The organism is Kitasatospora sp. NPDC101447 (assembly GCF_044767225.1).
GTDB lineage: Bacteria > Actinomycetota > Actinomycetes > Streptomycetales > Streptomycetaceae > Kitasatospora.
Map to the genome: position 1 here is coordinate 509,284 of NZ_JBIWNL010000001.1, position 88,555 is coordinate 597,838.

The 88,555-nt window shown below is 74.7% G+C and carries 77 protein-coding genes (1 of these 77 cut by a window edge); 41 read left to right on the forward strand and 36 right to left on the reverse strand.

Going from position 1 to position 88,555, the window contains the following annotated elements; genetic code table 11:
* Positions 1 to 607, reverse strand: partial view of a GAF domain-containing protein gene (locus ACIRST_RS02185; RefSeq protein WP_402799241.1) — the beginning only. It extends 1,118 nt beyond the left edge of the window; 607 of the gene's 1,725 nt are visible here — the first part of the coding sequence; the start codon lies at positions 605 to 607; its stop codon lies beyond the left edge, outside the window.
* Positions 608 to 805: 198 nt separating this feature from the next.
* On the opposite strand from ACIRST_RS02185, the gene ACIRST_RS02190 reads away from it, so the two are divergent.
* Positions 806 to 1,849 carry an alcohol dehydrogenase catalytic domain-containing protein gene (locus ACIRST_RS02190; RefSeq protein ID WP_402799244.1) on the forward strand — a complete coding sequence of 348 codons (1,044 nt, stop codon included), beginning with the start codon at positions 806 to 808 and terminating at the stop codon, positions 1,847 to 1,849.
* 127 nt (positions 1,850 to 1,976) lie between these two features.
* On the opposite strand, the gene ACIRST_RS02195 is transcribed toward ACIRST_RS02190, so the two are convergent.
* Positions 1,977 to 2,381 (reverse strand): hypothetical protein, encoded by a 405-nt coding sequence (locus ACIRST_RS02195; protein WP_402799247.1) that lies wholly within the window; start codon positions 2,379 to 2,381, stop codon positions 1,977 to 1,979.
* Positions 2,382 to 2,671: 290 nt separating this feature from the next.
* Between ACIRST_RS02195 and ACIRST_RS02200 the strand changes: the two genes are divergently transcribed.
* Genes ACIRST_RS02200 through ACIRST_RS02215 form a run of 4 tightly spaced genes read left to right on the forward strand, consistent with a single transcriptional unit; the run spans position 2,672 to position 6,927 of the window.
* On the forward strand, positions 2,672 to 3,949 hold the full coding sequence (locus ACIRST_RS02200) for an ABC transporter substrate-binding protein (protein WP_402799249.1): 1,278 nt from the start codon (positions 2,672 to 2,674) through the stop codon (positions 3,947 to 3,949).
* A complete protein-coding gene (locus tag ACIRST_RS02205; RefSeq protein WP_350523145.1) occupies positions 3,946 to 4,878 on the forward strand; it encodes a sugar ABC transporter permease in 933 nt (310 codons plus the stop codon). Before ACIRST_RS02200 ends, ACIRST_RS02205 begins: the two co-directional genes overlap by 4 nt.
* Positions 4,875 to 5,708 (forward strand): carbohydrate ABC transporter permease, encoded by an 834-nt coding sequence (locus ACIRST_RS02210; protein WP_350523144.1) that lies wholly within the window; start codon positions 4,875 to 4,877, stop codon positions 5,706 to 5,708. The genes ACIRST_RS02205 and ACIRST_RS02210 overlap by 4 nt, the downstream gene beginning before the upstream one ends.
* 34 nt (positions 5,709 to 5,742) lie before the next feature.
* Positions 5,743 to 6,927 carry an ABC transporter ATP-binding protein gene (locus tag ACIRST_RS02215; protein ID WP_402799253.1) on the forward strand — a complete coding sequence of 395 codons (1,185 nt, stop codon included), beginning with the start codon at positions 5,743 to 5,745 and terminating at the stop codon, positions 6,925 to 6,927.
* 15 nt (positions 6,928 to 6,942) lie between these two features.
* On the opposite strand, the gene ACIRST_RS02220 is transcribed toward ACIRST_RS02215, so the two are convergent.
* Together ACIRST_RS02220 and ACIRST_RS02225 are read right to left on the reverse strand one after the other, a co-directional pair.
* Positions 6,943 to 7,326 (reverse strand): hypothetical protein, encoded by a 384-nt coding sequence (locus ACIRST_RS02220; protein ID WP_350523142.1) that lies wholly within the window; start codon positions 7,324 to 7,326, stop codon positions 6,943 to 6,945.
* Between the two features lie 182 nt (positions 7,327 to 7,508).
* Complete coding sequence (locus tag ACIRST_RS02225) at positions 7,509 to 8,699, reverse strand: CopD family protein (RefSeq protein ID WP_350523141.1); 1,191 nt, start codon at positions 8,697 to 8,699, stop codon at positions 7,509 to 7,511.
* A gap of 185 nt (positions 8,700 to 8,884) precedes the next feature.
* Between ACIRST_RS02225 and ACIRST_RS02230 the strand changes: the two genes are divergently transcribed.
* Positions 8,885 to 9,184 carry a hypothetical protein gene (locus ACIRST_RS02230; RefSeq protein WP_350523140.1) on the forward strand — a complete coding sequence of 100 codons (300 nt, stop codon included), beginning with the start codon at positions 8,885 to 8,887 and terminating at the stop codon, positions 9,182 to 9,184.
* Positions 9,185 to 9,249: 65 nt separating this feature from the next.
* On the opposite strand, the gene ACIRST_RS02235 is transcribed toward ACIRST_RS02230, so the two are convergent.
* The 5 genes from ACIRST_RS02235 to ACIRST_RS02255 all read right to left on the reverse strand — a co-directional run bounded on the left by ACIRST_RS02235 (position 9,250) and on the right by ACIRST_RS02255 (position 15,383).
* A complete protein-coding gene (locus ACIRST_RS02235) occupies positions 9,250 to 10,428 on the reverse strand; it encodes a class I SAM-dependent methyltransferase (protein WP_402799258.1) in 1,179 nt (392 codons plus the stop codon).
* A gap of 106 nt (positions 10,429 to 10,534) precedes the next feature.
* Entirely contained in the window at positions 10,535 to 13,717 is a 3,183-nt protein-coding gene (locus ACIRST_RS02240) for an ATP-binding protein (RefSeq protein WP_402799261.1), read from the reverse strand.
* Positions 13,718 to 13,760: 43 nt separating this feature from the next.
* Positions 13,761 to 14,198 (reverse strand): universal stress protein, encoded by a 438-nt coding sequence (locus tag ACIRST_RS02245; RefSeq protein WP_402799263.1) that lies wholly within the window; start codon positions 14,196 to 14,198, stop codon positions 13,761 to 13,763.
* A 111-nt stretch (positions 14,199 to 14,309) separates the two neighbouring features.
* Positions 14,310 to 14,873 carry a YbaK/EbsC family protein gene (locus ACIRST_RS02250; RefSeq protein ID WP_402799265.1) on the reverse strand — a complete coding sequence of 188 codons (564 nt, stop codon included), beginning with the start codon at positions 14,871 to 14,873 and terminating at the stop codon, positions 14,310 to 14,312.
* 36 nt (positions 14,874 to 14,909) lie between these two features.
* Positions 14,910 to 15,383, reverse strand: a complete 474-nt coding sequence (locus ACIRST_RS02255) for a nucleoside deaminase (protein ID WP_350523135.1) — start codon at positions 15,381 to 15,383, stop codon at positions 14,910 to 14,912.
* A 190-nt stretch (positions 15,384 to 15,573) separates the two neighbouring features.
* On the opposite strand from ACIRST_RS02255, the gene ACIRST_RS02260 reads away from it, so the two are divergent.
* A complete protein-coding gene (locus ACIRST_RS02260) occupies positions 15,574 to 16,662 on the forward strand; it encodes a hypothetical protein (RefSeq protein WP_396545820.1) in 1,089 nt (362 codons plus the stop codon).
* 33 nt (positions 16,663 to 16,695) lie between these two features.
* Here the strand turns inward: ACIRST_RS02260 and ACIRST_RS02265 are convergent, their stop codons facing one another.
* Positions 16,696 to 17,544, reverse strand: a complete 849-nt coding sequence (locus ACIRST_RS02265; RefSeq protein WP_402799269.1) for a universal stress protein — start codon at positions 17,542 to 17,544, stop codon at positions 16,696 to 16,698.
* Positions 17,545 to 17,797: 253 nt separating this feature from the next.
* Here ACIRST_RS02265 and ACIRST_RS02270 point away from each other — a divergent pair, with 253 nt between their 5' ends.
* Positions 17,798 to 18,154 carry a zinc ribbon domain-containing protein YjdM gene (locus ACIRST_RS02270; RefSeq protein ID WP_402799272.1) on the forward strand — a complete coding sequence of 119 codons (357 nt, stop codon included), beginning with the start codon at positions 17,798 to 17,800 and terminating at the stop codon, positions 18,152 to 18,154.
* A 72-nt stretch (positions 18,155 to 18,226) separates the two neighbouring features.
* Here ACIRST_RS02270 and ACIRST_RS02275 read toward each other — a convergent pair whose 3' ends face one another.
* From ACIRST_RS02275 to ACIRST_RS02330, 12 genes are all read right to left on the reverse strand, one after another.
* A complete protein-coding gene (locus ACIRST_RS02275; protein WP_402799275.1) occupies positions 18,227 to 19,231 on the reverse strand; it encodes a hypothetical protein in 1,005 nt (334 codons plus the stop codon).
* On the reverse strand, positions 19,228 to 20,193 hold the full coding sequence (locus tag ACIRST_RS02280; RefSeq protein WP_402799278.1) for an ABC transporter ATP-binding protein: 966 nt from the start codon (positions 20,191 to 20,193) through the stop codon (positions 19,228 to 19,230). Before ACIRST_RS02280 ends, ACIRST_RS02275 begins: the two co-directional genes overlap by 4 nt.
* A gap of 18 nt (positions 20,194 to 20,211) precedes the next feature.
* Positions 20,212 to 20,619: a GntR family transcriptional regulator gene (locus ACIRST_RS02285; RefSeq protein WP_350523129.1), complete on the reverse strand. Its 408-nt coding sequence runs from the start codon at positions 20,617 to 20,619 to the stop codon at positions 20,212 to 20,214.
* Positions 20,620 to 20,717: 98 nt separating this feature from the next.
* Positions 20,718 to 22,289: a DUF2079 domain-containing protein gene (locus ACIRST_RS02290; RefSeq protein ID WP_402799282.1), complete on the reverse strand. Its 1,572-nt coding sequence runs from the start codon at positions 22,287 to 22,289 to the stop codon at positions 20,718 to 20,720.
* Between the two features lie 340 nt (positions 22,290 to 22,629).
* Positions 22,630 to 23,193 carry a CGNR zinc finger domain-containing protein gene (locus ACIRST_RS02295; protein ID WP_350523127.1) on the reverse strand — a complete coding sequence of 188 codons (564 nt, stop codon included), beginning with the start codon at positions 23,191 to 23,193 and terminating at the stop codon, positions 22,630 to 22,632.
* Positions 23,194 to 23,384: 191 nt separating this feature from the next.
* The gene (gene abc-f, locus ACIRST_RS02300; protein ID WP_402799286.1) at positions 23,385 to 25,019 is read right to left on the reverse strand and encodes a ribosomal protection-like ABC-F family protein; all 1,635 of its coding nucleotides are present in this window, start codon (positions 25,017 to 25,019) and stop codon (positions 23,385 to 23,387) included.
* Between the two features lie 394 nt (positions 25,020 to 25,413).
* Positions 25,414 to 26,709, reverse strand: coding sequence for a cytochrome P450 (locus ACIRST_RS02305; RefSeq protein WP_402799289.1), 1,296 nt, complete (start codon positions 26,707 to 26,709; stop codon positions 25,414 to 25,416).
* A 162-nt stretch (positions 26,710 to 26,871) separates the two neighbouring features.
* The gene (locus tag ACIRST_RS02310; protein ID WP_402799292.1) at positions 26,872 to 27,759 is read right to left on the reverse strand and encodes a Bax inhibitor-1/YccA family protein; all 888 of its coding nucleotides are present in this window, start codon (positions 27,757 to 27,759) and stop codon (positions 26,872 to 26,874) included.
* A gap of 185 nt (positions 27,760 to 27,944) precedes the next feature.
* Positions 27,945 to 28,412 carry an SsgA family sporulation/cell division regulator gene (locus ACIRST_RS02315; RefSeq protein ID WP_402799295.1) on the reverse strand — a complete coding sequence of 156 codons (468 nt, stop codon included), beginning with the start codon at positions 28,410 to 28,412 and terminating at the stop codon, positions 27,945 to 27,947.
* A gap of 321 nt (positions 28,413 to 28,733) precedes the next feature.
* Positions 28,734 to 29,162: a hypothetical protein gene (locus ACIRST_RS02320; RefSeq protein ID WP_402799297.1), complete on the reverse strand. Its 429-nt coding sequence runs from the start codon at positions 29,160 to 29,162 to the stop codon at positions 28,734 to 28,736.
* 130 nt (positions 29,163 to 29,292) lie between these two features.
* Positions 29,293 to 30,159 (reverse strand): alpha/beta fold hydrolase, encoded by an 867-nt coding sequence (locus ACIRST_RS02325; protein ID WP_402799300.1) that lies wholly within the window; start codon positions 30,157 to 30,159, stop codon positions 29,293 to 29,295.
* A gap of 127 nt (positions 30,160 to 30,286) precedes the next feature.
* On the reverse strand, positions 30,287 to 31,675 hold the full coding sequence (locus ACIRST_RS02330; RefSeq protein WP_402799302.1) for an amidase family protein: 1,389 nt from the start codon (positions 31,673 to 31,675) through the stop codon (positions 30,287 to 30,289).
* A gap of 338 nt (positions 31,676 to 32,013) precedes the next feature.
* Here ACIRST_RS02330 and ACIRST_RS02335 point away from each other — a divergent pair, with 338 nt between their 5' ends.
* Both ACIRST_RS02335 and ACIRST_RS02340 read left to right on the forward strand, forming a co-directional pair.
* Positions 32,014 to 32,208 (forward strand): hypothetical protein, encoded by a 195-nt coding sequence (locus ACIRST_RS02335; RefSeq protein WP_350523119.1) that lies wholly within the window; start codon positions 32,014 to 32,016, stop codon positions 32,206 to 32,208.
* Between the two features lie 260 nt (positions 32,209 to 32,468).
* Entirely contained in the window at positions 32,469 to 34,463 is a 1,995-nt protein-coding gene (locus ACIRST_RS02340) for a sensor histidine kinase (RefSeq protein WP_402799306.1), read from the forward strand.
* A 126-nt stretch (positions 34,464 to 34,589) separates the two neighbouring features.
* On the opposite strand, the gene ACIRST_RS02345 is transcribed toward ACIRST_RS02340, so the two are convergent.
* Positions 34,590 to 34,802 (reverse strand): hypothetical protein, encoded by a 213-nt coding sequence (locus tag ACIRST_RS02345; protein WP_350523117.1) that lies wholly within the window; start codon positions 34,800 to 34,802, stop codon positions 34,590 to 34,592.
* 471 nt (positions 34,803 to 35,273) lie between these two features.
* On the opposite strand from ACIRST_RS02345, the gene ACIRST_RS02350 reads away from it, so the two are divergent.
* Both ACIRST_RS02350 and ACIRST_RS02355 read left to right on the forward strand, forming a co-directional pair.
* Positions 35,274 to 35,870, forward strand: coding sequence for a TetR/AcrR family transcriptional regulator (locus tag ACIRST_RS02350; RefSeq protein WP_396545802.1), 597 nt, complete (start codon positions 35,274 to 35,276; stop codon positions 35,868 to 35,870).
* Positions 35,871 to 36,086: 216 nt separating this feature from the next.
* Positions 36,087 to 36,704, forward strand: coding sequence for a TetR-like C-terminal domain-containing protein (locus ACIRST_RS02355; protein ID WP_350523115.1), 618 nt, complete (start codon positions 36,087 to 36,089; stop codon positions 36,702 to 36,704).
* Between the two features lie 178 nt (positions 36,705 to 36,882).
* On the opposite strand, the gene ACIRST_RS02360 is transcribed toward ACIRST_RS02355, so the two are convergent.
* From ACIRST_RS02360 to ACIRST_RS02370, 3 genes are all read right to left on the reverse strand, one after another.
* Complete coding sequence (locus ACIRST_RS02360) at positions 36,883 to 38,247, reverse strand: FAD-dependent oxidoreductase (RefSeq protein ID WP_402799310.1); 1,365 nt, start codon at positions 38,245 to 38,247, stop codon at positions 36,883 to 36,885.
* Between the two features lie 222 nt (positions 38,248 to 38,469).
* On the reverse strand, positions 38,470 to 39,312 hold the full coding sequence (locus ACIRST_RS02365; RefSeq protein ID WP_402799382.1) for a slipin family protein: 843 nt from the start codon (positions 39,310 to 39,312) through the stop codon (positions 38,470 to 38,472).
* 242 nt (positions 39,313 to 39,554) lie between these two features.
* Positions 39,555 to 40,994 carry an MFS transporter gene (locus ACIRST_RS02370; RefSeq protein ID WP_402799312.1) on the reverse strand — a complete coding sequence of 480 codons (1,440 nt, stop codon included), beginning with the start codon at positions 40,992 to 40,994 and terminating at the stop codon, positions 39,555 to 39,557.
* Positions 40,995 to 41,149: 155 nt separating this feature from the next.
* Between ACIRST_RS02370 and ACIRST_RS02375 the strand changes: the two genes are divergently transcribed.
* Both ACIRST_RS02375 and ACIRST_RS02380 read left to right on the forward strand, forming a co-directional pair.
* Positions 41,150 to 42,073, forward strand: a complete 924-nt coding sequence (locus ACIRST_RS02375; RefSeq protein WP_350523111.1) for a LysR substrate-binding domain-containing protein — start codon at positions 41,150 to 41,152, stop codon at positions 42,071 to 42,073.
* Positions 42,074 to 42,275: 202 nt separating this feature from the next.
* Positions 42,276 to 43,457, forward strand: coding sequence for an MFS transporter (locus tag ACIRST_RS02380; protein WP_350523110.1), 1,182 nt, complete (start codon positions 42,276 to 42,278; stop codon positions 43,455 to 43,457).
* A 60-nt stretch (positions 43,458 to 43,517) separates the two neighbouring features.
* Here ACIRST_RS02380 and ACIRST_RS02385 read toward each other — a convergent pair whose 3' ends face one another.
* Entirely contained in the window at positions 43,518 to 44,378 is an 861-nt protein-coding gene (locus ACIRST_RS02385; protein ID WP_402799313.1) for an NAD(P)H-binding protein, read from the reverse strand.
* 274 nt (positions 44,379 to 44,652) lie between these two features.
* Here ACIRST_RS02385 and ACIRST_RS02390 point away from each other — a divergent pair, with 274 nt between their 5' ends.
* Entirely contained in the window at positions 44,653 to 45,303 is a 651-nt protein-coding gene (locus ACIRST_RS02390) for a pyridoxamine 5'-phosphate oxidase family protein (protein ID WP_350523108.1), read from the forward strand.
* Between the two features lie 100 nt (positions 45,304 to 45,403).
* On the forward strand, positions 45,404 to 45,892 hold the full coding sequence (locus ACIRST_RS02395; RefSeq protein ID WP_402799316.1) for a DUF4265 domain-containing protein: 489 nt from the start codon (positions 45,404 to 45,406) through the stop codon (positions 45,890 to 45,892).
* 125 nt (positions 45,893 to 46,017) lie between these two features.
* Here the strand turns inward: ACIRST_RS02395 and ACIRST_RS02400 are convergent, their stop codons facing one another.
* The gene (locus ACIRST_RS02400) at positions 46,018 to 46,836 is read right to left on the reverse strand and encodes an alpha/beta fold hydrolase (protein ID WP_402799318.1); all 819 of its coding nucleotides are present in this window, start codon (positions 46,834 to 46,836) and stop codon (positions 46,018 to 46,020) included.
* Positions 46,837 to 46,981: 145 nt separating this feature from the next.
* On the opposite strand from ACIRST_RS02400, the gene ACIRST_RS02405 reads away from it, so the two are divergent.
* The 17 genes from ACIRST_RS02405 to ACIRST_RS02485 all read left to right on the forward strand — a co-directional run bounded on the left by ACIRST_RS02405 (position 46,982) and on the right by ACIRST_RS02485 (position 67,539).
* Positions 46,982 to 47,542 (forward strand): helix-turn-helix domain-containing protein, encoded by a 561-nt coding sequence (locus ACIRST_RS02405; protein WP_350523105.1) that lies wholly within the window; start codon positions 46,982 to 46,984, stop codon positions 47,540 to 47,542.
* Between the two features lie 136 nt (positions 47,543 to 47,678).
* Positions 47,679 to 48,917 (forward strand): styrene monooxygenase/indole monooxygenase family protein, encoded by a 1,239-nt coding sequence (locus ACIRST_RS02410; protein WP_402799320.1) that lies wholly within the window; start codon positions 47,679 to 47,681, stop codon positions 48,915 to 48,917.
* A gap of 130 nt (positions 48,918 to 49,047) precedes the next feature.
* On the forward strand, positions 49,048 to 49,593 hold the full coding sequence (locus ACIRST_RS02415; RefSeq protein ID WP_396545784.1) for a hypothetical protein: 546 nt from the start codon (positions 49,048 to 49,050) through the stop codon (positions 49,591 to 49,593).
* A gap of 155 nt (positions 49,594 to 49,748) precedes the next feature.
* Positions 49,749 to 50,660 carry a phytoene/squalene synthase family protein gene (locus tag ACIRST_RS02420; protein WP_402799322.1) on the forward strand — a complete coding sequence of 304 codons (912 nt, stop codon included), beginning with the start codon at positions 49,749 to 49,751 and terminating at the stop codon, positions 50,658 to 50,660.
* A gap of 477 nt (positions 50,661 to 51,137) precedes the next feature.
* A complete protein-coding gene (locus ACIRST_RS02425; protein WP_350523101.1) occupies positions 51,138 to 52,232 on the forward strand; it encodes a substrate-binding domain-containing protein in 1,095 nt (364 codons plus the stop codon).
* Between the two features lie 169 nt (positions 52,233 to 52,401).
* Entirely contained in the window at positions 52,402 to 53,190 is a 789-nt protein-coding gene (locus tag ACIRST_RS02430; RefSeq protein ID WP_350523100.1) for an ATP-binding cassette domain-containing protein, read from the forward strand.
* Positions 53,187 to 54,452, forward strand: a complete 1,266-nt coding sequence (locus tag ACIRST_RS02435) for an ABC transporter permease subunit (RefSeq protein ID WP_350523099.1) — start codon at positions 53,187 to 53,189, stop codon at positions 54,450 to 54,452. Before ACIRST_RS02430 ends, ACIRST_RS02435 begins: the two co-directional genes overlap by 4 nt.
* Positions 54,453 to 54,774: 322 nt before the next feature.
* Positions 54,775 to 55,296 carry a hypothetical protein gene (locus ACIRST_RS02440; protein WP_350523098.1) on the forward strand — a complete coding sequence of 174 codons (522 nt, stop codon included), beginning with the start codon at positions 54,775 to 54,777 and terminating at the stop codon, positions 55,294 to 55,296.
* A gap of 470 nt (positions 55,297 to 55,766) precedes the next feature.
* A complete protein-coding gene (locus ACIRST_RS02445) occupies positions 55,767 to 55,937 on the forward strand; it encodes a thiazolylpeptide-type bacteriocin (protein WP_350523097.1) in 171 nt (56 codons plus the stop codon).
* Between the two features lie 69 nt (positions 55,938 to 56,006).
* Positions 56,007 to 56,207 carry a thiazolylpeptide-type bacteriocin gene (locus ACIRST_RS02450; RefSeq protein WP_350523096.1) on the forward strand — a complete coding sequence of 67 codons (201 nt, stop codon included), beginning with the start codon at positions 56,007 to 56,009 and terminating at the stop codon, positions 56,205 to 56,207.
* A gap of 147 nt (positions 56,208 to 56,354) precedes the next feature.
* Complete coding sequence (locus tag ACIRST_RS02455) at positions 56,355 to 59,048, forward strand: lantibiotic dehydratase (RefSeq protein WP_402799325.1); 2,694 nt, start codon at positions 56,355 to 56,357, stop codon at positions 59,046 to 59,048.
* A gap of 145 nt (positions 59,049 to 59,193) precedes the next feature.
* A complete protein-coding gene (locus tag ACIRST_RS02460; RefSeq protein ID WP_402799328.1) occupies positions 59,194 to 60,357 on the forward strand; it encodes a hypothetical protein in 1,164 nt (387 codons plus the stop codon).
* On the forward strand, positions 60,354 to 62,057 hold the full coding sequence (locus ACIRST_RS02465) for a hypothetical protein (protein ID WP_402799331.1): 1,704 nt from the start codon (positions 60,354 to 60,356) through the stop codon (positions 62,055 to 62,057). Before ACIRST_RS02460 ends, ACIRST_RS02465 begins: the two co-directional genes overlap by 4 nt.
* Positions 62,054 to 64,036: a TOMM precursor leader peptide-binding protein gene (locus tag ACIRST_RS02470; protein WP_402799333.1), complete on the forward strand. Its 1,983-nt coding sequence runs from the start codon at positions 62,054 to 62,056 to the stop codon at positions 64,034 to 64,036. The genes ACIRST_RS02465 and ACIRST_RS02470 overlap by 4 nt, the downstream gene beginning before the upstream one ends.
* 42 nt (positions 64,037 to 64,078) lie before the next feature.
* Positions 64,079 to 65,779: a thiopeptide-type bacteriocin biosynthesis protein gene (locus ACIRST_RS02475; RefSeq protein ID WP_402799335.1), complete on the forward strand. Its 1,701-nt coding sequence runs from the start codon at positions 64,079 to 64,081 to the stop codon at positions 65,777 to 65,779.
* 110 nt (positions 65,780 to 65,889) lie between these two features.
* Positions 65,890 to 66,474, forward strand: a complete 585-nt coding sequence (locus ACIRST_RS02480; RefSeq protein ID WP_350523090.1) for a helix-turn-helix domain-containing protein — start codon at positions 65,890 to 65,892, stop codon at positions 66,472 to 66,474.
* Between the two features lie 84 nt (positions 66,475 to 66,558).
* Positions 66,559 to 67,539: a zinc-binding dehydrogenase gene (locus ACIRST_RS02485; protein ID WP_402799338.1), complete on the forward strand. Its 981-nt coding sequence runs from the start codon at positions 66,559 to 66,561 to the stop codon at positions 67,537 to 67,539.
* A 78-nt stretch (positions 67,540 to 67,617) separates the two neighbouring features.
* Here ACIRST_RS02485 and ACIRST_RS02490 read toward each other — a convergent pair whose 3' ends face one another.
* The gene (locus tag ACIRST_RS02490; protein ID WP_402799340.1) at positions 67,618 to 69,681 is read right to left on the reverse strand and encodes a discoidin domain-containing protein; all 2,064 of its coding nucleotides are present in this window, start codon (positions 69,679 to 69,681) and stop codon (positions 67,618 to 67,620) included.
* A gap of 273 nt (positions 69,682 to 69,954) precedes the next feature.
* Between ACIRST_RS02490 and ACIRST_RS02495 the strand changes: the two genes are divergently transcribed.
* The 3 genes from ACIRST_RS02495 to ACIRST_RS02505 are packed head-to-tail and all read left to right on the forward strand — an operon-like array spanning position 69,955 to position 73,766.
* Complete coding sequence (locus ACIRST_RS02495) at positions 69,955 to 70,680, forward strand: hypothetical protein (RefSeq protein WP_402799342.1); 726 nt, start codon at positions 69,955 to 69,957, stop codon at positions 70,678 to 70,680.
* Between the two features lie 8 nt (positions 70,681 to 70,688).
* Positions 70,689 to 72,338 carry a S8 family serine peptidase gene (locus ACIRST_RS02500; RefSeq protein WP_402799344.1) on the forward strand — a complete coding sequence of 550 codons (1,650 nt, stop codon included), beginning with the start codon at positions 70,689 to 70,691 and terminating at the stop codon, positions 72,336 to 72,338.
* Between the two features lie 60 nt (positions 72,339 to 72,398).
* Complete coding sequence (locus ACIRST_RS02505) at positions 72,399 to 73,766, forward strand: hypothetical protein (protein ID WP_402799345.1); 1,368 nt, start codon at positions 72,399 to 72,401, stop codon at positions 73,764 to 73,766.
* 73 nt (positions 73,767 to 73,839) lie between these two features.
* On the opposite strand, the gene ACIRST_RS02510 is transcribed toward ACIRST_RS02505, so the two are convergent.
* Positions 73,840 to 75,054, reverse strand: coding sequence for a saccharopine dehydrogenase family protein (locus tag ACIRST_RS02510; protein WP_402799347.1), 1,215 nt, complete (start codon positions 75,052 to 75,054; stop codon positions 73,840 to 73,842).
* Positions 75,055 to 75,304: 250 nt separating this feature from the next.
* Between ACIRST_RS02510 and ACIRST_RS02515 the strand changes: the two genes are divergently transcribed.
* The 3 genes from ACIRST_RS02515 to ACIRST_RS02525 are packed head-to-tail and all read left to right on the forward strand — an operon-like array spanning position 75,305 to position 78,008.
* Positions 75,305 to 75,691, forward strand: coding sequence for a DUF485 domain-containing protein (locus ACIRST_RS02515; protein ID WP_350523083.1), 387 nt, complete (start codon positions 75,305 to 75,307; stop codon positions 75,689 to 75,691).
* Positions 75,688 to 77,418 carry a cation acetate symporter gene (locus ACIRST_RS02520; RefSeq protein ID WP_402799349.1) on the forward strand — a complete coding sequence of 577 codons (1,731 nt, stop codon included), beginning with the start codon at positions 75,688 to 75,690 and terminating at the stop codon, positions 77,416 to 77,418. Before ACIRST_RS02515 ends, ACIRST_RS02520 begins: the two co-directional genes overlap by 4 nt.
* A 2-nt stretch (positions 77,419 to 77,420) precedes the next feature.
* Complete coding sequence (locus tag ACIRST_RS02525; protein ID WP_350523081.1) at positions 77,421 to 78,008, forward strand: cysteine dioxygenase family protein; 588 nt, start codon at positions 77,421 to 77,423, stop codon at positions 78,006 to 78,008.
* Between the two features lie 134 nt (positions 78,009 to 78,142).
* On the opposite strand, the gene ACIRST_RS02530 is transcribed toward ACIRST_RS02525, so the two are convergent.
* On the reverse strand, positions 78,143 to 79,972 hold the full coding sequence (locus ACIRST_RS02530) for an alpha-keto acid decarboxylase family protein (RefSeq protein ID WP_402799350.1): 1,830 nt from the start codon (positions 79,970 to 79,972) through the stop codon (positions 78,143 to 78,145).
* The gene (locus ACIRST_RS02535; RefSeq protein WP_402799352.1) at positions 79,969 to 82,089 is read right to left on the reverse strand and encodes a flavin monoamine oxidase family protein; all 2,121 of its coding nucleotides are present in this window, start codon (positions 82,087 to 82,089) and stop codon (positions 79,969 to 79,971) included. Before ACIRST_RS02535 ends, ACIRST_RS02530 begins: the two co-directional genes overlap by 4 nt.
* Positions 82,090 to 82,305: 216 nt before the next feature.
* On the opposite strand from ACIRST_RS02535, the gene ACIRST_RS02540 reads away from it, so the two are divergent.
* On the forward strand, positions 82,306 to 83,079 hold the full coding sequence (locus ACIRST_RS02540; protein ID WP_402799354.1) for a GNAT family N-acetyltransferase: 774 nt from the start codon (positions 82,306 to 82,308) through the stop codon (positions 83,077 to 83,079).
* 150 nt (positions 83,080 to 83,229) lie between these two features.
* Here the strand turns inward: ACIRST_RS02540 and ACIRST_RS02545 are convergent, their stop codons facing one another.
* From ACIRST_RS02545 to sigJ, 3 genes are all read right to left on the reverse strand, one after another.
* A complete protein-coding gene (locus ACIRST_RS02545; protein ID WP_402799356.1) occupies positions 83,230 to 83,808 on the reverse strand; it encodes an exonuclease domain-containing protein in 579 nt (192 codons plus the stop codon).
* An 82-nt stretch (positions 83,809 to 83,890) separates the two neighbouring features.
* Positions 83,891 to 84,634, reverse strand: coding sequence for an SOS response-associated peptidase (locus ACIRST_RS02550; protein WP_402799357.1), 744 nt, complete (start codon positions 84,632 to 84,634; stop codon positions 83,891 to 83,893).
* A 121-nt stretch (positions 84,635 to 84,755) separates the two neighbouring features.
* A complete protein-coding gene (sigJ, locus tag ACIRST_RS02555; RefSeq protein WP_402799358.1) occupies positions 84,756 to 85,715 on the reverse strand; it encodes an RNA polymerase sigma factor SigJ in 960 nt (319 codons plus the stop codon).
* 204 nt (positions 85,716 to 85,919) lie between these two features.
* Here sigJ and ACIRST_RS02560 point away from each other — a divergent pair, with 204 nt between their 5' ends.
* On the forward strand, positions 85,920 to 86,342 hold the full coding sequence (locus tag ACIRST_RS02560; RefSeq protein WP_350523074.1) for a hypothetical protein: 423 nt from the start codon (positions 85,920 to 85,922) through the stop codon (positions 86,340 to 86,342).
* A gap of 7 nt (positions 86,343 to 86,349) precedes the next feature.
* Here the strand turns inward: ACIRST_RS02560 and ACIRST_RS02565 are convergent, their stop codons facing one another.
* Positions 86,350 to 88,404: an alpha-galactosidase gene (locus ACIRST_RS02565; protein WP_402799361.1), complete on the reverse strand. Its 2,055-nt coding sequence runs from the start codon at positions 88,402 to 88,404 to the stop codon at positions 86,350 to 86,352.
* Positions 88,405 to 88,555 lie beyond the last annotated feature (151 nt).

Consider the following 88,555-nt stretch of genomic DNA (forward strand, 5'->3'; position numbering starts at 1 on the left):
CCCGGGCGTACAGCCGGGCGTTGTCGATGGCCACGCCGGCGGCGACGGCGAGGGTGGCGAGCACCGCCTCGTCCTCGGCGTCGAAGTCGCCGCCGCCGCGCTTCTCGGTCAGGTAGAGGTTGCCGAACACCTTGTCGCGGATCCGGATCGGCACGCCCAGGAAGGTCCGCATCGGGGGGTGGTCGGCCGGGAAGCCGTAGGAGGCCGGGTGGTCGGAGAGCCGGGAGAGCCGCAGCGGCTCGGGGTGGCGGATCAGCTCGCCGAGGATGCCGTGCCCGGACGGCAGGGCGCCGATCAGCGCGACCTGTTCGTCGGTGACCCCGACCGGGATGAACTGCGAGAGGCGCTGGTCCTCGCCGATCACCCCGAGCGCGCCGTACTCGGCGTCCACCAGGGTGACGGCCGCCTCCACGATGTGCTGCAGCACCTGGGTCAGCTCCAGGTCGCGTCCGACCGCCAGCACGGCCTCCAGCAGGCTGTGGACGCGGTCGCGGGTGCCGCGGGCGGCGTCCAGGCGGGCCTGGAGTTCGTCCAGGAGCTCGTCCAGCCGCAGCTTCGGCACGGGGGCGCCCGGCTGCGACGCACCGGCCTCCGACGCGCTGTCCAAGGGAACCTCCCTGGCTCGCCCCCGATGGCCCACGGACCAGCGTAGGCGCGCGGCCCGGGCCGCGTCGGGCGGAAGGGGGGTCCAACGGCCCCGTCGGAGCACCCCACCGGCCCCCTGGCGGCGGGTGGGGCCGCGGATGACGCTGGAAGGGCGAGCGGGACCGCCACGGCTCCGCCGTCCGAGAGGAGCGACCGCAGCATGAAAGCGCTCACCTACCACGGACCCGGCCGCCGCACCTGGGGCGACGTCCCCGACCCGGCCGTCCGCGACCCCGAGGACGCCGTCGTCCGGGTGGACGCGGTCACCATCTGCGGCACCGACCTGCACATCCTCAAGGGCGACGTCCCGGAGGTCGAGGAGGGCCGCGTCCTCGGCCACGAGGCCGTCGGCACCGTCACCGGGACCGGGCCGGGCGTCCGCACCGTCGCGCCCGGCGACCGCGTCCTGATCTCCTGCATCTCCGCCTGCGGCCGCTGCGCCTACTGCCGCGCCGCGAGCTACGGCCAGTGCACCGGGGGCGGCGGCTGGATCCTCGGGCACCTGGTCGACGGCTGCCAGGCCGAGTACGTCCGCACGCCCTTCGCGGACACCTCGCTGTACAAGCTGCCCGACGGGGTCCGTGACGAGGACGCGCTGCTGCTCGCCGACATCCTGCCCACCTCGTACGAGGTCGGCGTGCGCAACGGCCGGGTCGGGCCGGGCGACACCGTGGCGATCGTCGGCGCCGGGCCGATCGGGCTCGCCGCGATCCTCACCGCCCGGCTGTACAGCCCGGCCCGCATCATCGCGGTCGACCTCGCGCAGAGCCGCCTGGACGCCGCCAAGCGCTTCGGCGCCGACACCACCCTGACCGTGGCCGAAGCCACCCCGGAGGCCGTCCGGGGCCTGAGCCGGGACGGGCTCGGCGTGGACGTCGCGATCGAGGCGGTCGGGGTGCCGGAGTCCTTCGAGCTCTGCACCCGACTGGTGCGCCCCGGCGGCCGGGTGGCCAACGTCGGCGTGCACGGCGGGCCCGCGACGCTCCACCTGGAGGACCTCTGGATCCGCAACGTCACCGTCACGACCGGCCTGGTCGACACCCACAGCACCCCGATGCTGCTCGACATGCTGGCCGTCGGCCGGCTGGACGTCGGGGGTCTGGTCACGCACCGGTTCGGCCTCGAAGAGATGCAGGACGCGTACGACGCCTTCGCGGACGCGGCCGGCACCGGGGCCCTCAAGGTCGCCCTCTTCCGGACCTGACCCGCCTCCCTCCGTCGACTCCCGCCCCGTCCCGGCCACGCCGGAGTGCCGGGCGTGGGCAGGACACGCGCCGCCGCCCCGGAAGCCCGTTCCGGGGCGGCGGCGCGAGTCGCGAGGCGCGTGGGACTCAGCCCGTGATCGCCTTCAGGGCGGCGCTCATCGTCGCGGCCATCGTGGAGGTGCCGTTGTAGGAGCCGACGGTGGCGTCGTTGAGGGCGTTGACGATGTCGTCCCCGGCGACCTGGTTGTTGTCGCCGACGATCACCGTCCCGTAGTTGCCGCCGGTGGCCTGGGCGGCCTCCATGGCGCCGGTGGCGACCCCGGCCGTCGTCCCGCTCGCGCCGTTGTGGGAGCCGACGGTGGCGTCGTGGCCCGCGTTGATGATGTCGTAGCCGGCGACCTGGTTGTTGTCGCCGACGATGACCGTCCCGTGGTTGCCGCCGGAGACGACCTCGGCGCTCGCGGCGGTCGGCACGGCGGCCAGGCCGGCGGCGGCGAGCAGGATCAGCGTCCGGGTGAGGCGACGGTTCATGGGTGTTTCTCCGCTTCTGTCGGTTTTCGTCCCCGGTCGGGGCGAAGGCGACAGTAGGCGTCGCCCCCCGGGGCGGCGGGCGATGGTCCGCCGCCCGTGGCGTGTCGGACCCGGGCGGAGGATTCCCGGTCGCCACGACGCACCGCCCCGGGTGGCGGCCTCGTGCGCCGCGGCCGGTGACCCCGGCCGGGGTTCACCCGTCCGGATGGCCGGCGGCGCGGCACGCCGGGGAGCGGCGGTGGCGCAGGGCTAGGGTCGGCGGGGCCGGTCCGCCCCACCACGGGAGAACGATGCCGAGGGTCCCCAGTCTCCGCTCACGGTGGGCGAGTGCCGCCGCCGGGCTGGCCGTCGTCGCGTCCGCCCTGACGGGCTGCGGGAGCAGCGGGCAGAGCGGCCAGGCCACCCTGAACTGGTACAACTTCCCGGACGACTCGGGCGCCCTGCAGCAGGCCGCCGACCGCTGCGGGCAGCAGTCCGGCGGGCGCTACACGATCCGCTACAACAAACTGCCCCGCGGCGCGGACGGCCAACGCCAGCAGCTGGTGCGCCGGATGGCCGCGCACGACACCGACGTGGACATCCTGGGCCTCGACGTCACCTGGCCCGCCGAGTTCGCCGAGGCCGGCTGGATCCACGAGTGGACCGGGCAACTGCGCGACCGGGCCACCGCCGACACCCTCGACGCGGCGGTGCGCACCGCCACCTGGCAGGGCCGGCTGTACGCCGCGCCGTACAACTCCAACACCCAACTGCTCTGGTACCGCGACGACCTGGTGCAGACCCCGCCCAGGACCTGGGCCGAGATGCTGGCCAAGGCGGACGAGCTGGCCCGCGCCGGCAAGCCGCACTACGTGGAGATCCAGGGCGCCCAGTACGAGGGACTCACCGTCTGGTTCAACACCCTGATCACCAGCGCCGGAGGCTCGATCCTCACCCCCGACGCGCAGGCCCCCTCGCTCGGGGCGCCCGCGGTCACCGCCGCCACCGTGATGCACGACCTGGCGACCTCACCCGCCGCCGACCCGTCGCTGCCGAACCAGATGGAGGACCAGAACCGGCTCGCCATGGAGTCCGGCACGGCCGCCTTCGAACTCAACTACCCCTTCGTCTACCCCTCGATGAAGGCCAACCAGCCCGAGCTGTTCCAGCACTTCCGCTGGGCCCCGTACCCCGCCGTGATCCCCGGCCGCCCCGCCAGCGTCACCATCGGCGGGATCGACCTCGCGGTGGGCGCCTACAGCCGGCACCCCGACCTCGCCTTCGAGGCCACCCTGTGCCTGCGCGACCGGGAGAACCAGCTGACCAACGCGCTGAAGGGCGGCCTCCCGCCCTCCCTGCGCAGCCTCTACCAGGCGGCGGAGCTCACCCGGAGCTACCCCTTCGCCGCGGACGTGCTCGCCGCCCTGGACTCCGCGAGCATCCGGCCGAAGACCCCGGCCTACCAGAACGTCTCCATCGCCGTCTCGCACACCCTCTCCCCGCCCGCCGACATCCGCCCGGAGAAGGACGTCGCCGACCTCCACGGGCAGATCCAGGACGCCCTCGGTTCGAAGGGGCTGATCCCGTGACACCGTCCACCGCCTCGCGCGCCACGGCCGGCAAGGCCCCGGCCGGGCCGTCCCGCGGCGCCCGCCAGGAACGCCGGCTCGGCCTGCTGCTGTGCGCCCCCGCGGTCGTCGTGATGCTCGCCGTCACCGCCTACCCCATCGGCTACGCCGTCTACCTCTCGCTCCAGCGCTACGACCTGCGCTTCCCCGAGCAGGCGCACTGGGTCGGGCTCGCCAACTACGGCGCGGTGCTGAGCTCGCCGTACTGGTGGCAGGCGCTCGGCGTCACCGTGCTGATCACCGTCGTGTCGGTGGCCGTCGAGCTCGTCCTCGGCCTCGCCCTCGCCCTGGTGATGCACCGCGCCGTCTTCGGCCGCGGCACCGTCCGCACCGCCGTCCTGGTGCCGTACGGGATCGTGACCGTCGTCGCCGCCTACTCCTGGCAGTACGCCTGGACACCCGGCACGGGCTACCTCGCCGCCCTGCTGCCCGAGGGCAGCGCCCCGCTGACCGAGCAGTGGCCCGCCATCGGCCTGATCATCCTCGCCGAGGTGTGGAAGACCACCCCGTTCATGGCTCTGCTCCTGCTCGCCGGACTCGCCCTGGTGCCCGACGAGACCGTCCGGGCGGCGATGGTGGACGGCGCGAGCTTCGGGCAGCGGCTGCGCCTGGTGATCCTGCCGCTGATGAAGCCGGCCATCCTGGTCGCCCTGCTCTTCCGCACCCTGGACGCCTTCCGCATCTTCGACAACATCTACGTGCTGACCGGCGGTTCCAACGGCACCGGCTCGGTGTCGATCCTCGGCTACGACAACCTCTTCACCGCGCTCAACCTGGGCATCGGATCGGCGATCTCCGTCCTGATCTTCGTCTGCGTCGCACTCATCGCCCTGGTCTTCGTCAAGCTGTTCGGCACGGCGACGCCGGGCGCGGAACCGGAGAGCCGATGAGCACCCGACACGCCCGGACGCTCACCGGCTGGGGCGTCGCCAACCTGGTCGTCGTCCTGTACGCGCTCTTCCCGGTGTGGTGGATCGTGGCGCTCTCCTTCAAGGACCCCGCCACCCTCACCGACGGAAACTTCGTGCCGCGCGAGTGGACCTGGGCCAACTACCGCGGCATCTTCCAGACGTCGGAGTTCACCCGGGCCCTGGTGAACTCGATCGGCATCGCGGTGATCTCCACCGCCATCGCCGTCGTCCTCGGCACCATGGCGGCCTACGCGGTGGCCCGGCTGCGCTTCCCCGGCAAACGGCTGCTGATCGGCATCTCCCTGCTGATCGCGATGTTCCCGCCGATCTCGCTGGTCTCACCGCTGTTCAACATCGAGCGGGTGCTCGGCCTCTTCGACACCTGGGCCGGGCTGATCATCCCCTACATGACCTTCTCGCTGCCGCTGGCGATCTACACCCTCTCCGCGTTCTTCCGGGAGATCCCGTGGGACCTGGAGAAGGCGGCCAAGGTCGACGGCGCCACGCCCTGGCAGGCGTTCCGGCTGGTCATCGCACCGCTGGCGGCACCCGGCGTGTTCACCACCGCGATCCTGGTCTTCATCTTCTGCTGGAACGACTTCCTCTTCGCGATCTCGCTGACCTCCACCACCTCGGCCCGGACGGTGCCGGCCGCCATCGCCTTCTTCACCGGGAGCTCCCAGTTCGAGCAGCCGACCGGCTCGATCGCGGCCGCCGCCGTGATCATCACGATCCCGATCGTGGTCTTCGTGCTGCTGTTCCAACGCCGCATCGTCGCCGGACTCACCGCCGGCGCAGTCAAAGGTTGAGACCGCCCCACCCGGCGGACCAGGAAGGCGGACCGTGGCCGAGATCGTCCTCGACGGCATCACCAAGCGCTACCCCGACGGCGCCCTCGCCGTCCGCGACGTCAACCTCACCATCGCCGACGGCGAGTTCGTGATCCTGGTGGGCCCGTCCGGCTGCGGCAAGTCCACCACGCTCAACATGATCGCCGGGCTGGAGGACATCACCGACGGCACCCTGCGGATCGCCGGGGAGGTCGTCAACGACCGCGCGCCCAAGGACCGCGACATCGCCATGGTCTTCCAGAGCTACGCCCTCTACCCGCACATGAGCGTGCGCGACAACATGGGCTTCGCGCTGCGGCTGGCCAAGACCGACAAGGCGACCATCGCCGCCAAGGTGGAGGAGGCCGCCCGCATCCTGGACCTCACCCAGCACCTGGACCGCAAGCCCGCCAACCTCTCCGGCGGCCAGCGCCAGCGGGTCGCGATGGGGCGGGCCATCGTCCGCGACCCCAAGGCCTTCCTGATGGACGAGCCGCTGTCCAACCTGGACGCCAAGCTCAGGGTCCAGATGCGCACCCAGATCGCCGCGCTCCAGCGCCGTCTGGGCACCACCACCGTCTACGTCACCCACGACCAGGTGGAGGCCATGACGCTCGGCGACCGGGTGGTGGTCATGCGGGCCGGCGTCGTCCAGCAGGTCGGCTCGCCGCAGCACCTGTACGACGAGCCGGTCAACCTGTTCGTCGCCGGGTTCATCGGCTCGCCCGGCATGAACTTCCTCGGCGCCGCGCTGGAGGAGAACGCGCTGCGCACCTCGCTGGGCGCGCTGCCGCTGGACGACCGCACCCGGCGCGCCCTGGAGCGGGCGGACGCGCCCCCCGAGCTGATCGTCGGCATCCGCCCCGAGGACTTCGAGGACGCCGCGCCGGCCGAGCACACCGGCGGCGTCACCTGCACCGTCACCGTCGAGGTCCGGGAGTCCGTGGGCTCCGACGTGTACGTCCACTTCGCGGAGGAGGGCGGGCCGGCGCCGACGGAGGAACTCGCCGAACTCGCCGCGGACTCGGGCCGGGCCGACACGGGCATGCAGGAGCACCGCGTGGTCGCGCGGCTGAACACCGCGACCCGCGCCGCCGAGGGCCACCCGCTGGAGCTGTGGGTCGACACCGCCCGGATCCACGTCTTCGACCCCCGCGACGGCGCCAACCTGACCCACCCGGAGCGCCAGCCGGGGTGAGCCGGGCGGGGGCTGTTACGGGGTGCCGCCCTCCTGGCGGGCCATCCACTCCATGATGGCCCGTTCGGTGACGGCGAGGTCGTCGGTGGGGCTGAACTGCAGCAGCTCGGTTCCGGCGTCGACGTACGGCCGGTGGCCCGGCGGCTGGTAGAACGCGTCGCCGGCCTCGTACACCTCCTCGTGGTCCCCGAAGACGTAGCGCATGCGTCCGGCGATGACGTAGCCCCAGTGCGGGCAGTGGCACATCCCGCCGGGCAGTGCTTGCAGCGGACCGTCCAGGTCGGCCTCGGCGGCGAAGGAGACGAACTCGACCGTGTAGCCGTTCATCTCCGCGCGGCGGTCGGTCACCGGCCCGAACTCCTGGACCTGCGGCGCCGACTGCTTGGATACCTTGGGCATCGGTACGGCTCCTCCCGGTGGCAACCCCGAGACTTCCCCTCGTGTCGAGTCGACCACTTCGCGCCCCGGGCCGCATCCGGGCCGGACGCCGGAACGCGCGCCGCCGGTCCGGAGGAGGTCCGGACCGGCGGTGCGCGCGGGTGGGGTGCGGGTGTCAGGGCGCGGGTGTCAGGGCGTGGGTGTCAGGGCGCGGCCGGGGCGGCCGGCGCGCGGCGGGACAGCGCGTCGGAAGCCTTGACCGTGCCGTACAGGGAGACGGCGAGGGCGAGGACCAGGGCGGCGCCGGCGGCGAAGAGACTGCCGGAGGAGACGGCCTTGGCGCTGCCGGCCTCGGTACGGGCGGAGCCGGCGAGGAACGGCACGACCGCCAGCACCGCGACCCCGAGGACGACCTCGCCCCAGACGACCTTCGGGAAGTGGTGCAGCGTGAGGTGGCGGAGGGACGCGGTGTCGTCGGCGCGGCGGGCCCGGGCGATGCGAGGCATCAGCCAGAACTGGTTGAAGGCGCCGGCGGTGACCAGGGCGAGGACGAGGAGGACCTTGACGAGCAGGGCGAGGCCGTAGCCGGTCGTCCACAGCTGGGACACCGCGCCGACGTGCTTCCAGGTGAGCCAGAGGCCGGAGACGACGACGGCGCCGACGCAGACCATGGCGACGAGGCTGAAACGGCGCCACAGGTCGGCCCACAGCGGGCCGGCCGCGTCACCGAGGCGGCCGCGGGCGCCGGCGAGGGCGACGAGCAGGGCGAGGCCGCCGAGCCAGACGGTGCCGGAGACGATGTGGACCTGGTCGAGGACGAGGTCGAGCCAGCGGTCGAGGTCGGCGGGCGCGGTGGTCGGGACGGCGGCGATCAGGGTGACGGCGAGGGCGGCCGGCAGGGCGGCGAGCGCGACGCGGTCGGTGTGGCGGCGGACGGCCGGGACGAACAGGGCGGTCAAGGCGGCGGCCGTGGCGAGCAGGACGGCGTTCTGGACGAGGTAGACCGTGCCCTGGGAGATCCAGGCGCCCTTGGCGGCGGGGGCCCGGAGGAAGTCCAGGATCCGGTCGGGGGCGAGGGCGTCGCCGAAGGGCATGCCCTTGCCGGAGCGGGCGACGCGGGCGGCGAGCTGGAAGTAGCCGGTGACCAGCAGCACCACGCCCGCCCAGGCGAGGTACACCGCCGATCTGGATCTCAGGACGGCCGCGTCGTGCGTGCCGTCCTCGCCGCCGGTGCGTTCGGCGGCCCGCAGGGACGGGAGGACGGTGGTGGCGTAGGTGACGGTGGTGCCGATGGCTCCGCTGAGGCCGATGAAGTAGCCCGTCTTGGTGAGGATCCGCCAGAGCTGGGGCGTGGTGTATCCGGCCGTGTTCGCGGCCAACAGCAGACTGTTCATGAGGGAAGGCTAGCCTTAGGAAGGTTAGCCTTCCCTCATTCTTGGCCCTCGGCTGTCCTATCGTCATGAATCCGTGATGAACCTTCGGGAACCGGTGTGGGTCGAGGTGCGTACGCGCCGGCGGGGGCGTTTCGTGGAAGCAGCGCGGGAATCGCGTCACGACGAGTCGGCAAGGGAGCGGTGACATGGCTGTGGTGATGTCGATGCGGTGGGTCGGGGCCACTCCGGAGCAGTACGACACGGTGCGTGACGAGGTCCGCTGGGAGGAACTCGAACCGGCGGGTGCGCAGCTGCACGTCGCCTGGTTCGACGCGCAGGGCCTGCACGTGACCGACGTGTGGGATTCCCAGCAGGCGTTCGAGACGTTCTTCGCCGAACGGCTGGCCCCGGCGGTCGAGAAGGCCGGCATCCCCGGCGCACCGGAGACGACGTTCAGCCCGCTCCACCGGCGCTTCGTCGTCCCGGGCGTCAGCGGCGCCGCCTGACCGGACCCGGCGGGTGCGGACGGCACACGGCGGGTGCGCCGTAGCCCGGCGCACCCGCGCGGGGGTCAGGGCCGGGCCTCCAGGAGGATGTTGAGCGGGGCGCTGTCCTCGGCGATCCGCCGCACCCGGGTGAGCCCGCCCGCCGCCAGGACCTCCCGCAGCCGGGCCTCGCCGGCCATCGTGCCGAGCGCGGCCGCGCCGGTCTGGGCGAGCGAGGACGGGGTGCACACCAGGGTGGAGATCGCGTAGCCGACGCGGGCGTAGGGATTGGCGAAGTCGTCGGCGAAGCGGTCGGCGGCCAGCGGCTCGACGACCAGGACGGCGCCGTCCGCCGCGAGGGCGGCCCGGGCGTGCGCCACGGCGGCGACCGGATCGCCCATGTCGTGCAGCGAGTCGGTGAAGGTGATCAGGTCGTAGCCGTCGCCGGGGTAGCCGGCGGCGTCGGCGACCTCGAAGACGGCCCGCCCGTCGAGCCCGGCCTCGGCGGCGGACGCCCGGGCCCGGGCGACGGCGGCGTCGTCGGGATCGAAGCCGACGACGGTGCTGCGCGGCCACCGCTGGGCGATCAGGATCGAGGAGAGGCCGTGGCCGCAGCCGACGTCGGCGACCCGGGCACCGGCGTCGAGCCTCGGCACGATGCCCTCGACGGCGGGGATCCAGGCGGCGATCAGGCCGTGCACGTACGCGGGGCGGGTGAAGCGCTCCTGCGCCAGGCCGAGGGCCGGGTGGTGCTCGCCCCAGCCCATGCCGCCGCCGGTGCGGAAGAAGCCCTCGATGCGGTCGAGGTCCGCCCAGAGCGCGATCAGGCCGGGGAAGACGCCGATCAGCGCGGTCGGGGAGCCGTCGTCGGCGAGGACGGCCGCGTACTCGTCGGTGAGGGTGAAGCCGTCCGTCGCCGGGTCGTGGTCCAGGTAGCCGGCCACGGCGACGCCGCGCAGCCACTCCCGGACGTAGCGCTCCACCAGGCCGGTGCGGGCGGCCAGTTCGGCGGAGGTGAGCGGGCCGGCGCCGGCCATCGTGCGGAACAGGCCGAGCCGGTCACCCAGCACGATCAGCGGTGCGGTGCAGTTGACGCCGAGCTCGCCGAAGACGTGGCCGACGGCGGCTTCGAGTCGGTCGGGGTCGACGGTCGGGGGCGTGGAACCGGTCGGCGACGCGGGTTCGGTCGGGATCGGGGTCGGGGTCGGGGTCGGGGTCGGCGTTCCGGCTTCGGCCGGTGCTGCGGTTTCGGTGGCGGGTGCCATCTCGATCACCTCTTCGGAAGTGCTGGTGACCGAGAGGCGTGGGAAACCGCCTCACAAGCTGTGGGACGGGCGCCAGCCGGGCCGTCGGGCGGTTGCCGTCGGGCGGTCACAGCTGCCAGTGCACCGGCTGCGCGGGGCGGTAGGCGCACGCCCGTCCGGTGGTGACCGACGCGGCGAGGTGCCGGCCCAGCTCGGGGTGCTCGCGCTCGATCCGGCGCATGGTGTCCCGGATCCGGGCGGTGACGGTGGTGCGCGCCCGCTCCCCGGCGTCGCCGAGGCGGCGCGGGCGCCCGCCGAGGCCGTACGCGCCGCGCAACTCGGCGACCAGCGCGTCGCGTTCCTCCTCGGCGCGGGCCAGCCGGGGGACGTCGTCGAGCTCGCGGGCCTCGGCGATCTCCCCGTCGAGGCGGTCCAGCCGGGCCCGGTAGGCGGCGCGCGCCCGTTCGTCCGCGCGCTCGTCGCTGCCGGAGGGCGGCTGGTCCGGGCCGCCCAGCAGCCGGGTGGCGGAGACCTCCCGGCCGGGGGAGGACAGCAGCAGCGCCAGGTCGTGCAGGCCCTTGGCGTCCTTGAGGACCACCGTGCGGCCGCGGTACCCGAGCGTCCACAGCTGGCCGTCCCGGTGGAACACGTGGTCGCTGTCCGCCCGTGCGAGGGTGGCCCGGGCGTCGTCGCGCAGCCAGTCCAGGCCGAGCTCCTCGGCGGCGGCCAGCGCCTGGGCGAGCAGCAGGCGACCGCGTTCGCCCGCCGGGTCGCGGGCCAGCAGCGCCCGGCCGAGTTCGAGCCGGGCCCGGACGGCGACGGGCCGGGCGCCGAGGCGGTCGGCGCCGTCCAGGGCGTCCGTCAGGTGCCGGACGGCCTCCGGCCCGGTGGCGGCCAGGCCCAGGTAGAGCGCCACCGGGCCGAGGACGGCGACACCGCCGCCGATCACGATGGTCTCCCGCTCGTACGGCAGCAGCCGCCGGTAGCGGTCCTCGCGCACCTCCGGAACGCCGGCCGCGACGGCGATCTCCACGTCGAACGCGAGGCCCGCCAGCGCCCGCCACCGGTAGCGGGACAGCACCTCGGCGGCGGGCAGCGCGCGCAGCACGGCGGCGGCCGCCCCGGGCTCGTCGGCCGCCAGGTGGTCGAAGCAGCGCCAGTGCGGCAGGAACTCCGGCGGCAGCCCGGCGTCGCCGCACTCCGCCAGCGTGGCCGCGACCCCGGCCGGCCCCTCCCGGGCCAGCGCTCCGGCGATCCGCTGGGTGGCGCTCACCCCGGCGCCGTCCGGTTCACCGATCGCCTCGGCCAACTCGGATGCCTCGGCGGACAGTTGATCGGCCTCGCGGTAGCGGCCGCGGAGCAGCGCCCAGGCGGCGTCGCGGGAGCGGACCAGGTAGCGGGCGCGCGGCAGCCGGGACCGCTCGGCCGCGTCCGCCGCCCGGCGCAGCGCGTCCGCCGCGCCCGGGTCGGCGAGTTCCAGCAGCGCCACGAAGCGGCACAGCGTGCCCTCGAACTCCAGTGCCGTGTCGTGCGCCGCCACCGCGGCCGCCACCATGCCGTCGGCGAGGGCCAGCCGGTCCTGCGCGGTGCCCGGCGCCCAGGTGACGTCGTGCTGCGCGAACAGCGCCGTGGCCAGGGCGTGCGGATCGCCGGCGGCGCGGGCCCGGTCCGCGGCCCGCCGGGCGAGGTCCCGCGCCCGGGGGGTGTCCCGCTCCGGCCCGTCGGCCAGCTCCCGGGCCAGCGCCGCGAGCACCTCGGCGTGCACGGCCGCGTGCGGCCCGCCGGCCAGGGTGGCCTCGGCGCGCTCCAGCCGGTCGACCACCTCGCGCGGGGAGTCGTCGCTGCGGACGCCCGCCTCGTGGAGCCCGAGCGCGGCCGCCGCCAGCAGCTCCGGCCGGTTCGCCGCCTGGGCGGCCTCGGCCACCTCGGCGAACCGGCGGGCGGCCGAATCCCTCGCCCCGGCGCGCAGTTCGGCCTCCGCCAGGTCGGCGCGCAACCGCAGTGCCGCGGGATCGTCCGGGGCGGTGAGCCGTACCGCCTGCTGCCACCACCGGGCGGCCTCCTCGTACGCGAGCAGGGCCATCGCCTCCTCGCCGGCCCGGACGGCGTGCCGGACGGCCGGTTCGACCGGGCCGAACGGCAGGGCCTGGCCGTGGTGCCAGGCCAGCTCGGCCGGGCCGGCGGTGTCGGCCAGGGCCCGGGCGGCGGCGAGGTGGAGTTCGGCGCGGCGGGCCGGATCGAGCCGGTCCACCAGCTCCGCCCGGAAGAGGTCGTGGACGAACCGGTAGCCGTCCGGGCCGTCCCGGGCGACGATCCGCGCGCGCAGCGCGGGCTCCAGCAGGCCGGGGACCTCGGCCCGGGGCACGGCCGCGACGCCGGCGAGCCGGTCGGCGGTGAACGCGCGGCCGAGCACCGCGGCGGTGCCGAGCGCCCGGGCCGTCCGGTCCGGCAGCCGGGCCAGGCGCCGAGCCACCGTCTGCCCGACGGCCGTGGGCACCGTCGGGTTGTCGCTGCCGGCCGGGTTGTCGGCGGCAGCGGCGCGCAGCCGGGCGACCTGCTGGACGAAGAACGGGTTGCCGCCGGTCCTCCGGTGCACCAGGTCCGCCGCCTCCGGCGTCGCGGGCGGCCCGAACCGCTCCAGCAGCGTGCCGACGCCGGTCGGGTCCAGGCCGCCGAGCACCACCACCTCGGCGCCGGGCAGCGCGGGCAGGGGGTGGTCGTCGGGCAGCTCGACGTCCCGGTAGGTGCCGATCAGCAGCAGCGGCTCGTGCCGGGAGCGCCGGCCCAGGTGGCCGAGCAGCAGCACCGACGCCGGGTCCGCCCACTGCAGGTCGTCCAGGACCGCCACCAGCGGGCGGCCGTCCCGCAGCAGCAGGCCCGCGATCCGGTCGAACAGGGCGAGCCGGGAGTCCGCACCGCCGGCGGGCGCCGCCGTGCGCCGCGGCGGATCCTCCCCGGGGAGCTCATCCCCGGGTGGCTGTTCCCCGGGTGGCTCTTGCCCGGGCGGCTGTTGGCCGGGCGGCTCCGGGGCGAACGGCCCGGCCCGTCCGGTGACCGCGCGCACGATCTGCTGCCAGGGCCACAGCGCGGGTGCGACACCCCCGTCCTCGCACAGGCCCCACACCGCCGTCACACCGCTGCTCCGGGCGTACCGCACCACCTCGGCGGCGAGCGCCGTCTTCCCGATCCCCGGCTCCCCGGCCAGCAGCACCAGCCCGCCGCGGCCCGCCGCGGCGCCGTCCACCGCGCGGCACAGCGACGTCAGCAGCGCGGCCCGGCCCACGAGCTCCGACTCAACCGGCGGCCCCACACCGGCATTCTCCCACCGGGCCGGGCCCGTCACCCCGTGCGGATCACTGCGCGCGCACGATGACCACCGGGCAGGTGGCGTGCTGCGCGCAGCGCGTGCTGACCGAGCCGAGCAGGGCCCGGGTGAAGCCGCCGTGGCCGTGGCTGCCGACGACCAGGACCGCGGCGCCCCGCGACGCGTCCAGGAGCACGTCCGAGGCGTCGCCCATCACCAGTGCCGGGCGGATCTCCACCGGATGGTCCTCGCCGAGCACCGACTGGAGCTCGTCGGCGAACTTCCGGTCGGCCACGTCCCGGTCGAGGGCCATGTCGACCACCGGCGCCGACCAGCCGAAGTGGCTCGGCGGCTCCCAGGCGCCCACCGCATCGACGACCCCGCCGATCAGCGTGGCGTGCCGGATCGCCCAGCGCAGCGCGGCGTGCGACGACGGCGAGCCGTCGACGCCGACCACGACGCGGGGAGCGGATTCGTTCGCGTCCATGTGCACCGTCCTGTCGGTCGTCGCCCCCTCCACCACGGTGCGCGCCGCCCGGGGCCGCCGCCAGTACTTACCGGCAGCCGGGTGACGGCGGCCCGGCGGCGGGCCGGCCGCTCAGCCGGCCAGGCCCGGCAGCACCTGGGCGCCGGGCAGCCGGGCCAGCGCCCGGCCCGGGAGGATCAGCTTGCCCCGGCGCCGGCCGCTGCCGACCAGGACGTACGGGGCCGCGGCCACCGCCTCGTCGATGAGCAGCGGCCAGGCGGCGGGCAGGCCGACGGGGGTGATGCCGCCGTACTCCATGCCGGTCAGCTCGACCGCGACGTCCATCGGCGCGAAGGACGCCTTGCGCGCCCCCAGGTGCGTACGGACCGCGCGGTTGACGTCCACCCGGGTCGTGGCCAGGGCGAGGCACGCGGCATGGGTGACCTCGCCGACGCGTTTGGCGGCGACCACCACGCAGTTCGCGGAGAGCTCCGGCGGCGTGTCGTACGCGGCGCAGAAGACCGCGGTGTCCGCCTGCTCCGGGTCGGTGTCCACGTAGAGCACGGACGCGGCCGCGTCCCGGGCGTCCCAGTTCTTCAGGGCGTCGGCCACGGGGGCGGCCAGGTCGTCGCACACCTCCAGCGCGGCGAAGGCGGTCGGGAAGCTGCCGAAGGGCGGGGGCACGGGCTCGCTCATGGGACGGACTGTAGCGCGGCCCGCCGCCCCGCCCGGCTATCCCCAGTAGCCCGCGTGCACCGCAGCCGCCTCCTCGAACAGGTGCGGGCCCGACACCTCCACGGTGTCGCCGCCCGCGGCGAAGACCCGTCGGCACGGCAGGTCGAGCACCGGCTCCTCCGGGTCGGCCCCCGCGATGGCGATCAGCTCGGACGCGCCGAGCGCGTAGACGACCTGCCGGATGCCGCTCCAGTAGATCGCGCCGGCACACATCGCGCACGGTTCGGTGCTGCTGTACAGGGTGGCCGCGGTCAGCTGCGCCGGGTCGAGGGTCCGGGAGGCCCGGCGGACCAGGTTGATCTCCGCGTGGGCGGTGACGTCGCGGTCCGTCAGCACGGTGTTCTCGGCGGTGAGCAGGACGTTCCCGGCGGCGTCGGTCAGCACCGCGCCGAAGGGGTGGTTGCCGCGCTCGCGCGCGCTGTTCGCGAGCCCGATGGCGGCGAGCAGGTGGGTGCGGGTGTGGTCGGCCATGGCGGGCTCCTCGGGGTGCTGGACGGGTGCGGTCGGGTGGTGGGTCGCGTGGCGGGTGGGGCGTCGGAACGGGTGGCGGGGTCGGGTAGCGGGGTCGGGCCGTGGGGTCGGGCCGTGGGGTCAAACGTATGACGGCGGGCGTTCGACGGAAGCGGCCCGGCAGCGGGCGCCCGGGTGACAGGATGCCCGGGTGAACGAGATCACGCGTGCCGCCGAACGCCTCCTGGCCACCCGGTTGTCCGATCCCGTCGACCTGGGCGGGAGCACCCGCACCACCGTGCTGCGCTGCCGGACGGCGGAGGGGCGAAGCGTCGTCGTCAAGGCCTACACCGGCGGGCGGGACGCCCTGCGCGGCTTCACCGCCGAAGCGGCCGGGCTCGCGCTCGGCCTGGCCGGCCCGGAGGTGCTCGGGGTGGACCGCGAGGTGCCGCTGCTCGTCCTGGCGGACCTCGGGGACGCGCCGACGCTCGCCGACCTGCTGCTCGGGGACGACCCCAAGGCCGCCGAGGAGGGCCTGCTGGCCTGGGCGGTCGGGCTCGGCCGGCTGGCGGCCCGCTCGGTGGACCGCCGCGCCGACCTCACCCGGCTGTGGGCGCGGTACGACACGGGCACGCCCACCTGGGCGGAGGACCCGTGGATCGCCCGCGCCGCCGCCGCCCTGCCCGGCGTGCTGGAGGCGGCCGGCGTCGCCGTACCGGACGGCCTCGGAGCGGAGCTCGCGCGGATCGGCACGGCGGGCGGGGAGGAGTACCCGGCCTTCACCCCGGGGGACACCTGCCCGGACAACAACCTGCTCACCCCGGACGGGCTCCGGCTGCTCGACTTCGAGGCCGCCGACTTCCAGTCGGTGTTCCTGACCGCCGCCTACTGCCGGATGCCGTTCTCCTCGTGCTGGTGCGTGTTCGCGCTGCCGGACGGGCTCGCCCGGCGGATCGAGGCGGCGTACCGGGCCGAGGTCGTCCCGGTGTACCCGGCGCTGGCCGAGGACGCGGTGTGGGAGGACGGGATGCGGCGGGCGGTGGCCGTGTGGACGGTGCACGCCACCCTGGGGCTGCTGCCGCGCACCGCCGAGGACGGCCCGATGCACCGCACCCGGCGGCCGGTGCCGACCCGGCGCCAGGTGCTCAGGCACCGCTGGGAGACGGCGGCGCGGCTGGACGGGCTCCCCGCGTTCACGGAGACGATGCGGCGCCTGCTCCGCGAGGTCGCCGACGGCTGGCGGGTGGACCCGCTGCCCGGCTACCCCTGCTTCGGGCGCGGAGGCGCCGACCTCGGCTGACGGGCCGCGACGGCCGCCACTCCATCCGGCCGGTCAGCCGTACGGGACGACCGCGACCGGGCAGTGGACGTGGTGGATCGCGGCGTGCGCGACCGGGCCCAGGTGGTGGTGACGCAGCGGCCGGTGGTGACTGCGGCGGCCGACCACGAGCAGCCGGGCCGTCGCCGCCGCGTCCACGAGCTCGACCGCGGGCCTGCCCCGGACCAGGTCGGCCGTCACGGCCACCTCGGGGTGCCGGGCCCGCCAGGACTCCAGCGCCTCCGAGAGGTCGGCCCGCTCGTCGCCGGACACCTCGCCCTCCAGCCCGCCGATCGCGCCGTAGGACATGTGCTCGCTGCCGGCCGGCGGGGACCAGACGTGCACCACGCGCAACGGCGCCGAGCGGAGCGCGGCGGCCTCGAACGCGAAGGCCAGCACCGGATCGGCCGGGTGCGCCAGATCGAGGCCCACCGTCACCGGGCCGTCCGGCTCCTCCTCGCCCGCCCGGACGAGCACCACCGGGCAGGCGGCCCGGCGCAGCACCTCCTGGCTCACCGAGCCGACCAGGAAGCCGCGGACGGTGCCCAGCCCGCGTGAGCCGAGCACCAGCACGGCGGCGCTCCCGGCGGCGGCCTCCAGCGCCTCGGCGGGCGCGGCGGACTCGGTCGCGGAGGAGACCTCCACCCCGGGCGCCAGGGCGCGCAGGGCGGCCTCGCGGGCGGCGAGTTGCGACCGGACGTGCCGGTAGCTCTCGTCGCTGCCGACCACGTCCCGCTTCGGCAGCGGCCACGCCTGGAGGATCCGGAGCGGCAGGCCCCGGCGCTGCGCCTCACGGGCGGCCCACTCGGCGGCGGCCAGGCTCTCCGGCGAGCCGTCGAAGCCGACGACCACGGATCCGGTCATGGCGTCCTCCTCGGTTCCGCGCTGGATCGGGGCGGCGGGGGCGGGGCCCGGCCGCCCGGGTGCGGTGCCCCGCGGCCCCGGGCTCGGTGCCCGGCGGGCCCGGGTGCCGCCCCAGTATCGGCAGTGGACGCGGCCGGCGCCTCCCGGGGCGTTCCGCCGGGTGCCGGCCTCGCCCCGGCGGAGCGGTGCCGCCGCCCGCCCGTACCGGCTGAGCAGCGGAAACGCCCCTCGGGTGAGCGGATATCCTGATCACATGAGCGACAACCTTCCCGCGTGCCCGCAGTGCGGCGGCGAGTACACCTATGAGATGGACGCCCTCATGGTCTGCCCGGAGTGCGGCCACGAGTGGGCGCCCGCCGACGTCGGCGCGGCTGCCGCCGGGGGCGGGGAGCGGGTGGTCAAGGACTCGGTCGGCAACGTGCTGAACGACGGCGACACCGTGACCGTCGTCAAGGCCCTGAAGGTGAAGGGCAGCGCCTCCGGCATCAAGGCCGGCACCAAGGTGCGCAACATCCGCCTGGTCGACGGGGTCGACGGCCACGACATCGACTGCCGCATCGAGGGCTTCGGCGCCATGCAGCTCAAGTCCAGCGTGGTCAAGAAGGCCTGAGCGGCCTTCGCGGGCCTCGGCTCGTTCTCGTGGACCTGAGGCTCGTCCTCCGGCGGGGCCGGAGGACGAGCCTCAGGCGCGGATCCGGCGGAACACGACCAGCAGGGCGACCGCGGTGAGCGCCAGTAGGATGCCGGCCTCGACGAGCTGGACCGGCACGAGGTGGTCGGCCGGGTGGTAGCGGAGCCAGACGGCGGTGGCCCCGTCGCAGGGGGAGGACTGGCAGGTGTCGTCGGAGATGCGGCTGCCGTCGGCCAGGACGGAACCGCGCTCGACCAGCCACGCGTTGGTGGGCTGCCCGATGAAGGAATGTCCGGCGTCCATCGGGACCACCGTCTCGACGATCGGGTGGAAGTACGGGCGGACCAGGCTCATCAGGCCGTGGGCGCCCGCGACCAGCGCGCCGGTGAGGAACATCGCGGGCAGCGTCCGGCGCACCAGCCGGCCGACCAGGACACCCAGCGCCAGCGCGAACAGCGACCAGGCGATCGGCGCGACCCCGAGGGCCGGGTAGGTGAAGAACTGGAACGGCGGGTCGAAGGCGACCGGCCCGTGCACGATGTCCGTCCACCACACCCAGGTCATCAGGGAGGCGAGCGCGCCGCTGAAGACCAGCACCGCGAGGCCGGGCACCGCGAGCCGGGCGGCCAGCCAGCGCACCGGGCTGACGGACTGCGCGCGGATCAGCCGGATGGTGCCGCGCTCGTACTCCTGGGCCAGCAGCGGCGCGCCGACGAAGACGCCGATCAGCAGCGGGACGGCGGTGACCGCGGGCTGGAGTATCCGGACGAACCAGTAGTTCGGCCGGTCGATCGGCGAGAGCAGCGTCCAGCACCGGGTGCCGGACCAGGTCGAGGGGCTGTAGCAACCGGTGCGCCGCAGGACGCCGATGGTGTGCCGGCTGGCGAGGTGGATCCAGAGGAGGTCGGCCGCCGCCAGGACCAGCACTGCCGCCAAGGTCCACAGCACCGCCCGGCTTTGACGGGTCGTCAGCCAGAGCATCCCGCGCAGCCCGGGGGCGGCGGGGTGGCGGCTCGCCGGTACGGTGGCGCGGTCGGGCAGGACGTTCGTGCTCATGCGGCGGCCCCGTCGTTCGTGTGCTCGTCGTTCGCGTGCTCGTCGTTCGCGTGCCTCGTGGCGAGGTTCCCGTCGGCCGGGCGCTCGGTGGTGGGGTGCCCGTCGACCGGTGCGCGGAGGTAGCCGAGCAGCAGCTCCTCCAGGCCCGGCCGCTCGCCCTCCCACGGACCGTCCAGCGGCTCACCGGTGCGCACCAGCGCGGTGGCCCGGCGTCCGCCGACGCGCTGCTCGACGACCAGGTCGGCCGGGAGCGCGGCGGACCCGGCCGGCCCGGTGACCAGCTGGTGCCCGTCCAGGATCTCCTCCAGGTCGCCGGCGAGTCGGATCCCTCCGCGCTGGACGAGCAGCAGGTGGTCGATGACGCCCTCCAGCTCGGGGAGGATGTGCGAGGAGACCACGATGGTGGTGCCGCGTTCGGCGGCCGCGGACATCAGGGTGCCCATGAGCTGGTGGCGGGCGAGCGGGTCGAGGTCGGCCATCGGCTCGTCGAGCAGCAGCAGGTCGGGGATCTTGCCGAGGGCGAGCGCCAGGCAGACCCGGGTGCGCTGCCCGCCGGAGAGCGAGCCGATCCGCGCCTTGGGCCGCAACTCGCCCTGGTCGACGATGCGTTGGGCCGTCTCCTGGTCCCAGACCGGATTGAGCTCACGGCCCATCCGCAGCGTCTCGGCGACGCTGAGGCCCGGATAGAGCGGCTTGTCCTGGGCCACGTACGCGACCCGGGCCCGCTGCTCCGGTGTGCCGGCGGCCTCGCCGAACACTCGCAACTCGCCCTCAGTGGGGGCTAGTTGTCGGGCAGCGAGGGAGAGCAGGGTGCTCTTGCCGGCTCCGTTGGGGCCCACCACGCCGCAGATCCGCCCGGTCGGGACGGTGAAGTCGCAGTCGCGCAGGGCCCAGTCACCCCGGTACCGCCTGCCGAGGCCGACGGCCTCCAGCGCGGGCGTCATGGTCGTCGGGTCTTCCACCCGGTCCCCCCACTGTTCTCAGTTCGGTGTTGCCGGGGAGACCCCGGTGTCGAAACGCTGCTCCAGGACGGAGGCCATCAGCGCGGCGATGTCCTCGCGCTCCAGGCCCGCCTCCCGGGCCCGGTCCACCCAGCCGACCAGGTCCGCGCGCAGCGGACCGTCGGCCGCCGCCTCCGGCCGGGCGAGTGACCGCCGGACGAAGGTGCCGAGCCCAGGCCGGGGCTCGACCAGCCCCTCGCGTTCGAGTTCGCGGTAGGCCTTCAGCACGGTGTTGGGGTTGATCGCGGTCAGCTCCACCACCTCACGGGCGGTCGGCAGCTTGTCCCCGGGCTGCAGCAGCCCGAGCCGCAGGGCCTGTTTGGTCTGCTGGACGATCTGCTGGTAGGTGGAGACGCCGCTGCGCCGCTCGATGCGGTACTCGATCACCGGCGTTCCGGCCTTTCACTAGTTCAATAGTGGAATGGTGGCCCACTGCGGCGCGCGGGTCAAGCCGAACCGGGGGAGGGGTGGGACGAACGGCCCGGTCAGGGGCGTTTGAGCAGCAGCAGGCCGTCCCGGTCGACCAATCGCCGGTAGCCCGACTCCTGGTAGACCGTCAGCATGCGGGCGGTGTCGGCGACGGCGCACGGGGCCCGCACGCTCGGATCGAGCAGATCGACGACCACCCACTCCGGACCGGGCCGGGCGGGCTCCCGGCACACCAGGGTGACCTCCGTCCGGTCGGTGAGCTGGGCCGCCAGGCGGTTGGAGGCGGCCACCGTGGCGTCGTCCGGTATCAGCCGGAGCATCGCCCGGGTCTCGGTGAGCCGCGGCGAGGTGCGCCAGGCCTCCGGCATCACCACCTCGTGCAGCGGGTAGAGCGGCAGCGTCACGACCGTCACCAGGGCGCTGACGAGCAGTGCGCGCCGGGCGCGGCGGGGGAGCGGGGCGGGCCTGGTTGCGGCCCCGCCGACGGTTGTGGCCTCGCTCGCGGTCGCGCCGACGGTTGTGGCCTGGCCGACGGTCGGGTGCCGGTCCCGGGAGCGGGCGAGGGCGTCGACCAGGGCGGCGACCGCGATCGGCATCAGCACCGCGCTGTAGTGGTAACTGACGCCCCAGTAGTGCGGGTTGGCGGACAGCAGCCGCCAGGCAAGGGTGGGCACGCAGAGCAGGAAGAGCGGAGAGCGCAGGCCGAGGAAGCCGGCCGTGGCGGCGAGCAGGAACAGCAGCAGCCACTTGACCGGCGGCCACAGGAGGCGCAGCGGCAGCGCCCACGGCGCGGACTGCCCGCCGCCGTCCAGCTGCTGCCAGTAGTCGAAGCCTCCGCCGGAGTTGAACGCGGGCAGCACCACGAGCACGGTCACCGCGGTCGCGGCGAGGCCGACGGCGGCGAGGGCGAGACCGGGCAGCGGGGTGCCGGCGGCCTGCCGGGCCTGCCAGGCGATCAGCAGGCCGACGGCGGCGACGGTCAGGCCCAGGTCCTCCTTGACCAGCAGCAGCGGCAGCGACCAGAGCGCGGCGGCCAGCGGGCGGCGCCGGCCGAGCGCGGTGGCGGCGAAGGCGAGCAGCGGGACGGCGAACGCGATCTCGTGGAAGTCGTCGGCCGCGGCCCTGACGATCCCCCAGGAGGCCCCGGTGACGCAGCCGACCACCAGAGCCACCCGCGGCCCGGCCACCTCGTGGGCCCAGCGGGTCAGCGGGACGACGGCCAGTGCCATGAGCAGCGCCTGGGCGACCACGAGGGTGAGCGGCGTCGGGAAGGCCCGGTACGCGGGGGCGAGGGTGGCGATCAGCGGGTGGAAGTGGTCTCCGAGCAGGTGGTACCCGGGCCCCTTGAGCGGCACGATCGGCGCCCGCAGGTGCGCGTACGCCCGGATGGCCTGTTCGAAGATCCCCAGGTCGTAGGCCTTGGTGAGGCCGCGGCGGTGCCGGTTGGCGGCGACGCAGACGTAGAGCGCGGCGAAGACCGCGGCCAGGCCCCAGGCCAGTGCGGCGGGGTGGCGCGACAGGCGCGGGGTGCGGGCGGGGTGGCCGGACGGGGCCGCCGGCGGCTGGGGCCGCGGCTGAGGTGGGGGCGGGGGCTGGGGTGGGCTGTGCGGGGAGGGGGCCAGGGGCATCGGCATTGAACCCTTTCACTATTCGATTAGTGGAAGGGTGATGGAAGGCTGAGCGGGCGTCAAGCTCGGCCCGGGCGAGGCCGGGTGGTGCCGGGCGGTGTGCAGAAGCGGACGTGCATCACCATCTTGACTGGTGATGCACGCCTGTCGCGGTGGAGTCACCATCTCGACCGGTGATGGCAATGTGTTCCGACGTCACGCCCCTGACAGGTGCGCGGCACCACAGGTGACGGTAATGCCGGGGGCCGTGGCCGGTGGTCGACGGGTCAGCCGGCCCGCCCGGATCCACGGTCGAGGAGTCCTGCCCGGTGCCGTCACCGGAACATGTCGGCCGGTGCGGTCAGTGCGCGCCCATGGCGGGCGAGGTCTTCTTCCGGGCGCGGTAGGCGGCGGCCTTGATCTTGTTGCCGCAGGACTCCATGCCGCACCACTGGCGGCGCATGCCCCGGGAGCGGTCGATGTAGATCCGCGTGCACTCCGGGTTGCCGCACTCCTTCAGCAGGGGGACGTCCGGACCGCTGAGCAGTTCGACGGCGTGCCGCGCGACGGTGGCCAGGGCCTGTCCGGGTGTCGCCTCGTTGTGCCGGCCGGCCACTGTGAGCTGCGGCGTCACGGGGGTCCTGCGTGCGGCGGCGTTGAGCACGGCGAGCGCCTCGCGGTCGAAGTCCTCCTCGGCGAGGCGGTTGGTGACGAGCCGGTAGACGGCCTCGCGTACGGTCTGTGCCTCCCGGACGTCCTGCTCGTCGCCGGGCGTGATGGTGTCCACGAGTCCGCAGTCCAGGTACCAGGCGTTCAGCCGCTCGGGCGTCACGAACATCTCGAACCGGGTCGACCGCCGCGCGCGGAGGGTCGCGGCGAAGTCGAGGGCCGGGTGCCCGCACACGAAGACATGGTCAAGGTTCACATCACCATTCTGACAGGTGACTGTCAGGGGTGCAAGGACCGGCCGGTGCGCGGGCAGCGCCCACGGCTGCGCGCACCGGCCGGGTGTGAGGGGACGCGGCTACGGCTGTGTGCACCGCCCGTCCGGCTCCCGCGGTGGTCGGCCCGCCGGGCGCGAAGCCCCGGACGCGGGCCGGACCACGCGCCGGCGGTTCACACCGCGGGGGCCCCGGTCTCCTGCAGCGTGCCGTCGGCCAGCCGCAGCCAGCGGTTCACCCCGATCTCGGCGAGGAACCGCTCGTCGTGGCTGACCACCAGGAACGCGCCCCGGTAGGCGTTGAGCGCGCTCTCCAACTGCCCTGCGCTGACCAGGTCGAGGTTGTTGGTCGGCTCGTCGAGCAGCAGCAGCTGCGGGGCCGGATCGGCGCACAGCACGCAGGCGAGGGTGGCGCGCAGCCGCTCCCCACCGGAGAGCACCCGCACGGGCAGGTGCGCCCGGGCGCCGCGGAACAGGAAGCGGGCGAGCAGGTTCATCCGCTCCGCCTCGGGCCGCTCGGGCGCGAAGGCGGCGAAGTTCTCCGCCACGGTGCGCTCCTGGTCGAGCAGGTCCAGCCGCTGCGAGAGGTAGGCGATCCGGCCGTCGTTGCGGGTGATCAGCCCGTCGTCCGGGGAGAGTTCGCCGGTGATCAGGCGCAGCAGGGTCGACTTGCCCGCGCCGTTGGGCCCGGTGAGCGCGATGCGCTCGGGGCCACGGACGTTCAGGTCGACACCGCCGTCGGCGAACACGGCCCGGCCGCCGTGGCGGACCTGCAGCCCTTCGCCGAGAAACAGGTTGCGCCCGGCGGGCACCTGGGTGTCGGGCAGTTCCAGGGACAGCCGCTGTTCGTCGCGCAGGGCGCGGCCGGCCTCGTCGAGCCGGGCCCTGGCCTCGCTGACGCGGGTCGCGTGCACCTGGCCGGACCGGCCCGCCGACTCCTGGGCGCCGCGCTTCATGTTCCCCGCGAAGATACGGGGCAAACCGGCGTTCTTGAGGTTGCGGGCGGCGTTGCTCGCCCGGCGCTCGGCGCGTTCGCGGGCCTGCTGCATCTCCCGCTTCTCCCGCTTCAGCTCCTGCTCGGCGTTGCGGACGTTCTTCTCGGCGGCTTCCTGCTCGGCCCGCACGGCCTCCTCGTACTCGGTGAAGTCGCCGCCGTAGTAGCGAAGTTCGCCGCCGTCGAGTTCGGCGATGCCCTGCATGCGATCGAGCAGCGCGCGGTCGTGGCTGACCAGCAGCAGGCAGCCGTTGAAGTCCGCCAGCACGTCGTGGAGCTTGCGCCGGGCGGCCAGGTCGAGGTTGTTGGTGGGCTCGTCGAGCAGCAGGACGTCGGGGCGCTTGAGGAGCTGGGCGGCGAGGCCGAGCGAGACGATCTGGCCGCCGCTGAGCGTGCTCAGGCTGCGGTCCAGGTCGAGATGGCCCAGGCCGAGCCGGTCGAGCTGGGCGCGGGTGCGCTCCTCGATGTCCCAGTCGTCGCCGATGGTGGTGAAGTGCCGCTCGTCGACGTCGCCGGACTCCACGGCGTCGATGGCGCTGATGACCGCGGCGACGTCGAGCACCTCGGCGACGGTGAGGGCCCCGGTCAGGGGGAGGCTCTGGCTGAGGTAGCCGAGGGTGCCACTGACCGTCACCGAGCCGGTGCTGGGGGTGAGTTGACCGGCGATCAGCTTGAGCAGGGTGCTCTTGCCGGAGCCGTTGGGGGCGACCAGGCCGGTCCGGCCGGCAGGCACGGTGAAGGACAGGTCGTGGAAGACCGGGGTGTCGTCCGGCCAGGCGAAGGAGAGGTTCGAGCAGACGACGGCGGCGTCGGACATGGAGGTGACCTCGAAAGGGGGTGAGGGCAGGGCTCTGGAGCGCTGCCCTGGGCAGACACGGGAAAGGGGTACGACGAAGCCGACCACTTCGGCGGCGGCGCTTCCGGTGCGCCGGCCGGTGGCCGTCAGATCCGGATCTCACCCGGAGATGTCGTCGTCACCCGCCATGTCTGCCACTCCTCGATCACACGAACGTCAGGTCACGCGCAGCGTAGCAGGTTGTTCCGCGAAGGCCGCCGCCGTTTTCCACCGGCCCCTCCGCGTCGGCGCGTTGACCGCCGCGGTGGGGCGGATCACCGGCAGGGACGGCCCCGACCTGTCGGCCTTCGGGCCCTTCGCGTTCCGGTCGCCCGGGGGTGCGCCGGGCGGGTGCGCGGGTGGCGCCGGCCGGGTGTCAGCCGACGCGGTAGCGCACCGGGAGGGACCGCACGCCGCGGATGATTCCGGAGCCGATCCAGTCGAGCGAGTCCACCGGGACGGCCAGGTCCAGCTCCGGCACGCGCGCCAGCAGGGTGCGTAGGGCGACGGTGGCCTCCAACCGGGCGAGCGGGGCGCCGAGGCAGTAGTGGACGCCGTGCCCGAAGGCCAGGTGACGGGCGGCGGGCCGGGCCACGTCGAGGCCGGCCGGGTCGCCCCCGCCGTCGGCCTGCGGGGCGTCGTGTCCGGCGGAGCCGAGGGCGACCGCGACCAGGCTCCCCCGGGGGATCGACACCCCGCCCAGGTCGAGGTCCTCCGCGGCGTAGCGGTTCGTGGAGCGCTCGACCGAGGTGTCGTGGCGCAGGAACTCCTCCACCGCGCCCGGTACCAGCTCCGGCCGCTCGCGCAACAGGCGCAGCTGGTCGGGGTGTTGCAGCAGGGCGAGCACCGCGTTGCCGAGCAGGTTCACCGTGCTCTCGTGGCCCGCGACGACCAGCATCAGGGCGGTGCCCACCAGCTCCTCCTCGGACAGCCGGCCGTCCTCCGATCCGCTGCCCGGGTGTCTCTCCAGGCCGCTCTTCGGGCCGGCTCCGTGGTCGCCCGGCGAGTCGCGGACGGCGACCAGTGCGGAGAGCAGGTCGTCCTGCGGGCGGCGGCGCTTGTCCGCGACCAGGGTGGCCAGCAGCGCGTGCAGGGCGGCCAGCGCCCCGCGGTGTTCGGGCGAGGTCACCTGCAGCGCCTGCCCCGACCAGCGGCGGAAGTCCCGGTGGTGTTCCGGCGGGATCCCGAGGAGTTCGGCGATGACGGTGGCCGGCAGCGGGGCGTTGAACGCCTCGACCAGGTCGATCACACCGGACGGCGGCATCCGGTCGATCAGCGCGTGGGCGATCTGTTCGATGCGCGGCGCCAGCGCGGCCGTCCGGCGCGGGGTGAAGGCGGTCGCGGCCAGGCGGCGCAGCCGGGTGTGCTCGGGCGGGTCGGCCTCCAGCATCTGCGCGCCGAGTCCGACCGAGGGCTCGTGCAGGACGAAGCCGGCCGCGGCCAGCGCCCCGGCGGCGGGGGTGGCGTCCTTGAGCAGGGCCGGGTGGGTCAGCGCCTCGCGGGCCAGGTCGTGGCCGACGACCAGCCAGCCGGTCAGGCCGGGTTGGAACTCGGCGGGGTGGACGGGGCCGAGCTCCCGGAGCGCGGCGTAGCGGGCGGGGGCGTCCGCCTTGAAGGCGGGATCGAGGACCACTCGGCCGTCCCGGTACGGGCAGGGCTCGTCGGTGTCCATGAGGTGTCTCCTGATCGCTCGGTGTTCGGGTCGGTCTGGTCGGTGTGGTCGGTGTTCGGGCCGGTGGGTGGTCGGTCGGCAGGTCGGCAGGTGGGTGTGCGGGCGCGGACGCGCCGGAGGGGCATGCGCGTGCTGCGCATGCCCCTCCGGCGTCGGGGAAGCTCAGTCGTCGCCGTCCAGGACGGTGAGGACCTGCAGCACCTCCAGGTAGATCCACACCAGCGTCGTGGTGAGGCCGAAGGCCGCGAGCCACGCCTGCTCGCGGGGGACGCCCTCGGCGAGGGCGTCCTCCACCTGCCGGAGGTCCAGGGTGAGGAAGCCCGCGCCGAGCAGGACGCCGACGGCGCCGAACAGCAGGCCGAGGACGCCGCGGTGGACGCCGAGGTCGTGGCCCACGCCGAGGGCGGAGAAGAGCAGGTCGGCGAGGAGCAGCAGGAGGAAGCCGGCCGCGGCGGTGGCGAGGAAGCCGGTGAACCGGCGGGTGACCCGGACCCAGCGCATCCGGTGCGCGACCAGCACGGCCGCCGACACGGCGAAGGTGCCGAGGACGGTCTGGACGACCACACCCGGGGCGAAGTAGGTCGAGGTCGCGCCGGAGATCACGCCGAGGAACACGCCCTCGAACGCCGCGTACCCGAGGATCAGGGCCGGGGACGGCAGCCGCCGGACGGCCTGGAGCATCGCGAGGGCGAACGCGACGGCGGCGGCGCCCAGGGCGATCCCGTACGAGCGGCCGAGGTCCGCCTCGTCGACGGGCAGGAGGAGCCAGGAGAGTACCGCGGTCAGCACCACGGTGCCGAGCGTCGTCGCGGTGCGCACGACCACGTCGTCCAGGGTCATCGCGGGGGCGGCCGGGGCGGCCGGCGGAACCGTCGGGGCGTCAGGCGTCAGAGTAACGGCGGGCGTTGCGGCGTGTGCTCCGTCGGTGCGGGGGCCGGCCGCCGGTGGGCCCCCGGCCGGGGTGCGGACCGGCCGGCGCGTCGATGCCTCGGTCGGTGCGGCGATGCGGGCGGCGCCCCAGCGGGAGAAGACCGGGTTGGTGCTCTTCACGTCAATCCTCCTCGTCGGCCGCGGGTGTGCGGCCTGCGGTGGAGCGTCGTCCTGGAGCGACCGTGCGGAGGCGCACGTGTGAGCACGCCCGCGCCCGGGGCTGACGACAACCCCCCTTGTATCACCACTCTGGCAGGTGACGTAGAGGCCGGGCAAGTCATCCTCACGGCCGGTCTCCGGCGGGCTCATCCGGGCGGCGCTCCCGGGTGGTCGAGCAGTCCGTGGAGGAAGCCGTCCCAGTCGATGCCCTCCAGCTCCGCCTCGGCCGGGACGATCCGGTAGGTGGCGTCCAGCCAGGCCGCCAGCGGTCCGGTCGGCAGCTCGAAGAGGGCCTCCAGCTCCGGGGTTTCGAGGAGCAGCCAGGAGGACGGCTGCTCGTCGGCCCGGCCCGGCCACATCCGTACGTCGCCGCAGCCGCTCATCGCCGTCAGTCCGCCGTGCAGGAGCGCGCGGCCGAACCGCCAGACGAGGCTCGGGCCGCGTTCCGCGAGGAACTCGACGGCGATCACCGCGGGCGTCCGCGGGTCGAAGCGGAACTCCGCCCGCGAGGGGAGCCGGGTGAACTCGTCGAGCATCCGGTCGACGTCCAGGACCAGGGGCGGCAGGTGTGCGGCCGTCGGGTGTGCCCGCAGGGGCGGTCGGTCACGGTGCATGGCATGGTTCCCCTCCGAGGTGCGGACTGTGCGGCCCTCACTCTCCGCCGGGGGCGGGCCCCCGCGCATCGGTCACTTGACCGTCGAAGGGCGGTGCGCGGCGGGGCGTTCACGAAGCCGGGGCGGTGCGGCGGGCAGAGTCGGCCCCGCCGGAGGCACCGTCATTTGACTGCCCCCTCCCCGGAGTCGGCCGGATCGGGGCCGGATCCGGGGAGGGCCGGAGCGGTGTGCACGACGACGGGGCCGACAGCACATGGCTGTCGGCCCCCTCCGGTCGTCCTCCCGCCGCGCCGGACCCGCGGAACCCGGCTGCGGCGCGGCTCACTTGGCGCGCAACGGCCCCGCGAAGGACTTGCGCAGGGACGGCGGGGCCGCCACCGGCAGGAGCGCGGCGAGCATCCTGCCCTTGACGGTGGTCGGGTGCCGGGTGAGCTCGACGTCGACCCTGGTGCCCTCCGCCCCGGGGGTCAGCCGGAACACCCAGCCGCCGCCGGCCCCGAAGAGCTTGGAGTCGAGCGTCGTGATGGTGACGGTGTCGCCGCCCGGCTCCCACTCGTACCGCGCGCGCTCCCACGCGGCTGCGGTGCCCTCGGTGACCTCGGCCCAGGTGTCGCCCCGGTCGTGGACCTCGAAGTGCTTCGCGTCGATCGTGGGCCAGGTCTGCGCCCGGGAGGGGCCGAAGTCGGTCAGCACCGCCAGGACGTCCTCAGGGGAGAGCGTGGAGACGAGATGGAACCGTACGACTGCCATGATGGGCTTCCTCGGGGATGAGTGGCTGGTCGGGCCGGTGATGCACCGGCCGTGGCGGGGGTGCGGCGGTGCCCGGTGCGGCCGCTGCGGGTCACCGCGCGGTGGGGTCGGGTGCGGGGAGGGCGGCCGGTCAGCCGGCGGTGGCGCGGGCGGCCTGTTCGATGACGTCCGCGACGAGGCGCGGGCGGGAGACGGCGACGGAGTGCGAGGCGGCCACCTCGGTGGTGTGGGCGTGGGCGCGCTCGGCCATGTAACGCTGCACCGCGACCGGGATGTTGAGGTCCTGGGTGGTGACGACGGACCAGCTGGGCGTGGTCTGCCAGGCCGCGCCGGTGGCCTTCTCCTCCAGGGCCGCCTGGGCGATCGGGCGCTGCTCGGCGGCCATCAGGGCGGCCCGGCCGGCCGGGACGTCGGCGGCGAACTGGTGGCGGAACGCGTCCTGCTTGATGTAGAGGTCGGTGGCGGTGCTGCCGTCACCTTGCCGGTAGGTGACGGGGTCCAGGGCGCCGGGGAGGGTGGAGCCCGGGTACCTGTTGGTGAGCTCCAGGGCGGTCTCGCCGGGGGCGGGCAGGAAGGCGGCCACGTAGACGAGGGCCTTGACGTCGGGGTCGTCGGTGGCGGCCTCGCTGATCACGGTGCCGCCGTAGGAGTGCCCGGCGAGGACCTTCGGGCCCTTGATGTGGTCGAGGACGGTGCGCAGGGCGGCGGCGTCGGAGGCGGGGCCGCGCAGCGGGTTGGCCGCGGCGACCACGGGGTAGCCGTCGGCGCGGAGTTCGGCGATGACGCCGTTCCAGCTGGAGCCGTCGGCGAAGGCGCCGTGCTCCAGGACGACGGTCGGCTTGGCGCGGCCGCCGAAGGCGTCGGCCCCGGCCCCGGCGGCGCCGCCCGCGCCGAGCGCGGAGCCGGGCGCGGTGAACGCGCACAGCGCCAGGCCCGCCGTGGCCGCTGCGACCGCACCCGCCATCAGCCGCTTGCGCCCACCCTTGATGCTTGCCACGACAAACCCCTTTTCGGATATTCCGGACATGGCCGGGCCGGCTGGTGCCGACTTCGTCACCGCTTTGACTGGTGATGAGTTTGTCGTGGCGTCGCGTTACCTGTCAAGGCGGTGACGCGATGGCGGGCTACCCGCGCCGCACCAGGGCGTCGACCCGGACGGCCACGGACAGCAGCTCCCGGTCGGCCCACCGGCGCCCGATCAGCTGCAGGCCGACGGGCGGTGACGCGGTGACCGGAAGGGGCACCGTGACCGAGGGCAGGCCGGCGACGGCGGCCGGGGAGGTGTTGCGGATCAGGGTGAAGAACGTGGGCACGTCCTGCCCGTTGAGGGGGAGGGAGTCCTCGAAGCGGTGCAGCGGCCGGGCGCACACCGGGACGGTGGGACTGAGGATCGCGTCCAGGCCGTTGGCCGTGAACAGGTCCTCGTAGGCCGCCTGCATCACGCGGCGCCGGGCGAGCGCCCCCTGGAGGGCGGCGTCCCCGGGGTACCCGGGGCCGGTGGGCAGGGCGGTGGCCTTGAGCATGTCGCCGATGACGGGGTCGGAGACCGCGTCGAGGACCTCGGCCGGGGTGAGTCCGGCGCGGTGCTCGTCGAGGTAGCGGCCGAGGGCGTCGGCGAACTCGCCGAAGACCAGCGGGAATCCGATCCGGGAGTCGTGCTCGACCAGGTGCGCCGTGTCCACCGGGACCCAGGTGGTCCGTTCGGTGGTCAGCCGGTCGACGGCGTCCTGCCAGGCGGCCCGGACCGGGCCCTCCAGATCCTCGGTGAACACGTGCCTCGGCAGGCCCAGCCGGAGCCGGCGTCCCGGGTCCTGCGGGCTCCCGGTCGCGCCGGTGACGACGGTGTCCAGCGTCAGGAGGAGGTCCAGGGTGTTCGCCATCGGGCCGGGTGTGTCCCGGGTGGGGCTCAACGGCGTGACGCCCGCCGAGGGGTAGCGCCCGGCGCTGGGGCGCAGGCCGTAGATGCCGTTGAGGGCGGCGGGGATGGTGATCGAACCGCCGGTGTCGGTGCCGAGCCCGGCGTCGGCGACGCCCGCCGCCACCGCCGCGGCCGTGCCGCCGCTGCTGCCGCCCGCGAAGAGGGCGGGGTCGGTGGCGTTGCCGACGGCGCCGAAGGCGTGGTTGCACGAGGTGGCTCCCAGGGCCAGCTCGTGCATGTTCGTCTTGCCGAGGACGATCGCCCCCGCGGCGCGCAGGGCCCGTACGACGGGTGCGTCCGTGGCGGGGACGAACTCGGCGAGCGCCGGGGTGCCGGCGGTGTTGGGCAGGCCGGCGACGTGGATGTTGTCCTTGATGACGAGGCGCCAGGGGGCCGGCTCTTCCTGCTTCTCCTCCTGCCCCTGCTGCTCCGCCCCGCGCCCGCCATCGGCGTCGTGGCGGGCCGCGGCGGCGAGCGCTCCCTCGGTGTCGAGCGTGATGAACGCGTTGAGGTGCTCGGTCGCGGCGGCGCGGTCGAGCGCTGCCTCCACCGTCTCCTGCGCGCGGCCCCGGCCGGTCGGGTCCGGGTTGACCATGGACGTGTCTCCTTGTGACGGTGCGGGTGAACGGCTGCGCCGCGGCCCCGGCCGGGCAGTGCCGGCCCGGCCGGGACCACGCCGGAAAGGGACACTAGCGGTGTCGCCAGGCCGGTACCACCCGGTAACTGGGCGCCGCGGGTGGAGCGTTGGACCGGGCCGACGGCCCGGCGTCGACCTGGGTCGGGCGGAGCGGAGCACGCACGTGTGTGCGGCGGCGAGGTGTGGAGCCCACCGCGTCATCACCTGCTTGACAGGTGATGGATCCGCGCGCACGCTGGTGGCGTCGTCGGCGGCACCGAGGGAGCCGCCCGGGACCGGCGAAGTGGAGAGTGGCCATGGACGAGGACCGCACCCGCGACCCCGCCGCCGAAGCGCGGCACGCGCGCTACGGGAGGCTTCCCGAGCGCATCCGCTTCGAGGACATGACCGAGGAGGTGGACACGGCGCCGGGCCGCCGGGCGGGCGACCCGTACGACCCCGAGGGCTCCTGGAGGTTCTACAACTGCCTGGCCGTCGACCTGGGCGCGTAGCCCCCGCCCCGCAGTCCCGCAGTCCCGCCGTCCTGCCGTTCTGCCGCGCCGCCGCCCGGCGGACGCCCGTCCGGGGTGCGTCGCCCCGCCGGGGCCGCTGCCTCATGTGCCCGGGACACCGGGTGCAGGAGACTTCTGGCATCCGGTGGGTCGTCGGAGAGGACGGGGTGCTCATGGCTGCGGAGAGTGCGCGGAGAGCCTGGCGGCGACCCCGGTCCCGGCCCCGGCCCCGGTCCCGCCCGGCGGAGCGCCGGCTGGCCATGGCGGGGCTGTGCGCCGTCGTCTGCCTGGTGGCCGGCGGACTGTGGATCGGCTACGTCCTGAGCCACCAGGGGTCCGCCGGGCTCTCCCAGCCCGTCCACCACCTGGCGGTCCTGGGCTACGGTCTCGCCGCCGTCGCCGGCGGGGTGCTGCTGCACGCCCACCGGCCGGGGAACCAACTCGGCTGGGTGCTGCTCGCCTACGGCACGGCGCTGATCGTCCCGCTGGCCGCGCAGACCCCGGTCTGGGTCGAGGTGGACGATCCGCGCGTCGTCGGGGCCGTGGTGGTCCTGACGTCGATCGGGTACACGGTCAGCGGCACGCTCTGGCACGCGCTGCCGCTGTTCCTGCCGGACGGGGCGCTGCCGAGCCGCCGGTGGTGGTTCGCGATCGGCGCCGTGGCCCTGTGGATGCTGCCGCAGGCCTGCTACTACGTCTACCAGCCCACGGTGTTCGGCCGGCCCAACCCGCTCGCCGACACCGCCGTCGCCGGCTGGCTGCGGGCCTTCAACGACCGGCTGCACCTCACCCAGCTCGTCGTGTTCGTGGTGCTGACCGTCCTGGTGGTCCTCGTCCCGCTCGCCCGCACCCGCGGGATGCCCCGGCGCCGCCGGCAGAACGTCCTGATCGCCCTCGGCGTCTACCTGCTGTGGGGCGGCGCCGAACTCGGCTACTACTTCGACGACCAGAGCACCCCCTCCTACGTCGCGTTCGCGGTGGCCTCCGCGCTGTGGACGCTCACCCTGGCCGTGATCGTCGTCCGCGACGGCTCCTGGCGGCTCGACCGGGCGGCCCGGCGGGTCCTGGTCGGGCTGCTGATCGCCGCCGGGCTGGTCGTGGTGTTCGTGCTGGTGGCCTGCGTGCTCTCCACCATGCTGATGCCCGGCCGGCGCGGTGCGGGGGCGCTGCTGCTGGTCGCCGCCGTCTTCCTGCTCGCGGCCGGCCTGCCCCGGGGCGTGCGCTGGGCTTCGGGTGTCGTCGACCGCTGGTACTACGGCGCGCGCGCCCAGCCGTACCAGGTGCTGCGCAGCCTGGCCGGACGGGTCAGCCAGACCGTCGACCCGCAGGACGTGCCCGCCGTGCTCTGTGCCACGGTCAGTGACGAACTCCGGCTCTCCGGTGTGGCGTTGACCGTCTCCACGCGCGGCGGCGAACGCCCGCTGGCGGCCGTCGGCGACCGCTCCGGCAACAGCGAGGCCTTCGCCCTGGTGCACCGGGGCGCCGAGATCGGCCGGCTCACCGTCGCGCCGCGCCCGGGCCAGCGGGCCCTCGACTGCAGCGACCGCGACATCCTGCGCTCGCTCGCCGACCAGGCGGCGCCCGCCGTCGCCTCGCTGCAGCTGATGGAGGACCTGCGGGCCAGCCGCGAGCAGATCGTCGCGGCCCGCGAGGAGGAGCGCCGGCAGCTGCGCCGCGACATCCACGACGGACTCGGGCCGATGCTGGCGGGTCTGCGGCTGCGGTTGCAGGGGGCGGCCGCGGTGGACGACCCGGCGATGTTCTCGGCCACGCTGACGCGGGTCTCGGACGACCTGGCCACGGCGGTCCGGGAGGTGCGGCGGATCACCGACCGGCTCGGCCCCACCGCGCTGGGCGACTACGGGCTGTCGCGGGCGCTGGGCCGGCTCGCGGAGACCTTCAGCGGCGACGACCTCGCCGTCACGGCCCGCCTGGAGCCGGACCCGCTGCCGGAGCTGCCCGCCGCCGTGGAGGTCGCCGTCTACCGGATCACCGCGGAGGCCCTGAACAACGTGCTGCGGCACGCCCGGGCGAGCAGCGCCACGGTGTCCGTGCGGGTGGACGGCGGGGACCTGGAACTCCTCGTCGAGGACGACGGGCAGGGCCCGGGGCGCCGCGGACCGGCCGACCCCGGGGTGGGGCTGCGGTCGATGTCCGAGCGGGCCGCGGAGATCGGCGGCAGCTGCACGGTGGACGCCCTCGGGCGCGGCACCCGGGTGCACGCGGTGCTCCCGCGCCGGCCCGCGAGCGGCTGAGCGCGGCGGCCTGGCCGGGCTGCCGCGGCCGCGGGCCCGGTCCGGACCGGCCCCGCCCCCGGCGCGACGGGCGCTCCGGGGGCGGGATCCGTGACCGGGTTCGAGGACGGGGGATCGATGGCGGGTTCAGTTGCAGTTCGGCGGGTTGGGGCACAGGCCCTTGGGGCCGCCGCCGCCGGGCGCGTGCCCGATGTGCGGTCGGCGCTTCGCTCGGTGGCCGCCTGCGCCGTGCTCGACCGGGCACCTGCACGCCCGGGCGGCCGCGGCGACGCTGATCGCGGCGAAGAACGCCGCGGCACCGGCCGCCAGCAGCGCCGTACTGGCCGTTCTGTCGGTCATGGTGACCTCCACGGTGGGTTTCGCAGGTCGGTCGTGCCGGCCTGCTCCTCCATGCCACCGCCGGTCGCGCCCCGTCCGCATGGGGCGACGGTCCCGTCCCGGTCCCGCCGGGCGGGAGCGCGCTCACGGTTCGTGGCGCGGGCACCGGGGAGCCTCTGTTCGAAGCGTATCCGGGCGAACTCTCGCCGCAAGTCGGCCAGTTGGCACCCGGTGCCAGCCGGTGCGGCGATCCGACCAGGACGGGGGCCGGGACGTCGGCCTCCGTCGGCGTCGGGACGTCGGGGGCTCCGTGCCGGTGCTGGCGGCCCCGGCGCACGGGTGCCTCTTTTCCGCCCCGGTGGGCCGGTCCGGGATAAACTTGACCGGCGGTCAGGTTCTGGCCTGCTGCCGTACTGGACCGGCAGTCCAGTTGTCCGCCGGAGTGTCGACCGGGTGTCCGCGGGGCGCCGGGCGAACAGGGAAGAGGACTCGATGACGGACGGCCGACGCGAACGCGCCGATGCGACCCGCAACCGGCGCGCGATCCTGCGGGCGACCGAGGAGCTCCTCGCGGGGCACCGGCCCGAGCAGATCTCGATGGAGCAGGTCGCGGCCGCCGCCGGGGTGGGGAAGGGCACCGTCTTCCACCGCTTCGGCAGCCGGATGGGCCTGATGCGGGCGCTGATGCAGGAGCGGGCCTTCGACCTGGAGGAGGCGGTGCGCTGCGGGCCGCCGCCGCTGGGCCCCGGCGCCCCGGCCCGGGAGCGGCTGCTGGCCTTCCTGGACGCGGTGGTCGACGTCGTCTCCCGCAACAAGAGCCTGCTGGCCGCGCTCGGCCACGCGGTCTCCGCGAACCCGCCCTCGCCCGACCAGGGGCCGCGCGAGGCGCACCCGGTCTACCGGGCGTGGCACGAGCACCTCGCCGCGCTGCTCGCCGAGCAGCGGCCGGAGCTGGACGCCGAACTCACCGCCCACATCCTGCTCGGCGCGCTGCACAGCGACCCGATCCTGCGCCTGCTGGAGCAGGGCGAGGGGGAGCGGCTGGCGGACGCGCTGCGCGAGCTGGCCGTGTCGCTGCTCGGCCGCTGACGCCGGCCCGTGACAGGGTTGGGAGGGAACGGGTTCGTTCACTAACATCGTCAGTAGCCCCGTGACGGGGAATGGCCGGAGGAACGGGACAACCCGTTCGCCCGCGGGCGCCGACTGCGGCCCCGAACGGAGATTCGGTGGTCCGGAGAACCGCGGCGCGGGTGAACGCGTGTACCGATGGGATCGAGGAAGGACGACTGGAGAAGGTGCGCAGCCATGACCGCTGAAACGGATGCCGTGCGAGGACCGGTGGCGGGCGCCCCGCTGCGGCGACGCGGCGAGGCGCTGGAGAGCGCCATCTACGAGGCGGTCCTCCGACAACTGACCACCGACGGCTACGCCCGGCTGACCATGGAGGGCGTGGCCGCCGCCGCGCAGACCGGGAAGGCCGCGCTCTACCGCCGCTGGTCCTCGAAGGAGGACCTGGTGATGGACGCGCTGAGGGCCAGCCTGCCGCCCGGCGCGTCGGCCCCCGACACCGGCAGTCTCCGCGGCGACCTGCTGGAAGTCGTGGCCAGGCTGCGCGCCGCGATGTTCAGCGAGCTGGGCGCCGCCGTCCGGGCGATCATGAGCGAACTCGACCACCAGCGGGCCCACGCCTTCGTGGCGATCGTCTTCGAGCGGGTGGTCGAGCCGACGACGGCACTGCTCGCCGAGGTGCTGGACCGCGGGACGGAGCGCGGCGAGGTCCGCCCGGGGGCGGTCACCCCGCTGGTCACCGACGTGGTGCCGGCGCTGATGCTGTACCGGATCAAGATGTGCGGCGGGGACGCGGTGCAGCTCGACCCGGAGGAGATCGTGGACGAGGTGCTGCTGCCGATCGTCCGCCCCTGACGGGCGGGGTACGGCGATCGGCAGCGGCCCTCGGGAATTCCCTCCTCCGGAATCGGCCGGAATCAAGCGGGAATCGAGCGGGAATCGAGCGGGAATCCCGACCGGAGCGGTCCGGTGCGGTTACCGGCGAGGGTTCCGGGGGAATTCCGGAGGTTTTCGGTGAAGGCGCGGGAGGCGTTCACGCCCCGCTGCGGCGGAGCATCTCCTCGCGCTCGACGACCTTGACCCGCTCGCGGCCCTCGGCCTCGCCGAGCGCGCGCTCGTGGGCGTCGAGCAGCTGCCAGCCCGCCCAGGTGGTGTACCGGACGCCCTGGCCGCGCAGGTGCTCCTCGATCGCCGCCGGGTCGGGCTCGGCGGCGCCGGGCAGCCGGCCCGCGGCGTGGTCGTCCAGCAGGCAGGCGACGGTCTCGTTGGCGTCGCCCTTGGTGTGGCCGATCAGGCCGACCGGGCCGCGCTTGATCCAGCCGGTGACGTAGGTCGCGGTGCGGTGCGAGCCGTCGCCGTCCAGGACCCGGCCGGCCGTGTGCGGGACGGTGCCGGAGACCGGGTCGAAGGGCAGCTTGGGCAGCTCGTCCGAGTAGTAGCCGACGGCCCGGTAGACCGCCTGCACGTCCCAGTCGGTGAAGCGGCCGGTGCCGCGCACGTTGCCGGTGCCGTCCGGCTCGGTGCGCTCGGTGCGCAGCCCGACCACCCGGCCGTCCTCGCCGAGGACCTCCGCCGGGGACTCGAAGAAGTGCAGGAAGACGCGGTGCGGGCGGTCGCCGACGTCGCGGATCGCCCAGTTCTCCAGCGTCGCCGCGACCAGGTCGACGTGCTTGACCGCGCGGCGCTGGGCGATCGAGCCGGCGTCGTACTCGATGTCCTCGGGGTCGACGATCACCTCGATGGTGGGGGAGTGGTCCAGCTCGCGCAGCTCCATCGGGCTGAACTTGGCCTGGGCCGGGCCGCGGCGGCCGAAGACGTGCACCTCGCGGGCGCGGTTGTGCTTCAAGCCCTCGTGGACGTTCCCGGGGATCTCGGTGGGCAGCAGCTCCTCGGCGGTCTTGGCGAGGATGCGGGCGACGTCCAGCGCGACGTTGCCGACGCCGAGCACCGCGACCTTCTCGGCGTCGAGCGGCCAGCTGCGGGGCACGTCCGGGTGGCCGTCGTACCAGGAGACGAAGTCGGCCGCGCCGTAGGAGCCGTCCAGGTCGACGCCGGGCAGGTCCAGCGGACGGTCGGCGGTCGCGCCGGTGGCGAAGACCACGGCGTCGTAGAACCGGTGCAGGTCGTCCAGGGCGAGGTCGGCCGGGTAGTCGACGTTGCCGAACAGCCGCACCTGCGGCTTGTCGAGCACCTGGTGCAGGGCCGTCACGATGCCCTTGATGCGGGGGTGGTCGGGGGCGACGCCGTAGCGGATCAGACCGAACGGCGCGGGCATCCGCTCGAACAGGTCGATCGAGACGCCCGGCGTCCGGGCGGAGTCGGACTTCAGCAGGGCGTCGGCGGCGTAGATGCCGGCGGGGCCGGCTCCGACGATCGCGACTCTGATCGGGCGAGGCATGACGGGCGGTCCTCCGGTGGGTGCGCAGCAGGAGGTGGTCTGGACCCGTTCAGCCAACCCCGAGGTGGGGCGCGGGTGTAGTCGGTTCCGATCTATGGGGTCATAGGGACGACCTATGGGTACGCGGGAACCCGGGGCGGCCGGGCCGGGCGGGTGCCCGGAACAGCCGCGTGGGGTGGTGTGCATGTGGGTGGTGTCCGCGTGGGTGGTCCGCGTGGACGGTCAGCTCCCGTCGGCCGGGGTCTGGGCGGGCACGGCCGGCGGCTGTGCCGCGGCCCCCGCGGTCTTGCCGCCGTCGGCCGGTCCGTCCGCGATCCGGGCGGCGGAGGCCTCGAAGAAGCGCAGCAGCTCCACCGGGAACGGAAGCACCAGCGTCGAGTTCTTCTCCGCCGCGACCTCGACCACGGTCTGCAGCAGTCGCAGCTGCATCGCCGCCGGGGTCTCGGCCATCCTGGTGGCCGCCTCGGCGAGCTTGGACGCGGCCTGGAACTCGCCGTCGGCGGTGATGATCCGGGCCCGGCGCTCGCGGTCGGCCTCGGCCTGGCGGGCCATCGAGCGCTTCATCGAGTCGGGCAGGCTCACGTCCTTGATCTCCACCCGGTCGATGTGCACGCCCCAGCCGGTCGCCGGGCTCTCCAGCATGACCTCCAGCCCCTGGTGCAGGTTCTCCCGGCCGGAGAGCAGGTCGTCCAGCTCGCTCTTGCCGATGACCGAGCGCAGCGAGGTCTGGGCGACCTGCAGCATGGCGAAGGCGTAGTTCTGCACGTCCACGGTGGCCCGGATCGGGTCGATCACCCGGAAGTACAGCACGGCGTCGACGCTGACCGAGACGTTGTCCTTGGTGATGCCCTCCTGCGCGGGCACCGGCATGGTGACGACCTGGACGTTGACCTTGCGCATCCGGTCCAGCACCGGCAGCAGCAGGGTGACGCCGGGCTCGCGGACCCGGCCGCTCACCCGCCCGAGGCGGAACACCACGCCGCGTTCGTACTGCTGCACCACCCGCACACCGGTCACCAGCCAGAGCAGGACCACCACGGCGACGATCACGGCCACTGCCACGATTCCGACCTCCCCCGTCGCGGCGCAGCCGGGCCGGGTCCGGGTGGGCCCTGTCGCTCGGTGCGAGCCGCGCAGGACAGTATGCTCCCGGCCCGCCGGGCCGGACAGACGGGTGCGGGGCGGTTTTGACGGATCTTTGCCACCGGCTCCGCTGCGGGCGCCTGCGGCCCTGAGCAGGTGGCTCGTCAGCGGACCGCGCCCCGGCGGACGGCGCCTCAGTGGACAGCGCCTCAGCGGACAGGGCTTCAGCGGGCGCCGGCGCGTTCCGGCTGCTTCGCGCCCGGTGCCGCTGCGGCCTCGACCCGGCGGCGCGGGCGGCCGGCCAGCGCGTTGATCGCCGCGACGGCCAGGCCCAGCCCGAGCGCGATCAGCCAGGCGCGCCGCTGGTCGAGGTGCGGACCGGCTGCGACCGAGGCCAGCACGGCCACGCCCAGGGTGCTGCCGAGCTGGCGGGAGGTGCTGGCGAGCGCGGAGGCCACGCCCGCCTGCTGCGCCGGCAGACCGGTCACCGCGGTGTTGGTGATCGGCGGGTTGACCAGGCCGAAGCCGAGCCCGAGCACGAGGTACCCGGCCGCGTACGGCAGGTAGCCGTCGCCCCCGGCCGCCAGGGCGAGCAGTCCGGCGCCCAGCGCCAGCAGCAGGCCGGAGCCCACCAGCAGCCGGCGCGCCCCGACCACCAGGAGGAGCCGGCCGCTCAGCGGCGACACCACGGCGATCATCAGCGTCGCCGGGAGCAACGCCAGTCCCGTCTCCAGCGCGGAGGCGTGCCGCTGCTGCTGCCAGTACACGCTGGACACGAACAGGAAACCGGCGAGGATCGCGAACGCCAGCACCGCGCTGACCGTGGCGGCGGTGAAGGTCGGACGGCGCAGCAGCGCGAGCGGGAACACCGGGTGCGCCCGCTCCTTCTCGACGGCCACGAACGCCACTCCGCCGCCCACCGCCAGGGCCCCGCACACCAGCGGGGTGACGCCGCCGAAGCCGGCGTGGGCGCCGTGGATGAGCAGTTCGGTGACGCCGAACACGGCGACCGCGCCCAGGGCCAGCCCGACCGGGTCGAACGGACGGGGCGCACCGGCCCTGGTCTCCGGTACGCGCACCGACGCGGCCAACGCGAGGACCACCACCGGCAGGTTGACCAGGAAGATCCACCGCCAGCCCAGCGCGTCGATGAGCGAGCCGCCGACCAGCGGGCCGACGGCGGCGGCCAGCCCGAAGATGGCCGCCCAGAAGCCGATCGCCCGGGCCCGGCGCACCGGGTCCTCGATCGCCGTGGTCAGGGTGGACAGCGCGTTGGGGCCGAGCAGCGCGGCACCGCAGCCCTGCAGGACACGGACGGCGATCAGCTGGTCGGGGCTGCCGGCGAGTGCGCAGCCCAGCGAGCCGACGCCGAAGACGAGCAGTCCGGCGCGGAACATGGTGCGCCGCCCGAGGCGGTCGCCGAGGGCCCCGGCGAGGAGCAGCAGCACCGCGAGGGTCAGCGTGTAGGCGTCCACGATCCAGGCCAACTGGGAGGGCCCGGCCGCGAGTTCGGAGCGAAGGGTGGGCAGGGCGACGTTCACCGCGGTGGAGTCGAGGCTGGTGATGAACAGGGAGGCGCCGCAGACGACGGTCAGGCCGGTCGGGCCGAGGACCCGGTGTTCGCGCGGCGGCCGGTGGACGTGTCGGGGCACGGCGGACGGCATGGGGGACCCCTTCCGGGTCGAGACGGGAAACGGCGACGGGCGGGGCGCGCCCCGGCGCGGAGGCCGGTCGGGCGGGCTGCGGTCGCTCTTCCTCGAACCTAGGCGGCCTGCGGATTTGCAGCAATCGGCAAAATGGCAACTGATACTTTCACCTGGTGCAACTGTCCTCGGTCGACCTCAACCTGCTGGTGGTCCTCGACGCCCTCCTGCAGGAGAGCTCCGTCACCCGCGCCGCGGACCGGCTCAACCTCTCCGTCCCGGCCACCAGCCGCGCCCTCGGCCGGCTGCGCCGCGCCTTCCAGGACCCGCTGCTGGTGCGCTCCGGTCGCGGGCTGCGGCCCACCGCCGCCGCCGTGGACCTCCGACCGCGGCTGAGGCTCTGGCTCGAACAGGCCGAGGAGCTCCTCGACCGTCAGGCCCGCCCGCTCGACCGCAGCCTGACCGTCGTCGCGCCGCAGGACCTGATCATCACCAGGAGCGCCGACCTGCTCGCCCGCCTCGCCGCGGCCGCCCCCGCCGCCGAACTGCGCCTGCTGGCCTCCGACGGCGGGCGGGACGGCGCCGAAGCCGTCCGGGACGGCACCGCCGACCTCGCCGTCGTGGTCAACGCCGCCAAGTACCCGGACCTGCGCTCGCTCGGCCTGGTCCGGGCCGGACTCACCGCCGCCGTCCGGGCGGACCACGGCCTGACCCGCGGCGAGGTGACCGCCGAGCGCTTCGCCGCCGCCGGGCACGTCCTGGTCTCCCGCAGCGGGCGGCCGGAGGAGGCGCTCGACCGGGAGCTGCGCGAGGCCGGCGTGCCCCGCACCGTCCGCTGCGTCGTCCCCGGCTACCTCGCCGCGCTGCAGCTGGTCGGCCGGACGGACCTGGTCACCGTCGCCCCCGCCGTGCTGGTCCGCGAGCCGGGCGCGGCCCTCGGCGTCGTGCCGGTCGACGTCCCCGCCCGGCTGCGGCCGCTGCGGGTCACCCTCCTGTGGCACCCGCGCCGGGACCAGGACCCGCTGGTGCGGCTGCTGCGGGAGAGCCTGGGCGCGCTGGCCGCGGAGCTCACCGGGGCGGGCGACGAGCCGCCGCACTGAGCGGCCGGACCGGGCGGCGGGACTGGGCGGCCGGCCTGTGCTGCCGGCCTGTGCTGCCGCGTCGAACTGCCGCACGGATCCGCCGCGTCGAACTGCGGCGTGGAGCCGCCGCTTCGAACTGCCGATCGGGCCGGAGTGCGGAGGCGAAGGCGCCGGGTGCGGGACCGTACCGGTGGCCCGTCGGGACGGATACCGTCACCGGGTGACCACGACGAGCAACTCCACGTCGCCGGAGGCCGGTTCCGTCCGGCCGCCACTGGTGACCCGGGCCCTGCTGCTGCGCTTCGTCTCGCTGTTCGGGTCCTCCGTCGGCTTCAACCTGCTGCTCTCCGCCGTCCCGCTGTACGCCCAGGAGTCCGGCGGCGGCGACCACGCGGCCGGCCTGGCCACCGGTGCGCTGATGCTGGCCACCGTCGTGGGCGAGCTGGCCACGCCCGCGCTGACCGCCCGGTTCGGCTACCGCCCGGTGCTGGCCGCCGGGTTGGTGCTGCTGGGCGCGCCCGCGCTGGTGCTGGCCGCGACCGCTTCGATGGCGGCGGTGGTGGTGGTCTGCCTGCTGCGCGGGATCGGCTTCGCGACCGCGTTGGTGGCGGGCGGGGCGCTGACGGCCTCGCTGATCCCGGCCGAACGGCGCGGGGAGGGGCTCGCGCTGGTCGGGGTGGTCTCCGGAGTGCCGTCCGTGGTCGGCCTGCCGATCGGCGTCTGGCTGGGCCAACACGTCGGCTGGGACTGGGTGTTCGCGATCGGGGCGGTGGCCCCGCTGGCCGCCGTCGCCTCCGTCCCCGCCCTCCCGGACCGCAGGGCCGCGTCCGGTCCGGCGGTGGGACTGCGGGAGGGGCTGCGCAGTGCCGCCCTGCTGCGACCGGCGACGGTGTTCGGCGCCACGGCGCTGGCGGCGGGAGTCATCGTCACCTTCCTGCCGCTCGCCGTCCCGTCCGGCGGAGCCGTCGCGGTCGCGCTGCTGGTCCAGCCCGGGGCGGCCACGCTGGCCCGCTGGCTGGCCGGGCGGTACGGGGACCGGCGCGGCTCGGCCGGGCTGGTGCTGCCCGCCCTGCTCGCCGCGGCGGCCGGGATGCTGCTGCTGGCCTGGACGGACAGCGCGGTGGCGGTCGTCGCGGGGGCGGCGGTGTTCGGTGCCGGCTTCGGCGCCGCGCAGAACGCGACGCTGGCGCTGATGTACACCCGGGTGCCGCCGTCCGGGTACGGCACCGTGACCGCGCTGTGGAACGTCGCCTACGACGGGGCGATGGGCGTCGGCGCGGTCGCCTTCGGGGCGGTCGCGGGCGGGACGGGCTATCCGTGGGCGTTCGCCCTCACGGCGGCGGTGATGCTCGCGGCGCTCGCCCCGGCCCGGTGGGACCGGGGGAGCGCCGCGCCGGAGTGAGGGACGCGCCGGGGTGAGCGCCGCGCCGGGCGCGGACCCCCTGCCCGGTGTGACCGCCCGTCAGGCCCGGAAGACGGCCGCGTGCTCGGCGGCGAACTCGGCGAAGGAGCGGGCCGGGCGCCCGGTCAGCTTCTCCACGTCCGGGCTGACCGCCGCGGCCTGCCCCGACGCGTACAGCCCGTACAGCTCGACCATGCCCTCGGCCCGCCACGGGTCCCAGCCGGCGCCGAGCATCCCGGCCAGGGCCTGCTCCGGCGCGAGCGCGGTGTACGCCACGTCGCGGCCCGCGACCGCGCCCAGCTGCTCGGCCAGCTCGTCGTGGGTGAGCCCGGCCGGGCCGGTCAGGGTGTAGACCGCGCCTTCGTGGCCGTCGGTCGCCAGCACCTCGACGGCCGCCGCGGCGACGTCCCGCGCGTCCACGTACGACACCGCGCCGGTGCCGCCCGGCACGGCCAGCGTGCCGGACCTCACCGACCCGGCCATGCCCAGGAAGTTCTGGTAGAAGCCGTTCGGCGCGAGGACCGTCCACGGCAGGCCGGAGGCCCGCAGGTGGTCGAGGCCGCTGACGTGCGAGCCGACGAAGCGCACGCCCTCCGGGCGGTGCTCGACGCCCGCCGCCGCGTGCAGCACGATCCGCGGGCGGCGCCCGGTGCGCACCGCGGCGTCGATCACGTTCCGCTCGTGCCCGGCCATCTCGGGGTGCACGGCCACCAGCAGGTAGACCACGTCGGCGCCGGCCAGGGCCGCGTCCAGCGACTCCGGGTCCGCGAAGTCGGCGGCCACCCGCTCGACCGCGTCGTCCCACCCGGCCGGCCCCGACGAACCGGCGCGCACCACGGCCCGCACCGTCGCACCGCGCTCCCGCAGCCCCGCGACGACCTCGGACCCGACCGTACCGGTGGCACCCGTCACGACGATCACGGATGGCACTCCTCCCCGTTGTGGACCCGGACCTGATTCCGCGTCAGGCCGATGATCGCAGCCGGGTGGTGCGGGATCAAGGCCGGGTCCGGGGGCCGCGGCCCGCGGCGTCGCACCGCCGACGGTGCTTACCGACACGCACGGGCCGGGCCGTTGCTCGACTTGCCGCAGGGTGGGCGCTTGGATGGTTCCGCCCTGGTCAAACGGACGGACCCGTACGGGGTCACGCCCGGCCCGCGGCCCGAACACCCCGGCAAGCCGAGGAGTCACCACCGTGCACGACACCCCCGACCCCGCCGTCGTGGCCCGCCGGATCGCCGAACGGCGGGAGCAACTGGGCCTCGGCGAGGAGGAGCTGGCACGACGGGCGGCGATGGCGCCCCGCTACCTGCGGCACCTCCTCGAAGCCGGGCCCGGGTTCGACCCGGGGGGCTTCGTCCGGATCGCCGCCGCCCTCGGCAGCAGCACCGACGAGCTGCTGTCGGGCCGCGCCGACGCCCCGCCCGGGCACGGCGGCCCCGGGCCGCGGCCGCAGCTGGAGAACCTCACCGAGGCCGAGTGCTGGGAGCTCGTCGGCACCCACGGCATCGGCCGGATCGGCCTGCCGGTCGAGCCGGGGCCGGTGGTGCTGCCCGTCAACTACGTGGTCGACCGGGCCTCCTTCGCCTACCGGACCGGTGCGCGCCACGCCACCGCGCCGGAGGAGGGCGCCGCGGTCTCCTTCCAGGTCGACCACATCGACGAGTACCTCGGCCGCGGCTGGAGCGTGCTCGCCCTGGGCCCGGCCCACTACGAGGACGACCCGGGCGAGCTGGAACGCCTGGACGGCCTGGTCGGCGCGGCACCGTGGGTGGGCGGCGACCGCCGGCTCTGGGTCCGGATCCGGCCGGAGGAGGTCACCGGCCGACGGCTGGTCACGGGCTGAGGCGGCCGTCGCCCCGTGCTGTCGCCCCCGGCACCGGCAGCGGTGACCGGCTGCGGCATCATGGCGAGGTCAGCGGAGTCGGCCCCGGGGGAGTGCGGTCGTGCAGTTCGTCGTCCACCGGGACCCGGTCGGTCGCGCCGCGTCCCACCACATCGCGCGCGCCGACCTGGCCCCCTTCGGACTGGACGGGCGGGTCGAGCAGCTGTGGCTCCGGGCCCTGAACGACGGGAGCCACCAGGTCGCCTGCATACCCTTCGCGGCCTACGGGATCGCCCTGGGCGACACCGTGCTGCTCGACGACGAGGACTACGTCAGCGAGGTCGTCGGGACGGCCTGGCACCGGACGCTGCGGCTGGTGTTCGTCCCCGGCCTGCCGGCCGACGACCTCCGCGCGGCCGCCGACGGGATGAGGGCCGAGACCGGCGCGGCCGGACTGCTGAGCGAGTGGGAGGGCGACCGCCTCGTCGCCGTCGACGTCCCGCCCGACGTCGAGCCCGCCGGGCTGCTCGCCGTGATGGGGGCGCTGGTCGAGGCCGGACACGCCCGCTGGGAGTGGGCCGACGCGATGCCGTTCGCCGCCCGCTCCTGACGCCTCCTCGGTGAGCCGCGCCGCGCGTCGCCACGCGCGCGGTGCGCGGCGCGCGGTGCTCGACAAGCGATGCGCGGTGCTCGACAAGCGATGTGCGACGGACGAGGTCGGGCGAGGCGGGGCCGTCAGCCGCGGTCGAGCAGCTCGCGGACGCGGTCGGCGACGAGCGCGGGCTGCTCGGCCTGGATGAAGTGCCCGGAGTCCACGCGCTCGTAGCGTCCGTCGGGCAGGGCCTCGGTCCAGCGGCGCTGGTGTTCCTGGAGCGCCGGGTGGTTGCGTTCGCCGCCCCGCCGGGGGCGGTCGGCGGAGAGCAGGACGGTCGGGCAGGCCGGGGGCACCGGGGGCCGGGCCCGCAGGCGGGGGACGGCGGCGGCCACCGCGCGGAACTCGCGGCGGGTCTGGGCGATGCCGGCCGGGACGAAGTCCTCGGCGAGCATGGTGGCGTAGGTCTCGGGCGGGAAGACCCGGCGGACCTCGCCGCCGGCCAGGCGGGCGACCGCCCGGAGCCGGATCAGGGGCCCGACGACCGCGAGCGTACGGTCGACCCGCCGGGCGATCTGCTCCATCGCGTCGTACGCCGGGGCGGTCTCCGGCGTGGGGTCGACCAGCAGTACCCCGCGCAGCCGGGGCGCCAGCCGCTCGGCGGCGAGGCGGGCCACCAGACCGCCCATGCTGTGGGCGACCAGGACGAAGCGGCCCGGGACGGTGGCGTCCACCAGGGCGACCAGGTCGGCCGCCAGGTCCTCGACGGTCAGCGGGGCGTCGCTGCGCGGGCTGCGGCCGAAGCCGGAGCGGTCGTACGCGACCAGCCGGGCGCGGTCGGCGAGCAGCGGCAGGACCGGGTCCCAGGAGGTGCGGCCGAGGCCCTGGCCCGCCTCGAAGAGCACGTGGTCGGGGCCGTGGCCGGACTCCTCGACGTACAACGGCCGTCCGTTGACGGTCACCTCCCGTCCGCTGGTGCGACCCGTCCGTGGTGCCTGCCGTGTGCGGCGCATGTGCTGGTGCCCCCGTTCCGCGCGCCCGGATCCCCGTCCGGGCGCTGACCGTTTTCATCTTTGAGAATGGTAGCGGCTGTGAAATCGTGGAGCAATGGACCACGATCCCGCCGACCTTCTCCTGCACCCGGTGCGCCTGCGCGTGGTGCACGCCCTCGCCGGGGGCCGAGTGCTCACCACCACGCAGCTGGGCGAACGGCTGTCCGGCGTCTCGAAGGTGACGGTGTACCGGCACGTCGCGCTGCTCGCCGAGGCGGGCTTCCTGGAGGTCGCGGAGGAGCACCGGGTGCGGGGCGCCGTGGAACGGCACTACCGGCTGCGCGAGGACCGTCCGGCGGTGGACGGCGCCACCGCCGCCGCGATGTCGACGGAGGACCACCGCCGGGGCTTCGCGGCCGCGATGGCCGTCCTGCTCGCCGAGTTCAACGCCTACCTCGACCGGGACGACGCCGACCCGGCGGCCCAGGGCGTGTCCTACCGGCAGGGCACGTTCTGGCTCAGCCCCGAGGAACTCGCCGAGCTGGGCGGCGAGTTGTTCGCGGTGCTGGCGCCGCGGCTGGCCAACCGCCCGGCACCGGAGCGGGATCCGTACCTGATCAGCCCGATCGTCTTCCCGGCCGCGGGATCCGCCGGAGCGGCCGCTGACGGTCCGTGAGCCCGACCGTCGGCCCCGGGGCCGGCCGCCCCTGCGCGGCCCGTGGACGCGCGCGCCGATGACTGGTATCCAGGCCACTGGGCAGCCGGACGGAGCCGGCGCCGCGCCGGGACGTACCACCAGGAGAGCAGGGGCGATGCGCAGAGTTCTGATCGTCGGTGCCGGGCAGGCCGGACTCCAACTGGCCCTGGGGCTGCAGGCCCACGGCTACGACGTGACGGTGCTGACGGACCGCAGCGCGGAGGAGGTGCGCGCCGGACGGGTGCTGTCCAGCCAGTGCATGTTCGACTCCGCGCTGCGCACCGAGCGCGCCCTCGGCCTCGACCTGTGGGCCGACGAGGCACCCCGGATCGAGGGCGTCGGGGTGTCGGTGGCCATGCCGGACGGGCCGCGGGTGATCGACTGGGTGGGGCGGCTGGACGCCTACGCGCAGTCCGTCGACCAGCGGCTGAAGATGTCGACCTGGCTGGAGGCCTTCGCCGGGCGCGGCGGCCGGGTGGAGCTGCGCACGGTGACCGCCGCCGACCTGCAGCACCTGGCCGGCTCGTACGACCTGGTGCTGGTCGCCTCCGGCAAGGGCGTGCTGGGCTCGCTGTTCGAGCGCGACCACGCGCACTCGCCGCACGAGCGGCCGCAGCGCGCGCTGGCCGCCGCCTACGTGCACGGGCTCGCGCCGCGCCCCGAGCACGACTTCCCCGCGGTGCGCTGCAACGTGGTGCCCGGCATCGGCGAGTTCTTCGTGATGCCCGCCCTGACCATGTCGGGGCCGTGCGACATCCTGCTCTGGGAGGCCATGCCGGGCGGACCGGCGGACGCCTTCGACGGGCTCCGCGACCCGGCCGAACACCTCAGGGTGACACTGGAGTTGATGAGGACCTTCACGCCTTGGGAGTACGACCGGGCCCGCGCCGGTGTCGAACTCACCGACGCCGGCGCCACCCTGGCCGGGCGCTTCACCCCGGTGGTCCGCCGCCCGGTCGGCGAACTGCCGGGCGGCGCCGCGGTGCTGGGCGTGGCGGACGTCGTGGTCACCAACGACCCGGTCACCGGGCAGGGGGCCAACAACGCCGCCAAGTGCGCGGCGGTCTACCTGGAGGCGATCCTCGCCCACGGCGACAAGCCCTTCGACCGCGACTTCCAGCAGGCCGCCTTCGACGGCTTCTGGGAGATCGCGGGCCCGGTCACCACCTGGTCCAACGCGATGCTCGCCCCGCCGCCCCCGCACGTCCTCGACCTGCTCGTCGCCGCCGGCGAGCACCAGGCGGTGGCGGACCGCTTCGCCAACAACTTCAACGACCCGGCGGACGTGGCGCGGTGGTACCTCGACCCGGACCGGGCCGCCGCGTACCTGGCCTCGGTCACGACCGGAAGCTGAAAGGTCAAGAGCTTCCCAAATCGGGTGCGATCGCGCGTCGATCATGGTGGGTTCGTGTCGCCCCCTCGCCGAGGGGGACATTCGGCTCGGAACACGAGCAGTACGGACATCCGGACAACAGGAGACAGCGGTGGCGGTCGACGGGGGCAACATGGCCCAGGTTGTGATCGATACGGCGTACAACGAGCGCAAGCGGCTGCACACCGGCCGCAGTCGGACCACCACCATGATCGTGCTGGGTGTCCTGGCCGGGATCGGCCTGTTCCTGGCGCTGGTCGTCGGCAAGTCCGACCCGGACTCCGCGCCGACCTGCGACGGCCACACCATGACCCGGAACAGCGAGTGCCGGATCTGGTCCAACCACGGCGGCGGGGGCATCTACTCGTACGACGAGATGATCGACCGTCGGGAGTCCTCCAACGGCGTGTGGCGGGTCATCGGCTTCGGCGGCGCCGGCCTCGCCGTCGTCCTGATGGCGGTCGCCTACACCAAGCTCGACCCGAACCGCCCCTGGGGCAAGCCGGTCAGCGCGGCCTGCCCGCGCTGCCGGGAGCTCAACCTGCGGGAGAAGCTCACCGTCCACAGCGTCACCAAGGGGCGCACCACCCACCGCTACAGCGGCATCGTCACCCTCTGCACCCCGGCCTGCGGCTTCTCCACGATCCGCCAGCGCTGACCGGTCCGGCCGCTCGGCGCCCGGGCCCCGTCCTCCGGTCCCTGCGCCCGGGCCCTGCGCTCCGGTCCCCGCCCTCCGGGCCGGGACCGGAATGGGCCGTCCGCCTCCCACCCACTACGCTCGGTGCGGATCGAACGGACGATTGGGTGAAGCGAGTGAGCAGGTGGGAGCGGGCGCTGGACGCGGCCGGCGTGCACGACCCCGGGCTGCGGGCCGACTACGGCCGACAGCGCCGGCAGGTCGCCCGGTACAAGCGGGAGGTCACCCTGGCCGCCGGTCTGCTGCTCCCGGACCGCACCGTCCCGCACGTGATCGCGGCCGCCGCCTTCATGCACCGCACCGACACCCTGCTCGACAGCGGCCCGCTCGCCGAGCGCCGGGCGGCGTCCGCCCGCTGGCAGCGGGAGGTCACCGGGAGCCTCGACGCCGACCGCACCGACGACCCCGAGCTGCGCCCGCTGCTGAACAGCGTCGCCGCGCACCCCGCCCTGCGCGGGCACGTCCTGGACTTCCTGGCCGCGGCGGAGACGGACCTCGACTTCACCGGGTTCGCCACCGAGGAGGAGTACCAGGCGTACGTGGACGGGTACTCGCTGCCCGGCTTCATGCTCGTCGCCGGGCTGCTCGGCCCGGACGGCGACCAGGCCGCCTACCGCGCCGCCTGCCGCACCTACATCGACGCCGCCCAGCGGCTGGACTTCGTCAACGACCTCGCCGAGGACCTGGCCGAGGGCCGGCTGACCGTCCCTGCGGACACTCTGAGCCGGCACGGCGTCACCCGGGCCGACCTGGAACAGGCCCGCGACCTGCCGGCCGTCCGGACGCTGCTCGGCGAACTGCTCGACCGGGCCGACCGGGCCCTCGCCGAGGGCGGCGCCGTCGTCGAACTGGTGCCGGCCGCCCACCGGCCGATGGTCCGCTGCCTCCTCGGCGTGGACGGGCTCGTCAGCGCCGCCGCCCGTGCCGACCTGGGCGCGCTGCTGCGCCGCTCCGCGAGCCCGGCCAAGGGGGCCGCGCTGCGCCTGCTGGGCCGCGAGTACCTCCGGGCCCGCCGGCTGCGCGGCTGAGGGGCCCGCCGCTTGCGCGGCTGAGCGGCCGGGCGGTCCGCCCGCGCCACCGCTGACGAATCGTCAGGGTCCGTGCCGTGTGCGTGAGTCGGCTCCGTGGGGTGGGCCGGCCCGGGACGCCGCTTCGGCGGGGCCGCTGCCGTGAAGTCCACAGCCGACCTGCGGACTATACCCCAGTCGACACATCTTGAACGCACGAGCCCCAGGCGTCACTCCAGGGCGCAGTAGGCGCCCGGCCTGTGTCGAGACTTCGCCGAAGTCCCTGCCTGCACTCCGTCATCGTCACTGATAGTCGCGACGATGACGCATTGCGTGTTCATGGCACCCCCTTCAGGTGATGGATGCGTTCAGGAAGATAACGAAAAGGCCCCGCCTTCTCTCGCCTTGGATTTACTTCTTGACTCCATCTGGCACATGCGGGTTGACTCCCTCCCACTCCGCCGCACTGTCGCGGCGACGTCAGGGAGGCACCCCCACATGAACGCAATGATGCGTCGCGCCGTCATCGCCACCGCAGCCGTCTCGATGGCCCTGTCCATGGCCGCCTGCGGCAAGGCCGGCAGCGACAAGAAGGACTCCGCCGCGAGCGGCGACAACAAGTCCATCGGCCTGCTGCTGCCCGAGAACGCGTCCTCGACCCGCTACGAGTCCTTCGACCGCCCGTTCATCGAGGCCAAGGTCAAGGCGCTGTGCGCGGACTGCAAGGTGCTCTACAACAACGCCGAGGGCAGCGCGGCCAAGCAGAAGCAGCAGTTCGACACCCTGATCGCCCAGGGCGTGAAGGTCATCGTCCTGGACGCCTTCGACGCCACCTCGACCCAGTCCTGGGTCAAGGAGGCCGCCGCCAAGGGCGTGAAGGTCGTCGCCTACGACCGCCTGGCCACCGGCCCGGTCGCCGCCTACGCCTCCTTCGACAACGAGAAGGTCGGCGAGCTGCAGGGCCAGGCCCTGGTCGACGCGCTCGGCGCGCAGGCCGCCGACGCCAACGTCGTCATGATCAACGGTGACGACGCGGACCCGAACGCCGGCCAGTTCAAGGCCGGTGCGCACAAGGTGCTCGACGGCAAGGTGAAGAAGGTCGTCTACGAGCAGTCCGGCGAGTGGAAGCCCACCGTCGCCGGCCAGAAGATCGGTGCCGCGATCACCCAGCTCGGCAAGGACGGCTTCCAGGCCGTCTACTCCGCCAACGACGGCATGGCGGGCGCCATCATCACCCAGCTCCAGGGTGCGGGCATCAAGGTCCCGGTCGGCGGCCAGGACGCCGGCCTCGACGCCATCCAGCGGATCGTCAACGGCGACCAGGCCTACACCATCTACAAGGCCTACAAGCCGCTCGCCGACACCGCCGCCGAGCTGGCCGTCGACCTCCTGCAGGGCAAGGACGTCAAGTCCGTGGCCACCGCCAGCGTCGACAGCGCCACCGACAAGGGCATCCCGGCCAAGCTGCTCGACCCGAAGGTCGTCACCAAGGCCAACATCAACGACACCGTCATCGCCGACGGCCTGTACAAGGCCGCCGACATCTGCACCGCGGACTACGCCGCCGCCTGCGCCACCGCCGGCCTGAAGTAGCACCGCCCGGGCGGAGCTCCCCGCCTCCCCGGGGAGCACCGCCCGCAGCGCGCGGCAGGCCCCGGCCCGCCCCGACAGCCCCTTTTCGACGTTCACCCGCCCGCTCCGCACGGCGCGCGGGCCACACCGGCCGCCGACCCACCATCACGGCGTGCGCGGGAAGAAGGAGATGGTTCACGTGACAGGCGCACCCGTACTGGCGTTGCGCGGGGTCTCCAAGCGCTTCGGCGCCGTCCAGGCACTGACCGACGTGCACCTGGAGGTACACGCCGGCGAGGTGGTGGCCCTGGTGGGCGACAACGGCGCCGGAAAGTCCACGCTGGTGAAGACCATCGCCGGCGTCCACCCCATCGACGAGGGGACGATCGAGTGGGAGGGCCAGGCGGTCTCCATCGGCCGCCCGCACGACGCCCAGGCCCTCGGCGTCGCGACCGTCTACCAGGACCTCGCGCTGTGCGACAACCTCGACGTGGTCGGCAACCTCTTCCTCGGCCGTGAGCTGAAGCGGTTCGGCACGCTCGACGAGGTCGCCATGGAGAAGCGCGCCCGCGAACTCCTCGACACGCTCTCCATCCGCATCCCGAGCGTGCGCATCCCCATCGCCGCCCTCTCCGGCGGCCAGCGCCAGGTGGTCGCCATCGCCCGCGCCCTGGTCGGCGACCCCAAGATCGTCATCCTGGACGAGCCCACCGCCGCCCTCGGCGTCGAGCAGACCGCCCAGGTCCTCGACCTCGTCGAGCGCCTGCGCGACCGCGGCCTCGGCGTCATCCTGATCAGCCACAACATGGCCGACGTCAAGGCCGTCGCCGACACCGTCGCCGTCCTGCGGCTGGGCCGCAACAACGGCGTCTTCGAGGTGGCGAACACCTCGCACGAGGAGATCATCTCCGCCATCACCGGCGCCACCGAGAACGCCGTCACCCGCCGCCAGGCACGACTCGCGGAGGAAGCGAAGTGACCACCGAGCAGACCACCCCCGACACCCCCGCACCGGCCGCCCCCGCGGTCGACCCCCGCCTGCTCGTCCGCGAGGCCGGTCTGGCCGGCTACGTCGCCGAGTTCAAGCAGAAGATGAAGAACGGCGACCTCGGCTCCGTGCCCGTCGTCCTCGGCCTGATCCTCATCGGCGTCATCTTCCAGAGCGTCACCGGCGACTTCCTCAACGCCGACAACCTCACCAACATCACCAAGTGGATCGCCGGCCCCGGCCTGATCGCCGTCGGCATCGTCTTCGTGCTCCTCCTCGGCGAGATCGACCTCTCGCTCGGCTCCGTCGCCGGCGTCGCCGCCGCGATAGCCGCCGTCCTGTCCGTGCGCTCCGGCTACAACGAGTGGCTCGCCTGCCTCATCGCCATCGCCGCCGCCGTCGCGATCGGCGCCCTGCACGGCTTCTTCTTCGCCAAGATCGGCGTCCCGGCGTTCGTCGTCACCCTCGCCGGCCTGCTCGCCTGGAGCGGCCTGCAGCAGTACGTCCTGGGCGACAAGGGCACCGTCAACGTCGTCAACGACGGCGTCCTCGCCAACCTGGACACCTACTTCCTCGGCGACGGCGACGTCGCCTACACCTGGGGCCTCGCCGTCCTCGGCGTCGCGCTCTTCGGCGCCGGGCAGATCATGGACGCCCGCCGCCGCAGCGCGGCCGGCCTCGCGGCCCGCCCGATGAGCGAGATCGCGCTGCGCACCGGCGTCCTCGCCGTCATCGCGCTGACCGCCGCCTACATGCTCAACCAGGACCGCGGCCTGCCGCTGCCCCTGCTCGTCTTCCTCGGCGTCGTCGTCATCACCGACTTCGTCCTGCGCCGCACGAGCTACGGCCGGCAGATCTTCGCGGTCGGCGGTGGCGTGGAGGCCGCCCGCCGCGCGGGCATCAACGTCGCCTGGGTCCGGATCTCGGTCTTCATGATCTCGGCCGGCATGGCGGCCCTCGGCGGTCTGTTCATCGCCTCGCAGCAGGGTTCCGCGGACAAGATCCTCGGCGGCGGCAACGTCCTGATGAACTCCATCGCGGCGGCCGTCATCGGCGGCACCAGCCTGTTCGGCGGACGCGGCAAGACCTGGTCGGCCCTGCTCGGCATCCTGGTCATCCAGTCGATCATCACCGGGCTCGACCTGGTCCACGTCAACCAGGCCATCCAGTACATGATCACCGGCGCCGTCCTGCTCGCCGCCGTCGTCCTGGACTCGGTGTCCCGACGCACCCGCAAGACCGCCGCGCGCTGACCCGCCGTCACGCGCTGCCCGGGCCGGCCCGGTACCCATCCTTCGGGTACCGGGCCGGCCCGTGCCGTGTGCGTGAGCCCGGCCGCATACGGCGTCCACAAGAGGCGCTCGCCGCAGCCGCCGCCGCCCTGCGTGGACCGCTGCGCCGAGTCGTCGCGGGGCCGGCTCGCCGGGGGCACGGGCTGAACGAGCGAAGCCTTCGCCGGGTCGGGTGTGGCAGACGACGGAGTGATCCCCGGGATCGGCATCCTGCTGGTGGCCCGATCAGCAGGCGAGTGGGTGCCACCGCACCGATCGCTCGCCCACCAGGTAAGGACAGCCCGTGAAGTCATTCGGGAAGATCAGCGCCATGTGCGCCGCCGTTGCAGCAGCCGCTCTCCTGGGCGCTCCCGCCGCTCACGCCCAGGGCGACGGCGGACTGCTCGGCCTCGGTCTCCTCAACACCCCCGCCCTCACCGTCGCGTGCATCCCCGGAGGGCTGGTGAGTCAAGGCAGCCCGTCCACCGGCAACCAGAACACCGGCTGCAGCCAGTCCGCTTCCGGAGCGGAAGCAACGCCGTCGTCGAGCGCCGGTGGCCTGCCCGCGCGCCAGACCGTCAGTTCGTCCGTCGCCGCCCAGCCCGGAGAGCTCGCCACCGCAAGTGCGCGCTGCCCGGCGGGGACGGTGGTCACGGGCGGTGGCCTCGCGACGGATGCCGGCTCCTCCTGGGACATCAAGAGCTCCGCCGCCACCGGGACCGCCGACCCGAGCACCGGGGGCGCCTGGTCGGCGAGTGCCAAGAACACCGGCACCGCGCCCCAGATGCTCACCGTCCATGCGGTCTGCGCGGGCCGCGCGGCCTGAACCACGGCCCGCCACCGGTTGCGGCCCCCGGGGCCCGGACCCGACAGCCCCTGTCGGATCCGGGCCCCGGCACCCCGACACGGCGGAATGGCAGCGGAACGATCAATGAGTGGAGCGGGTGCGGATCAACCGCACCCGCTCTTCCGTGCCTGCCCCAGTACACCTTTCCCGACGAGCTGTCAGGTCGTGTTCGAGGGCGAAACATCGCAGGTCGCTGGCGGATCGCTCAAGCGCCGCTGAAGAGGCGGTGGCGATGCGCCGTGGGGGCACGGACTACCGGCCAAACGCCCCGTCGGCCATGTCGGCGGCGGGTTCCCGAGGCCTAGAGTCGTCCTCGGGCGGCGCGACAGCAGGGTTCGAGTGACCCTCGACCGACGCACCCACGGGGGGCCCGGCACATCCCACAGCACCCGCTTCGCAGACCCGTTCCCGGATCATCCGGCACGCCTGCCACCTCAAGGGAGTCCGCCATGTCCGACAACGCTCTCGACCTCCAGGACCTCGACCTCAGCGAGCTGAACGTCACCGCGCTGCGCGACACCGTCGCGCTGCCGGAGAACGGCGCGTCCTGGGGCTCCTGCTCCTGCCAGGGCTCGTCCTCCTGCGCCCAGCCGGAGACCATGGTCGCCCCGCTTTCCTGACGACTCATCAGCTCACGACTCGTCACATCACCGTCCGGCAAGCCTCGTTCGAGAACCCAGGGAGACATCATGTCCGACCGTACACAGGGCACGCTCGCGCTCGATGACATCCTCGCCCTCGACGGCCTCGACCTCGGGGAGCTGACCGTCACCTCGCTGCGCGACACCGTCGCGCTGCCCGAGACCGGCGCCTCCGGCGGCCCCAGCTCGACCTCCTGCGGATCGTCCTCCTGCGGCGCGCCGCACCCGCCGGTCCTCGACACCTTCTGAGAACCGGCCCCACCGAACCACCCCGCACCACCCCGTACGCCGAGCATCGCCCCGCACCACCAGTGCAACAACTTTGAACCCGGCGCGTTCGCGCGGACGCGCCGGGTTCCTGCCGTGCACCGCCCAGGCCCGTCGGAGGGAGCCGCCATGCCGAACCGAGCCCTGCCGCGTCCCGTACTCCGCCCGGTCCCCGCACCCGTGCCGGCACCGGTCGCCCACACCGCCCGCCACGCCCTGGTGCGCGCCACCGTGCTCGCCCGGCCCGCACAGTCCGCACCGTCGGCAGCCGTACGGAGCCTGCTCGCCGAACTCGGCACCGTCGAAGCCGCGGAGGCGGCCCTGCGGACCGACCTCTGCGACGACCTGTACGACAGCCGCACCGGGCACGACGAGGAGTTCCACCGCCGGATCGTGCTCCCGCTCCGCCGCGACCTGCACAACGGACGCCCGCCCCGCGCCGCCCACCTCGACCGGCTCGCCGACCTGCCGCAGCGCGTCCCGCGGCTCGCCGACTGGCTGGACCTGCGGCAGCGCCGCGCCCGGCTGCTCGCCGCGCTCGCCGACGCCGTCCCGCCCGCGCTCGCCGCCGAACGTGCCGCTCTCGCCGAACTCTGCCGTGCGTCCGCCTTCACCCGGGCCGTCGCCCTCACCAGCGCCGACCTGCTGCGCGCGGTCGCCAACACGGCGCGCGCGGCCGACTCGACGGGGGAGCGGCCGGCCCGCGCCCGCAAGGAGGAAGCCGCCGTCCTGCGCCACGCGCTGCGGGCCACCACCAAGACCAGCCCGCTCACCTGGTTCACCTCGGTCGGCTGGTCCTCGGGCGACGGCCTGCCGGACGGGTACGCGGAGGACGCCACACCGGACGGGCCCGCAGGGGACACCACGCCGAACGCCATGCCGGACGCGCCCACCGGAACGCCGGTGCCCCCGTACGCGGTGGTCCGGGAGAACCGGACGCTGGTCGCCGCGCTCGTCCAGGCCCTGCTCGACGACCCCCGGCGCAGCCGCACCCTGCCGCACCGGATGACCGGCGCCGCCCGCGTCGCCGACGGCCGTGCCCACTACGCCCGCAGCGAGGTGGTGTTCGCCGGCGGCCGCTACCTCGTCACCCGCGAGGAGGAGGTCGAACTGGCCGACCGGCCCGAACTGGCGCTGCTCGCCTCGCTCGCCGACACCCCGGACACCCCGGACCGCCTCGCCACCCGCCTCGCCGCCGCCCTCCGTCGCCCGGAGGACGACCCCGTCGTGCACCGCTTCGTCGGCCAGCTCCGCACCGCCCGCCTGCTGGTGCCCACCGACCCGGTCGACCCGCAGGACCCGCAGCCGCTGCGCAGCCTCGCCCACTGGCTCCGGCAGTGGCCGCAGGACGCCGCGATCGTCACCCTGGTCGACCACCTGGCGGACCGGACGGCCGAGTTGGCGGACGCGCCGGGCGAGCGCCGCCCCGCGCTGCTCGCCGCGCTCGCCGACGCCTGGCACCGGGTGCTCGCCGCCGCCGGCCGACCCGTCCCCGCCGAGGCCGCACCGCTCACCGTTCTCAGCGAGGACGTCCACGCGCCCGCGCCGCCGCAGCGCCGGCCGAGCCGGGCCGACCGCGCAGCGCTCGCCGAACTCACCGCGCTGGCCGAGCTGTTCGACCACGGCCACCTGATGCGACGGGCCGCCTGCGACCGGTTCGTCGCCCGCTACGGCGTCGGCGGGGTCTGCGGCACGCCGTGGGAGTTCGCCGCGGATGCCGCCGAGGCCTGGTCCGCCATCGCCGTACCGGACGAACTGGCCGCCCTGCGGGCCGAGTTCGCGGCCGTACCGGAGACGGGCGGCGAGATCGTCCTCCCCGCCGAGCGGGTCCGGGCGCTGGCCGCCCGGCTGCCCGACTGGACCGCGGCCCGGCCGCTCAGCTACTCGTGGTTCGTCCAATCCGACCCCACCGACGGCCTGTTGTGCGTCAACCACGTCTACGGCGGCTGGGGGCGCTTCGCCAGCCGGTTCCTCGACGCCACCACACCGCGGGCCGCCGCCGACGTCACCCGGCAGATCCGCCGCGGCCTCGGCGAGGGAGCCCGCGCGGCCCAGATCCGGCCGGTCGGCGGCTTCAACGCCAACCTCCACCCCCTGCTGCTCGCCGACGAGATCGGCCCCGACCGGCGGTGGACCAACCTGGTCGAAGCCGACCTCGACCTCGTCCACGACCCCGCCTCCGACCAGCTCCGCTTCCGTCTGCGGAGCACCGGCGAACTGCTGGACGTCCTCTACCTCGGCTTCCTCGCGCCGGTCATGCTGCCCCAGCGGCTCGCCCCGCTGCTCGCCGACCACCCCAACGGCGTGGTCGACTTCCGCCCGCTGCTGCCCCGCACCGCCCTCGGTGCGCCCGGCGGCACCGTCACCGGGACCCCGCGCCTGCGCCACCGGCACGTCGTCCTCGCCCGCCGCCGCTGGCACCTGCCGCCGGCCGTCCTCGACGCCCTGCGCGCCGACCTCGCCGCGGACCCCGGCGCCGACGGGATCCCGGCCGGGGCCACCGCCCGCTGGCGCGCCCTGCTGGGCCTCCCCGAACAGCTCTTCCTCCACCCCGTACCGGCCGCCGCCACCACGGACACACCCGCCGACGCCTTCGTGGCCCACCTGCGGGCGCCGAAGCCCCAACCCGTCGACCTCGGCAACCCTCTGCACCTGTGCCACCTCGCCAAGTGGCTGACCCGGTACCCGAACGGGGTGGTGCTGGAGGAGGCGCTGCCCGCCATCGCCGGTACGGCGGAGCCCACCCGGACGGTCGAGCTGGTGGCGGAGACCTACCGGCCCGGACGGGCGGGCGCCACGGGCCCCGAGGAGGGAGCCCCGTGACCCGGGCGCCGTCGCACGCGAGGGCCGGCCGGCCCTCGGGCGGCCCGCGGCACGGTGCCGCGGAAGCCGGCGGCCCGCCCCCGGGTGCGAGTCCGCTCCCCAGTCCTTCCCCCCGTCCCGCTCCGCACTGCCGAGGAGGCGTCCGATGAGTGACCTGGCCGACGGCCCGGAGGCCGTGACCGCCCGCGATGTGGTCCTGACCTACTACCAGCCCGTCAAGGCCCGCGCGCTGCGCGAAGCCGTGCTGCCGGCCGCCCGGCAGGCGGCGGCGGACGGGCTGGAGGCGCACGTCGAGCGGCACTGGCGGTTCGGGCCGCACCTGCGGCTGCGGCTGCGCGGCCCGGGGGCGCGGGTGGCCGCCGCGGCCGAGCGGGCCGCCGAGGGGCTGCGGGCCTGGACGGCGGCGCACCCGTCGGTCGCCGACCGGACGGACGAACAGCTGCTGGCCGAGGCCGCCGTCGCCGGACGGGTCGAGCTGATCGCGCCGCCGTACGGGCCGCTGGTGCCGGACAACACCGTCCGCGTGCTGCCCGTCGACCCGTCCGCCGGGGAAGCGCTGAACGCCCTGCTGGGAGCCGGGTCCGCCGAACTGCGCGACGAGTTGATGCGGCTGGGCCTGCCCGCCCTCGGCGCGGGGTGCGACTTCCTCGGCGCGCACGGCGACGCCTCCGAGGCCCGCGTCCAGCTGGTGGTGTCGGCGCTCGCCGCCCACGCCGCCGCGCACCCGGAGGGGCTGATCGGCGGGCACTACTCGATGGTCTCGCACCTGGAGGACTTCCTCGTCCACGAGGACCCGGACGGCAGCCTGCGGGCCGCCTTCGACCGGCGCTGGGACCGCGTCGGCGGCGCCGTCACCGCACTGGTGGGCCGGATCACCGACGGCGGCGCGCGCGGCTGGGAGCGGGACTGGGCGCACTGGTCGGCGACCGCCTGGGCCCTCGCGGAGCGGCGCCACGCGGCCGGGATCGACCTCGGCGGCAGCCGCGAGGAGTACCGGGCCCGCGCGGCCGCGGTCGGGGACCCGGAGACCGCCGCCCGCTGGGACTTCGCCCTGCGCACCCGCTACAGCGACTTCCACTGGCTGCTGCACCGCTCCGACCCCGGCGGCACGATGTGGACCCGCCCGGACTACCTGATCTACCGGGCCTGCACCAACGGCCTGTACCGGCTGTTCGCGATCTGCGACGTCCGGCCGGTGGAGCGCTACCTCGCCGCGCACCTGGTGGTCCGCACCGTGCCCGAGCTCACCGGGCACCGCTGGCAGGACCGGGTGGACGAGGTCATCGCCGCCGTGGAGGGTGCCGCGTGACCGGCCGGGCCGGGGGTCCGCAGGGGGGCGTCGTACGGCCCCACCTGCGCCCGGGCGTGGCGGTGACCCGGCTCCGGGACGGACTGCACCTGCGCGGGCGCGGCAGCAGTCTCACCCTGGAGGGCAGCCGCGCGCTCCCCGCGCTGTGGAAGCTGCTCGACGCCCGGCTCGCGCCCGGTGCGGACCCGGCGGCGCCGGTCCCCGAGCCGAAGGTGGCGGCGGCGCTGGCCACCGTCACCGCCCGGCTGCGCGAGCACGACCTGATCGTGGACCACCCGAGCGGCGCCCGACTGCCGCTCTGGCCGGGCGCGGTGGCGCCGGAGCCGGGTGGCGCGGCGGCGGCCCTCGCGGCCACCCGCCCGGTGGTGGCCGCCGCCGACCCGGACGGCCCGCTGGCCCGCGCGGTGGCCCGTGGCCTCGCCCGGGGCGGGACGGCCGCACCGGCGGTGGTCGCCGACGCCGGGCTGCCGGCCGGGCGGGTGGTGGCCTCGGTGGGCGCCCCGCCGGTGGCGGTCGCGGTGCAGTGCGGCGCGGACGGCGGGTTCGTCACCGAGCCCGCCGACCCGGCCCGCACCCGGGCGGACGCCGCCGCCCTCGCGGCCCGACTGGGCACCGGCCCCGGCGCCGGTTCCGGCACCGACGCTGACCCGGGTGCTGGACACCCCGGCGCGCTGCCCGTCCTGCTCGGCGCCGCGGCCGCCCAGCGGCTGCTGTGCGCCGTCGCCGGCCTGCCGGACCCGGGCGAGCCGGGCGACGACCCGCGCCTGCTCGCCGGTCGCCCCGCCGTCCTGCTCGCCGAGGCCCGCCCGACGCGCGCCGAGCACCACCCGTGGGCGGCGGGTGCGGGCGGTGCCGCCGAACCGCCCACGGACCTCGTCGAGGCCCTCCGCCGGGTGACCGCCCTGGGCGATCCACGGCTGGGCGTCCTCGACGCGCCGTCGCCCGGCGACCTGCCCCAACTTCCCGTCGCCCTGGTCTCCTGCGCCACGCCGTCCGGCACCCTGGTGGCCGGCGCGGCCCGGACGGACCTCGCCCGGCTGGCCGCCGCCTGCCGGTCCGCCGAACTCCACCTGGCGGCCGTCGACGGGGGAGCGGCCCCGGTGGTGGGCGCCGACCCGGAGCACGCCCTCGGCCGGGCCCTGCGCGCGGCGGCCCTCGACCGCGCCGCGGCGGACGGCCTCGCCTCGCACGGACCCGCGCTGCCGGAGTCGGCCTGGCGCGAGCACCCGCAGGCCGCGCACTGGTGGGCCGTACTGGCCCGTCTCCTCGGCCGGTCGCCAGCTCTGACGATCCGTCAATTCCAACATGGTGTAAGGGCCTTCCTGGCCGAGGTCGACGGGAGCCGAGCCGTCGAGGCCACCCCCGCCGACGCCGTCGCCCACGCCGCCCTGGCCGCCCTCACCCGCCTCCTCGCCCGGCGGAGCGGCCTGGCCGCCGCCCACCACACCGCCCTCACCGGCGCGGCCGCCCCGCTCGCCGCCGCCGGGCGCCACCCGGCCGCCTGGACGGACGAGGGCTGGACCGACCACTGGCTCACCGGACTCGCCGACCGCGAAGCGGACCTGCGCGCCGCCCTGCACCGCCTGACCGGCCTGCGCACCGCCCCGTGGCGGCCCGCCACCCCCGCCGTCCGTCCGCTCGCCAACGCCCTGGACGGCTGCGGGTTCACCGCACTCGTACGCTCAGGAGACGGCCGATGAGCGAACTCCCCGTCCTCACCCCGGCGCAGGCCCTGGCCACCACCCGCGGCACCGCCGTGGTCCACCTCACCGAGTGGACCCTCTGCCTCGCCGCCCGGCTCAGCCGCCACGCCCTGGCCCACCCCGTGCGCCTGGTGCCGGTGCGCGAGGACGGCGCGCTGACCCTGGTCGGCCCCGTCCTGCACCCCGGCGCCCCCGCCTGCCTCGGCTGCACCGAGTACCAGCGGCTCGCCACCGCCGGCGGCCGGGTGCCCTGGCAGAGCCCCGAACTGGCGCTCGCCGGCACCGGCACCCCGGCCTTCGGCGACGCGGTGGCCGCACTCGCCGCCGAGCTGGCCGCAGCCGTACCGGCCCCTGCGCTCGCCGCCGAGCCGGCCGCAGCCGTACCGGCCCGCGTAGGAGCACCGGCCCCCGCCGAAGCGCCGGCCCCCGCCGCGGCCGCACCGGATCCGGCCGACGTCGGCCACGCCACCGTCCACCTGGTGAACGGTGCCCGCGCCACCTGGTCCACCCACCGGGTCCGTCCCGTCGGCGGCTGCCCCGTCTGCCACCCGCTGCCCGCCGACACCGCGGAGGCCGCCCGGCTGCCCGCGACGCCCCGCCCGCTGCCCGACCCGGCCGTGCTGCGCGGCCCCAACGACCGTACGGGCGCCGAGCAGTTGCGGGCCGAACTGCACGACGAGCGCTTCGGCCCCGTCCGCCGGCTGTTCCGCACCGAGGACTCGGCGTTCGCCCTCACCACCGCCTGGGCGACCGACGGCCGGACGGTCGACGACGGCGGCTACGGACGGGCGGAGGACTTCCGTTCCAGCGAGCGGGTGGCCCTGTTCGAGGCCGTGGAGCGGTACGCCGGCATGCGGCCGCTCGGCCGCCGGACCGTCCTGCGCGCCTCCTTCGCCGACCTGCGGCGCGACCTCGGCCGCGACGCCGTCCTCGACCCCGCCCGGCTGGGCCTGCCCGACCCCGCCCACCACGGGCACCCCGCCGCCACCACCGTCCCGTACACCCCGGACCTGGAACTCGACTGGGTGCACGGCTGGTCGCTGACCCACCGCCGCCCGGTCGCCGTCCCCGAGCACGTCGCCTACTGGGACCTGCCGGCCCGCGACCGCCCCCGCGTGGTCTACGAGTCCTCCAACGGCTGCGGACTCGGCAACAGCCCCCAGGAGGCCGCGCTCTACGGCCTGTTCGAGGTCGCCGAGCGCGACGCCTTCCTGATGGCCTGGTACGCGGGCACCCCGCTGCCCGGCGTCGCCGTCCCCACCGAGGACCCGCAGGTCGCCGACCTGGCCGCCCGGGCCCGGCTGTTCGGCTACCGGCTGACCCTCCTCGACGCCACCAACGACCTCGGCATCCCCGCCGTGATCGCCCTCTGCCGCCACCACGGCGGCCACCCGGACACCCCGCGCACCTTCCTCGCGGCGGGCGCCCACCACGACCCGCTGACGGCGATCCGTTCCGCCGTCGCCGAGGTGGTCACCAACGTCCAGGAGGCCCCGCACCGCTCCACCGCCCCGGGCGGCCCGCGCGACCCGCAGCGGCTGCGGCAGCTGCTGGACCGGCCCGACCTGGTCGTCACCCTGGACGACCACGTCGGCCTCAACGCCCTGCCCGAGGCGCAGCCCCGGCTGGACTTCCTCTTCGCCGGCCCGCCGCCGGTGCCCCCGGCCGAGCGCTGGCCCGGCGCCCCCGCGCCGGTCACCGACCTGACCGAGCTGCTGGAGGACACCGTGCGCCGGCTCGCCGGCGAGGGCCTGGAAGTCGTCGTGGTCACCCAGGACGAGCCCGGCGTCCGCGACCGGCTGGGCCTGCACTGCGCCAAGGTGATCGTGCCCGGCACGCTGCCGATGACCTTCGGCCACGTCAACCGCCGCACCCGGGGCCTGCCCCGGCTGCTGGAGGTCCCGTACCGGCTCGGCCGCACCCCGGGCCCGCTGCGCCACGACGAACTGCCGCTCCACCCGCACCCGTTCCCCTAGCCCTCCAGCCCTCCAGCCCTCCAGCCGTCCGGGAAGGACACGATGACCATGCAGGACGTGACGACCGCCCACCGGCCGCCCACCGGCCACGCCGCACCCCCGACCGGCTGGCACAGCCTGCACCTCGCGCTGCCCCTGCCCGCCCACGAGGCGGACGCCTTCGTCACCGCCGACCTCGCCCCGCTGATGGACGGGCTCGCCGACACCGACTGGTTCTTCATCCGCTACGGCGAGGGCGGCCCCCACCTGCGGATCCGCCTCCGCGGCCCCGGCGCGCCGCCCGCGTCCCTCGCCGCCGAGCTCTCCCGGCTCGCCACCCGCCGCACCCCCCTGGACGAGCCCTGGGCGGCGCGGCACGGCGAGGTCACCGAGGTGCCGTACGTGCCCGAGACCGAGCGCTACGGCGGCCCGGCCCTGCTGCCGATCGCCGAGGAGCTGTTCACCCGCTCCACCCGCACCGCCGTGCACGCCCTGCGCGCCCTGGACGCGGCCCCCGGTTCCCGCCTGCCGATCGCCCTCGACCTCGCCCACACCACCGCACACGCGCTCGGCCTCGACGAGCTCGCCGCCTCGCGCTGGCTGCGCCGCCAAGCCGCCTCCTGGCGCTGGGTCACCGAGTACCGGGCGCTGCCCGGCGCCGCCGTCCACACCCGGGTGAACACGGTGTTCGCCCGGCAGCGCGACGCCCTGGCCGGGCGTGCCCGGGCCCTGCGCGCGGCCCTCGGCTCGGGGACGGCCGCGCCGTGGCTGGGCGACTGGGCCGCCGAGGTCGCCGACGCCGCCGCCCGGATGCGGGCCGCCGGGGCCCCGGAGCCGGCCGAACGCCTCGCCTGGGTCTGGGCCTCGCAGCTGCACATGCTGTTCAACCGGCTCGGCGTCGGCCCGGACGAGGAGCGCGCGGTCTGCCGCCTCGCCGCCCGGACGCTGCTGGAGACCGAGCAGCCGTTCACCTTCTTCCCCGCCGACCACCACGCGCCGGACCACCAGTACCTGGAACGCAGCAAGTTCCAGATCGGCCGCACCGAGGACACCACCCTGCGGGACCTGCCGCCCGTCCCGGCCCAGCGGCCCCGGCCCGGCGACGTCCCGCTGCCCGCCGACCCGCTGCCGCCGGTCACCCTCGCCGACGCGCTGCTCACCCGCCGCTCCAGCCGTGGCCCGCTGACCGGCCCGCTCACCGCCGCCACCCTCGGCGGCCTGCTGTGGCCGGCCTTCGCCGAGGGCGAGGCCGAGGGCACCGGCCACCGCCCGTACCCGAGCGCGGGCGCCCTGCACACCGTGCGCCTGCGGCTGGTCGCCCTCGCCGTCGACGGCCTGCCCGCCGGCACCTACGAGTGCCTGCCGGAGCACCGCAGCCTGCGCCCGATCGGCCCGCCGCCCGAGCTCGACGACCTCAAGGCCCTCTCCTCCTACCTCTCCCGCCCGGCCGGCGACCCGGCGGCGATCGACATCGGGAGTGCCCCCGCCGTCCTCGTCGTCTACCTCGACCTCGCCCTGCTGCGCCGCCGCTACGGGCTGCGGGCGCTGCGCCTCGGCCTCCTCGAAGCCGGCCACCTCACCCAGAACCTGCTGCTCACCTCCGCCGCCCACGGCCTGGGCACCACCCCCCTCGGCGGCCTCCAGGACGACCTCGCCCACGAACTCCTCGGCCTGGACGACATCGAGGAGCCCGTCCAGTACCTGCTCCCGCTGGGGCGGCCGGTGCCGGCGGAGCGTCCCGGCGGCCCGGTGCTGCCCGGGTGACCGCGACGTGAGGGGGCCGGACCGGGGCCGTTGTTCCCGGGGCCGTTGTCACTCGGGCCGTTGTCGCCGGGGCCGTTGTTCTTGAATGGGTATTCAGATATGGTTCCCCCATGCCCAGGCCCCGTGAGTTCGACCCCGAGACCGTCCTCGACCAGGCGATGCTGCGGTTCTGGGAACGCGGGTACCGGGCGACGTCCATCGAGGACCTGGTAAAGGCCACGGGCGTGAAGCCCGGCAGCATCTACGGCGCCTTCCCCGGCGGCAAGCGTGCGCTCTTCGTCCAGTCGCTGGAGCGCTACTCGAAGCTGGTCGTGCCCCGCAAGCTCGGCGAGCTGGAGGCGGCGGGTGCGTCGGTGGCGGAGGTCCGCGGCTACTTCGACGGGCTGGTGCGCGACCTGCTCAGCCCCGAGGGGCGCCAGGGCTGCCTGCTGGTGAACACGGCGATCGAGAACGCCGCCGAGGACGACGCGGCGGCGGCCGTCGTGCGCGGCCACCTGGCGCGTCTGGAGCGGTGCATGACCCACGCCCTGGAGAACGCCGTTCGCCGGGGTGAGGTGCGGGCCTCGCTCGATCCGGGCGGCAGTGCCAAGCTGCTGGTCGCGACGTGCCAGGGGCTCATGGTCGTCGGCAAGGCCAATCCCGACGGGGCGGTGCTGCGGGCGATCGTCGACAACGCCTTCGCCGTGCTCGCCTGACGCCACGGCACCTCGGGCCACCGTACGCGGTGGCCCTTTCGTCGGCCCTATAGATGAATGACTATTCAAGAATGAGGTTGGGACATGAAGGCCATGGTCATATCCGCCCACGGCGGCCCCGAGGTCCTCACCGCCACGGAACTGCCCGACCCGGTGCCCGCCGCCGGCGAGGTCCTCGTCCGGGTGAAGGCGTTCGGCCTCAACCACGCCGAGGCGTACATGCGGAGCGGTGCCTGGGGCCAGGTGGCCGCCGTCCCCGGGATCGAGTGCGCCGGCCTCGTCGAGGCCGACCCCTCGGGCGAACTCCCGGTCGGGACAAGGGTGGTGGCGATCCTCGGCGGCATGGGACGGACCCGCAACGGCAGCTACGCGGAACGCGTCACCGTCCCCGCGACCAACGTGGTGGCCGTGGACTCGACGCTGCCCTGGGCCGACCTGGCCGCCGTGCCCGAGGTGTACGCCACGGCGTACAGCGCCCTGCACGGCAACCTCGCCCTCGGCGCCGGGGAGACCCTGCTGGTCCGCGGCGCGACCTCCTCCCTCGGGCAGGCCGCCGTCAACCTGGCCGTCCACCACGGCGCAACGGTGCTCGCCACCACCCGCAACCCCGCACACGCGCCCCTGCTCAAGGACCTCGGGGCCTCCGAGGTGCTCATCGACGACGGGCGGCTGGCCGCGGAGGTCGAACGCAGGGGCCTCGCCGTCGACGCGCTGCTCGACGTCGTCGGCAACACGGTGCTCCGTGACTCGCTGCGCACCGTCGGGCCGCGCGGCCGGGTCTGCCAGGTCGGCTTCCTCGGCGGATTCGCCCCCGTGGCGGACTTCGACCCGATCGCCGACCTGCCCAGCGGCGTCCGGCTCAGCTTCTTCGGCAGCGCCTTCGTCCTGGGGACCCCGGCCTTCCCGCTCTCGGGCGTTCCACTGGACGAGATCTACGCCCGGGTCGAGTCCGGCGCACTCCGCGCCCGCCCCACCCGGACCTTCCGCTTCGACGAGATCGTCGAGGCCCACCGGGTGATGGAGGCCGGCCAGGCCCTGGGCAAGATGGTCGTCGTCCTCGACTGACCCGACGCGGCCGGGCGGCACCGACCCTCCGGTGCCGCCCGGCCGCCGTCTCGCCGCCCCGGGCGGCCGGCGCCGGACCTAGCTGCTGTACACGCCGACCTCGTGCAGCGAGTACCCCCACTGGGTGCCGCGCTGCACGCCCTGCACGCGGACGTACCGGGCCGGGACGCCGGGGAACCGTGCGGTGTCCAGGCCGCCGTCCCCGGTCGTGGTGGACCACACCGACCGCCAGGTGCTCCCGTCGGTGGAGACCTCGATCCGGTACGCCCGCCCGTAGGCGCGTTCCCAGTCCAGCGTGACCCGCCCGACCAGGCCGGTGGAACCGAGGTCGACCTGGAACCACTGGTCGTCGCTCCACTCGCTGGCCCAGCGGGTGCCCGGGTCGCCGTCCACCGCCCGGCCGGGCGCGAAGCTGACGAACGGGTTCCACCACTCGGTGGTGCTGGCGGTGGCCGGGCGGTTGGCGGCCAGGTTCTCCGTCGACCGGTGCCGCTCCGCGGCCCCCCACGTGGTGAGGTAGGACTCGGCGCCGCGGAAGAGGTCGTCCACCACGCCCTGGCCGCCGACCTGCCGGATGTCCTCCAGCCAGTCCGGCACCAGGCCGTAGTGGGCGGCGCCGTCCGTGTTGATGTCCCAGGTGCGCGAGCCGGTGGTCTGGCGGTCGATCAGGGACCCGCCGTCCGCGCTGCGGAACGGGTAGTGCACCGGGTTGGCGGTGTCCGCCCCGCGCGGGCCGGGCCAGCCGCCGACGCCGTTCATGTCGGTGCCGTAGCCGTACCCCACGTTGTACTTGTCGCGCAGCGCGTCGGTCCGCTTGGCCTCGGCGCTGAACGCCTCGGCGCCGTTCATGTACTGGGCGACGAAGCCGCCGAGCTTGTAGACCCGCTCGATCCAGTCGAGGTCCATCCAGCTGTGCGAGGAGATCACGCCCGGGTAGGACTCCGACTCCAGGATCTCGAACGAGCGCGCGGCCGCCTTGACGCTCATGTGGTCGACTTCGAGCATCATCTTGCGTTTCATCATCCCGCGCACCGCGTACTCGCCGAGATCGGTCAGCCCGCGCGTGTTGCACTGGGCGCCGTCGGCGTAGGCCGGCACCGCGACCCCCGCCGGGAGCTGCTGCTGCGCCTCGGGCGCCGGGGCGAGGCCGATCGGGTTGTCGTGCTGCGGCCCGGCGCACTGCTCGGTCTTCCAGAAGGTGCCGGTCGACAGGAACTGCCCGACGTTGATCGCCGTCCCGAGCGCGCCCTCGTCGAAGCGCACCCCGCAGAGCGCGTTGTCGAACTTGTGGCAGAGGAACATGCTGCGCACGCCCAGCCCGTACAGCTCGTCCAGGCCGCGGTCGATGTCGGCCCTGCTGCACTGGGCGACGTCGAGGATCTGCTTGCAGCCGAAGGGCTCGGAGGTCTCCACGCCGAGGATCACGGCCAGCTTGCCCTGCTCGACGACCTCGCGGGCCTGCGCGCTGTCCGTGACGATCCGGAACCAGCCCTTGCCCGGCCCGCCGTACATCGTGTCGACGTAGGCCTGCAGCTCGTACGTCTTCTGCGCCTGGAGGCGGATGGAGGTCATCTCGTCGCAGCTGCGGTCCTTGAAGAAGTAGACCGAGCAGATCACCCCGTTGGTGACCAGGTCGTTGACCAGCACCCGCTGGCCGCCGCGCCAGGCCCGTTCGATCCAGGCGTAGTAGTTCTGCTGGTGGGTGAGCGAGTCGTGGGCCGGCCAGTCCTTGAAGGTCGGCCAGCCGACCGGGTCGTGCTTGCCGTCGCCGCCCTTGGTGATGAAGTCGAAGATGGCGAGCGAGCCGTCGGGGTAGTGCTCGGGGCAGTCCTTCAGCGCGTCCGCGATCCCGGCTTCGGAGAAGGACTTGCCGCAGATCAGCCGCCCGCCGAACGCCTCGTTGGCCATGATGTGGTCGTGCGCGTCGACGAAGCCCCGGACCCGCCCCTGGGCGTCGGTGCCGCGGAACGGTTCGCCCGTGACGCCGATCTGCGAGTCGGGCGCGGGGCGTGCGGTCGGGTTCCACCAGTCCGTCCCGCCCGGCGCGGCGGGCGCCGGCCCGGCGAGCGCCATGGCGGCGAGGGTGAGGAGTGCGGCCAGCAGTGCGACGAGTCCGCGTCTGCCGTGGGGGAGTCGGTGCATGGTCACCACCCGTGTCCGAGGTGAGGGGGTGGCGCGGCCACGCACGGGCCCGTCCGGGGCGCGGACCGACCCTTCCGGGCCGGCTGTCATGGACCGCGCACTCGGTGTGATGAGAATCGCCACTGTTGGACTGGTAGTCAATAGGCGTGCGCGGATTCCGGTGCGGATTCCCTGCCGGCCCCGGCGGTCCTCGACGAGCCGATCGCATCCGCCTCTGTCAGGCTGATGGAGCGGTGCCGAGCGGCACCGCCGCGCGCGAGGAGGTCCGTACGGATGTCTGAGCGAGAACCGGGGCGGAAGCCGGATCCGGCCGACCGCAGGGCCCACACGGCGGCCTTCCGGGCCGCGGAGGCCCGCCGGGAGCGGCGCCGGCGGTGGCTGGTGCGCGGCACGATCGGCCTGGTCGCCGTGGCGGCGGTCGGCGGGATCGCCGCCGTGATCGCGACGAACCAGGGCTCGTCCGGTTCCTCGCACGGGATCCCGGCGCAGCCGCGGATCACGGCCGAGGGCCGCACCACGCTTCCGCCGTGGGACGCGCCGAGCGACGTCGCGGCCGCGGTGGCGGCGGCCGGGCTGCCGATGCTCGGCACCGAGGGCTCGGCGCTGCACATCCACACCCACCTGGACGTCCTGGCCGACGGCAAGCCCGTCGAGGTGCCGGCACAGATCGGCGTGGACGAGGCCGCCCAGCAGATCAGCCCGCTGCACACCCACGACACCACCGGCATCATCCACGTCGAGTCGCCGGTGCACGCGGACTTCAGCCTCGGGCAGTTCCTCACCGAATGGCAGGTCTCCGCCTCCGCCGACCACCTCGGCGGCCTGAAGACCGACGCCACCCACACACTGAAGACCTACGTCAACGGCAAGCAGACCGACGGCGACCCGGCCGCGCTCCTGCTGCACGACCACGACGAGATCGCCCTGGTCTACGGCACGGCCGCGGAGGACGCCGGCGTCCAGGTGCCGAGCGGCTACACCTGGCCGAGCGGGCTGTAGGGACGGCCATGGCGTACGAGCCCGAGAGTCCCTTCCGCTCGCCCATCGTGGGTGACCTCAACCTCTCCCAGCCCGGGCCCGCGCCCGGGAGCGAGCCCGGCTCCCCGCCGGGGCTCATGCTCAGGGCCGTCGAGGAGGTCGACCCGGAGCAGCAGGTGCCGATGCTGATCGAGCTGAACCTGCGCTACCCCGGCGGGCTGCAGGTGGTCCGCGACGAGTTCTACGCGCTCTGGGAGCGCTACGCGGGACGCTCCCGCGGGCAGTGGCCCGACGAGGTCACGTCGGGGAGCCACGTGCAGCCCGAGGTGCCCCCGGGGCTCGCACTGGTCGCGCCGAAGCTGTACCAGACCGTCCTGTCCCGGGCGGACCTCGGCGAGCTGGTGGAGGACGACCGCCGCTCCGCCGCCCGCACCGGGCGACCGCCGACCGTCTTCCGGGTGTGGCCGGACTACCTGCTGCACCCGCAGATCGACCGCTCCGCACCCACGGTGAAGGCCAACGCCGCCTGGCGCGCCTACGACGCGCGCGGGAGCGGGATCGTCTGGGCGGTCATCGACAGCGGCATCGACGCGACCCACCCGCACTTCGCCGGGCTGGAGCTCGCGGCCGAGGGGCGCGGCGAGGACTTACCGCAGGGGCGGACCAGCGGTCTGCACCGGGACTTCAGCTTCCTGGTGAACCCGGCCGACCCGGTGGCGCAGCCGCCCGGCGGAGCGGCGGCCGGGGCCCCGGCGTCGCCGCTCGTGGACGACAGCGGGCACGGCACGCACGTCGCCGGCATCATCGCGGGCTGCACCCCGGACGGCATGACGCCGCGGGTGGCCACGCCGGACGAGCCCGGGGACGGCGGGTTCGTGGCCAGGGCCGGAGCGGATCGGCTGTCGGGGATGGCGCCGGCCTGCGAACTGGTCAGCATCAAGGTGATGAGGCTCAGCAGCCAGGGGACCTACGTGACGTCCTCCAGCGCGGTCATCCGCGCGCTGACCTACCTGCGGACCGAGGTCAACGTGGACCCGGCGGTGCTGCGGGTGCACGGCGTCAACATGAGCCTCGGTTGCGAGTGGCGGCCCGACCAGTACGCCGCGGGCCAGTCGCCGCTGTGCCAGGCGGTGGGCCAGGTGGTCGCCTCCGGCGTGGTCGTGGTGGTCTCCGCCGGTAACTTCGGTGCCCGGAGCACGTCCCGGGACACCGCCGACACCTCGGCCGTCATGGGCTCGATCACCGAACCGGCGCACACCGAGGACTGCATCGCGGTCGGCTCCACCCACCGGGAGGCCCCGCACGCGTTCGGCGTCACGTGGACCTCGGGAAAGGGCCCGACGCTCGACGGGCGGATGAAACCCGACGTCGTGGCGCCCGGCGAGTGGATCGCCTCGGCGGCCAGCGGCAAGGTCCGGGCCACCGCCGGGCTGACCCCGGCCCCGGGGGACCCGCTGCCGGCGAGCCTGCTGACGTACGCCGAGCAGTCCGGCACCTCGATGGCGGCGCCGCACGTCTCGGGTGTGATCGCGGCCTTCCTCTCCGCCCGCCCGGAGTTCATCGGCCGGCCGCAGCAGGTCAAGAGCCTGCTCACCGCCTCCGCCACCGACCTCGGCCGGGAGCGCTACGCCCAGGGGGCCGGACTGGTGGACCTGATGCGGATGCTGGCGAATGTCTGACGGACGGACGAACGGCCACCCGAAAGGCCACCCGAAAGGGCACCCGAAAGGTCACGCGCGATGAGACGACTGCCGACGAACGAGCCCGTGTGGGACGTCACCTTCGACGCCCAGGGGCTGCTGACCGCCCCCGCGGCGGCGGAATTCCTCGACCAGGTCATCGCCGAGGGGGTGCAGGACCTGTTCGTCTTCAGCCACGGATGGGGCACCGCCCAGCAGAGCGCCCGCGAGCTCTACGACGCGATGTTCCCGCTGATCCGGGAGGCCGTGAGCGACGCGGCGAGCCTCGGCACGGTCGGATTCGCGGGCGTCTACTGGCCCTCGCTCTGGTTCCCGCCCACGCCGGCCACCCCGCCACCGGCGGCCGCCGCGCCGCAGGCCGGGGACGGTGCCGTGGTGGACCTCAGCGCCGGAACGGCGGCCGTCTCCGGGGCCGACATCGCCGCGTCGCTGGTCCAGGGCTTCGCCGACCCGGCGCAGCAGCAGACGGTGACGGACCTCGGCCGGCTCATCGACGAGGGGGTGGCGGCGGTCGGCTCGGACGAGACCGACGAGGTCAAGGAGCAACGGCTGGTGCGGATCCACCAGTTGGTCCGGTCGCTGGTGCCGCCGCCCGCGCCCGACGGCACGTTCGAGGACTCGGGCGAGCAGGCGCTGCTGCAGGACGCCGACCCGAAGACGGCGTACCAGGCCGCCGCCGAGGCCTTCGGCAGCGCGCCGCCCGGCTCCTCCACGCAGGGCATCGGCGACTGGTTCCGGCACGCCGTGAACGGGGCGAAGGACGCGCTGCGGGTGCTCTCGTACTCGGTCATGAAGGCCCGCGCCGGCGACATCGGCCGGACCGGCCTCGGGCCGCTGCTCGCCGCCCTGCATGCCCGCGCGCCCGGCCTGCGGGTGCACCTGCTCGGGCACAGCTTCGGTGCCCGGCTGGTCTCCTTCGCCCTGGCCGGGGTCGGTGCGCCGGCCGACAGCCCGGTCGCCTCCCTGCTGCTGATCCAGGGGGCGTTCTCGCACTGGTCCTTCGCACACGCCCAGGACAACCCCTTCGGCAGCGCGGGCGCGCTGAACACCTTCGCGGACCGGGTGCACGGCCCGCTCGTCTCCACCTTCAGCGTCCACGACTGGGCGGTCGGCGTGTGGTACCCGAAGGCCTCCTTCCTCGCCCGCCAGGACTCCGAGGCCGACGTCGCCGGGCGCTGGGACGGCATGGGCGCGGACGGGTACCAGGCCGTGGCGCCGTCCGAGGACCGGGTGATGCCCGCCGACGGCAGGGCCGCGTACGGCTTCGTGCCCGGGGCCTTCTACCGGGTGAACGCCGCCGCCGTCATCGACAACGTGGAGGGCGAACCGTTCTCCGGCGCGCACTCCGACATCCGCAAGCCGCAGGTGGCCGCGCTCGCGGCGGCCGCCGCCGGGGCGCACGCGTAGCAGGGGCGGGGGGTTCGGCGGGTCGACGCCGACGGCCACCGGCCGCCCGCGGGGCTACCGGCCGGGCGCGAGGCTACCGGCCGGGCGCGGTCGGCGGCGGAGTCTCCAGCACCCGGAAGGAGATCCCCGCCGCGACCAGCCGGTCGATCAGCGGCCGGCCCATCGCCACCGCCGTGGTCAGCTGCCCCGCCAGCGGCGGCAGGTCGTCGTACGCCAGGCACAGCGCCGACTCCGCCAGCATCTTCGCGGTCTCCTGGTAGCCGGGATCGCCCCCGGACACCTCGGCGAGGACCGTCCGCCCGCCCTCCGCCCGGGCCACGAACCGGACGGCGAACCAGGACCGCGCCCGCTGCTCCGCGCTCGGCCCGGCGCCGGGCGCGCGCAGCCGCCCCAGCGCCCGGCGCAGCGGCGGCAGCTGGGCGGCGAGGGCGAGCGCCGCCACCGCGGCGACACCGCCGAGGGCGACCGGCAGCCGCCGTACCGCCGCGTAGTGCGCGTAGCCGAAGTCCGGGCCGTACTCGTCCAGCGCGGCGGCCGAGCGGGACACCACCTGCGGGTCGATCGTGGGCATCGGCACCGCCCAGGCGCGGGCCGTCCGCGACCGGTGCGGCCGGCCGGCCGGGGTGCGGACCAGCCGGCCCTTCGGCCGGGGCTCGACCGCGCGGCGCTCCCGGGCGGCCCGGGCCATCGCCCCCGGCCGGGAGAGGGCCGTCATCGCGGAGGCGAAGGTGCCGCCGGAGACGGTGCCGCCGACGCGGACGAAGCCCTCGACCGACACCCGGGCCGCCGGGCCGCCGCGGCGCAGCAGTTCGTCGACGGTGAACAGCACGCCGAGGTCGTGCGGCACCGAGTCGAAGCCGCAGGCGTGCACCAGCCGCGCGCCGGTGGCCACCGCCCGCTCGTGGTACCGGAGGTACATCCGGTCGACGAACTCCGGCTCGCCGGTGAGGTCCACGTAGTCGGTGCCGCTGTCGGCGCAGGCCGCGACCAGCGGCTCGCCGTGCCGCAGGTACGGGCCGACGGTGGAGACCACCACCCGGGCCGAGGCGGCCACCTCGCGCAGCGCCGCGCGGTCCGCGGCGTCCGCGACCAGCAGCGGGAGGTCGGCGCAGCGCGGGTCGATCGTCGCCAGCCGCGTCCGGACGGCGGCGAGCCTGCGCCCGTCCCGCCCGGCGAGCGCCCAGCGGCAGCCCTCGGGCGCGGTCCGGGCGAGGTACTCGGCGGTGAGCCCGCCGGTGAACCCGGTGGCTCCGAACAGGACGAGGTCGTACGGGCGGGTCTCGGCCATCAACAGTCCCTACGTGCAGCAGTCCCTACCGGCGGGTAATCGACTGCGCCACGCTAGGAGCCCCGTGCGGCACTGTCAACGGCTCCGAGCAGGCGGCGCGGGCGGCACGGTCAACGGTTCCGAGCAGGCGGCGCGGGCGGCACCGTCGAGCGGGCCGGGGGCGTCGCCGACCGCGCGTTGACCGCTTGTCTACCACGGACTCCTACCGTCCGGGCCGTTGGCACGTTCCTCACGGCTCAGAAGGATTCCCATGATCGACCCGGCCGCGCCGTCGCGCGGTGACACACCCCGGATCGCCGACGATCCGCGCTTCGTCGAACTGCGCACCGCGTACCGCAGGTTCGTCTTCCCGGTGACGGCGGCGTTCCTGCTCTGGTACCTGGCGTACGTCCTCTGCTCGGCCTTCGCCCGCGACCTCATGGCGACCGAGGTCGTCGGACACGTCAACCTGGCGCTGGTCCTCGGACTGCTGCAGTTCGTCTCGACCTTCGGCATCGCCCTGGCCTACGGCCGGTTCGCCGCCCGGCGGTTGGACCCGCCGGCCGCGGCCCTGCGCAGCGCGGCGGCGTGCCGTCCGACCACCCCGGGCCCGGCAGGCCCCGGCGGCGACCAGGAACCGACGGAGATCCGGACATGACCCAGCACCTTCCCACCGCCACCGCCGCGGCGGCCTCGGCATCGCACAAGGGCCTGACCATCGGCCTGTTCGTCGCCCTGGTGGCGGTGACCCTCGCCATCACCCTCCGAGCGCGGCGCAGCACCCGCGGCACCGGCGGCTTCTACACCGGCGGCGGCCAGTTCTCCGCGCTGCAGAACGGGATCGCTATCTCGGGCGACTACCTGTCCGCGGCCTCCTTCCTCGGCATCGCCGGGATCATCGCGCTCTCCGGGTACGACGGCTTCCTCTACTCGATCGGCTTCCTGGTCGCCTGGCTGGTCGCGCTGCTCATGGTGGCCGAACTGCTGCGCAACACCGGGCGGTTCACCATGGCCGACGTGCTGGCCGCGCGGCTGCGCAGCGGGCCGGTGCGGACCGCCGCGGGTGTGTCGACCATCGTGGTCTCGATCTTCTACCTGATCGCGCAGATGGTCGGCGCGGCGACGATCGTGGGGCAGCTGCTCGACGTCAAGGGCGCCTCCGCGCAGATCTGGACCATCGTCGGGGTCGGCGCCCTGATGATCGTCTACGTCGTGGTAGGCGGGATGAAGGGCACCACCTGGGTGCAGATCGTCAAGGCGGTGCTGCTGATGGCGGGCGCGGCCGTGATGACCCTGTGGGTGCTGGCGAAGTACGGGTTCGACCTCGGTCACCTGCTCGGGGACGCCGCCACGGCGTCCAAGAAGGGGGAGGCGTTCCTGCGGCCGGGCCTGAAGTACGGGGCCACCGACGGCTGGTCGAAGCTCGACCTGGTCAGCCTCGGCATCGCCCTGGTGCTGGGCACCGCGGCGCTTCCGCACGTCCTGGTCCGCTTCTACACCGTCCCGACCGGCCGCGACGCGCGCAAGTCGGTGAACTGGGCGATCGGCATCATCGGGGTCTTCTACCTGATGACCCTGGTGCTCGGCTTCGGGGCGGCCGCGCTGGTCGGCACGACGACGATCAAGGAGAAGGACCCGTCCGGCAACACCGCCGCCACCCTGCTGGCCGAACACCTCGGCGGCGGCGCGGGAACCACCGGCGGCTCGCTGATGCTCGCCTTCGTCGCGGCGGTGGCGTTCGCCACCATCCTCGCGGTCGTCGCCGGGCTCACCCTCACCTCGTCGTCGTCGTTCGCCCATGACCTGTACGCCAGCGTCATCCGCAAGGGCACGGCCACCGAGCGGCAGGAACTGGTCACGGCGAAGATCGCCGCCGTGGTCATCGGTGCGGTCGCGGTCGCCCTGTCGATCTTCGCCAGGGACCTCAACGTCGCGTTCCTGGTGGCCCTGGCCTTCGCCATCGCGGCCTCGGCCAATCTGCCGGCGATCCTGCTGACCCTGTTCTGGAAGCGCTTCACCACCTTCGGCGCCACGTGCGGCATCTACGCGGGCCTGGTCAGCGCGATCGGCCTGGTGCTGCTCTCCCCGATCTGCTGGGGCGGCGCGACCGGCACGGTCCACGCCGTGAAGCTGACGGCCGCGCAGGCGAAGGACTGCGGCGTGGAGGCGTCCAGCCAGCAGGTCGGCAACGCCACGGCGCTGATCTCCTGCACCGCCACCGCACCGGTCCCGCTGCAGAACCCGGGCATCGTCTCGATCCCGGTCGGGTTCGGGGCCGCCGTCCTCGGCTCCCTGCTCGGCGGCCGCCGCCGCCGCGACGAGGAGTCGGACCGGCGCGGCTTCGAGGAGCTCCAGGTCCGCGCGCTCACCGGGGTGGGGCGGTAGACGTGGAACCGGGCTCGAATCTCGACGAGTTCCTCTCCGACCTCGCGCGCTACGCCGCCGCGGAGGTCCTGACCGCCCAGCTCACCGCGGACACCCTGCGCAAGTACCTGCGGGCCGGGCTGATCGTCCCCGACGACCTGTGCGCCGGTGACACCGACGGCTACGCGCAGCGGCTCCTGCACGCCGGACGCACGCACTCGGTGGTGGCGCTGACCTGGCTGCCCGGGCAGTCCACCCCGATCCACGACCACGTCGCCTGGTGCGTGTCGGGCGTGGTGGAGGGCGTCGAGGTGGACGAGGCGTTCCGGCTGTGGCGGCTGCCCCGGTCGGGGCGCCGGGTGCTGGTGCCGTCCGGCCGGACCACCTGTTCCCCCGGCCGGGTGCAACTCCTGGTGCCGCCCGACGAGGACATCCACCGGGTGTCGAACGGCGGCACCGGTCGCGCGGTCTCCCTGCACGTCTACGGCGCCGACATCTCGCTGAACGGGGGCAGCTCGATCAACCGGGTCTTCGGACAGGAGGTCGTGGCCGTCCGGCCGGACGGAGCCCGCCTGGTCAGCTGGCGGAACGCGGACGATCCGGCCCCCTGACCGGCACGCCGTGGGCCGGCCCGCCGCTGCGGTCGGACCTCGCGCGCATCGGCCCCCGTCGGGGACGGGGGCCGGTGCGCGCGGCGCGGTCAGGCGTACGCCCTGGTCAGGGGTTCGCCCCGGTCAGGCGCGGGCTACGGGCACTTCTCGTCGATCCGGTACTGCAGGGCCCTCGGGTAGTCGTGCCGGCTGAGCCGGACCCGGGCCAGGATCGGCGCGTGGTTGAGGTCGTTGCCGGGATCGGCGATCTCCGTCAGGAGCGATTCGAGCTCGGCGTGGGTGGTGAGTTCGCGCCCGTGCATCCGGTCCTTCTCGGTGCCGAACACCTCGGCCAGCATCTCGTAGCGCCACGGGTGCAGCACGTTGTAGAAGTCGGCCCCGTTGGACGGCTTCTCCTTGTAGTAGCAGGGGCTGACCAGCATCTGCTCGATGCCGTAGAAGCCCTCGTTGTCCAGGACGAAGACCACCGGCCGCAGGTGGTGGCGCACCTGGGTGGACAGCTCCTGGCAGATCTCCTGGAAGGAGCCGTCCCCGACGAACACGAGCGGGCGCTTCAGCGGCTGCTGGCGGCCCAGCGCCACGCCGGTGGCGGCGCCGACGGAGTAGCCGATGGACAGCCAGCTGTTCTGGGCCAGGAAGCCGGCCCGCTCGGTGATCCGCAGGTTCATCGAGCCGAGGAGCGCGAAGGCGGCGTCCGAGACCACCGTGAACGGCGAGGGGGCCTGCGGGTCCCCGCCGGTGGCCCGGTGCTCCAGGAAGTGGTTCATGTGCTCGAAGAAGCTGTCGTAGGTCAGCTCCGCCGGGTACTGGTCGCTGCTCAGCGAGTCCAGGAAGTCGGCCGTGCTGGCCGGGACGTCCAGGCCCGCCGCGTGCGCCAGTGCGAAGTGGTCGGCGGCGAAGGTCCTGCCGCCCAGTGCGTCGCGCAACGCCCGGATGAACCGGCCGAGCTGGACCTCGGGGAAGTACTTGGCGCCGACGCTGACACCGTCGCGGGCCGCCACGATCCAGTCGTCGCCGATCGACTGCTCGCCGCCGAGGTTCTTGGACGTGGACCAGGTGCCCAGGCCGATCCGGCACCCGGCGTTCTTGAAGGTCGCCCGGATCTCCGGCAGGCTCGCCTTCCCGTTGTAGACGCCGGCGAACAGCGGGTGCCGTTCGGACACCACGGACTTCGCGCCGACCGTGGTGCAGAACTGCATCCGGGTGGCCTGCACGAAGTCCAGCAGCTCGTCCTCCAGCCGCTTGCGGACCAGTTCCTCGCCGGCCCACACGATCGGGGTGCCGAACGCGTCGATCAGCTCCACCGCGGCCGCGACCGCCTTCTCCAGCATCTCCTCGTTCCGCTGGGTGAACGGCCGCTCGTGGGCGCGGAGTTCTCCCTGCGGAGGCGCGCACGGCGCGTGCCAGAGGTCCTCCATCACCTCCAGGTAGACCGGCTTGCGCTCGGTGAGGCACGCGGTGATCGCGCTGTCGATCTGCGAGGGCGCGAGGCCCGGGTTGGAGAGCACCTGTGCGTCCACCGTGACCTGCCGGTAGACCTCCAGGTTGCTCTCCCGGCGCGGGCTCATGTGCGAGGTGAGCAGGCCGACCGCCTGCTGGTTGAGCCACTGCTCGTAGGAGGGCGCGGCGTTGATCGCGATCAGCGGCACGTCCTCGACGTACGCGCCGCCGACGGTGTTGAGCAGGCTGAACGCGCCCACCCCGTAGGTCACCGCGACGGCGCCGACGGCCTGTTCGCCCGTGGCCGGGTCGATGTCGGCGGCCCGCACCCGGGCGTAGGCGTCGGCCGCGTAGCCGCCGCCCATCTCGGTGGGGGTGCCGATCCAGCGCACGCCGGTGGTGGACTGCATGATCGTCAGGAACGGGCCGAGGAAGTCCCCCGGCACCCCGAACAGGTACTTGACGCCCAGCTGCTCCAGCCGGGTGGCCAGGTAGCGGGCCACCGTCCATTCGTCGCCGCTCATCCGCGCAGTGCCTCCTGTCGGCTCTCCGACCGTCCTTCCTCCCGGGCCCGGGCCTCGGGCCGGAGCTCCGGTTCCGCCCGGGCCGGCGGCGGCGGGGCCTCGTGCACCGCCATGGCCGACCGGACGGCGGTCTCCACCGCGCCCTCGATCCAGGCGTGCTTGAACGAGACGTGCTCGCCGGCGAAGTGCACCGGGCCCTCCGGCTTCATCACGTCGAGGTGGAAGCTGGTCATCTGGTGGGGGGTGTACACCGCCGCCTCGCCGAAGGCGTACGGGTCGCGCAGCCAGCTCTGGGTCTGTCCGTAGCCGGTGTAGAACACCTCGATCCGGCGGCCGTGCACCGACTGGAGGTTGCGCAACGCGTACACGTACCGCTCGTCGTCCTCCATGGAGTCCCAGCGCACCGCGTCGTCCGACCAGCTGTAGCTCGCCAGGACCACGCCGCCGCCGTCGCCCTCGGGCACCGGGTGCGAGGGGTAGTACATGAAGCGGTTCGGGTTGTCGGTGGTCGAGCCGCCGCCGAAGCAGTCGGTGGCGGGGCGCACGCTCGCCCGGAGCAGCGGGGTGTGCTGGTAGACCTCCCGCTGGCCCTGGCCGATCCGGCGCTCGTCCACGCTCGCGTGCGCGCCGAGCAGCACCTCCGGCAGGTTGCGCGGGGGCCGGTGGCCGTTGTGGGCGGCGGCGACGGCCGCCTCGGCGTCGTCCTCGCCCGCCCGCTGGTAGTACTCGTACAGGCCGGGGGCGATGGAGTCGAGTTCGACCTTCCAGTCCGCCTCGGTGAACTCCCACCACCGGCGGGAGAACTCCAGCAGCACCTTGGTGGCCTGGTCGTAGTGGGTCTCGATGATCGCCCGGCGCTTCTTGTAGGAGAACGGCGGTGTCACCTGGACGAACCGCAGGGCCGAGAACGGGACGGTGACGATCGCGAAGTCGCCCTTCCAGACCGTGGGTTCGGCCTCCGGGTCGTCCTCGGGGACGGTGCTGACGGCGACCTGCGGCCCGATCGGGCCCACCTCCCGGGCTCCGCCGCCGTCCCGGCGCGGGTCCCAGTACTCCATCCGGATCATCCGCCGGCCCATCCGCAGTTCGTCGCGGAGCTCGTCGGCGAGCGCTTCGGGCAGCTTCCAGCTGCCGCCCTCGATCTCCCAGTAGGTGGCGTTCGGGTTGATGTCGCTGCGGCCCAGGAAGGTGTGGAAGAAGGCCAGGTGCAGCCGCGAGGTCATGTTCTCGATCGTGCCGATCGCCTCGATGGCCTCGTCGCTGAAGCCCGCGTACTCGCGCAGGAAACGGCCCATCGAGTAGCCGTCGAAGTCGCGGATCACCCGGGCCCAGCCGTCCAGCCACTCGGCGAACGGCTTGTTCACCCGCTTGCCGTCCTTGATCTCCGAGTAGTAGTCGCGGACCGGCTCCAGGGCCTGGTTGACCATGTCGGCGGCGGTGATCCGCACCTCGTCGCCGGTGAGGTGGAAGCCCTCGTTGATGCAGCTGGGGTCGGCCGCGTACTCCTTGCGGCGGGCCTGGATCCGGTTCGTGCGGATCCAGGAGTTGAAGCGCTTGGCCGGTTCGCGGAAGTCCGGGCTGTCCGCGCCGTACTTCCAGACCTTGCCGGGCTCGAAGGACTCGTAGACCACCGGCGGGACGGGCGCGTTCTGGTTGCCGGTGTCCGGATCGACGTCGACGTTGAAGAACAGCTGCCGCTGCAGGCCGAGGCTGTCGACCAGCGCCAGGGTGAGCGGGTGGAAGCTGGGCAGCCGCATCGCCCCGGCCTCCGCGTACTGCCTGGGGTCGTAGAACGGCCCGTCGAGTTCGTCGTCGGTGGACCGGAAGGTCTTGATCCGCCCGCCGGTCCGGTTGGCGTTGGCCTCCAGGATGGTGACGTTGTGTCCGGCGTCCTTGAGCAGCTTCCCGGCGACCAGTCCGGCGATGCCCGCGCCGATGATCAGCACGTCCTTGGGCTCGTCCGTCGCCGGGATGCCGTCCTTGATCAGGACGTCGAGGTAGCGCAGCTTCAGGTCCTTGTCGTCCGGACCGACCAGCAGCAGTTCGCGCGCCAGTTGTCGGCAGGTCTGCCAGCGGGCGCGATCGCCGGCGGTGCCTTCGATGACGGGGTTCTCCATGGTGTTCCTCGGGGGAGTGGGCAGCGCGGATGACCACGATGAGTGATTCGTATGCTACTCAAAGTAGCTTCGTCGCCGAGGGGCCTGTCAACCGGAGGTCGGTCCTTCGACGGGATCACGCAGTGCCACCGGGCGAGTCCCTGCCCGCGGGGTGTGCCGGGAGCGAGTTGCGGGGAGCGGGCCCGCGCCGGGCGGGGAGCCCGTAGAGTGCGCGGCATGTCGGATGACGAGCTGCGGCGGATCAACGCCTTCCTGGCCGGGTTCGCGCGTCGGCGGGCCGAGCGCACGGTCGAACTCCAGGGCGGGTTCGCGGTGTTCGACGACCGCTTCGCGGGCTCGTGGTCGAACAACCAGGTCGTGGTGGACCGGACCGACGCGGAGCCGGCCGCCCTGCCCGGCGTCGTCGACGAGGTGATGGGCGAGCGGCCCTTCCGCGTCGCGTCCGTCCTGGACGACGACTTCGGCGCGGCGTGCGTCGGGCCCTTCGAGCGGGCCGGGTACCGGCACAGCACCTACCTGGTGATGCTGCACTCCGGCCCGGTCCCCGCCGCCCGCGACGGCCGCACCGTCGAGGAGGTCGGCCTGGCGGCACTCCGCGAGCCGCTCGCGGCGAGCTGGCGGACGGCACTGCCGGACGCCGACGAGGAGGTGATCCACCTGCTGGTCGAGCGACGCGTGACGACCCGCCGCGGAGCCGAACGCGTCCGCTTCCTCGGCTCGCGGGCGGAGAACGGCGAGGTCGCGGCCTGGAGCGACCTCTATCTCGAACCCACCCTCGGGATCGCCCAGATCGAGGACCTGATGACCGCCGAGGCGCACCGCCGGCGCGGCCACGCCGACGCCGTCCTGGCCGCCGGGCTGAGCCGCGCGGCGGACGCGGGCTGCGCCACGCGCTTCCTGATCGCGGAGTCCGACGACTGGCCGCGGGAGTGGTACGCCCGCCGGGGCTTCGAGGTCATCGGGCGCGGCCACGGGTTCGAACGCACCTGAGGCACGGCCGGCGGGCACGGGAGGGGCACCGTCGGCGCCGACGAGGTCCCGTCGCGCTGAGGGAACGGCGCCCCCGGGCGGGACGGGGCAGGACGGGACGGGCAGGGCAGCCGCGGCCGATCGGGCCCTCGCGCGTGTCGCCCGAGCGGCTCACACCTCCTGGGCCGTCCCGCCCGGCCAGTCCCCGCGGCCCGCCAGGTCCAGGACCAGGGCGGCGATGTTCCACGCGTCGTCGTCGCCCCGGTGGTGGCGCCCCTCCAGCGGGAGGCCGGCCACCGTCAGCGCCTGGGCCATGCCGGGGCGCCGCCGCAGGCCGTAGGCGGCGGTGAAGGCGACCTTCGCATTGGTGTGGCGCTGCCCGAACGGGTACTCCGTGCCCGTGGTCCGGCACTGGCGGGTGAACTGGTTGCGGTCGTAGTCGCCCCAACTCGCCCAGGGCAGCGTGCCGGTGCGGTGCCGGGCGGCCAGCGTCCGGCAGGCCTCGGCGAAGGACGGGCCCCCGTCCACCTCGGCCTGCGTCAGCCCCGTCAGCTCCGTGCAGAACGGGCTCACCCGCGACCGCGCCGGCCGCACCAGCAGCCGGTGCTTGGCGAGGCGGGTGCCGGCGCGCAGGTCGACGACGGTGAGCCCGATCTCGATGATCTCGCTCACCTGCCCGGGCGGCGGCTGCCCCTCCCAGCAGGTCGCTTCGACATCGACCACGTTCAGCAGGTGCTCGTTGACGTCCATGAGGGGGCATCGTAGGAACCTCCGGCCCCCGGGTCACCCGGATTTCCGCCGCCGGGCCGGTGACCGGCCGCCGTTCCGGGCCTCAGTCCGCGAGGCCCAGCGGGTCGGGGGCGGAGTCCAGCAGTTCGGGGCCGTTGTTGCGCACGCTGTTGACGGTGGGGGCGACGGCGCGCACGCGCAGGTCGCCGTCGGCGGGGCGACGCAGGAGGTGGTGGAGCTCGGCCGGGTCGGTGTGGGCGGGGGAGAGCCAGGTGGGGAGGTCGTCCGGGGCGATGGTGAGGGGCATCCGGTCGTGGATGCGGCCGGCGCTGTCGGTGGCGTCGGTGGTGATGACGGTGGCGGTGGCGAGCCAGGCGAGCGGGTCGTCGTCGGCGCGGGTGCGGTCGCGCCAGAACTCGTAGAGGCCGGCCATCAGCATCACGCCGCCGGTGCTGAGGAAGTACGGCTGCTTGTACTTCTTGCGGTCGGCATCGGCGGGCACCTCCCGCCATTCGAAGTAGCCGTCGGCGGGGATGACGCAGCGGCGGGCGGTGAAGGCCTTGCGGAAGGCGGGCTTGGTGTCGACGGTCTCCGAGCGGGCGTTGATCATGCGGGCGCCGCCGGACGCGTCCTTGGACCAGGACGGCACCAGGCCCCAGCGCAGCGGGCGCAGTTGCCGCAGCACCTCGCCGGTGTCCCGGTCGACGCGTTCCAGGACGGCCGGGACGGGATCGGTGGGGGCGACGTTCCAGCTCGGCGCGAAGGTCTCGGCCGGGTCCCAGCGGAGCTCACCGAGCAGCGAGACGAGGTCCTGGGGCGTGGTGGTGGAGACGAAGCGGCCGCACATGCCCCCAGCCTGCCACCAGGGACGGACAACCGGGGCGCACCCCGCGGCTTCGGCGGGCCGGTGTGTTCGGTGTGCCGGTGCGTTCGGTGTGCGCCGCCGTGGCGCACCCCGGCGCGGCGCCTCAGTGGGCGCGGCGCCGCCCCTCCTCCGTCCAGGGGCGCAGCTTCTCCGGGTTGCGGACCGCCCAGATCCGGGTGATCCGGCCGCCGTCCACCTCGAAGGCCGCGACGGTCGCGGTGCGGCCGGCGCGCTGGGCGACCAGGCCGGGGCGGCCGTTGACGGTCCGTTCGAGGAGCGTGAGCCCGGGGGCCAGGTCGGCGATCCGGACCACGTACCGGGCGATCGGGTCGGCGCCCACGACCGGGCGCAGGACGGCGCCGACCGTGCCGCCGCCGTCGGCCGTCATCGTGGCGTCGGGGGCGAGCAGGCCGACCAGCGCCGCGATGTCCCTGGCCTCCCAGGCCTCCTTGAAGTGCCGTACCAGATTGGCCTGTCCGGCCCTGGGGGCGGTCGGCGCCTGCGCGGCGCGCACCCGCCGTCGGGCCGAGGTGGCCAGCTGGCGGCAGGCCGCCGGGGTGCGGCCGACGATCTCGGCGACCTCGGGGAACGGGTACCGGAAGACGTCGTGCAGGATGAACGCCACCCGCTCGGCCGGGGTCATCGCCTCCAGGACGACGAGGAAGGCCATGTTCACCGACTCGTCCAGGGTGACCCAGTCGGCCGGGTCGGTCGGCTCCTCGTGGCCGCCGCCCGGCCCGCCGATCCACTCGGCGCGGTCGGGCAGCGGTTCGGGTATCCACTCCCCGACGTAGCGCTCGCGCCGCACCCGCGCCGAGCCGAGCAGGTCCAGGCAGACGCGGGTGGCCACCGTGGTCAGCCAGGCACCGGGCGAGGCGACGGCCTGCTGCCGTTCCGGCGGCATCGCGTACCACCGGGTGTACGTCTCCTGCACGGCGTCCTCGGCCTCGGCCAGCGAACCCAGCAGCCGGTAGGCGAGGTTGATCAGCTGCCGCCGCTCGCCGACGATCGCGCTCGGGTCCGGTTCGGACGGGTGGTGCCCCGGCTCGGATGGGGTGGTCATGATCGGGGCCGCTCCCTGGCTCGTCTCGTCCGCCGCCGCCCGCACGGCGCTCGTGCGGACGGCTCCTGCCGCTCTCGCCGTTACGACCGAACGGCGCACCGGAGTGTGACACCGGGAACCCCGCCTCACACTCGGGGCCCCCACATCGTCGGTTGATCGAGACATCGACGATCACTGCCGCGGGGCGGCAGAGGGGAGCGCATCATGACCACGGCGACGACGGCTGCGACGGCGACGACGGCGGCGACCCGGCGGGGCGTCACCTTCCTGAGGGCCGCGATCGCCCTGCAGACCGCGGCCGTCTTCTTCCAGGCGGTCACGGCCGGCCTGCTGCTGTCCACCTCCTCCGCCGAGGTGGTGCACGGCGTCGGGGCGCGGGTGATGTACGGGGCGTCGATGCTGTACGTGCTCGCCGCGGTCCTGGCGTGGCGGCCGGGCGGCGGGTCGCCGCGGCCGGTCCTGCACGCCGTCGGCTTCCTGGTGCTGGCCTCGGCGCAGGTCGTGCTGGGCATCGCGCACGTGCCGTCGGTGCACGTCCCGCTGGGCGTGCTGATCTTCGGCCTGAGCGTGGCGGCGCTGGTCCGGGCGCCGGCCGCCCGCGTGGTGCGGCGGTCCGGCGCCCGGTAGCGCGGGCTCAGGAGGTGACGGTCCAACTCCGCCCGGCGGGCGGGTCGGTGGTGACGGGCGTGCCCGCGGCCGCGGAGCCGACGCCGAGGTCGAGCCCGGTGGCGACGTTGGTGACGGTGAGGGCGCCGCCGGCCGGGGCCCGCGTCACCCGCCACTCCTGCCAGGGGTTGCCGGGCGCGAGGTCGAGCAGGTAGGCGCTGTTGCCGGCGGAGGCCCCGGCGGACAGCACGGTGTGCCGGTGGGTCGGGGTGTCGCAGCCGTCGGTGATCCGGACCGTGCCGTCCGGGTTGGTGGTGAACACCCACTGCTGCGCCGGGTCGCCGCCGCGCGGCGGCTCGACGTCCGCGATCGAGGTGAGCGGCGAGGCGCAGGTGCCGGAGACGCCCATCGCCAAGCCGCCGGTGGTCAGCGCGTGGTACCGGCCGTCGTCGACCACGCCCGTCGTCCCGCCGCCGGTCTGCGCGGTGAGCCGGTACAGCGCCGCCCCGTGCGGCGGCAGGGTGCCGCCGAGCGGGCCGGTGACGGTCGAACTCGCGCCGGTCCACAGCTCCTCGGCGCGGTAGGCGGCGCCGCCGAGTCCGAGCCCGGCGAGGCTGGTGCTCACCGTCCGGGCGGCCGTCGGGTCCTGGTTGACCAGCAGCACGGCGGTGTCGCCGCCGGCCAGCTGCCGCTTGAGCACGACCGGTGCCCGCCCGTCGGCCGGCCTGGCGCCGACCAGGGTGGCGGGCTTCGCCAGGCTGTCCTGGTCGACGGCGATCACCCCGCGGTTCTTCAGGATCGCGAGGCTCTCGGCGCTGATCCCGGTGGACCAGGTGTAGCCGTCGGCGCTGTGCCCGGACTGCGCGGCGGTGCGCAGGTCGGCGCCGGAGATCAGCGGCGCGGCGAGCATCGCGAGGATCGAGGTCTCCGTCCGGGACTCGTCGTCGGTGAAGGGCTTGTGGCAGGTGCAGGTGTCGGTGGTGCCGTAGAGGCCGTAGACGTCCTGCCAGCCGGTGAACATCATGTCCAGGTCGTTCCAGCTGCCCGGGCGGACGTTGTCCGGGTACTGCAGCGCGGTCTGCAACTGCCCGTTCCAGAGCACCCCGTCGAGTTCGCTGTCCCGGTCGCCGCCGATCCGGCACAGGTGGGCGACCTGGCCGCACCAGATGCCGGTGGGCGCGTAGCCGGGGGCCTGGAAGGGGGCCGTGCCGGCGGCCAGGACGACCGGGTCGGTGCGGGCCGGGTCGTCGGCGGCGAGCAGGTACGGGACGCCGGTGTGGACGGGCTGGGCGGAGACGCTGAGGGTGACCCGGGGCCGTCCCCGCGCGGCGGAGGCCGCGTCGAGGGCGCGCTGGAAGGTCTGCACCCGGGCGTAGACGGAGCGGGTCAGCTCCTTGCCCTCGCCCTGGGTGCCGTAGTCGTGCCCGTCCGGGCCGATGATCTTCGGGCCGTACGGGCAGTCGTCGTACTTGACGAAGTCGACGCCCCAGGCGACGAAGTCGGCCGCGTCGGTGCTCTCGTGGCCGAGGCTGCCGGGGTGCATCTGGCAGGTGAGGTAGGTGTCGGTGGCGTAGAGGCCGAACTTCATGCCCTTGTCGTGGGCGTACCGGGCGAGGTACTCGATCCCGTTGACGGTCCGGCCGTCGACGCTCTGCGCGGGGAAGTGGTCGGGCCGCGGGACGAGGTGGCCGCTGGTGGGGTCGTTGCCGGCGCCGTCGCTGCCGCCGACCGGGTTCCCGGCGGCGTCGTAGAGCTGCAGACCGCCGTCGGCGTTGCGGACCAGGTCGGTGGTCTGGCCGTCGCGGTGCCACAGCGACCAGCCGTCGTCGATGGTGACGGTGTCGTAGCCGGCCGCGACCAGGCCGTTGGCGGCCATGAAGTCGATGGTCTGGACGACCTGCTCCTCGGTGACCTCGGTGCCGAGGGAGTTCCAGGAGTTCCAGCCCATCGGCGGGGTGAGGGCGGGGCCGTTGCCGAGCGCGACGGCTCCGGGGGCGGTGCCGAGGTCGAGGGCGGTGAGGCCGGCGGTGGCGAGGGCGAGTGAGAGGAGGGTGGCCGCCAGGCGGCGGGGGGTTCGGCGCATGCGCGCTCTCCTGGGGTGTGGGGGCGGGTGTGGGGGCGGGTGTGACGGTCGGTCGGGAGGTGCGGGGGGAGCCGCGGGGGGGCGGGGGGGGGCGGGGGGCCGCGGGGGGGGGGGGGGGGGGGGGGGTGGGGGGGGGCCCCGGGGGCGGTCC

Coding starts and splice junctions, on each gene's coding strand:
- ACIRST_RS02315 (WP_402799295.1), bottom strand. CDS start 28,412: ATGCACCGTGACCGACCGCCCCTGCGGGCACACCCGACGGCCGCACAC.
- ACIRST_RS02270 (WP_402799272.1), top strand. CDS start 17,798: ATGAGCGACAACCTTCCCGCGTGCCCGCAGTGCGGCGGCGAGTACACC.
- ACIRST_RS02560 (WP_350523074.1), top strand. CDS start 85,920: ATGACCACGGCGACGACGGCTGCGACGGCGACGACGGCGGCGACCCGG.
- ACIRST_RS02340 (WP_402799306.1), top strand. CDS start 32,469: ATGGCGGGGCTGTGCGCCGTCGTCTGCCTGGTGGCCGGCGGACTGTGG.
- ACIRST_RS02480 (WP_350523090.1), top strand. CDS start 65,890: ATGCCCAGGCCCCGTGAGTTCGACCCCGAGACCGTCCTCGACCAGGCG.
- ACIRST_RS02225 (WP_350523141.1), bottom strand. CDS start 8,699: ATGAACAGTCTGCTGTTGGCCGCGAACACGGCCGGATACACCACGCCC.
- sigJ (WP_402799358.1), bottom strand. CDS start 85,715: ATGACCACCCCATCCGAGCCGGGGCACCACCCGTCCGAACCGGACCCG.
- ACIRST_RS02495 (WP_402799342.1), top strand. CDS start 69,955: ATGTCTGAGCGAGAACCGGGGCGGAAGCCGGATCCGGCCGACCGCAGG.
- ACIRST_RS02530 (WP_402799350.1), bottom strand. CDS start 79,972: ATGAGCGGCGACGAATGGACGGTGGCCCGCTACCTGGCCACCCGGCTG.
- ACIRST_RS02425 (WP_350523101.1), top strand. CDS start 51,138: ATGAACGCAATGATGCGTCGCGCCGTCATCGCCACCGCAGCCGTCTCG.
- ACIRST_RS02345 (WP_350523117.1), bottom strand. CDS start 34,802: ATGACCGACAGAACGGCCAGTACGGCGCTGCTGGCGGCCGGTGCCGCG.
- ACIRST_RS02540 (WP_402799354.1), top strand. CDS start 82,306: ATGTCGGATGACGAGCTGCGGCGGATCAACGCCTTCCTGGCCGGGTTC.
- ACIRST_RS02290 (WP_402799282.1), bottom strand. CDS start 22,289: ATGCCCCTGGCCCCCTCCCCGCACAGCCCACCCCAGCCCCCGCCCCCA.
- ACIRST_RS02565 (WP_402799361.1), bottom strand. CDS start 88,404: ATGCGCCGAACCCCCCGCCGCCTGGCGGCCACCCTCCTCTCACTCGCC.
- ACIRST_RS02510 (WP_402799347.1), bottom strand. CDS start 75,054: ATGGCCGAGACCCGCCCGTACGACCTCGTCCTGTTCGGAGCCACCGGG.
- ACIRST_RS02410 (WP_402799320.1), top strand. CDS start 47,679: ATGCGCAGAGTTCTGATCGTCGGTGCCGGGCAGGCCGGACTCCAACTG.
- ACIRST_RS02460 (WP_402799328.1), top strand. CDS start 59,194: ATGAGTGACCTGGCCGACGGCCCGGAGGCCGTGACCGCCCGCGATGTG.
- ACIRST_RS02500 (WP_402799344.1), top strand. CDS start 70,689: ATGGCGTACGAGCCCGAGAGTCCCTTCCGCTCGCCCATCGTGGGTGAC.
- ACIRST_RS02335 (WP_350523119.1), top strand. CDS start 32,014: ATGGACGAGGACCGCACCCGCGACCCCGCCGCCGAAGCGCGGCACGCG.
- ACIRST_RS02455 (WP_402799325.1), top strand. CDS start 56,355: ATGCCGAACCGAGCCCTGCCGCGTCCCGTACTCCGCCCGGTCCCCGCA.
- ACIRST_RS02200 (WP_402799249.1), top strand. CDS start 2,672: ATGCCGAGGGTCCCCAGTCTCCGCTCACGGTGGGCGAGTGCCGCCGCC.
- ACIRST_RS02265 (WP_402799269.1), bottom strand. CDS start 17,544: ATGACCGGATCCGTGGTCGTCGGCTTCGACGGCTCGCCGGAGAGCCTG.
- ACIRST_RS02490 (WP_402799340.1), bottom strand. CDS start 69,681: ATGCACCGACTCCCCCACGGCAGACGCGGACTCGTCGCACTGCTGGCC.
- ACIRST_RS02210 (WP_350523144.1), top strand. CDS start 4,875: ATGAGCACCCGACACGCCCGGACGCTCACCGGCTGGGGCGTCGCCAAC.
- ACIRST_RS02485 (WP_402799338.1), top strand. CDS start 66,559: ATGAAGGCCATGGTCATATCCGCCCACGGCGGCCCCGAGGTCCTCACC.
- ACIRST_RS02515 (WP_350523083.1), top strand. CDS start 75,305: ATGATCGACCCGGCCGCGCCGTCGCGCGGTGACACACCCCGGATCGCC.
- ACIRST_RS02195 (WP_402799247.1), bottom strand. CDS start 2,381: ATGAACCGTCGCCTCACCCGGACGCTGATCCTGCTCGCCGCCGCCGGC.
- ACIRST_RS02235 (WP_402799258.1), bottom strand. CDS start 10,428: ATGGCACCCGCCACCGAAACCGCAGCACCGGCCGAAGCCGGAACGCCG.
- ACIRST_RS02470 (WP_402799333.1), top strand. CDS start 62,054: ATGAGCGAACTCCCCGTCCTCACCCCGGCGCAGGCCCTGGCCACCACC.
- ACIRST_RS02245 (WP_402799263.1), bottom strand. CDS start 14,198: ATGGACGCGAACGAATCCGCTCCCCGCGTCGTGGTCGGCGTCGACGGC.
- ACIRST_RS02305 (WP_402799289.1), bottom strand. CDS start 26,709: ATGGACACCGACGAGCCCTGCCCGTACCGGGACGGCCGAGTGGTCCTC.
- abc-f (WP_402799286.1), bottom strand. CDS start 25,019: ATGTCCGACGCCGCCGTCGTCTGCTCGAACCTCTCCTTCGCCTGGCCG.
- ACIRST_RS02230 (WP_350523140.1), top strand. CDS start 8,885: ATGGCTGTGGTGATGTCGATGCGGTGGGTCGGGGCCACTCCGGAGCAG.
- ACIRST_RS02370 (WP_402799312.1), bottom strand. CDS start 40,994: ATGCCGTCCGCCGTGCCCCGACACGTCCACCGGCCGCCGCGCGAACAC.
- ACIRST_RS02535 (WP_402799352.1), bottom strand. CDS start 82,089: ATGGAGAACCCCGTCATCGAAGGCACCGCCGGCGATCGCGCCCGCTGG.
- ACIRST_RS02430 (WP_350523100.1), top strand. CDS start 52,402: ATGGTTCACGTGACAGGCGCACCCGTACTGGCGTTGCGCGGGGTCTCC.
- ACIRST_RS02445 (WP_350523097.1), top strand. CDS start 55,767: ATGTCCGACAACGCTCTCGACCTCCAGGACCTCGACCTCAGCGAGCTG.
- ACIRST_RS02545 (WP_402799356.1), bottom strand. CDS start 83,808: ATGGACGTCAACGAGCACCTGCTGAACGTGGTCGATGTCGAAGCGACC.
- ACIRST_RS02360 (WP_402799310.1), bottom strand. CDS start 38,247: ATGCCTCGCCCGATCAGAGTCGCGATCGTCGGAGCCGGCCCCGCCGGC.
- ACIRST_RS02320 (WP_402799297.1), bottom strand. CDS start 29,162: ATGGCAGTCGTACGGTTCCATCTCGTCTCCACGCTCTCCCCTGAGGAC.
- ACIRST_RS02350 (WP_396545802.1), top strand. CDS start 35,274: ATGACGGACGGCCGACGCGAACGCGCCGATGCGACCCGCAACCGGCGC.
- ACIRST_RS02190 (WP_402799244.1), top strand. CDS start 806: ATGAAAGCGCTCACCTACCACGGACCCGGCCGCCGCACCTGGGGCGAC.
- ACIRST_RS02220 (WP_350523142.1), bottom strand. CDS start 7,326: ATGCCCAAGGTATCCAAGCAGTCGGCGCCGCAGGTCCAGGAGTTCGGG.
- ACIRST_RS02275 (WP_402799275.1), bottom strand. CDS start 19,231: ATGAGCACGAACGTCCTGCCCGACCGCGCCACCGTACCGGCGAGCCGC.
- ACIRST_RS02330 (WP_402799302.1), bottom strand. CDS start 31,675: ATGGTCAACCCGGACCCGACCGGCCGGGGCCGCGCGCAGGAGACGGTG.
- ACIRST_RS02505 (WP_402799345.1), top strand. CDS start 72,399: ATGAGACGACTGCCGACGAACGAGCCCGTGTGGGACGTCACCTTCGAC.
- ACIRST_RS02355 (WP_350523115.1), top strand. CDS start 36,087: ATGACCGCTGAAACGGATGCCGTGCGAGGACCGGTGGCGGGCGCCCCG.
- ACIRST_RS02250 (WP_402799265.1), bottom strand. CDS start 14,873: ATGAGCGAGCCCGTGCCCCCGCCCTTCGGCAGCTTCCCGACCGCCTTC.
- ACIRST_RS02520 (WP_402799349.1), top strand. CDS start 75,688: ATGACCCAGCACCTTCCCACCGCCACCGCCGCGGCGGCCTCGGCATCG.
- ACIRST_RS02475 (WP_402799335.1), top strand. CDS start 64,079: ATGACCATGCAGGACGTGACGACCGCCCACCGGCCGCCCACCGGCCAC.
- ACIRST_RS02255 (WP_350523135.1), bottom strand. CDS start 15,383: ATGGCCGACCACACCCGCACCCACCTGCTCGCCGCCATCGGGCTCGCG.
- ACIRST_RS02450 (WP_350523096.1), top strand. CDS start 56,007: ATGTCCGACCGTACACAGGGCACGCTCGCGCTCGATGACATCCTCGCC.
- ACIRST_RS02405 (WP_350523105.1), top strand. CDS start 46,982: ATGGACCACGATCCCGCCGACCTTCTCCTGCACCCGGTGCGCCTGCGC.
- ACIRST_RS02550 (WP_402799357.1), bottom strand. CDS start 84,634: ATGTGCGGCCGCTTCGTCTCCACCACCACGCCCCAGGACCTCGTCTCG.